The sequence below is a fragment of the Staphylococcus sp. GDY8P67P genome (assembly GCF_017892545.1).
In the GTDB taxonomy this organism is placed as follows: Bacteria; Bacillota; Bacilli; order Staphylococcales; family Staphylococcaceae; genus Staphylococcus; species Staphylococcus ureilyticus.
Genome location: NZ_JAESLH010000022.1, coordinates 115,344 through 230,686, shown reverse-complemented (window position 1 = coordinate 230,686; position 115,343 = coordinate 115,344). Strand labels below are relative to the sequence as shown.

Genomic DNA, 115,343 nt, shown 5'->3' with positions numbered 1-115,343 from the left:
ATCGTCTGCGCATTGCTTAAGTAATTGATAATCACTTGAAAATGTTAGCACATGAATCCTGTTTAAGATTTGAGGTTCTAAATCAAAAGAACGAATGATTTCCGTAGTGTCTTGGGTATCATAAATAAAAATATCTATGTTAGTTAATTTTAAAGCCTTAACTAGTACTGATATCATTTTTTCATCATTTGCATATAAAACGGCTACATTTCCATTCATTGTTTCACATGGTTCAACTAAATGTTGGAATCGCATAAAATCAACATCCTTCACTGATTATTTATCTAACTCAGCTAGCACTTGTATTAACAATAGTGAATATAGATTTTTATTTTAAATTATGGTTCTGCTCTATCATTTCTTTCGCATTTTGTCTGGTTAATTCTGTCACAGTAGCACCAGAAATCATTCTTGCTACTTCATCAATACGTTCTTCTCCAGTCAATTCTTTAACTTGTGTTGTTGTTCGTTCATCATTAGAATTTTTACTAATAAATAAATGGTGATCACTCATGGACGCAACTTGTGGTAGATGTGATATACATATCACTTGTATGTGTTCAGCCAATCCTTTCATTTTCTCTGCCATCTTTTGGGCAGCCTTACCAGATACACCAGAATCTACTTCATCAAATAAAATCGCTGTCTGCCCTCTTGTTTTTACAAAGATAGTTTTTAGCGCTAACATAATTCTTGATAATTCTCCTCCAGAAGCAATTTTATTTAAGCTCTTTAAGGGTTCGCCTTTATTTGGACTGATTAAAAATTCCACAAATTCTATTCCTTCTCGGTTCGGTTTATCTAAAGGTTTAAATGAAATTTCTAAATTAGCATCATTCATCTGAAGGTTTTGAATTTCATCTACAATATGATTACGCAATGTTTGTGCAACATTTCTTCTTTCTTGCGATAACTTTTCTCCTAATTCCATAACATTTTTATATAAATCATCGATTTCTTGACGTAATTGAGCAGTACTTTCTTCATAATTTTCAATCTTATTAATTTCGTCAGCCATTTTATCTTGATACATAATTAGTTCATTAACATCTTTACCATATTTACGTTTTAAACTATTTAATAAATTCATTCTAGATTCTAATTCATTTAAATATTGTTCATCAAATTCTGTATTCGTTAAATCATCGTACAATTGATGTTTAGCATCCTCAAGCGTGTAATAAAATTGGTCGACATCTTCTTTTAGTTCATCATATTTATCAGGTAAAATTTCACTAATTGATTGTAACTGATTACTCAATTCGTATAAACGATCTGTAATGGCATGCTCATCTGTCAACGTGACGTGTGCATTGTTTAAGGCTAAACTGAGACTTTCTGAATTTTGAATACGTTTGATATCGCTCTCAAGTTGAGGGACTTCGTTTTCAATAAGATTCGCTTCTTGTAATTCTTCATATTGAAATTTTAACAAGTCTAACCGTTGTAATAACGCTTGATCGGCTGACTCTAAATCTGCTAATTCTTTTTTCTTAGCGCTGTATTTATCAAAAGTATCAACATACGATTCAAGCAGTGATTTATATGTATTTTCGGCATAATTATCTAATAAATGTAAATGATATTTTTGCTTTAATAATGTTTGTGTTTCATGTTGCCCATGTATATCTAATAATTCTTGCATTATTTTTCTCAAATCTTGTAAAGTAACTGTTTGATTATTAACTCTACAAATACTCTTACCTGAGCTAAATATTTCCCTTTTTACTAATAAAAAGTCTTCATCGATATCGATAGATAAATCATGAAGTATTGAAATGGCTTCTTTACTATTATCTATATCAAAAATTCCTTCAATAACAGCTTTTTTTTCACCATGTCTCACATAGTTTGATGAAGCACGCATACCAATTAATTGACCAATCGCGTCTATAATAATTGATTTACCAGCACCAGTTTCGCCACTCAAAACAGTTAAGCCATCACCAAAGTTTACTTCTAATTCATCTATAATAGCGAATTGTTTAATTGATAAGGTTTGTAGCATTTATAATCACTTCCTTATACTTATAATAAATTAAAGATACGTGTTTTAATTTTTTCGCTGGCTGATTCATCTCTGCATATAATTAAACATGTATCATCACCACAAATTGTGCCCAAGACTTCATCCCAGTCTATTTGATCTAAAATTGCCCCAATTGATTGAGCGTTACCAGGTAAGGTCTTAAGTACTAAAAGGTTTCCAGTACCATCAATATTTACAAATGAATCCATTAAATAACGACCAAGTTTTTCTAAAGGATGATATTTTCTGTCATTAGGTAAACTATAAACATATTGACCAGAAGGTGTAGGGACCTTTATTAACTGTAATTCTTTAATGTCGCGAGAAACAGTTGCTTGGGTAACATTTAACTCATATTCATTTAAACGCTTTACCAGTTCATCTTGGGTTTCAATTTTTTCATTAGATATAATTTCTCTTATTTTAATATGTCTTACTGATTTTTTTGCCATGTATAGCACCTCTGTAAACGAATATTTATACAATGATTTTAACACATGGACAATGATACTACTACTAAAGTTAATTTAACAGAAATACTTTTATTGACTGTTGTGTATACTGCCTGTCTATTTTCGAAGTGAATTAAAAATAAGCCATAATTAAATTTTGAATCACTTATACCGATACTATTTTAGTAACAAATGAATATTTATTTATAAAATTATAAATTTTTATAAATAAAAAATCACGCTACGAAAAGTAGCATGATTTAGCATAATTTAATGGTAGAAATTTTATAAAATCTGTAAAAACAGAATCTACGTCTGATTATGATTCTCTATAATTGAATAATTCTACGATATATTTTAGATTACTTGTGTCATATTGTTCAGGTAAACGAGCTAAACACGCATATGCAGATTCAGTATGTGATTTTAGCTTATCTTCTGCCCCGTTTTGACCTAATAATGAGACGTAAGTGCTTTTATCATTTTCAAGATCACTACCTGTAGATTTACCTAGTTTCGCTTCGTCTCCATAAATGTCTAATAAATCATCTTTTATTTGGAACATTAATCCTAAATGTTCACTAAATTTTTCTAATAAATTAGCTACACTTGGTTCAGCCTCGGCAATATCAACAGCTGCCATTACTGCAAATTTTAATAGCGCACCTGTCTTAGCTTGATGGATATGTTCTAAAGTATTTAGGTCTACCGCAGATCCTTCACCTTCACTTTGCATATCGAGTGTTTGACCACCTACCATACCTAAATGTCCACTTGCAGATGATAAGCGTTTAATCAGTTTTATTTTGACATTATCTTTCAGTTTGTCGTCGTTAACAATGATATCAAATGCTTTAGTGAGTAATGCATCACCTGCTAGTATTGCTTTCCATTCACCGTAGACTTTATGATTTGTCAATTTACCTCTTCGATAATCATCATCATCCATTGCAGGCAAATCATCATGAATAAGAGAATACGTATGTACCATTTCTAATCCAAGTGCTGAAGCGTAACCAAGTTTATAATCCGATGCTAGCATTTCCAATGTTAATAAAAGTAAAACAGGTCTAATTCGTTTGCCGCCTGCTTCTAACGAATATCTCATGCTATGTTCTAAATCTGTATTCAGTGATGAATTCGGAATTGAATTTTGTAATAATTCATTTATTTCGTCAGTTAAATTGTCTATTTTATGATTCATCATGATTTTCTTCCTTTTCAGTTTCTTCATCGCCTTCAACATTTTCTTCAGACATCAATTCGTTCACTTTTTTTTCAGCATTTTTCAATGTTTCATCACAATTTGCTGATAATGTCATACCTCTTTGGTATAAGTTTAAAGATTCTTCTAAAGAAACATTTTCATTATCTAGTTTTTGAACTATACTTTCTAATTCTTTCATCATTTCTTCAAAACTTTGTGATTTATTCGTCATCATTACACCTTACTTTCATAACTTGTGCATCAACAGAACCGTCTTTCATCGTTAATACAATATTATCATTTTCAGCTAAATCGCTAGTACTAGTAACTATTTTATCTTGCTTGTTCACAATTGTATAACCACGTAACATTGTATTGGTTGGACTAAGATTATTCAAATTCTCTATTTTATTAGTTAAATTATTTCTTTGTTTTACAATAAGATGATTCATTAATTTTACAAGATTCGTTTGTTTTTGATTGATAGTTGTTTGTTCTCTTTGAATATTTTGTTTGAAATGTTTTAAGTTGAAACTTTGTTTTATTAACTCTAGCTTTTGCTTATGTTGATTAACTTTAAAAGTAATAGCTAAATTAAGCTGTTTCTCTAAGTCATCCCGTTTTTGAATCTGTTGATCATATAACAAGGTTGGTGTTTTAAATTTGTAATATGAAGCAACGTGTTCTAAATACTGCTTTTGATGTTGAATCTGTTGTTTCATAAACCTGGTTAAAGAAAGTTTTTGTTGTTGAATATATTGCCTCAATTCATATTGATCAGGTGTTGCCATCACTGCTGCTTGTGTAGGTGTAGCAGCACGTGCATCTGCTACAAAATCACTAAGCGTAAAGTCTGTTTCGTGGCCTACTGCTGATATGATTGGCGTTTCACACGCATAAATCGCTTTGACAACATCTTCTTCGTTGAAGTTCCATAAATCTTCTATAGAACCACCACCACGACCAATGATTATAGTATCTACATTTAAATCATCAGCTTGTTTTATTTTTTCAATGATATCATACTTAGCCTGCTCACCTTGTACTAAAGTGTTGATTTGTATTTGTTCAACTAAAGGATATCGACTATTAATAGTAGTATGGATATCTCTAATCGCTGCACCCGTGCCTGCAGTCAGCACAGCGATTTTTTTAGGAAACTTAGGAATAATCTTTTTATGGTTTTGATCAAAATAACCATCTTTAGTTAATTTCTTTTTTAACTGTTCTAATTTTTGATATAAATTACCAATACCATCTATATGCATTTTATTAACATAAATTTGATAATTACCACGTCTTTCATATACAGAAACACGTGCTTCTAACAAAACTTCATCACCGTCTTTAGGTTCGAAGTCAATTTTTGAAGCATTTCCTTTAAACATCATTGCACTGATGACACTATTTTTATCTTTAACATTAAAATAGAGATGACCACTACTATGTTTTTTAAAGTTAGAAAGTTCACCTTTAAGCAAGACAGTCTGTAAGTGCGGATCTTGATCAAATTTATATTTAATATATTTAGTTAAAGCTGAAACGCTTAAATAATCTGACATATTATATCACTCTTTTACTCAATATTACTCAACACACCATTGATAAACTTATAATGTTCATCATCACTGAATTGTTTTGCTAATTCAACCGCTTCATTGATAATTACTTTTTGTGGCGTTTCACTATTTAGTAATTCAAAAGTTGACATTCTTAAAATAATTCGGTCAGATTTCAATAATCTATCTATTGTCCAATCTTTTAAATGTGGTGCAATTTTATTATCTAATACAGATTCATGATCTTTTACGCCTGTAACTAGCCAATTAATAAAATCAAACTCTAAATCAGGATTATCATCTTTAATAAAACTAATTGCTTCATCAATCGTTAAATCACTATTTTTCATTTCTAATTGAAATAGTGTTTGAAAGGCTTGTGTTCTTGATTCTTTTCGACTCATTATAAACTCCTTTTAGCATTGTACGCTTTATGACTAATATAAAATAGAATTTTGTTAATCTCTTGATTATAGAACTCAGTTTTATGACCGCATTAAAGTCAAAGTGCTATATTTAATTTGTAGATACGATATGTGTAATGTGAACATTAATTTGACTTGGTATGATCGTTGTCATCGTAGATATTGAATTGTATATGGCATTTTGTATTTTTCTTGCTGTTTCTGAGATATTAATATCATATGAAAATGAGCAATATACATCAATATGAATACCATCATCTTTAGTATCTACTTTAATACCACGTGCCAATTGTTTTTTTGTAATTTTCTCAACACTTAAGTCCTTTATTTCTTTAAAGTGACCTTCTAAGCCTTTTACTTCTGAGGTTGCTATACTTGCAATAACAGTCAAAACCTCAGGTGCAATTTCTATTTTTCCTAAATTGGAATGTGATGATTCTGTTACTTTGACCATTTCACAAACCTCCTATTTAGTTTATTCATCCATTATGTTATAAGTTTCTAAGAAATTAGTATTAAATTCACCACTTCTAAATATATCGTTATTTAGTAGGCGAATATGAAATGGAATTGTAGTGTCAATGCCTAATACTAAATATTCACCTAACGCTCTCAATCCTGTCATAATTGCTTCATCTCTTGATGGTTCATGAACAATTAATTTTGCTACCATAGAATCATAGTATGGAGGGATTGTATAATTAGTATAACATGCTGATTCAATTCTTACGCCAAAACCACCCGGTGCTAGATATTGTGTGATTTTACCTGGTGAAGGCATAAAGTTTTTATAAGGATTTTCAGCGTTAATTCTAAATTCAATTGCATGTCCTTTGATTTCAATATCTTTTTGTGTGAATGGTAACTTTTCACCCATCGCTACTTTAAGTTGTAGTTTTACTAAATCAATACCAGTTACCATTTCTGTAACTGGATGTTCTACCTGAATACGTGTATTCATTTCCATAAAATAAAATTCATGCGTGTTCAAATCATAAATAAATTCAATTGTTCCAGCGTTTTCATAATTTACAGCTTTTGCTGCTCTTACTGCTGCATTACCCATTTCTTGCCGTTTAGCATCGTTTAAGATTGGTGACGGTGCTTCTTCTACAAGTTTTTGCATACGTCTTTGTATGGTACAATCACGCTCACCTAGATGGATGACATTACCATAACTGTCTCCAATTACTTGTATTTCGATATGTCTAAAGTTTTCAATAAATTTTTCAAGATATAATCCATTGTTACCAAAAGCAGTTTCTGCTTCTTGTTGAGTCATTTTGAAGCCAGTTTCCAATTCTTTTTCATCACGTGCAACACGTATACCTTTGCCACCACCGCCTGCAGTAGCTTTGATAATGACTGGATATCCTATATCTTTTGCAATTTTCTTCGCTTCTTTAATATCTTTAACTAACCCTTCACTTCCAGGAACTACAGGAACCTCAGCGCGTTTCATTTCTTCTTTAGCGACATCTTTGATACCCATTTTTTGTATGGACTCATAACTTGGGCCAATAAATTTAAGTTGACATGCTTCACAAAGTTCAGCAAAATCACCGTTTTCTGCTAGAAAACCATATCCAGGGTGAACCCCATCACATCCTGTTGAAGTCGCGATAGATAAAATATTAGGGATATTTAGGTAAGAATCTTTAGATTGAGTGGGACCGACACAATATGCTTCATCAGCAATTTGAGTATGTAATGCGTCTTTGTCTCCTTCAGAATATATTGCCACAGTTTGTAAACCTAAATCGTGACAGGCTCGAATAATTCTTACAGCAATTTCCCCTCTATTTGCAATTAAAATTTTATTCATTATTTCACCTTAAATAACGGTTGGCCATACTCTACCATTTGACCGTCTTCTACTAGTATTTCAGTAATTTCCCCTGTGACTTCTGCTTGTATTTCATTAAATAATTTCATAGCTTCCAAAATACATACTGTTGATTCGTTTGAAACAGAATCTCCTATTTGAACATATGGACTTTCCTCTGGTGAAGGTGATTTATAAAATGTGCCAACCATTGGTGCATTGATTGTTTTTAAATTGTCATTTTCTTGGGAAGCACTTGTATCATCAGAACTTTGTGTATCAAGTTGATTTGAAACAGCTGGTTGTTGTGGTGCAATCTGTTGCATCGGTTGTTGTGAAACTTGAGGTGTGATAATCTCAGTTTCTTTTTCTTTTTTTAAGTTAACTATATTCCCTTTATCTTCTATATTTATTTCAGTCAAGCTAGATTGATCAAGAATTTCAATTAATTCTTTAATTTCTTTAAAATTCATAAATACTGACTCCTTCAGATTGTTTTCATTTACCTAGTTTATTTTACTTTAGTGAAATGTTCAATTCAAGCATATACATATTTTCTATTATAACTCATTAACTTTTATAGTTAATCAATAATTAACTATAGTTTTGTGTCAAAACGGTTTTCCGTCTTTACGCAAATAATAAAAGCCCTTCCATTTAAAGTAAGTGGAAAGGCTTCTAAAATAATTTGCAAATGCTGTCATCAAGTGGTGAGTGTCACTGATGAATTAAGCTCTTGACACGTAACTTCCATCGCTTGTGTTAATTACTAAAGTATCTCCTTCATTAACAAATAATGGTACATTTAGTGTATAACCTGTTTCAACAGTCGCAGATTTTGTTGCACCAGTAGCAGTATCACCTTTAATACCTGGTTCTGTTTCTGTTACTGTAAGCTCAACGTTTTTTGGCAATTCAATACCTAAAGTTTCATTTTCATAACTTTGAATTTGAACTTCCATATTTGCTTTTAAGAAATTTAATTCATGTTCTAAGTAATCAGCAGGTAATTCAATTTGATCAAATGTTTGGTTATCCATGAAAACGTGTGTATCACCATCGGCGTATAAATATTGCATGCGACGATTTTCAATCATAGCAGTTTCAACTTTTTCTCCGCCTCTAAATGTCTTCTCTTGGATCGCACCTGTTCTTAAGTTACGTAATTTTGAACGTACAAATGCAGCACCTTTTCCTGGTTTTACGTGTTGGAAATCTAAAACTTTCCAAATACCATTATCTACAGAAATTGTTAAACCTGTTTTAAAATCATTAACCGAAATCATTCAGTTTCCTCCTTAATATAAGGTCTTCTATAAAATAATAAGGTCTTTAGACGATTTAGTAAAGCGTTCGCAACCATTTTCGGTAATTAATATATCATCTTCAATACGTACGCCACCAATTCCATCTAAATATATACCGGGTTCAATTGTAACACAATTATTTAATTCTAATGGAGATTCAGATTTTTTAGATAAATTTGGACCTTCATGTACGTCTAATCCTATACCATGCCCTAATGAATGGCCAAAAGCCTCACCGTATCCTTTTTCGGTAATATAATCTCTTGCTACTGCATCAAGTTCTCTACCAGTCATTCCTTGTTTAGCTGCTTCAATTCCTTTTAAATTTGCTTGTAATACAATGTTATATATTTCTTTTAATTGGGCATCTGGTTCGCCAATAGCAAAAGTACGGGTAATATCTGAGGCATATCCATTGTAATAAGCTCCATAATCCAAGGTAATTAATTCTCCTTGATTGATGACTTTATCACTTGCTACACCATGTGGAAGTGCTCCTCTCACTCCAGAAGCAACAATAGTATTAAAAGATGGTCCTTCTGAACCTAATTCGAGCATTTTACTTTCTAATTTTGCTTTTAACTCAAGTTCTGTCATTCCAGCTTTAGCAACTGTTAAAATATACTCATAAGCATCATCAACAATTTGAGCAGCTTTTTGAATATTTGCTATTTCTTGTTCATCCTTGACTTCTCTTATTCTCTCAATTAAACCAGAAATACTTATTAAACTGATATATGATTTACTTAATTGTAAATAAGTATCATAGCTTACTAAATTACCTTCAAAGCCAACATTTTGCACATTTAAGTCTTCTAGTGTGGATTTTATAGATTCTATCAGTTGTCCCTGTTGCTTAATCACTTTAAAACCAGCAGCTTGATCAGTTGCTTGCTCTATGTATCTAAAATCAGTAAGCAATAGTTTTTCGCTATTTGTAATAATCAATGCACCACTGGTTCCAGTAAATCCAGATAAGTATCTTCTATTATAATCAGATAAAACGATAATTGCTTCCAAATGTTTTGTCTTTAGAGCAGATTTTAACTTTTCAATTCTATTCAACAGTAATCACCCTATTCAATAAATTTGTACATTTCCAATATATACATTAAAATGATAGCATAATTAGTGTACAAATTTATAGTTTTTGAATTAGGAGAGAGTTATGAAGAAAAAATTATTCGCTATTTTATGCGCTTCGTGTTTACTCGCCGGATGTGGAAGCCAAAATTTAGGCCCATTAGAAGAGAAAACAACAAAATTACGTGACGAAAATCATAAATTAAAAAGTGATATACAAGACTTAAAACTTGAAATAAAAGAAGAAAAAACAAATATTACTGCATTAGAAAAAGATAAAAATAATATCAAGAATGCGAAAAGTAATAAAAAGAAATTAAATCATATTAAGGCGTCTTCTGAATATTATCAAGATGTCGCAAAAGCAATTGGTGATTATAATGATATTGAAGACGAAGTCTCAAAAAATAAGCAGAGCGAAAAAGTTCAAAATAAATTAACCGATATTACTAATAAAATTGATAGTGCATTTACTACATATAAAAGTAAAATTGATAAAGATAAAATGAATGACGAAGATAAGAAGAAACATAAAAATATTACTAAATTAAACAAGTCATTAGATTCTGCCATGAGTGATATAAGGGATGGTTATAACGAGAAAGATAAGAAAAAACTTAATAAAGGGCAAACTACTTTATCAAAAGTGAGCATAAGCAATGAGTAATGTGACATATAAATAGGAGTGTGTATTTTGAAACAAGCAATATTTTATATCGTAATCGCAATTGCATTAGTTGGTTTAATACTTAACTTAGATGCGTTCTTATTTAGTTTTGTAAGAATGGCTATCAGTTTAGCAATTTTTGCAGGTATCATTTATTTAATTTATTATTTTTTCTTTTTAACAGAAGATCAAAGAAAGTATAAACGTGCCCAAAGAAAATATAGAAAAAGGCATAAAAATAATAAAAATTAGGTTCTGAATATTTAACATTATTGAATAAATTAAAGCATTTACCCAACAATTAAATTCAAAAATTGTTGGGTAAATGCTTTTTTTATAGCGAATTTAATTATTTTCTATAAGTCCATTCTGATGATTGGTACTTATTAATTAATGCGTCAACTTCTGCGTTTTGCTGAGCAGTCAATTCTAAAGGTTTTAAATTGATATTTAATCCTTTTTTGAATCCACTTTCGAATGCTTGTTCCATTTCATCTAAAGTGATGTAGCGATCAGATATATCATTAATTGCTACTGCTTTATCGACAAAAGCTTGCTTCATTTTCTCTTTCAAACGATCATTTTTAAATATAAACATATCAAATAAATCATCAATATCTATATCTTGTAACAATGAACCATGCTGCAGAATCACACCCTTTTGTCTCATTTGGGCACTACCTGCAATTTTGCGTCCTTCTACGACTAATTCATACCAACTGGAATCATCAAAACAAACCGCACTTCTTGGTTGTTTTAATTTAGACCGTTCTTCTTTAGTTCGTGGGATAGCAAATGAAGCATTAAAACCTAATGTTTTGAATCCTTCAAGTAGCCCTTCAGAAATGACCCTATATGCTTCTGTAACTGTTTTGGGCATGTTTGGATGTGATTCCGGTACAATAACACTATAAGTTAATTCTTTGTCATGCAAGACACCTCTGCCACCTGTTTGTCTTCTAACAAGGCCATAACCTTTATCTTTCACCTTGTCTATATCAATTTCTTTCGTTAATCTTTGAAAGTAACCAACTGAAAGTGTAGCTGGATCCCATGTATAAAATCTAATTACTGGATCAATTTCACCTCTAGATACAAAATTTAATAACGCTTCATCCATTGCCATATTATAAAATGGATCATTACTACCTGTATTGATAAAATGCCATGTTTCAGTCACAATCAAAACTCCATTCATTAAAATTAAATTGTGATAACATCTAATTTGTGTTATCGTTTTCAATAATTGTACAAAAATGTCAGTTTACGTAATTATCATGATAAAAATATTTTGATAATTTGTGCTAACAGTCTTATAATATATAATATCGGTTAATTAGGGAGGATGCAAGATGAGTAATTTTTGGTTTATAGCTTTAGCAATTTTAATAATAATCATCGCATATATGTTGTTCAATAGATATTTGAACAAAAAAGCGGTAACAGAATTAAACCAAAATGAATTCCATAATGGTTTGCGAAAAGCTCAAGTGATTGATGTAAGAGAAAAAGTAGATTATGATTATGGTCATATTAATGGTGCCCGTAACATCCCAATCACAATGTTTAAGCAAAGATATCAAGGCTTGAGAACAGATCAACCTATCTATCTTTGTGATGCGAATGGTATTGCCAGTTATCGTGCCGCTAGAATCTTAAAAAAGAATGGTTATAAAGATATATTCATGCTTAAAGGCGGATATAAAAAATGGACTGGTAAAATCAAATCAAAAAAATAAATGAATAAGTTAACATTTTAAAATTGGGCTGTTAGTTAAATAACTAGTAGCTCAATTTTTTATATAATTAAAAAATTTAAATTTATAATTTGCTAAATATTATAAATAACCTGTTTTGAATGAATTTAAATACATGGTGAAAGGCAGTGATTTTATAATATTTCCAAGTAAATTCACACAATTAACTTCATAAGATTTATAGAGAATAAAGGGCCAATCCAATTTAATACGGATTAGCCCTTTGTTCTCTAAATGAGGTTTATATCAAGTTATTAATTTTTAATTGAATTGAATGCTTCATACATAATTTGATTATCAATTCAAAAAATCCTTTAATATGTCATTTTAAAAATTATTTTTCTGATCTTAAATGCTCAAATTTTAATACTGGTTGACGAGCAGCTTTTGTTTCATCTAATCGATCAATAATCGTTGTATGAGGTGCTTCTAAAACTTTATCGGGATTTTCTTTTGCTTCATTCGCAATTTCGATCATTGTGTCACAGAAATAATCTAAAGTTTCTTTAGATTCTGTTTCAGTAGGTTCAATCATCATACCCTCTTCTACATTTAATGGGAAATAGATAGTAGGTGGGTGTACACCAAAGTCAAGTAAACGTTTAGCCATATCTAGTGTTCGTACACCATATTCTTTTTGTTTTGAGCCACTTAAAACAAATTCATGTTTACAATATTGTTCATAAGGAATTTCAAAATGTTCTTTTAATCTTGCTTTAATATAGTTTGCATTTAGTACTGCTGCTTCTGAAACTTCTTCAAGTCCTTTATTACCCATAGTTCTAATATATGTGTATGCTCTTAAATAAATACCGAAGTTACCATAAAATGGTTTGACACGTCCGATTGAATGCTCGATATTATTATCGTATTTATACACATCATTTTCTTTAATTACCATTGGTTTTGGTAAGAAACTTGCAAGTTCTTTTTTAACACCAACTGGTCCTGAACCAGGTCCGCCACCACCATGCGGTCCAGTAAATGTCTTGTGTAAATTTAAATGAACAGCATCAAAGCCCATGTCTCCAGGTCTAACTTTGTCCATGATTGCATTTAAGTTGGCACCATCATAATACAATAATCCACCAGCTTCGTGTACAATATTGCGAATATCCATGATGTTTTGTTCAAAAATACCTAGTGTATTTGGATTCGTAAGCATAATTGCAGCTGTGTTTTCGTTGACAAGGCGTTTTAAATCTTCTATATCAACTTCTCCACGTTCATTTGACTTCACTGTAACAGCTTTAAATCCAGCAAATGCCGCTGAAGCAGGGTTTGTACCATGTGCAGAATCAGGAACGATGACTTCGTTACGATGTCCTTCACCATTTTTTTCATGATAAGCTTTAAAAATCATCAGTGCTGTCCATTCTCCATGTGCACCAGCTGCTGGTTGTAAAGTGACTTCATCCATACCAGTTATCTCTTTGAGTTCTTCTTGTAAGCTATGAATAATTTCTAGCGAACCTTGTACTTGAGATTCATCTTGTAGTGGATGTGATTCAGCAAAACCAGGTATTCTAGCTATTTTTTCATTTACTTTTGGATTATATTTCATGGTACATGAACCTAATGGATAAAATCCTGAATCAACACCAAAGTTTTTATTTGATAATTCTGTATAATGACGCACTAAATCTAGTTCTGCCACTTCGGGAAATTCAGCTTTGTTTTTTCTAATAAATTTGTCATCTAATAGCTTGTTAACTGCTCCATTATCAATTTCTTTTTTAGGTAAAGAATACGCGTAACGACCTTCTTTAGAACGTTCAAAAATTAATGGACTAGATTTACTTACTGCCATTTATTTCACCTGCTTTCTTAACAAATGTATCAATTTCATCTTTAGTTCGTAATTCTGTAACTGCAATTAACATATGATTGTCGAAGTTTTCTCCTATTTCACTTAAATCAAATCCGCCTATTATGTCTTCTTGAATTAAAGCATCGTTTACATCTTTAACTGGTTTATCGAATTTTACTACAAATTCATTAAATGATGTGCCATTGCTAACTTCAAATCCTTGTTGCTTAAATTGTTCTTTAGCATAGTTTGCATTCTCAAAATTTTGAACTGCAATGTCGTAAATACCTTGTTTTCCTAAAGCAGACATACAAATTGATGAAGCCAATGCATTTAATGCTTGGTTTGAACATATATTTGATGTTGCTTTATCACGTCTAATATGTTGTTCACGTGCTTGAAGTGTCAACACAAAACCACGGTTTCCATCTTGGTCTTCGGTTTGTCCAACAAGTCTACCAGGTGTTTTTCTCATGAGTTTTTTAGTAGTAGCAAAGAAGCCACAATGTGGACCGCCAAACTGTGTTGGAATACCAAATGGTTGTGTATCTCCAACTACAATATCTGCACCAAAACTACCTGGTGGTGTCAATAACCCTAGTGCGATTGGGTTTGTATAAACAATAAATAATGCTTTTTTATCTTCGATATATGACTGTATTTTCTCTAAATCTTCAATTGAACCATAAAAGTTTGGATATTGGACTGCAACTGCAGCAGTATCATCATCAATAGCATTTTCAAGTTTTTCTAAATCTGTAATTGTGCCATCTAAATCAACTTCAACAACTTCAAATTCTTCACGTGTTTTTACATATGTGTGTAAGACTTGTAATGCTTGATAATGCATGCCTTTTGAAACGACAATTTTATTTTTACGCGTTTGATTAAATGCTAAAATGCAAGCCTCTGCAAAACTTGTCATACCATCGTACATAGATGAGTTTGCAATATCCATATCTGTTAATTCACAAATTAAAGTTTGAAATTCAAAGATAGCTTGTAATTCACCTTGTGAAATTTCAGGTTGATAAGGTGTATATGCAGTATAAAATTCAGAACGCGAAATCATTGCATCTACTACTGCTGGGGCATAATGATCATAAACGCCTGCACCTAAAAACGAAGTATGTGTTTCTTTAGTAATGTTCTTACTAGCAATTTTATTAAGTCTTTTTGTTAATGTGGTTTCAGATTCAGCATCGGGAATAGCTAACTCTCTATTTAATAAAATATCTTTTGGAACATCTCCAAATAATTCGCTGATTGATTCAGCACCAATTGTCTCTAGCATTTCATTTTTATCTTGATCTGTTAATGGAATATAACGATGACTCACGGTAACACCCCTTTAAATTATTTACTGATTTGATTTTTCTTCACAATTTTTGCTTTTGCTTGTCTTTTTCTAATTTGAATAATAATCTCTTTGCCCATTTCAAATGCATCTCTATCAATTATAGCTAAACCAATTGATTTACCAGTTAATGGAGATTGTGTGCCTGAAGTAACTTCTCCAATTTCATTTCCATCGATATCATAAACAGTGTAACCTGTTCTTGGAATTCCTTTATCAATCATTTCTATGCCAACTGTTCTTCTTTTAGAACCGTTTTCTTTTTGATCTTTCAACACTTTTTTACCTATAAAATCGGCATCAATTAATGGTTTAGCAGCAAATGCAATTCCACCTTCATATGGTGTAATTGATTCACTTAAGTCTTGTCCATGAAGTGGTAAACCAGCTTCTAATCTTAATGTATCTCTTGCACCAAGACCACAAGGTTCTACGTCAAATTCTAATATTGAATCCCATAAAAATGGTGTATCATCTGATTTACAATAAATTTCAAATCCATCTTCACCTGTGTAACCAGATTGGGATAATATTACGTTTTTACCAAAGAATTCAACATCTTGTAAGAATTCAAAAGGAGACATTTCTGATATATTCTGTTTCACATGCTTTTGAACAAAATCACGTGCATTTGGACCTTGTATAGCTAATTGGCCATAATCTGTTGATACATTTAAGACTTCAGCATCAAAATTTTCAGATTGTTTTTTCATCCATTCAAAGTCTTTATCTGTGTTTCCAGCATTTACGACTAATAAATATGCTTTTTCACTGAGTTTATAGGTGATTAAATCATCGATGATACCGCCTTGCTCGTTACACAATGCTGTATATTGCGCCTTTGTTGTGTCTAAATTGTCAGTGTCATTTGAAAGCAAGTATTGTACTAATTGATCTGCTTCAGAACCTTTTATTAAAATTTCACCCATGTGACTTACATCAAATAAGCCCATATTAGTTCTTACAGCATTATGTTCTTCTTTAATACTTGAAAATTGAACTGGCATAGCCCAACCACCAAATTCAACAATTTTTGCACCGAGATCCACAAAGTTTTGATAAAGTGGTGTGCGTTTTAATTCATTTACCATTGCTAAACCCCCTATTAATATATTAAAAAAAGACAGAGTAGACTAAGCCTACCCTGTCAATAAATCCAGGAATGCGTCTCAGTATTATCCTTTTGCCTGAGAGTTTCGTTAAACTTGCACCTTCGGCGATGGTTATATAAATGATTAACCATTCTCTCTAATACTGGTCATTCGCTTTCATCGTTTCCAATATTTTTTTATATGTAACTGGAAGCGACTTATTACTATTCACTTTGATGAATGCGATTTCATTATATCTTGAAACTCTAGTTGAATACAAGCTTTTTAATTTAAAAAACGGTTTATTATTCGCATTGGGTCTATTACTATCATTTTTAATTCTATCGTATAGAATTTCTATGTCGCAATCTAACCATATAACATGTTTTTGTTCTTTTAATAAGTTAAATGCATCATTGCCTTCGATGATACCCCCGCCTGTAGCAATGACGTCAAATTGGTTCGCACATTTTTTTAAATACTTAAACTCTAAATTGCGAAATCCTTTTTCACCTAATTGTTCAAAAATTTCTGGTATTGTTTTTCCTTCTTGTTGCACTATAAATTCATCTAAATCTACAAAACTTAATTGATTGTTTTGTGCAATATATTTTCCTAATGTTGTTTTTCCTGTCCCCATAAAACCTATTAAAATCAGTGGTGTGTTAATTTTATTTTTCAAAAATATCTTCCTTTTGTAATTGTAATTTAATTTGTTTATCATAATATGATTCAATGTTATCAAGCGTTTTTATTTGAAGATTAAATTGAGAAGTATATTTTGCTATTAGTGATAAATATAGCATATAAATAACCATCACAAAAGGGTATATATATCCTTTCATATTAGAATTGAACTGCCTTTTCAAAGGAACCCCCTGTATAATACATTTTCAATTTTAATTTTAAATGCTTATTTTTTAGTAATATAAATTGCGCATTTTTTACATTGTTTAATAAGGTAATGTTTCCTGTGTTATTTACAGTTTTAATAATCTTATTATTTTTAAACTCGTACCTTATAATATTTTTCCTTATGTTAAATTTTAAAATACGGCCGCTTTTATCAATTTCAAGTGCTTTTGAATTGTTTTGTAACATTGCTTCAGTTATGTCTCTTGAAAAAAATTCTATATCAATTGATGATTCTAAATTAGATTGATTCTTTGTTGGAACGATTGATTTATATAATAGAGGTAGCATAGTAAATATTAATATAGTTATAAATAATGTAAATAATACTTCGATGTAAGTAAAGCTGGAATATTTACTTGTGAAAACATTTTTCATTATTATTATCCTTTGTTTTTATGCATAAATTAGAATTAGTTAATTTTATTTTATAACCGTCAATATTTACGCCGTTTATTAAACGCTCACTATCATTATATTTCAAAGCTAATAATATGATTCTTTTCATACTTATGTTTTCAATTTTATCATTAAAAGTATGATTTAGTTCTAAAACCATAGGCAAAAATACACTACACATTATAAGCATGCAAGTAAAAGCGATATATGCATCCATAAGTATACTACCGTTAATGTTTAATTTTTTCATATCTTAATCTTCCTTTTTCAATATGAAATATTAGTTTGAAAATTTCATTATCAACTGAAAGTAAGACACTACCAAATTTATTTATATTACCTTTATTGTTAAATGTTAAATATTTTATATTACTTTTAGGATGTACAAATGTATTTGGTGGAAATAGTATATCTTTGTTTTCAATTGACTGTTCTCTAACTATAATTTTATTTGAATAGTCGTTAAATATAAGTGTTATAGACTTATCATCTTTTATTGCTTTAGATTTTAAATAATTGAGTTGAGTGATTAAATTATTCATAAAATTATTGTTCGCATTATTTTTTTTATCATTAATAGGTATATGATTGACTTGAACAATTAATAAGATACTAATAATAGCCATAACCATTAACATCTCGATATATGTAAATGCTTTACTAGTTTGCAATTACTTCACCATTGTTAATTGTGATAGTAGCACCTGATTTACAATTTTTTTGGTTTTCTTTAATATAGCCATCCGCAATCAATTCATCTATAGATTGTGGTTTTTTATTATGTTTTAAAGTATATGCTTCAACTTGACTTTCAATCATTTTTATTTGGCATCACAACCTGTACTTTGAATATGTGAAGATTGTTTTGCAATATTGGGTATAATCAATATCAGTAATAAACTGATAATTAAAAGTACGAGGAGCATCTCAATTAAAGTAAAAGCACGTTTATTAAAAAATTGTTTTATTTTATTCATTAAAAGCCTCCAAATCTTATTATTTAATCGTTTGCATTAGATCAAACATAGGTAACATAATCACTAAATATAACGCAATGATTAAGATGCCTAGCATTAAAAATATAGTTGGTTGTATAAATTTAATTAATCGTTGCAGATAGCGTTCAATTTTTGTAAATATAATTTCACTATATAATTTTAATTCTATGTCTAGCTTTCCTATCTTTTCGCCTTCCTCAATAAAGTTAATCAAGCCTTCTTCAAAACAGGAAATCTTTTTTAATATTTCACTTAACTTATAGCCATTTTGTGTACCTGTTGCCAATTTTCTAGCAAGATAAATTAAATATGAGTCATTTTTTTGTTTAGAATAAATATCAACGATTGATTGTAAGTTCACACCATTCTTATAAAACAATGCAAATTCAGTAGAAAGTCTATAAGTTTTATAAAATTTGAAAAAAGTACGTAAAATCGGGATTTTTAATATAATTTTGTACTTTAAGTTAATGGGTAGTTTTTTTGTAGATATATAAAATAAGTAAGAAAAAATTAAGAAGATAAATAAAATAATAAAAAGTGTTCTAGGTAAATATATTAATAAAGATGATAAAATTAATTGTGTTTTTGAAATTTCAACATCAAAGCTATTATAGAGAGATTGAAATTCAGGTATAATAGTATGATTTAAAATGATTAACATACCTATAAAAATTGTAATTAATAGCAAAGGGTATTGAAGTGTTTTTAGTAGTTGTAGCTTTGCTTTGTTATTTCGAATTAAATAGTCTTGGGCATGTGGTAATGTTGATGTGAGTTCACTGAATAACTCTGAAAAATATATTAGCATGATAATAATTTTGGGATATTTTAGTAACAATAATATTTCGTAACATTGTGCGCCTTGATCTAGACGAGTATTAATCTGAGTCACTATTTTTGGTGCTTTTATTGTTAAGTGTTGTAGTAAAAATTTAAATGATGCTGATAATGTGAATCCATGCTGAAGTAAATCATGTAATCTTTGAAGTAATTCAATTTGGTTTTTTTCACTGATAATCATAAATCGAGGTGAACTAAAGATATCTATTAAGTGTTTCTTCACAAATTTCCCCTTCTTTTGCCATTTCATTCAATTTATACGACAAATTTTTGAATGTGCTTGGAAGTGTAAGTTGATTTTCAAAATAAAATGCTATATCTTCTCGAGTTAATTGTTCATAAATTAAAGAACGTTCATCTTTTGAGGTGTTTACTAATCTCTGATTGATAATACTTAATACCGTCTGTCGTAGTTCTTGAATACTTATACCCATTTCTAATAATCTACTCAATGCGCCCTTACAATTATTTGAATGTATCGTTGAAAGTACTAAGTGACCACTTAAACTTGCATGAATAACTTGTTTAGCAATCATAGCATCCCTGATTTCACCAATAAGTATAATATCTGGATCACATCTTAAAATCGCCTTGAATGAATTAGCATAATTAATCCCTGCTTTTTCATTAATAGAAACTTGTGTTATACCTTCAACCAAACGTTCTACAGGGTCTTCTACAGTAATTATATTAACATTTAATTTTTCCTTTGCGTGCACTATCAGTTGATACATTAGCGTACTTTTGCCAGACCCAGTAGGTCCACTAAACAGTATTAAACCTTGTTTTTTATGGACTAGTTTAAATAATTGATTTATACTAAGTGCTTTTGCTGAACTTTGAAAATATTGAGGTATAATTCTCACTACGCAACTTTCAAATCCAAGAGATAAAGGTAAAGTTGAAACTCTTAAATAGTATAATTGTTTAAGTTTGTAAGCGTATCTTCCACTTTGTGCGGTGCTGTGTGTTGATACATCTAAACCTGCTTGATATTTCATATATGTGAGCAACTTCCTATAAATATTGACTTCTATCGTTTCTATAGTGTTTAAATATTCTTTTTTTCTAAATTTAATGTATACCTTTTTGTGGTTTGGAATAAAGTGTACATCTGATACATTTTCCTTAATTGCTTTATCAATGATATTTTTAAAGAGTAACTTCAAAAAAACACCTCCTACAATAATACACGTAGGAGGTGTTAATATTACTTTATGAAATAAAACTAACCATGCAAATATGGATTAAGTTGTTCGTCTTCTATCGTTGTATATGGCCCATGTCCTGGGAATAATGGTAAGTCATCCTCTAATTTGAACAATTTATCTAATATAGAGTCAACCAAAGTTTCATAATCGCCTTTATATAAGTCAGTTCTTCCTATACCTTGATAAAACAAAGTATCTCCAACTACAGCAAAATCATCAAATATAAAAGATAAACTACCAGGGGAATGTCCAGGTGTATGAAGTACTTTAAATTTAAAGCCCTCAATTTCCATAGAGCCTTCATCAATTTTTTGTGGTGATACATGACTAATGACAGGTGTTAATCCATATTGTTTAAACTTTTGTGAACCATTTTTTTCTGTATTAGTTAAAAAATCGAACTCACTAGGATGCATATAAACAGGCACATTAAATTTATCAACGATTTGATCTAAAGCCCCGATATGGTCAAAATGTGCATGTGTTAATAATACTGCAATGACAGGTTTATTAATTTGATTTAATTTTTTTATAATTAATTCATAATCAGCCGCTGGATCTACTAAAATCACATTCTTATCATTTTCAATAAAATAAGTATTCGTTTTAACTAAGCCCAATGCTAAACTAGATATTTGCATTGTTAGTGACCTCCACTATCTAAATGATTTTCAACAGATTTTAGTTTGTCATTCATTTTTCGAGATTTGTCTCTTCGATCGTCAATTCTTATATTAGTACAAACTCTATCAATACCTTTATCAAATGGTAATTCATGGATTGCTTGAACAACTTCAAATAAATCTTGTAAATCTCCCTCAATCAAAGTATTCATTGGTGTCAATTGATAATCAATTTTACCTTGTGCTTTAAATTCTTTTAATTTTGTTTGTATCTCAGCAATATACTTACTAACACTTGGTCCTTCCGTACCCACAGGTATAACTACCACATCTACTATAGCCATTATTTCACACCTTCCTTTTCAATTATATAAGTATAAATTAAACCAGCAGCACCAGTAATGCCCGCATCATTGCCTAGTTTAGCTTGAACGATTTCTGTACCTTGTTGTGCTGGTGTAAAAGTTAGATTATGGTACTCTGTTTTTATATTTTCTATTAATATTAAACCAGCAGTTGACATTCCTCCGCCTAAAACAATATATTTAGGATTACTTGTTACGCTGATAATACTGCACAAATATGCAATATAATTAGCCACGCGTTCTGTAATAAAGATACAGAATTGATCTCCAGCTTTTGCCGCATCAAATACTGCTTTCGCGGTAACTTCATTATCTTTTATTAATTGAAGTATCGAAGATTTAAACGTTAATTTAGGGTAATAAAAATTCACTAAATTGACAACGCCGGTCGCAGAAGCAACGGTTTCAATACAACCTGATTTCCCGCAATTACATTTAAAGCGTTGGTCATGGTCAACTCTAAAATGACCAATTTCAGCACCAGAGCCATTATGACCATGTACAATCTCTCCATTAGAAATAATACCGCCTCCAAGGCCAGTGCCTAATGTAATTGCAACCACATCGTCTGCGCCATGTCCTGCCCCTTTATGCTTTTCACCTAATGCTGCAACATTGGCATCGTTATCAACATAAACTGGACAGTCTACAAATTGTTGGAAAATTTCTCTGACATTAACTGTTTCTTTCCAATATAAGTTAACGGCACCATTCACTTCACCTGTTTCAAAATTCACTGGTCCTGGTATACCTATACCAACACCTAAAACATCTGAAAAAACAAATTCTGAATTATCAACATGTTCAACGAAAGATTCATAAACATTTTTCAAAAGTGCATAACCTGTAACATCTGACGTATCAGTTTTTATAGACCATTTTTCAATTCGTTCTAATTGTTCGTCGAATATACCTAGCTTACAAGTTGTACCACCAATATCTGCTGCTAAGATAATTTTTTTCATGTATTTTATTCATCCTTCTCTTATTTTTAAGGAATGCTAAATTGAATCCTTGTTTCGTCAATAGACGATTTTAACGATTAACGTGTCAACATAGTAGTCTTTTTCCTTAAAATATATTTTTCTCTGTATAAAACATATATATCTATATTAATATTTTTCATTTCATAAATGCAATGATAATGAATATAAAGATACATTATATCAGCACTTGCATGATTGCTGTTATTTAGTTTCAATATTTTATCACTTTATTTTGGTAGATATCTATAATGTCAGTAACTACATTTTCATAAAACTTTCGTAAAATCAGTGTTCATTTTTTCTTTGACTAATCACTAATTTGGACTTAATATAATCATCTTTAGAAATTAAATTATAGGAATATAGTGAATGAAGCTCTTGTTCCATCATTTCATAAATATCATTTTTATCCTTAAAATATATAATAAAACCAAATTTTTTTAAAAGTTGTTGAACATCATAAAAAGTATTAATCTCATGAATCACTGTCATCGCTCAATTCTTTATTTAAATTTATATAATCATTATTTGTTGGATCTAATTTCAAAGCGGACTTAATGTATTTTCTTGCTTTATCTTTGTTATCGATGGATCTATTTGCAACCGCTAGTTGGTAATTTAATAATGCAGAATCTGGGAAGTTTCTTAAACCTCTTTCCCATGTTGCCATACCCTCTGATTTTGAATCAGTTGTCGCATTAATTAGTCCTTTTAGGTAGTATGTTTCATCATCAGCATAACTTTTATTCACCGTATGTTGTACCATATCTTCAGCACTTTTATAATTGCCATTTTTCATTTCTTTTTCAATGATTGTATTATAAATATTATCTTCTTGAATCGTAAAAATCCTAATTTGTGCTGCAATAAATAAAATAATCATTACAATTAGAAAAAACCAGAATTTATTTTGATTAATTCTAAAATAATATCCTATAAGTGTTATCAATAAACCACCAATAAATCCACCAACATGTGCTACAATATTTACATTTTGCATTAGTAATGAAACGCCAATTAGGATGAAAAGAACAATTAGCAATTGACCAATCAACTTTTGGTTAAATTGTTTACCAATATACATAAAAGCGAAAATGGCACCTATCAGACCAAATATAGCACCGCTTGCACCAACGGAGACGGTGTCTGTATTAAAAGATAATGAAGCAAAATTACCAAACAAACCAGAAACAAAATAAATAATTAAAAATCTCCAATGCCCAACGATAGATTCTACTATTTTTCCAAAAATAAATAAACTTAGCATATTCATTAATATATGTTCAAAGTTATAATGTAAAAATATGGATGTAATGAGTCTGTACCATTCTCCGTGGACAACATTAAAATGTACAAGACCCCCAACATCTAAAAGTTTTAAATCAGAAAATCGATTTAACAATAATACCATCGAAAGCCAGATAATAATATTAATTATTATTAATAAATATGTAACTGGTGCAAATTTTAGCATATGTTTTTCAATAGGATTATTATTTAATGCTCTTTGTTTATAAAAACCTTTTGTATGGTTCGCATCGCGATTAAACACAAACTTCACAAAAAAGTTGGGCATTATTTGATCTATATGCTCTTTTTGACGTAAAATTTTTACTTTGAATTTAACTGATTTTAGCTCATCTAAATTTTCATTTGTAAATGTTTTATCGGTATATATATATAAATTATAATTATGGGGTTTAAAACCTAAAAATGTAATTATATCTTCTTCATGGTCTTGGATTCTACTTTTATCAAATCTTACTTCTTGTGTAGAATTAGCACCAAATTTAAATATTGCAACGGATTGCTTTCTTTTATTTGCAAGCCAAACTTCAGTATCATCTTGATTACGATGCACAACTTGATAATTTAAATATTTTATCCAAGTATAAATTGACTTCCAAAAATGCTTTTCTGTAATCATTTTTCCCTCCATTAATTTGTAGTCGCTATAATTAGTTTTTGCACTGGTTGATCATGTGCTTCTATTTCAAAATCATTTATTTGAAAGTCATAAATTAAACTTATTGTTGGCTGCTGATGTTGTGATAAAAATTTATCAAAATAGCCGCCACCATAGCCGATTCTATAACCTTTATTATTAAATACTACACCAGGCACGATCAATAGGTCTAAATCATTTGTTATTTCTGTGTCACTTGTAACATAATTAATTCCTTTATCATCAGGTGCAATATTTGATAAATTATCTAACTCCTTAAATGACATTGTTTTATTTTTATAATTAGTTTCTGGTACAAATACTTTTTTATCATCATTTAATATTTTCGAAATGATGGGATATGTATCTACTTCATGTTGCATTGAGAGGACAACTCCAATACGATATGCCGATTTATATTCAGGTGTATTCATTAATTGTTGTGTTAAGTATTGATCAGCAGATAATTTTTGATCTTGATCCGAAAATTGTTTCATTTTATTTATGGTTTCTTTTCTTAACTTATGTTTACTCATATATGACACCTTCCCATTTTATATCCTCTTTTATTATAACGATAATAATATATTATGTCATCAAACTGTCATTTCAATATTTTTAATAAAAAAATAACCAGATTCTAAAATTAGAATCTGGTTAAAAATTTAATTATTTTGTTTCACGGTGCAATGTATGTTTGTTATCACGAGCACAGTGTTTTTTCATTTCGATACGTTCAGGATTAGTACGTTTATTTTTTGTTGTGATGTAGTTTCTTTCCCCACATTCTGTGCAAGCTAGTGTTACGTTTACGCGCATGCTAATTCCTCCTTACCTTTTCAAAATACGACTTATTTATCATACCATTTAGTTATAAAATTGAAAAGTATTATTTTTCATATATACCATACCCATAGGTTTTTAACTTAAAAATGAGTTATATGAATTTTATTTTTTATCTTTTTCCTTAAAATAATAGTTAATGATATCTCTACCTAAGTCACCACCATTAAGCCAAGGTTCTGGTACAGGTTGATTTGTATATACAATTGAAAATGCTAATTTCGGATTATCACTTGGTGCATAACCTACGTAAGTTGAATTTACTTTTGGTTTGCCGTCCTGGAATACTTCTGCTGTACCAGTTTTACCAGCTGAAGGCACAACAGTATCATTGAAACTTTGATAACCTGTACCTTCTTTTTCATTATATGCCATTTTGAAACCTTCTTGCACTTGCTTAACTTGATCTGATGTATTGTTAACTTTATTTAATACGTCGCCTTTTACTTTTTGTTTCACGGGTCCTAATGAATCTTTATTTGTTGCTTTTCTGATTTCTAAACCAATATGTGGTTGAATTCTATAACCACTGTTCGCAATCGTGGAAGCATATTGTGATAACTGTAACGGTGAATAAGTGTCATATTGTCCAATTGCCAAATCTAAATAATTACCTGGATTATCTGTTAGCGGTTCTATTTGTCCGCCAGTCTCATTTGGTAAATCGATACCTGTTTTAACACCTAAACCAACTTGATTTAGTCCTTTTCGTAATTTTTGACCTGCTTCTGAGATATCAGTAGGTAGTGACATGTTTGGAGCGTATGGTGAACCTGCAATTTTTAATGCTGTTTTAAACATATATACGTTTGATGAATGCATTAAAGCTTCTTTATCATCTATAGTTACTTTACCGTCTTGGTTAAAGTATGAACGTTTAGAAAGACCACCAGAAAATTTCAATGGTTCATCAACCATTTTTTCGCCCACATTAATTGCATTGTTTTGATAACCAGCAAGTAATGTTCCGCCTTTAACAGACGATCCAACAGCGTATTGTGATGTGAAAGTTCCGATATCATAATCGGTTAAATCACCATTTTTATCAATTTGTTTACCAGCCATTGCTAAAATATCGCCATTATTCGGATTTTGAACAACCACTAAAGCATTGTCCATATCTTTAGCACCTTCACTACGTAATTTGCTTATTTGTTTTTCTAAATATTCTTCAGTTTTCTTTTGCAAATCAATATCAATACTTAAAACAAGATCATCTCCGCGTGACCCCTTATGAATCACTTGTGAGTCAATAACTTCTCCTGATTTATCTGTTGTATATTTCATTTCTTTCTTTTTACCTTTGAGAATATCATCATACTGATATTCCAAATAAGATTTTCCTACACGATCATTTCTTGAATAACCTTTTGACAAATATTGTTCTGTTAATTCTTTTGGAATACCTTCTTGTGTCGTAGAGACATCACCAAAAATACCACGTAGTGTATCATCATATGGATACTTTCGATCCCAGTCCATTGTTGTATTAACCCCTGGTAAATCAGAAAGTTTTTGTGACACTGCAGCATATTCTTCATCAGTAACATCTTCATTTTTAATCATTTGAGGATCTAATGCAGAACCTGACATCATCTCTCTAAATATCGCTAATACTTGTAAATCTTTGTCTGAAAATGAATCAAATTGTTGCTTTCCAATTTTTTTATGTAACGTTTCATCATATTGTTCTTGTGAAATACTCCCATCATCTAACAACGCTTGTTCTTTTTTCATTAATTTGTCAGCTTGATTAGGATGTTTTAAAATCCAAAAATCTTGTTTATCTCGATCTGTGATTTTATCGGTATCCATTTTTATAAGTTTCGATAAATCAGTAGCTATTTTTAAAACCTCTGATTGAGAAGTTTTTCTTCCCCGAGAAAAAGTGATAGCTTTTTTTGATGCATTATCTACTAGAACTTTACCATTTCTATCGAGAATTCTTCCTCTCGGAACAGCTTCATTAACAGTTAAATTCTCACTATTTTTAATTAATTGTTTATAATGAGAGCCTTGTGCAATTTGCAAATAACCTAATCGTAAGACAATTATTGCAAAAATAAATACAATTAGACCAAACACAAAGCTTATTCTTTTATTCATCGTATTTCTTATTTTCTCATCGTTTGATTTTTCCTTTAATCTTTTTAGCAAAACAACATACCTCTATTCAAAAGTGATCACTTTAAATGATATATGAAATTGATACAGATTTCTATTATTTTAAATAAAAAAATGACGACCTGTGTAAGGCCGTCAAAAATAGAAGCTTAATTATTTAGCAGCGTTATATAATTCATCAACTTTTTCCCAATTTACAACGTTCCAGAAAGCACTTATATATTCTGGACGTTTGTTTTGGTATTTAAGATAATAAGCATGTTCCCAAACGTCTAAGCCTAAGATAGGTGTTTTACCTTCAGTTAATGGGTTATCTTGGTTTGGAGTTGTAACAATTTCTAAATTGCCATTATTAACAACTAGCCAAGCCCAACCTGAACCAAAACGAGCTGCAGCTTTATCTGCAAATTCTTCTTTAAATGCATCTAAAGAACCCCATTGTTCTTTAATTTTATCAACTACAGTTCCTTTTTCTTCAGAGTTTGGAGTTAATAATTCCCAAAATAATGAATGGTTTAAGTGTCCACCACCATTATTTCTAACAGCTGTTTGAATATTTTCTGGTACACTGTCTAAATTTGCAACAATTTCTTCAATTGATTTAGATTCTAAATCAGTACCTTCAATTGCTGCATTTAATTTAGTAACATAAGTGTTATGATGTTTGTCATGGTGGATTTCCATTGTTTGTTGATCAATATGTGGTTCTAATGCGTCAGAACCATAAGGTAAATTTGGTAATTCAAAAGCCATAAATAATCATCCTCCTAATTAATCTGTAAATAAAGCATAACAACTAAAAATGATTACAACAATGAATATGCTTACAAACTTATTCAAAAGTCATAAAATTATATTTGTTATCTTTAGTTCCTTTACTATTATATCTCAAAATAGTGGATTTTAAACATAAAGGACAAAGTATTTTAAAAATTCAATAAAATTCAGACTAATGACCTATATTTAGAAGGGAACTTTTTAGTAATAAGCGTCGATAGGTGCCATTTTACATTAGATACACGCTAAAAATTTTAAGCATGCTGACAAGCTTCACATATGCCATATACTTCTAATTTGTGTGTGTGAATATCGACTTTTGGTAAAAAAGCCTTTATCTGTTCAATTGGACAGAAATCAATTATTTTTGTATCACCACATGATTCACAAATAAAGTGATGATGGTGGTGGTCTGTACATGCTATTCTAAATTTCATTTCACCGTCGAGTTCAGTACCCTCAACAATGCCTAAATCTTTAAATAAATGTAAATTTCGATATATTGTATCAAATGAGATACCTGGATAATCTTTGTCTAATTTTTGCTGTATATGTTTTGCGTTAATGTATTTATCTTCTTCTATAAAAACATTTATCATATCTTTTCTTTTATTTGTATACTTGTGTCCTTCTGCTTTTAGAATATTAATTGCTTCATCTATTTTCATTATTAATAGCCCCTTTCACAGTTTTAAATTTAAACTTTTGATATGACATCATCATTGCTAATAAAAGTACAAGTAATACGACAATTACGCCTCCAGGGGAAATATTCATATAAAATGCTAATACTAGCCCTGCTATAACTGAAAATTCACCAATTAACACGCTTAATATAATAAGTTGTTTGAATCCTTTTGTCATACGCATTGCTATAGCTATCGGTAATGTAATTAATGCACTTACCAATAAAATACCTACGACTCTCATAGAAGCAGATATGACCATCGCGACGATAATAATAAATAAAAATTGTATCCATTTCGGAATACCTATCACTTTACTATATTCTTCATCGAATGAAAGAATGAATAATTCCTTATAAAATAACAATATAAATGCTAATACAATAATAACGATTGCGATAATAGTTGATAAATCACTGATAGTTACAGCACTGATTGATCCAAATAATAATCCAACAATTTCTTGATTAAAACCATCTGCAAGTGAAATAAAAATGGCACTTAATGCTATGCCTGCACTCATTATAATAGGGATCGCAATTTCTTGATAATTACTATACGATGTTCTAAGTTTTTCAATCAATAACGCACCAATGACTGCGAACAATATCCCAAACCACATTGGATTAATAAAAGTTAGTGCGGGTGCAATAGTCACGAAAAACATCCCGAATGAGATACCACCAAGTGTAACGTGACTTAAAGCATCTGCAATTAATGATAGCCTTCGTACAACAATAAATGCACCAATTAATGGGGCAATAAAACCAATCAAAATACCACTTAATAGAGAGTATCTCATAAAATCAAAATTTAATAATGCCTCAATCATGATGAACAACACTCCCTATTGTGTTGGTGATCTACAAATTGTATAGGATGACCGTATATTTTAGATATTTCTACCTCATCTAACGATTTAAAATCCTCTGTCGTGCCATGAAAATGCAGATGCTTGTTTAAACATGCTACTTCTGTAGCAGTATCAGCCACGACACCTATATCATGCGTAACCAAAATGATAGTTACGCCTTCATTTTTTAAAGTTTCTAGTGTTTCATAGAATTCACTAACGTGTTTTGCATCTATACCGTTAGTTGGTTCATCTAATATAAGGACTGAAGGGTTACTGATCAACGCTCGTGCAATTAATACACGTTGTTGTTGTCCACCAGATAATTCGGCAATATTTTTATTAATTAAATGGCCTATATTCAATCGATTTAATACGGCTTCCACTTTATTTTCATCCTTTTTATTAAACCACTGAAATAACTTTTTACGTTTCGTCAGCCCACTCATAACGACTTCTTTAACACTTGCAGGAAAACCTGCTTTAAAAGCTTGAGCTTTTTGTGAAACATAACTAATCTTGTATAAAGATTGTTTTCCATTATATACATTACCATCTACAAGTATTTCACCTTTTTGCAACGGTAACAATCCTAAAATAATTTTTAGCAAAGTTGATTTACCGGCACCATTAGGTCCAACTATAGCCAAAAATTGTCCTTTATTAATTTTAATATTAATATTTTCTAATACTTTTTTGTTTTCAAAATAATAATCGATGTTTTTTAATTCGAACACTGGAGTAGTCATCTTTTCACCTCGTTCTATACTATACAACTTGCAAACAATTATGTAAATAGTAATGTTTACGAATTAACAAAAAAGGATGATCTAGAAACTCATTTTGAATTGAGTTCACTATGTCATCCTTTAAATACATTTATCTATTTTTTCACATTTTTGATTATAATTCATTTTTTTAGTATTATTGCATTAAAATTTTATCCTTTAAACTTGGATCAAATTGTTGTTGTTTAAGCATTTCAATTTCAAATTTATAAGGTGGTTTTTTATTCTTTTTATCTTCACCAACATAGGGTGTTTCAAGTATTTTGGGAATGTTTTTAAACGTATCATGATGAACGATATAATTTAAGGCATCAAATCCGATATAACCAAAACCTATATTTTCGTGTCTATCTTTATGAGCACCAATATCATTTTTACTATCATTTACATGAACAACTTGTATTCTATCTATGCCTATTATCTTATCAAATTCATTCAACACACCATCAAAATCTTCTTTTACATTATAGCCTGCATCATGAGTATGACATGTATCGAAACACACAGATAAACGTTCATTATGTTTGACACCATCTATAATCCGAGCGATTTCTTCAAAATTTCTTCCAATTTCTGAACCTTTGCCAGCCATTGTTTCAAGTGCAATGCGTACATTATTGTCATTCGTCAGCACTTCATTTAGACCTTCTATGATTTTATTAATACCAGCGTCCGCACCTTCTCCCACATGTGAGCCAGGGTGCAATACTATGTCTTTAGCACCAATGGCTTGCGTTCTTTCAATTTCACTTTGTAGAAATTCTACGCCTAGATTAAACACATGTGGTTTGACAGTGTTTGCAATATTTATTATATAAGGTGCATGTACTACAATATTTGAAAGACCGTACGTTTGCATTAATTCTTGTCCTTGATCAATATTTAGCTCTTCTATTGGCTTTCTTCTTGTATTTTGTGGTGCACCTGTATAAATCATAAAAGTAGATTCACCGAATTTATGTGCTTCTTCAGCTGAACCTGCCAACATTTTTTTACCATTCATAGATACATGAGATCCTAATAACATAGTAGTCACCAATCCTTTATTTATTTTTTCTGGCTTGACGATTTTGTTTCTTACTGTATTTTTTACGCTCTTGACGTTTTAAATGTTCAAGATCACGTTGGAATTTTTTCTTATAGCCAGGTTTTACTTTTTTCTTATTTCTCTTCACTTTATTTTTTAATTCATTTGTTAAATGATCATCTTTATTCTTACGTGATTGACGTGTATTGTGTGCTTTAATTGGCGATAACTCATCATTTTTTATATCAACATTTTCAAATTGATAACCTCGTTGTTCTATTAACGCTATGTTTTCTTCTTCTTCAGGGCTATATAAGGTAATCGCCACGCCCTTGTATTGCCCTCTACCTGTACGTCCAACACGATGCGTGAAGAAATCGATATCATTTGGTACATCAAAGTTAATCACATGGCTTACGCCTTCAATATCTATTCCACGCGATGCTAAGTCACTTGCAATAACATATTGAAATTCTAAGTTACGAATACGCTTCATTTGTTGTTTACGCTCTCTTGGCGTTAAACCACCATGTATCATACCTAATTTTAAACCGGCAGTATTTAACTGGTCTGCAAGTTCGTTTGCATTATCACGACTATTACAAAATATAATACATAGATATGGATTTAAAATATCAATGAGTTTTATTGTTTTTTCTATCTTTGCTTCACCCTTTGTCGGAATTAAATAGAATTCAATATTTTTTTTATTTTTTTGAACATTTTCAATTTCGACGTATTCAGGATTTTCTAAATATTTATTTAAAAATGGATGTAATGATTTAGGAATAGTAGCGCTAAACACAGCTATATGGGAGTATTCATCTAAACGTGTAGCAATGTGGTCTACCTCTTCTATTAATCCTAAATCAATCATTAAATCAGCTTCGTCCACAACTAAATAAGAAGCCAAATGCACATGCAAATCTCCATGTTTAGCTAAATCGTTTATCCGAGTTGGTGTTCCTATAATAAGTTGCGGTTGATTCTTAGCGCGCTGTCTATCTTTTTCTATATCTGTGCCACCAATAAAAAGTTTAACAGATAAATCACCTTTGTAATCAGCTAAATGACTAGCGACATCAAATAGCTGTTGCGCTAATTCCCTTGTTGGAGCAACGATGATTGCCTGTGGTTCTTTAATATCGACATTTATTAAATGTATCAGTGGTAATAAAAAGGCATGGGATTTTCCAGTGCCTGTCTGAGATTGTCCAATTAAGTTTACTTGTTTTAATATTTTTGGAATAACTCTATTTTGTACTTCTGTAGGTTGATTAAAGTTCAAATTTCGTACCGCGTCAATTAAACTTGGGTCTAAATTAAACTTATCGAATGGGTGATTTGCCATGATTTGGCCTCCTTAAATCTTCATCTTTTCTATTATAAAGCATTCGCAAACGATTTTGAACTAATTATTTTATACTAAATTGGCAGTTATCAAATATAATTTAAATGTAAGTGAAGCTGGAACATAAGGATGCACAGCCTAGAAAAAGATTACTAGTCATTGACTAAAATAAATTTTATTTCTTGATAGTAACATGCATGGCAATTATAAATAATTAAATGGATCTGTGTTGAGGTTAGATGACTTAATTTCAAAAGTAATATCATTTGGGTTAAACCAATCTATTAATAAATTACACAAACCATCTTTCATTACATATTCACTATAATGGTTAATATCTAATAAGTTAATACCAGCAGTTTTTGCATCTAATGCATCATGATGTTTAATATCACCAGTGATAAAGATATCTGCACCTTGTTGAGCGGCTTGAGTCTCAAATCCAATACCGGAACCACCAATAATCGCAACCTTCTTAATAATTTGATCTAAATTACCAACATATCTTACACTTGGCATTGCCAAATTCGCTTTGACATGCTTCACAAATGTAGATATATCCATCTCGGATTCTAAATCACCAATCATACCTAAACCATAATTCGCTTCTTTTTCCATTTTTATAAAATCAAAAACTGGTGTTTCGTATGGATGATTATTTTTAATTAATTGTTCTGCTAAATCTTTTTGATATGCTTCAATCATAAATTCTAATTTAAATTCTTTTACTTCTTCAATTTTATCTATTGAGCCAATATGTGGGTTGGCACTACCAGTAGGCTTGAATTGTCCATTCCCTGAACTTTCAAAGAAACAATATTTATAATTTCCTTCTTCAGCTAAACCTGCATCACTCAATGCATCTTTAAATGTTTTAAGATTCTCTTCAGGTATAAACACTTGTACCTTATAGTATTTTAAAGTTTCTGGATTTAAAATATGTTGGTTCTTCAATTGAAGCTTTTCTGCTAACATTGCATTAACACCTTTTGGATAAACATCCAAATTTGTATGTAAAGCAATTAAATTAATATCATTTTTAATTAATTTTCGTAAGATAGCACCATAGCCTTCTTGCTGAATGATATTATTAACACCTTTAAATATGAGTGGATGATGACAAATAATTGTATTGAAACCTTGGTTTATTGCTTCATCAACAATTTCATTGGTACAATCTAGCGCGGTTAAAACACCTGAAATTTCAGCAGATTCGTCTCCGATTAACAAGCCAACATTATCCCATGACTCTGCAGTTTCAAATGGTACATGCTGATTTATTACTTGGAGTAACATTTTAATTTTCATTTACAACACCTCATTAATTAAATTGATTTCGTTGTTAATTTCATTTAGCCGTTCACGATGTTTTTCAGTGTTCAATTGATCTTTGATTTTTTGCAATGCCTGTCGTTCTCTTTCCCATTTTTTTAAAAATAATTCATGTTTCTTTTTTAATAAAATCGGTCCAAACTTTATTTCTGATTTAGTAAGTTTTTGTGATTGTTGTTCAAAATAATCTGCCACTATTATTTCATATATATGCCCTTTTTCTTCTAAAATAACTTCTTCAATAATCTTGTAATGCATGGAATCTAACAAATTTCTAATCGCACTAGATTGTATATTACTTTGTAAAATAAGCCTCGGATGGTCAGTTAATTTCTCTTTACCTTCTTCAAGGATTTTAGCTATTAACGGTCCACCCATACCACATATAGTGATGGAATTAACTTGATCATTTGACTGTAATATCGACAATCCATCACCTAGTCTAACATCGACATGATTACTTAACTCATGTTCCACAACATTTTTTTTCGAAGCTTCAAACGGTCCTTGGATAACTTCTCCAGCAATTGCATTTTTGACTAAATTGTTTTCAATCGCATAAATCGGAAGGTATGCATGGTCTGAACCAATATCCGCTAAACAATCCCCTATTATATATGTACTTACTTTTTTTAATCTTTGATTTAATATAACCATAAAAGCGCTCCTCTATGTAAATGTAAAAAGCTCTTTTGTACGACTAGGTACAAAAGAGCTGAAAAATTAGTCCATAAAGTCTTTAAGACGTTTACTTCTACTCGGATGTCTTAATTTTCTCAATGCTTTAGCTTCAATTTGACGAATACGTTCTCTCGTAACGCCGAAGACTTTGCCTACTTCTTCTAGTGTACGTGTTCTTCCATCATCAAGTCCAAAACGTAAGCGCAGTACATTTTCTTCTCTATCTGTTAATGTATCTAATACATCTTCCAGTTGTTCTTTTAATAATTCATAAGCTGCATGATCAGATGGACTTTGGGCTTCTTGGTCTTCAATAAAATCACCTAAGTGACTGTCATCTTCTTCACCAATTGGTGTTTCTAATGAAACTGGCTCTTGAGCTATTTTTAATATTTCTCTTACTTTTTCTGGTGGTAAATCCATTTCCTCACCAATTTCTTCTGGTGCTGGATCACGACCTAAATCTTGTAATAATTGTCTTTGTACACGGATTAATTTATTAATTGTTTCTACCATATGCACTGGAATACGTATTGTACGAGCTTGGTCTGCAATAGCACGTGTTATCGCTTGACGTATCCACCATGTCGCATATGTTGAAAATTTAAATCCTTTATTAAAATCGAACTTTTCAACTGCTTTTATTAAGCCCATATTACCTTCTTGAATTAAATCTAAGAAAAGCATGCCACGACCAACATATCTTTTGGCTATACTGACTACTAAACGCAAGTTTGCTTCAGCTAATCTTGACTTAGCAACTTCGTCACCTTGTTCAATTCTTTTCGCCAATTCTATTTCTTCTTGCGCATTTAATAAATCGACACGTCCGATTTCTTTAAGATACATACGAACAGGGTCATTAATTTTAACACCTGGAGGAGCACTTAAATCATTAGGATTTAATTTTGCATCTTTGTCAGAACTATCTTTTTCGTTTACCAAACTGATATCGTTATCTGTTAATTGATCAAATAGTTCGTCCATTTGATCAGAATCCATCTCGAAGTTTTGCAATTTCTCTGCAATTTCTTCATGGCTAAGATGCCCTTCTTTTTTACCTTTTTCAATTAAGTGTTTTTTTACATCTTCTAAAGTTAGAGATGGGTCTATTGTTTGCTTTTTAAGTGTAACTTTATTTCCAGACATGAAAAGGCCTCCCGAATATAATATCAACTTGAAACCATGATATCATTTGATAGATAATCTTAATACTATCTACCCATAAATCATACGGTTTATTCAAGTTGTTAAACCCAATAATCTACAGATATATTCATTTTTAATTTAATTCATTCTATTTTTATTGAAGTTTACAATTTTTTCTAGGTAATATTTCTGCAACTCTAAATCACCTAATCTAGAAGCCTCCCGTAACTTTTGATTAAGCGATTCAATCGTTTCTTCATTTCTATTTGTTAAAAGTGTGTCTAAATAATCATCGATTTCATGTTCATATGGTTCTTCATTTATCAAATAGTTATCCAATGATATAAATGCTTCTTTAATGTCATTTGTATCGATATATTGTAAAACATCACTAATATTAAACGTATCATTCTCAGAATAAAACTCATGTAAAACATTAAATATACGCTTAAAATACTGATTTGTAAAGTCTTCTGTTTGAAGTAATTTATGATAATTTAAAAAAATATCCTTATCATTCATAAAATGTTTTAATAAAGCACGTTCTGCTTTTTCTTGCTTATTTAAATGAGTGAATTGTGGCACACTAGGCATTTGATATGACTGTGGTTGATAATAATCTTCACGTAGTCCTACTTCATTATTTAAACTATCCATGCTTACTTTAAACAATTCTGACACGTCTTGCAATATCTTTTTGCGTAAAATCGATGACTTCATTAATGAAATATCATTTGTGATTTCTTTTAAATACCTTTCATATGCTAAATCATTATTTTCTATTTCTTCTTGATGCATATGGACTTTATAAAGAATAAATGCTTTTTTTTCATGTTCCACAAAATAATTAAACGCATCTGCACCGTGTTTTCCAATATACTCATCCGGGTCCATGTTTTTTGGTAGTTGAACTACAAAAACATTAAATCCTTGTTGCAATAATATTTGCCCAGATTTTAAAGTGGCCTCACTACCCGCAAAATCACCATCAAACATTAATGTCACATTTGAAGTGAGTTTTTTCATAAATGCGATATGTTCTTGTGAAATCTGAGTTCCCATACTTGCCACAACTTGATGCAAACCTGCGTAATCAGCTTTTATCACATCCATAAAACCTTCAAGTAGTATAATTTCATCATTTTTACGAATTGCTTTTCTAGCTTGATCAACGTTGTATAACAATCTTCTTTTTTGAAATATCGGTGTTTCAGGACTATTGAGATATTTAGGCTCTTGATTTGTATATGTTCTTCCTGAATAACCAACTGTTCGACCTTGTGCATTTGATAATGGAAACATAATTCGATCCCTGAAACGATCATAATAGCTGAAATTCTCTTCATTCCTAGACAATAAACCCGCTTCATATGCTAATTGAATATCATAACCTTTTTTCTGTAAAAAGTCATGGCAAAAATGTGCATTTTTAGGTGAATAACCTATTTTCCGACGATCTATGAGTTCATCTGTAAACCCACGTTCTTTTAAATAGTTTAACGCTGCTTCTCCTTCAACGGTTTTTTTTAATGCATAATGATAGTAATCTTGCATTAATTCATGCATCTCAATCATTTGCAAATCTTCAGAAGCAATTTGATGATTAGTATGCTGTTCTGACGTTGCTTGAGGTGTTTCCACTTCAATATTTACACGTTCACCTAATAACTTTACAGCTTCAGTAAAAGAAACGTCTTTAATTTCTTGAGTGAATTGAAAGACGTTTCCTCCTTTTTTACAACCAAAGCAATGGCAAATTTGTTTATCTTCAGAAACAGTAAATGACGGTGTTTTTTCATCATGAAAAGGACACAACCCAATGTAATTGCGCCCTCTTTTTTCTAATTTAACGTATTCACTTACTAAATCGAGAATATCTGTTTTCTCTTTTATTTCATTAATCGTTGCTTGTTCAATTCGCAAAATTATCACCTATTAGACAGTAGTTATAATATTATAATAGAAATTCTTATTTTAAGAAACTGTTTTGCTCAATAATACTAATGATGTCATTTGCAGTTTCTTCAATCGCTTTATCAGTTACGTCTATAACAGGACATCCAATTTTTTCAACTAATTCATTGAAATAATTTAATTCTTCTTCAATACGTTGCTCGGTAGCATATCTTGCACTATCACCTAAGCCTAATTGCTTTAATCTTTCTTTTCTGATGCGATTTAATTTATCCTCACTTATCTTTAAGGCAATGCATTTTGAAGTATCAACATTAAATAAATTATCTGGGGGTGTGACTTCTGGCACAATAGGAATATTCATCACCTTATAACTTTTATGTGCAAGATACTGTGAAAGAGGCGTTTTTGAAGTTCTAGATATGCCCAATAGAACGATATCAGCTTTATCTAAACCTTTTGGGTCTTTACCGTCATCGTATTTTACTGCAAATTCTATAGCGTCAATTTTTTTAAAATATGCTTCATCTAATTGGTGCACGAGTCCGGGTTCAAAATATGGTTGCTCATCTATTTTATCTAATAATATATTCATCAATGGGCCCATAATATCTACAGATTTAATTTGAAATTCTTTAATTTTTGCTTCCATATACTTTCTTATTTCTGGTTTAACTAATGTATAAACAACTATCGCTTCAGTATCTTTAGCAACTGAGATTACCTCATCTACGTTTTCTAAAGCTTCTATATACGGATACCTACTAATTTCACTTTCACATTGATTTGGGTTAAATTGCGAAATACATGCTCTTGCTACAAGTTCAGCAGTTTCACCTACTGAGTCAGAAGCAACAATAATTTTAATATTTTCCATTTAATACATACCACCTATTCATTTAGTAAAGAGACAAAAATTTTAGTAATTGTTGTTTTAGAAATACGGCCCTTCACTTCATATTTTCCATTTTCTTTTTTATTCACAATTGGTAAAGAATCAATTTCCTTTTCAATCATTAGGTTTGCAGCAAATATGACACGTTCGTCTTCCAATACAAAGCTTAAATTAGGCATACGAGTCATTATAATATTAACAGGCATAGTATGTATATCCTTACCTATCATCGAAGCACGTAATAAATCCTTCCGAGAACAAACGCCTATAAAATCTCCTTCATTATTTATAACAAATAACGTACTAACATCCTCTAGAAATATAGTACAAATCGCATCGTAAACTGACATTTCACTTTTCACTACTACAGGGTGTGACGCATAATCTTTAACAATATATTGTTTTAATTGATCAGCAATTAATTTATTTTTGGGTTTTCCAGAATAGTAGTAGCCTACGCGTGGGCGTGCTTCTAAAATACCAGACATTGTAAGTATTGCTAAATCTGGTCTCAAGGTCGCTCTTGTAAGACTAAGATGTTCTGCTATATGTTCACCAGTAATAGGTCCATTATTTTTGACAATATCAACAATTTGTTGTTGTCTTTTATTCAGTTCTATAAGACTTCACCCCTTTACTCATTACATTTAATTATACATTGAATTATAAATTGCTACAAATACATATATTTACTTGCTAATAATCAACCAATACATTAAAATTATATTTAAAGCGAGTTAAGGGTGGTGAAAGCTTAACATAACAATTGGCTAAAAATTTAAAAAGAAGTTTCAAAGGCGAGTGTACTCACTAAATTGGGTGGAACCGCGGGTTAATAATATTTTATTAAAAACACATAATTATATGTGATTAAAAATAATTAACTCGTCCCAAGGCAATGATTAAGTTTTTTTCTTTTTCTTTGTCTTGGGGCGTTTTTATGTTAAAAGGAGTGTTTTTTTTGGCAAAAGATATGGAAACAATTGTTCAGTTAGCAAAACACAGAGGATTTGTATTCCCTGGCAGTGATATTTATGGTGGTTTATCAAATACGTGGGACTATGGCCCATTAGGTGTAGAATTAAAAAATAATATTAAAAAAGCATGGTGGCAAAAATTTATCACGCAATCTCCATATAATGTAGGGATTGATGCAGCAATTTTAATGAATCCAAAAACTTGGGAAGCATCTGGTCATTTAGGAAACTTTAACGATCCAATGATAGACAATAAAGATAGTAAAATTCGTTATCGTGCAGATAAAATAATAGAAGACTACATGGCGAATGAAAAAGGAGACGAAAATTTCGTAGCCGATGGTTTAAGTTTCGATGAAATGAAACGTATTATTGATGAAGAAGGTATTGTTTGTCCTGTAAGTGGAACTGCTAATTGGACAGATATTCGTCAATTTAACTTAATGTTCAAAACTTTCCAAGGTGTGACGGAAGATTCTACAAATGAAATTTTCCTACGTCCTGAAACTGCGCAAGGTATTTTTGTCAATTACAAAAATGTTCAACGTACAATGCGTAAAAAATTGCCATTCGGGATTGGTCAAATCGGTAAATCATTCCGTAATGAAATTACACCTGGTAACTTCATCTTTAGAACACGTGAATTTGAACAGATGGAATTAGAATTTTTCTGTAAACCTGGTGAAGAAATAGAATGGCAAAATTATTGGAAAACTTTTGCTAGCCAATGGTTAAAAGACTTAAATTTAAGTGAATCGGCAACACGTTTACGTGACCATGATGCAGATGAATTATCCCACTACTCAAATGCAACAACTGATATAGAATATCGTTTCCCATTCGGTTGGGGAGAATTATGGGGTATTGCAAGTAGAACAGATTATGATTTAAAACAACACAGCGAACATTCTGGTGAAGATTTCCAATATCATGATCAAGAAACTGGTGAAAAATACCTTCCATATTGTATTGAACCATCACTTGGTGCAGACCGTGTTACATTAGCATTCCTTTGTGATGCGTATGCTGAAGAAGGTGTTGAAGGTAGTAAGGATTCAAGAACTGTATTACACTTCCACCCTGCATTAGCACCTTATAAAGCTGCTGTTTTACCATTAAGTAAAAAATTATCTGGTGATGCAATTAAAATATTTGAACAATTAAGTGCTAACTTTGCAATTGATTTTGATGAATCACAATCAATTGGTAAACGTTACCGCCGTCAAGATGAAATCGGTACACCATACTGTATAACATTTGACTTTGATTCACTAGAAGATCAACAAGTAACTGTACGTGACAGAGATACGATGGAACAAGTACGTATGCCGATTGCTGAATTAGAAAGTTTCTTAACTGAAAAAGTGAAATTTTAATTTTACTTTTTCAAGTTATACTTTGAAAATAATAGTACAAAATGAAAACGTCAATTTCTATATAATTTATAGAAATTGACGTTTTTTACTTATAAAATTTTATTTCTCATTAATTTTGACTATATTAATTTGAATGATCTAATCTTTGTAATTGATTAATAAGCTTTTGACTTTTGAAATACATACCTGCATATTCACTATATAACATTATCATTAATTGCGACATTTCATTAATAATATCTTGATGTATACTCAAGGCGTTCATTTTACTGATAGGTAAATTTTGTAGCACATCTAATAAGTAAAGCGTTTTATTGGATAGTAGTAAAGCATTTGGATCTTGAGATTTTGCATGATTTGAAATTGCACCATCAAATTTAAAACTATAGCCAATGAGTTTAGCTTGGTCATCATCACCAGTGACTACACAATGATTGAAAATTGCGCTAAACCCAAACTTTGACATTGATTTAATTAATACAATTACCGACATCAACTGTGCGGATACACCACTTTTAATTTTATCTAATACAAAATGTAATAATTCGTAGCTAAACTGTGACAGTTCATCATTATCAATAGATCGATCTATCGTTTCAGTACATAAACTAGCATAACTACTCTCATAAATATCTAATCGAAGATGATAATTTTGATCGATGACATCTACTGAACTTAAAGTTCCCATGCCTTTCCATTTAGAATAAATAAACAAGCCATAAACAAATAATTGCGTATTAGCTTGCAAACCACTCTTGCTCTTTTTGGCACGGCGAACCATAAGTGGAATTTTTGCACCGTATTCATTTAAAATTGTAATAATTTTATCGGATTCGCCATAATCAACCGTTTTAATAATGATACCTTTTTGTTTGATTAACATTTTAGCTCACCGACTCTCAACTTAATCTTGATCTTCTAAATAGCCCATTTGACGAATAAAGTTTACTTTATTTCGCCAATCTTTTTGAACTTTTACCCATAGTTCTAAGTACACTTTAGACCCCAACAAGCCTTCAATATCTTGACGTGCTCTTTTCCCTACTTCTTTAAGTTTTTTACCACCTTTACCAATCACTATTCCTTTTTGTGAATCACGTTCTACAAAAATCGTTGCTTCAATCCTCACACGTTCTTCATCTTCTTTAATCATACGATCAACATTGACGCCTATCGCATGTGGAATTTCTTCATTCGTTAGGTGTAATATTTTTTCACGAATGAGTTCGCTCACTACAAACTGTTCTGGGTGATCAGAAATTTGATTATCCGGATAGTATTTTGGCCCTTCAGGTAAATATGATTTAATAACATTGATAAAATGCTCAACATTTAATCCTTCTAAAGCAGATATAGGGACAATTTCGGTGAAATTCATATATTTTTTATATTTTTCTATTCTTGGCATGAGCTCATCCGGATGGACGAGGTCAATCTTATTTAACACTAAAAACACTGGTGTCTTGACTGATTTCAACATTTCCATTATGTATTCATCGCCTCGACCAATATCTTCATTAACATTAACCATAAACATAATGGCATCAATTTCAGATAGTGTGTTTGTTGCAACACGCATCATATAGTCGCCTAATTTATGTTTAGGTTTGTGTATACCCGGTGTATCTAAAAAAATAATTTGTGCATCTTCTTGAGTCATGACACCTTGAATTTTATTTCTTGTCGTTTGTGCTTTATCAGACATAATAGCAATTTTATGTCCGATGACGCGATTAACAAAGGTAGATTTACCTACATTAGGTCTACCAATTATTGTTACAAATCCTGATTTATGTGCTGTCATTATTTTAAATCCTTTCCAGAAAATCCTAGAGGTAATAAATCACTAACTGTAGATTGAATCATGTCACCTTTGTGATTAGTCATATATACAGGCATTTCGTCATCACAAAGTTCTTTTAAAACCTGTCTACAAGAACCACATGGCGAAGAAGGTGTTTCTGCATCAACGGTTACAGTGATTGATTCAAAATCGCCAGGTCGATATCCATCAGCAATAGCTGCAACCAGACTTGATCTTTCTGCACATATACCTAATGGATAAGCGGCATTTTCTACATTTGCGCCGTGATAAGTTTTACCATCTTTCGTAATTAAGTACGCACCTACTTTAAAATTACTGTATGGCGCATAAGCTTTGCTTTGTGCTGTTCTTACTTCCTTGAAATAATCGGGTTGGTAAGCCATAATTTAACACTCCTATTCAATTTTTAATTATTATAGTATTTTTCCAAACTAAATGTTGCTTAATATATAGATAGATTAAAAATCGTATTTTCTATTTTATAAAATATGGTAAAAAAACAATAAGTCCTATTACCAACGCAATTATCGAAGCAAGCATAACACTAGCAGCTGCAGTGTCTTTAGCTTTCTTTGCAAGTTCATGATATTCATCTGTAATCAAATCCACTACATATTCTAGTGCTGTATTCATGGCTTCAAAAGTTAACACAAATCCTATAGCGATGATGATTAAAAACCATTCAACTATATTTATTTTTAAATAAAAACTCAGTAAAATTGCAAAACATGCAAAAATAATGTGGATTAAAAACTTTTTATCTTTGTTAAAGAGGACCAGTAAACCTTGAAAAGCGTACTTAAAACGTTTCATAACTATCTCTAATCTCTTGGCAATCCATAAGCATTTAAAATTTCATCTTGTCGACCAAACATTACCTTTTCATCAGCTTCATTTATATGATCATAACCCAATAAATGTAAAAAGCCATGAAGCGCGAGAAAACCAAGTTCTCTTTCAAAAGAGTGCCCATATGCATCTGCTTGTGATTGAGCAACTTCAGTGCATATGATAATATCTCCGAGTACTCTTGGTATATCTAACCCACTGATTTCAGGTTCATCTTCCTCTAATGCAAAGGATATTACATCTGTCGCCTTATCTTTATCTCGATACATTTTATTAATTTGTTGAATTTCCACTTTATCTACAAATGTCACAGATAATTCGGCATCATTTTCTATGCCTTCTTGTTCTTTTGCAAAAGAAAGAAGGTCGTCTATTTGCTTAAACCATTTTTTATCGACTAATTCAGTATGATCATTAAAATCTATTGTGAACATTTATTCTTCTCCCTCATAGCGATCAATTATTTTACTTACAAGTGGATGACGCACAACATCGTTTTGGTCTAAATGATGGATACTTAGACCTTTTACATTGTGTAACTTTGCTATTGCTTCTTTAAGACCACTTTTAACACCTTTAGGTAAATCAATCTGTGTCTTATCACCGGTAACAACCATTTTCGATCCAAAACCTAACCTTGTTAAGAACATTTTCATTTGAGCATGTGTAGTGTTTTGTGCTTCATCTAAAATAACAAATGCATCATCAAGCGTTCTCCCTCGCATATATGCTAACGGTGCTATTTCTATAACACCACGCTCGATAAATCTAGCAGTTTGTTCTCTTCCTAAAACGGTATTTAAACCATCATATAATGGACGTAAATAAGGATCAACTTTCTCCTTCAAATCACCAGGTAAGAATCCTAATGATTCCCCAGCTTCTACTGCAGGTCTAGTCAAGACGATACGTTTAACATTACCCTTTCGTAATTGCTTGGCAGCATAAACAACAGCTAAAAATGTTTTCCCAGTACCTGCTGGTCCAACACCAAATACCAAGTCATTATGATACATAGCATTGACGTAAAGTCTTTGCCCCATAGTTTTAGCCCTTATTGTTTTACCAAACGCATCTTTAGTAATTTCGTCCTCATATAAATCTAATAAGTAATGAATCGTACCATTTTTTGCCATTTTAACAGCAGCTTCTACATCTTTGAGCGATATTGTAACGCCTTGCTGTATGACTTTCAATAAATTAATTAGTACTGATTCTGCTTGTTCTACATGCTCAACTTTTTCACCTTTAACGGCTATTTCTTGTCCTCGAGCATGTATTATGACATCAAATCCCTCTTCTATTGATTTTAGATTTTCATCATTGTTACCAATGAGTGCTTGTGCTTCATTGATGTCATCTATTTGAATAATTCCAGGCATATAGTTGCTCCTTTACAAATATATTCGTTTCTATTATTTTATCCTATTAGATTTTAAGTTACAAAAAATAATTATGATGCATGATATGAAATAAGCATTATTATAAAAATAATAATTTGAATAAATCATACTGCAACTTCAATATTATTATATCATGAAATAATCTCATATTATTTCAAAGTGAATTAAAAATTGACATTAATTGTTATTTTTATGTAAAGCAAAGCATTGTGATAGACTGCGTGAAATTTATCAAGCATTAAATACTTTGAAATTAAAAATAACTCAACTCACAAAGTCAAGATTCTAACTTTATAAGTTGAGTTTAAATAAATTTATAATTGTTTTGGTCGTTCTAAAACTTCAGACCAAATAATGCCATTAACAACTTCATCATCTGCAAATCTATATTGAGCATTTGTGCCAGAGCTTTGAACAGAATGCGCATTCATTAACTGTTTTAAACGATAACGCTTAGTTCTCTCTGATAAATATTTATCAGAAATAATATCTCGTGCTTTTTTCTCAGTTCTTTGTATTTTTTTCTCAGTTTCACGATCAATCTCATTACGCACGTCTTCTATTTGACCCATTAAATCAGCTTCAAGCTCTTTTTGAAGTTTATCATCTTGTTGCTTTTGCTCACGTTTTACTTTTTCAGCTTCTGTTTCCTTATGTTTAGGAGCTGATGATGATTCTTGTTGAGGTGTCTCAGTTTCCATCTTTTCAGCTCGTGTCTCAGCAGGTTTATTCTGCTTTGGTGTATGTTCTTCTTGAGAAAAAGGACCATCATTAAATTGTTTTTCTAACTCAGAAAATGTTTTACCGATTTCTTCAAGGAAACCACGTTTTTGTGGTGGTGCTTCAGATTGATTTGGCTGTTTGTTAGATGGCGGTTGTTGTTTTTTTCGTTTTTTATGACTATCATCGTTAATAGCTCCAATTATTGTAAAAATGACAGATACTACAAAGATAATAATACCTATATTCATTTAATCACCCCTATTTATTATTCCGGTGATTCATCATCTTCTTTTTTTGTACGTTGGTTAATAGAATTTCTCATACCAGTATCTGCTTCAACATTTTTCAGATTATAATAATCTTTCACACCAAGATTTCCTGAACGCAATGCTTCGGCCATAGCTAGTGGAACTTCTGCTTCCGCTTCAACAACTTTAGAGCGCATTTCTTGTACTTTTGCTTTCATTTCTTGTTCTTGTGCTACTGCCATTGCACGACGTTCTTCGGCTTTTGCTTGTGCGATATTTTTATCAGCAAGCGCTTGCTCAGTTTGTAAGTCTGCACCGATGTTTTTGCTAATGTCTACGTCTGCAATATCAATCGATAGGATTTCGAAAGCTGTGCCTGAATCTAAACCTTTACTTAAAACTGTTTTAGAAATATTATCAGGGTTTTCAAGCACTTGTGTGTGATGTTCACTAGAACCAATTGTAGATACAATACCTTCACCAACACGTGCAATAATTGTTTCTTCTCCAGCACCACCGACCAATCTTGCAATATTTGCGCGTACTGTAATTCTTGCTTTTGCTTTAACTTCGATACCATTCATAGCTACACCAGCGATAAATGGTGTCTCAATTACTTTAGGGTTTACAGACATTTGAACAGCTTCTAACACATCACGGCCAGCTAAGTCTATAGCTGCACCACGCTCAAAAGGTAAATTAATATCTGCTCTTTGTGCAGCGATATTTGCATCAACAACACGATCAACATTACCACCTGCTAAATAATGTGATTCAAGTTGATTTGTTGTCAAGTTTAATCCTGCTTTATGAGCTTTAATTAAAGGTGATATTACTTTACGTGGAGAAACTCTACGTAATCTCATTCCTACTAGGGTACCAATGCCTACTTTTACACCCGCTGCGATTGCTGAAATCCACAATCCAACAGGTACAAATGAAAATAATAACAATAATGCAATTACGACTATAACTGCTATAATTAAAATTCCAATCATACTCATTCTCCTTTATGTTTCTATTTCTCTCACAACAACTCGGGTACCTTCAACTTCAAGAATAGTTACTTTTTTATTGCGTAATATAAAAGAACCGTCTGAAACTGCATCGATACGTTCATCGTTATAAATAATAATTCCTGCTGGTCTTAAATCTGTAGATGTAACTGCAACTTCTCCAACTAAATGAGAGCGATCTTCATGTGATGTATAACCTGCTTCTGCATTTGTAGAATCCTTCAATACAACTTTATCTAAAAACGGTATTTTACGTTTGAAAAATTTCACAAGTATCACCCACTCTATGATTGATAATATTAAGGCAACGACAACATTAGCAATCATGTACACTAAATTGTCACCTAAAGTAACAATACTAAAAACGATTAATGCCATACCTATAATGCCTATAACTGCACCTACTACAAATAATTCAATAATGACGAATATCACACCAATAGCAAATAAGACAACTGAATAAAAGTTAACATCGCCTTTTATAAAAAATCCTAAAAAGAAGATGAATAACGCTAATGTTGATATAATTCCGATAATATTTATCCTATTTGAATATAACTGATACAAAAAGCCTAAGAAGATAATACAAGTTAATATCAAAGCACCTATTGGACTAACAATAAAGTTAGAAACGTTGTCTATCCAGTTTCCGTTTTCAACAAGTCTAGTTGAAAAGATTGTATGTATATTGCTTATCGAAGGAATCACTATATCACCTCACTCTCAATTTAATTATACATGAAATAAATATATGATTATACCGTTTACACAATAAAATTCATAATGTTATTCATTTTTAATTAAATGCTAGAAATATAAATATAGTCTTTTTCAATCTACTGTAAAAGAAGTAAACATTAATATTTGTTCATAATGTAAACGTGGTTGTTTTCTTAAATATGTATCATGTTATTTCAATGTTTATGACATCATTGTATAGGGAGAAGGATTATAGATAGTCACTTTCTTAACATATAAAAATAATAGCCTTAGCTGAATAAACAACTAAGGCTATTATGGTTTATAATTAATGTTGGTGTTGAGGGAGTCAACGAAACAATTAATTATTTGAATTTACGTTTACGTGCAGCTTCTGATTTCTTTTTACGTTTAACGCTAGGTTTTTCGTAAAATTCACGTTTACGTACTTCTTGAATTGTACCGCTTTTAGAAACTGTACGTTTGAAACGACGTAACGCATCTTCAAGTGATTCGTTCTTTTTGACTACTGTTTTAGACATGTGTATTTCCCTCCCTCCAAATATCAACGAAACTTTATAATCATTACACGGTAATTACCATGTATTAATTAGTATAATATATCTGATTAATGTGGTCAATTAGTAAAATTTTAATTTCATGATTCATTTTACACCATCAAAAGATGTTTGCAGTTAAATCATTGTTCATTAAAATTTAAACAGTAATTGAATGTTCTGTTGTATTGGTAGCATGATCCACTACTCTTAGTAACTCCCCATGATTGATTGGGTAATCAGGTTGAGTAATTTTAATTTTTACAAGCTCGCCAATCAGTGATTCATCACCTTCAAATTGAACTTTCATATAATTATCCGCAAAACCTATTAAAGTCCCTTGCTCACTGCCAACTTCTTCTGGAATGACTTCAAGTACCTCTTGGTCAAATTTAGATGCATATGATTTAGCCAGTTGATCACTTAAATGAATTAAACGATGTACACGTTCATTTTTAATATTTTCGTCCACTTGGTCATCCATTCTTGCAGCTGGTGTACCAATTCTAGAAGAATACGGAAATACATGTAGTTCTGAAAATTGATGTTCAACAATAAAATCATATGTTTCTTGGAATTCTTCTTCTGTTTCACCTGGGAAGCCAACAATGACATCACTTGTAACTGCCAATCCAGGTAGCGCTTCATGTAAACGCGTCAATCGCTCTGAAAAATGAGCCATAGTATATTTTCTTCTCATTCTCTTCAATACTGAATCAGATCCAGATTGTAAAGGAATATGCAGATGACGCACAACTTTGTTTGACTGTTCAATTACACTAATGACTTCATCCGTTAATTGACTAGCTTCAATTGATGAAATTCTGATACGTTCTAATCCATCTATCGTTTCTAAATCACGTAGTAATTGTGCTAAATTATAATTCTTTAAATCCTGGCCATATCCACCTGTATGGATACCAGTTAAAACAATTTCTTTATATCCTGAATTTACAAGTGTTGTTGCTTGTTCTATCACTTTTTCAGGATCTCTGGAACGCATTAATCCACGTGCCCAAGGAATAATACAGAAAGTACAAAAATTATTACATCCTTCTTGTATCTTCAATGAAGCTCTTGTTCTGTCTGTAAAGTATGGAACCTCTAATTCTTCATATGTACGATTTTTCATGATGTTTCCTACACCATTGATTGGTTGTCTTTCTTTTTTAAACTCATTGATATAACCGATTAACTTCGTTCGATCTTGTGTGCCGACCACTATATCTACACCAGGTATTTCCATAATTTCAGCAGGAGATGTTTGTGCATAACAACCTGTAACACATACAACTGCGTCTGGATTTTGTCTTATAGCACGTCTGATAACTTGTCTACTTTTTTTATCACCTGTATTCGTAACCGTACATGTATTGATAACAAATACATCAGCATTTGTTTCAAAGTCAACACGCTCGTATTCTGCTTCTTTAAATAATTGCCAAATTGCTTCGGTTTCATAATGATTCACTTTACATCCTAATGTATGAAATGCAACCGTTGACATAAATATCACCCCAATAAATCTTTTTGAAAGCTTACAGCACTTAATGTGTATAAAGGTGCAGTTTCAGCTCTTAATATCCTAGGACCTAGACCGACTTGATATGCTGAACTTCCAAATAACTTAATTTCTGATTCAGACAAACCACCTTCTGGTCCAAAAATGATTAACACACGATCACCAGGTTCAAATTTTTGAACAACTGCTTTAAAAGTACTTTTTTCCCCACACTTAGCAGATTCTTCATAAGCAATCAATACATAATCATATTCATCAATAATATCATAGATTTCCTTTAAATTCGACTTATACTCTATCTCTGGAATAATTAGCCTATAACTTTGTTCAGCAGCTTCTTTTATAATCCTTTGCCAACGTTCTAATTTTTTAGTTACTTTATTTTCATTAAGTTTTACAACTGACCTTTGCATACCAACAGCAATAAATTGGCTTGCGCCTAACTCTGTTGATTTTTGTATCATCCATTCATACTTATCTGCTTTAATTAAACCACTGCAAATTGTTACATGTTGTGGTAACTCTGTATTGATATCCATTTTTTCTATTAATACAATTTCGATTTGATCCATAGTTATATTTTCAATTTTACATTTATAAACTTTTTGATCTGAAAAAGTAATAATAATTTGATCGTCATATTGATATCGCATTACATTTGTAATGTGATGTATATCACTTTGATCAGTAATAAAAAAACGCTGATTTACATCAGCGTTTTGGTCAATAAAATATCTCTGCATTGCTTAATCGCTCACTTTCTGTCCAACGATACATACCCAACCGTTTTCATGATTAATAGAAATGATTTTAAACCCAACACGCTTCATCTGTGCTAAAATTGTTTCATGCTTTTCTGTTATAATACCAGAAGTTATAAAATAACCATCTTTATTTAAAGTATTATAAGCATCTTCAATCATTTCTTCAATAATATGAGCTAAAATATTCGCAATAACGACATCAAATTTTTCAGTTTCTTCTGTTAGTAAATTACCTGGCACAGCTTCAATTGCTTTAACACAATTATTTTTTTCGAAGTTTTCCTTCGCAACTTTAATAGCCATTTCATCTACATCAATCGCTTTTATGCGTTCTACTCCTAATAAATATGATGCAATGCTAAGTATACCTGAACCTGTACCAACATCAATCACTGAATCATCTGGCTTTACAAAGTGTTCAATCGCTTTCAAACACATGCTAGTGGTTGGGTGGTCTCCTGTACCAAAAGCCATTCCCGGATCCAATTCAATACACATTTCTGCTTCGTCTTCTTTTTGATAGGTTTCCCAACTTGGAACTATCGTAAATTTTTCAGAAGCTCTAAAAGGATGAAAATAATTTTTCCATTCATTTTCCCAGTCATGTTCTTGAATCGTTTGTTGTTGATATTCAAATATGTTTGTATCCAAAGATTCAATGCTTTTAATTTCATGAATCAGATCTTTTTTAAAGTCTTGAGTATACTTCATTTCATTAAAATAAGCTTTAACCCTTACGCCGTTAACTGGGTAATCATCAGGGTTTAACTCATAAATTTCACCAAACTTATCAGCAAAACCATTTTGAAGATCTAATGAATCTTCGATAACAACCCCGTTTGACCCGAATTCTTCTAAAATATTAGAAATAATAGGTATCGTATCATGATTTGCAGTGATTGATATTTCAGTCCAGTTCATTTTTTTATTCTCCTTTAAAGAATCTTTTTGCTTTGTCCTTAAAATTTGATGGTTGTTCAGTTAATGATTCACCATCAATATCAGCAAATTCTCTTAACAATTCTTTTTGACGTTCATTTATCTTAGTAGGTGTAACAACTTTTACATTGATAAACAAGTCACCATAACCATATCCATGAACATTTTTGACGCCTTTTTCTTTAAGACGGAATTGTTTACCTGATTGTGTTCCGCCAGGAATTGTTAACATTACATGACCTTTTAAGGTTGGAACCTTGACTTCATCACCAAGCGTTGCTTGCGCAATACTAATATCTTGTGAAAAGTAAATATCGTCGCCGTCTCTTTCAAAAGTTTCAGATGGTTTAACTCTAAATACAACGTATAAATCACCTTGTGGTCCACCGTTTTCTCCTGGTGCACCTTCACCTGCTAATCTTATTTGTTGTTCATTATCTACACCTTCAGGTACTGTCACATTAATTTTAACTGTTTTATTTTCAGTACCTTTACCATGACATGTTGGACAAGGTTCTTCAAATTCTTGACCAGAACCACTACATACTGGACAAACTTTTTCAGTTCTAACTCTACCTAAAATCGTATTTTGTTCTACTGCAACATGTCCTGAACCATTACAGTAATGACACGTTTTTTTCTTAGTACCCGGTTTAGCACCTTCGCCATCACAGGTATGACAAGTTACATCTTTGCGAATTGAAATTTCTTTGTTTGTACCGAATACGGCTTCTTCAAAGGTAACAGTCATTGTATATTGTAGGTCATCACCTTTTCTAGGTGCATTTGGGTCTCTTTGACGTCCACCACCAAAGAATGAACTGAATATATCTTCGAAGCCACCACCGAAACCGCTAAAGTCTTGACCACCAAATCCTTGGCCGCCAAAACCACCTTGTGGTCCATCATGACCAAATTGATCATAATTTGCACGTTTGTTTTCATCACTCAATGTTTCATATGCTTCTGAGATTTCTTTAAATTTTTCGTCTGCGCCTTCTTCTTTATTGATGTCAGGATGATATTTTTTTGATAATTTACGGTAAGCCTTTTTTATTTCATCTTTAGAAGCGTCTTTACTGACACCTAAGATATCATAATAATCTCTTTTGGCCACTTTTATCTCTCCTTTTACGATGGATTAAATTACTTATTAAAAAGGAAAAAGTCAAAGCCAATGTTCAATTGACTTTGACTTAATTTGGCTAAGCAATTGTGTCATATTTTGCTTTTAATAGCAATTAATAACTAAACTTATTTTTTATCGTCTTTGTTATCGTCTTCGTTCACTTCTGTGAAATCAGCATCTTCAACATTGCTATCATCTGAACCATTTGCTTGTTCACCTTGTGCTTGTTGTTGTGCTTGAGCAGCTTGTTCGTAAACTTTAGCAGATAAGTCTTGAACTACTTTTTCTAATTCTTCTTTTTTAGCTTTAATATCATCAATATCTTCGCCTTCAAGCGCAGATTTTAAAGCTTCTTTTTTCTCTTCTGCATTATTTTTATCATCTTCACTGATGTTTTCACCTAAATCAGTAATTGTTTTTTCAACTTGGAATACTAAGCTATCTGCTTCGTTTCTTAAATCACTTTCTTCACGACGTTGTTTATCTGCTTCAGCATTTTCCTCAGCATCTTTAACCATACGATCGATTTCTTCGTCAGAAAGTGAAGAGCTTGATTGAATAGTGATATTTTGCTCTTTATTAGTACCTAAATCTTTTGCAGTAACATTAACGATACCATTTTTATCGATATCAAAAGTTACTTCGATTTGTGGTACGCCACGTGGAGCTGGTGGAATATCAGTCAATTGGAATCTGCCAAGTGTTTTGTTGTCAGAAGCCATTGGGCGTTCACCTTGTAATACGTGAATATCAACTGCTGGTTGATTATCTGCTGCTGTTGAATACACTTGTGATTTAGATGTCGGAATAGTAGTATTTCTTTCAATCAATGTATTCATACGTCCACCCATAATCTCAATACCTAATGATAGAGGTGTTACGTCTAATAATACTACATCCTTAACGTCACCAGTGATAACGCCACCTTGGATAGCAGCACCCATTGCTACTACTTCGTCTGGGTTAACACCTTTGTGAGGATCTTTACCCACTTCTTTTTTCACAGCTTCTTGAACAGCAGGGATTCTTGTTGAACCACCAACTAAAATAACTTCATCGATATCAGAACTACTAATACCAGCATCTTTCATAGCTTGACGCGTTGGTTCCATTGTTCTTCTGATTAATGAATCAGCTAATTCTTCAAATTTTGAACGTGTTAAACTTAATTCTAAGTGCAATGGACCATTTTCACCTGCAGAAATAAATGGTAATGAGATTTGTGTTTGAGAAACACCTGATAAATCTTTTTTAGCTTTTTCAGCTGCATCTTTTAGACGTTGTAATGCCATTTTGTCTTGTGATAAATCTACGCCATTTTCTTTTTTAAATTCTGCTACTAAATAATCGATAATAACTTGGTCAAAGTCATCTCCACCTAGTTTATTATCACCTGCAGTAGAAAGTACTTCAAATACACCGTCACCTAATTCAAGAATAGATACGTCGAATGTACCGCCACCTAAGTCAAATACTAGGACTTTTTGGTCTTGTTCAGTTTTATCTAAACCATAAGCTAATGCTGCTGCTGTTGGTTCGTTAATGATACGTTCAACTTCTAAGCCAGCTATTTTACCAGCATCTTTTGTAGCTTGACGTTCACTGTCATTAAAGTATGCAGGAACAGTGATAACTGCTTTTTCTACTTTTTCACCTAAATAATCTTCTGCTGTACTTTTAAGGTTTTGTAATACCATCGCAGATATTTCTTGTGGTGTATATGATTTACCTTCTACATCTACTTTATGTTCAGTACCCATATGACGTTTGATAGATTGAATCGTATTAGGGTTAGTAATTGCTTGACGCTTAGCAACTTCACCTACTTGAGTTTCACCATTTTTAAATGCAACAACAGATGGTGTTGTTCTAGCACCTTCTGGATTTTGAACAACTTTTGGTTCGTCACCTTCTAAAATTGCTACACATGAATTTGTTGTACCTAAGTCAATACCTATTACTTTACTCATAACTAAATTCCTCCTGTTTGTTTTGAAAATTTGGTATTTTCATCAATATAACTATTGATTTACTTTAACCATTGAAGGTCTTAAAACACGTTCCTTCAATTTATAACCAGTTTGTAGTTCTTGAGTGACCTGACCTGATTCATAATCAGGATTGTCGTCTTGTACTACAGCTTGATGTATATTTGGATCAAACTGTTGACCTTCAGCCTCAATTTTTTCTAAACCGTTATTTTTCAATGCGTTCAATAAGCTTTCATAAACCATTTCCACACCTTTTTGTAATGATTTAAATTGCTCATCTTCGCCTTCGATTTGTAAAGCTCGTTCTATATTGTCTATAGTCGGTAAAATGTCATTTAAAACATCCTGAGCTTTATATGCTTTCATCGTTTGATTTTCTTTTTGGATTCTACGCTTATAATTTTCAAATTCTGCGTATAATCTTAAATATTTTTCTTCTTCTTCTTGAACATTATTTTTTAATTGTTGAATTTCTTCATCTTTAGGATCGATATCTGCCTCAGTATCTTCAGAATTTTCTTCTTGCAGATTATCTTGTGATTCATTATTCATTTCATCAGCATCTTCAACTGAAGTAGTTTGGTCGTTCTGTGATTCTTGATTAATATCTTCAGTTTTTTCGTTTTCATCGAATACTGATTCATTTTTTTCTGTCATTTTCTGCCCTCCAATACAATTCTTAATTACCAAATCGTATTTAGTAATTGTATTACATTCTGATAGTTCATTGCCGTTGGTCCGATAACCGCAATTTGACCTTTAAGTCTATCATCAATATGATATTCTGTAGTGACGATAGAAATATCGCTCAAGCTTGATTCGATTTCCTGTCCAATCTTAACATTAATTGATGAATTTGACATTTCATCAAGTAGCTGAGTAATTTTGTTTGATTCAATATACTGCAAGATAGGTTGAATAGAAGAAACATTTGATTCATTAAGTGCATCAATTAGTTTAACCTTTCCACCCATGTAAATGCCATTACTTTGATTATCAAAATGAACATCTATCGTATCTAACATTTCTTTTATAAAGTCTTTTTCAAAATCCGACTTCGCAAAAGCATTAAGTTCATTTTCTAAGCGTTGTTGATTTAATGCATTGTATCTTGCAGTCACAAAGTTAGCTATTTTAGTCAATTCATCACTCGATAAACGTGCTTTGGATACTAAATGTAAATGCTCAACATGGCCAGAAGTAAAAACAACAACCATGATTACTAAATATGCATTCGCTCGAATCAAGTGAATGTTATTAATAATATCTTTTTTGTGATTTGGACGCATTACCAACGTTGTATACTGAGAAGCGATTGAAAGTTCATTTGCGAACTCACTCAAAGCTGAGGAGATATCATAATGATTTTCAACCAGTAAGTCTCTTAAACGTTGTATTTTTTTGTGTTGTTGATGAGATGTTTGTTGCAATAATTGATTCACATAATATCTGATGCCTGACTCTGACGGCGAACGTCCTGATGAAGTATGTGTCTTCTCTATTAACTGTAGTTCTTCTAGTTGTTTCATTTCATTTCTAATAGTAGCAGGACTAACATTTAAATTATGTCTTTCAATCAGTGTTTTGGAACCAATCGGTTGACCTAAATCAACATAATCTTCAACAATTGCATTTAAAATGCTCAATTGTCTATCACTAATCATGTTTTCACCTCATTAGCACTCTTTTGTTTCAAGTGCTAATTATAATTTATCAAATTGGTCAAAGTAAGTCAATGTTAAAGCCCTAGTTTTTGAAAAAAATTAAACATTTAGTAAAAACGACTCAAATACTAGATTTCCAATTACTTTACCTCTCTCTGTTAAAGAAATATATCCGCCAGTATCATTAATTAATTCTCGTTGCTTTAAATCTTTGATTGTGTCGTTATAAACATCATCAATTGTTTTATTAAATTTTTGTTCGAACCGTTTTCTACTAACGCCTTGATTCATTCTTAAACCTAGAAACATTTCCTCTTCCATTTGTTCACTTTCTGTTGGATAAACTGAGTCAAGAACGGGCCTTTCCTTATTTTGTATCTTATTTATATAATGATTCACAGGGTTTACATTATTATATCGCTCGCCATTTACATAACCACTTGCCCCTGCGCCAAATCCATAATAGCCTTCGTTTTTCCAATATACTTTATTATGCTCTGATTCATGTCCTTTTTTACCAAAATTTGAAATCTCATATTGGTGTAATTCAGTCTCGTGCATTCGCTTTAATAAATATTCGTACATTTCTTCACCAACATCTTCGTTTGGAATTTTCAATTGACCTTTACGGTACATATTATAGAATTGAGTTTTTGGCTCTAAAATCAATCCATAACTTGAAATATGATCAATATCCATCGCTAACGCTTTTTCTAAACTTTCTTGAAAATCTTCTAGGCTTTGCTGGGGTAGATGGTACATTAAATCTAAACTTATAGAAGGTATACCAACTTTCCTTGCATTGTTCACTGCTCTATAAATGTCCTCTGTCTTATGAGAACGTCCTAATATCGCTAGTAATTCGGGTTTGAATGTTTGAACGCCCATCGATAATCTATTTACACCATAATCTCTTAAAAGTTGTACTTTGGCTAAAGTTAGTTCGTCCGGATTGGCTTCAAAACTAAATTCACCTTTAATTTCAAAAATATCTGTAATTGCAGTTAATAGTTTTTTCAGTTGCTCATATGATAAAGCGGTAGGTGTCCCACCACCCACAAAAACGGTTTCTAAAGATCTAACTTCGCTCTGTTTCATTTCGTTAATTAAGCAATCTAAATATTGATCCACTGGTTGATTTTGTATAAAGTATTTATTGAAATCGCAATAAGTACAAATTTTGACACAGAAAGGGATATGGATATAAGCACTTTTCACTTCCATTTTTGAAATGACCTTCTTTCGTTAAATAAAATAGATTCATATAACAAAAACTGGGCCATAAATCGAATGGATTTAAGGCCCCAATGTTTAAAAAATCATATTAATCTTCGTCCATCTTAAGCACTGCAAGGAAAGCATCTTGTGGTATTTCAACATTACCCACTGCTTTCATTTTTGCCTTACCAGCTTTTTGCTTTTCTAATAATTTTCTTTTACGACTAATATCGCCACCATAACACTTAGATAAAACGTTTTTACCCATTGATTTTATATTTGTACGAGCAACTATTTTTTGTCCAACTGCTGCTTGTACCGGTACTTCGAACTGTTGTCTAGGTATTAGCGTTTTAAGCTTTTCAACTAACGCTTTCCCTCTTTCATATGCGAAGTCTTTATGAACTATAAAGCTAAGTGCATCTACTTTCTCTCCATTTAGTAATATATCCATTTTAACTAAGTCGCTTTCTTTATTATCAATAAATTCATAGTCAAAAGAAGCATAACCTTTTGTATTTGATTTTAGCTGATCAAAGAAATCAAACACTACTTCAGATAAAGGCAGTTCATAGATAATATTAACGCGTATATCATCTAAATACTCCATATTAATAAATTGGCCACGCTTACGTTGACACAATTCCATAACTGCCCCCACATAATCGTTTGGTACCATCATTGTCGCTCTTACAAAAGGTTCATAAATCGTATCAATTTGATCTCTTTCAGGCATATGCGCTGGATTATCGACTGAGATTTCATCACCATTTTTAAGAATACATTCATAAATTACAGATGGGGCTGTAGCGATTAATTCTATTCCAAATTCACGTTCAATACGTTCTTGGATAATTTCCATGTGCAACATGCCTAAAAACCCTGTTCTGTATCCAAAACCTAATGCTTGAGAAGACTCAGGTTCAAATTCTAATGAAGCATCATTCAACTGTAACTTCTCTAATGCTTCACGTAAATCGTTATAGTCTTTATTGTCTATAGGGAATAAACCGCAGAAAACCATTGGGTTCATTTTCTTATATCCTTTTAACGGCTCAGCTGCTGGACGGTGTAGATGGGTAATTGTATCCCCGACACGTGAATCATCTACATTTTTGATACTAGCAATGACATAACCAACATCTCCAACAGTTAGCTCGCTAACTGGTAATTGTTTTGGTGTATTGATGCCTACTTCTGTAACTTCAAAAGATTTTCCTGTAGCCATCATTTTTATTTCATCACCCGTTTTCAAAGTACCTTCAACAATTCTAATTGATGAAATAACCCCTCTGTAGGGATCATATTCTGAATCGAAAATCAATGCTTTTAATGGTTCGTCTGGATCTCCTTGTGGTGGTGGCACGACTTCTACAATTTTTTCTAATATATCATCAATACCAATATTTGATTTTGCACTAGCTAATACAACATCATCTTTATCTAGTCCTATGACATCTTCTACTTCTTGCTTTACACGTTCAGGTTCCGCTGCTGGTAAATCTATTTTATTCACAACTGGTAATAACTCTAAATCGTTGTCCAATGCCAAATAAACATTGGCTAATGTTTGGGCCTCTATGCCTTGTGCAGCATCTACTACTAATATAGCGCCTTCACATGCAGCTAATGATCTTGAAACTTCATATGTAAAATCTACGTGTCCAGGTGTATCAATTAAATGAAACGTATAAGTCTCACCATCTTTTGCATCATATTTTAAACGTACCGCATTTAATTTTATTGTTATACCACGTTCTCTCTCTAAATCCATGGAATCCAATAACTGTGATTGCATTTCACGTGATTCAACAGATTTAGTATTTTCCAAAATTCTATCTGCTAATGTAGATTTTCCATGATCAATATGTGCAATAATAGAAAAGTTTCTTATATTTTCACGCTTGTTTAAACGATTTTCTTTATCCATGTATTATCAGTCTCACTTTCATAATTCTAGCCCGTAATATGTATGACATTCTTTGATATAATAACGTTTTTATCTACTAATTGCAAACTTGATAAAATTAATAGTAAAATTTGAATTTATGTTTATCTTTCGTCGCTATGTTACTATTTTTACTAATATCTTTTCTTGTTATAATTATTATTGTATCATTTATCGCGAGTTTACGCGCCTTATTATAAATAAATGATTGCAGAAACTTGGTTGTTTTGATAAAATATTTCTTGTTGTAATCAAATTAATTTTTGATAGCGAAGATCACACTTTTAGGAGGTGACAGACATGCCAAACATTAAATCTGCAATTAAACGTGTTAATACTACTCGTGTAACTGAGGAACGTAATATTTCACAAAAAAATGCAATGCGTACAGCTGTGAAAAGAGCTCATACAGCAATTGACACTAACGCTGACAACAAAGCTGAATTAATTAGCTTTGCATTGAAAAAAGTAGATAAAGCTGCGCAACGCAACTTAATACATTCTAACAAAGCTGCTAGAATTAAATCTTCTTTAATGACAGCTGCTAAATAAACTAAAGTTCAAGCCTACGCTTGAACTTTTTTTATTTCAATATTTCATGCGACCTGCTACATAAGTTTAGCCCAGAAATGATTTATAATAAGAGAAATCATTTCTGGGCTTTTTTACAACTTTAATATTTATTAGTTTTAGCATCATAACTATCAACATGCTTTATAATTCATCTACAGAAATCTATCCAGTGAAATGACTAGACGAAAACAAAAAGCTTCACATTTATAAGGACAAAATAAACAATTCGAGGATAAGGTGTTTATCCATATAAGATGACTTTAATTTATAATCTGTTTCTGCACAATTATCAATAATATTTAATAAACTTTCTAATTCATAATGCCTTGCTTGGTTTAAAGCTAACTTCACCCTATAGGGATGAACGTTGATTGTTTTAGCAATTTGTTGGCCACTATAGCCCTTTTGTCCCAATATTTTACTTTGATAAAAAAGTCGATAATTACTTGTAATCAGTGCTAATAATTTTATAGGCTCCTCTTTCATTGCTATTAAGTCTTTAACTAGTTGAATGGCTTTTGATTTTTTATTTTTTTGTATATATTCAGTGAGCAAAAAAACATTTTGTTCTAGACTTCTATTTACAATTTGATGAACATCATCTTTATTAATAGTCGTTCTATCACCCAAAAATAAAATGAGTTTTTCTATCTCTTGCTTAACAACATTAAAATTAACTCCTGTTAATTCAATAACTAAATCAAGCGCATCTTGCTTAATATCTTTATAATTCTCATGCAGTTGACTTTTTATCCAATGTTTTATTTCTTCTTCTGACATTTGTTCTATCTTTTTAATTTGCGCATGTTTTTTCAATGATTTAACAACTTTTTTTCTCTCATCTAATTTAGAATGATTAACTTCAAACAATATTAAAGTGTCACCATCATATTTTTCTATAAATTCTATCAGTTGATCAATGTTATGATTTAATTCTTTAGGCGGTTTCTCACCAGTAAAAACATATGCATTTTGTACTAGAACAGCTTTTTTATTAGAGAAAAATGGCATGGTAAGCGTTTCTTCAATAATTGGAGCTAAATCATTTTCATATAAGTTATATTTAACGAAGTTGAATTCATCTTTTGGTGCATCTAAATATTGTTCAATAACTTCAGAAGCTTTTTTTTCAATTAATTCAGGTACTTCACCATATATCGTTATTATATTGCTACTCATTCTCGGCACCCTTTCAATTCTATTACACATTTTGTAATTATAACACGCCTAATAGTTTCTCACTAACTAAAAAATTTCAATGGTATTGAGATTTTATTTCTATTTGATCTTTAAATAAAATGTTCACTTCTCCATTTACATTTGTTTGAAAAACTTTAATATTATTATATCTTAATCTATCAATAATTTGACGATTAGGAAGACCATATTTATTTTTTTCTCCTACCGAAATTAGAGCTATTTTTGGTCTAATTGATTGCAATAAACTGTTACTTGTACTCGTACGACTACCATGATGACCAATTTTTAAAATATTAACATTGGATAAATGATATTTATGTATCAATTTCTCTTCGTTAAGATTTGTAGCATCACCCATCAGTAATATTTTATAACTATTGTACTGTATCAATATTATAATTGATTGTTCATTTAAATTATTAGAGTTAGGAATAGTAGCATCTAACAGATTAATTTTCGCTTTATTCATAAAAAATTGTGATTTATTTTTAAAATCTATTAACTTTATGCCTTTTTTTATACATTTCACTTTTAAAAGATTTAATTCTTTCATTTTAAAACTATTAGCATTGATAATGATACTTTTAACTTTGAGTTGTTTAATTAAATAACTTAGTTCACCCATATGATCTAGATGAGGATGAGTAATTATAACGTAATCAAGTTCTTTTACATTATGTCGTTTTAAAGTTGGTAAGATATGATATCTAGAAATATTATGATTCGCAACTTTTTGTTTCGAATTAAAGTTACCACCCGTGTCGATTAATAGTGATTCGTGGTATTGAGTTTCAAATAAAAGTGAGTCCCCTTGCCCTACATCCAACATAGTAAGTTGATATGCATGCACTTGAGGTAGCATTGTAGAGACAATATACAAAGTAATTAAAGTAATTGACATTAGTTTATAGCATTTATGAACGAATAGAACTAAGGTCAAAAATGCAACGATAGTTATTATAGCTATTTGAAGATTATTTAATGTAGGAATATACCATTTAAAAAAGTTGAGTTTATCAAAAAGTTCAACCATTTTATCATGAAAAATAATTAATAAGTTATATAAATTGGTTATAATAATAGGTTTGAATGGTAAATGTATTATAAAAGTAAGAAAAATAACAAAAGGAAATAGTATGAAAGAATAAAATGGAACAAAAAAGATATTAGATATCAAGCCAATCCATTGAATTTGGTGAAAATGGATACAACTTAAAATAAATGAACTTAATTGTGCTATCCATGTGATAGCGCATAAAGATTTAAAGATACCTAAATTCTTTAGTAATGGGCTGGCAAAAAGGATTGAAAAAGTAATTAAAAACGAAAGTTGAAATCCGATATGATAAATTAACGAGGGGGTTAAAATTGTTAAGCAAATAAATAAAAAAGCTAAAACGTTCATTGAATGCTTTATAATGTATTTTGGAAAAATGATTATTATCAAACTCATTAATATTGCTCTGACGGCACTTGCCGACATGTTTGTATACATGCAATAGATAGGTAATAATATGATTAATATTATTTTAATTAAAAACAATGGGCATTTTAATCTGTTAAGTATATAGCCTATAATTGTAATAATAATAGCAATATGTGTCCCGCTAATAGCCAAAAGATGCGCTATGCCAATTTCTTTTATTCTATCTAATTCATCTTTATTCATAAGTGATGTATCACCCGTTATAAATGCAATCGTTTTTTCAGGTGAAATTATTTTCCATTGTTGCATTCTTTCGTAAATCAATGCTTTATGTTTATTTAAAATATCAGTAAAGTTATTATTGTTAGTTTTACAACTTGAAAGATGAATATTTTGAATCATAAAAATAAGATTAGAATTTGGTTCGTTTTTTATAGTATTAAACTTCCCATTGACTTTACAGGTTTTTTGTAATAAAAAAGCAGAAACTTTTTTTAAATCTATATTTTTTGATGTTTGTAAATTATAAACGTAAGTATAATGTTTTTTATTTATTTCAATCTTACCTTTAAGTTTATGATGCTCCAAAATTGGTTTTGTAATTAACTTTGCTTCTCCTTGAAATGCTTTGTTCAAAAGTAAAGCATGGTTATTTTTTTCTAATTTTAAATCATTTTGAAACATCATATAACTACTTAAAGATATGATGGCAACCATTATAAAATGAATTACATTAAATCTTTTTCTTTTCATTATAATAAATAGGCCTAATATTAAAATAAGAGATAAAACTTTATTAAAAAGTAATAAGTTACCAGCTAAATAAGCTAAAGCATAATAAATCAATTTTATTTATTTATTAAATATTGTGCTACATGTTCTTGATTAAATGGAATTTTTTTATACACAATACCTGATTGTTTTAACAATTCTAAAGCATAATGATGATTATGGTAATCTTCAGCATAATAAATTGTTTTAATACCTGCTTGAATAATAGACTTGGTGCAATTTAAACAAGGGAAATGAGTAACATAAATCGTTGCGTCCTCTGTTGACACCCCTTGTTTTGCGCATTGTAATAAAGCATTCATTTCTGCGTGAATCGTACGAATACAATGACCATCTTCTAATAGACATCCTTCATCAATACAATGTACTTCGCCAGACACAGAACCATTATACCCTCCTGCTATAATTCTATTATCCTTTACAATCGTTGCCCCTACAGATAGTCTTTGACATGTAGAACGCAATGCTAATAAGTGACTTTGCGCCATAAAGTATTCTTCCCATTTAATACGATCCATGATACTTAGCCTCCAATTTATGTATTCTTTAATATGTTTATTATAGATTATATCGCTTTTAGAAAAATACAACAAAATTTTACATTGTTAAATGTGAACTTAATTTTTCTATCGTTTTAGCACCGAAACCATTAATTTCTTTTAACTCATCAATAGATTTAAAATTTCCATTCTGCTCACGATACTCAATGATAGATTTGGCTTTAACCTTTCCTATCCCTGGTATCGTTGTGAGTTCGCTTTCTGTTGCAGTATTTATATTTACTTTTGCTACATCAGTATCCTTATTTTCTGATAAATTTGTAACAGTTTTATTTTTATTCAATGGATTATTAGTTTGTTCCCCTTTTTCTGGAACATATATCATTTTTTGATCGATTAATCGTTCGGATAAGTTAATGTTCGTTAAATCAGCACGCTCTGTAGCAATAGCTTTGTCCAACAACTGTTTAATTCTATCATTACTGCTCATTTTATAAACATTAGGATGTTTTACTGCACCTTTAATATCAACATAAACAAATGAATCTTTACTATCATTATTGATTTTTGCAGTAGTTTTATTAGATGACCGTTCACTTTTCACATGTGGTAATGATTGATTATGGTCAGATGTTTCAATTAGTGCAGATTCATCATTTTGCTTGATTTGATCAACACCACGATTCATCAAAAATGATAGTGTTAGCACTGCAATCACTATTATAATTAGCATAACACAGGCCTTTATTTTTAAATTACATCGACTGAATCTTTCTTTGAATAATTCCCATAATGGTAACAAAAAATCACTCCTTTATACTTTACACGCATAAAGGAGTGATTTTACTTTTTATTTTTTTACAACGAAGAACAAGCGCTCTCCTTTTTGATTATGGTTATTGATTTCAAAATCAACGAATGTTGTTATATTTTTAAAGCCACATGATTCTAACATTTTAGTGTAAACATCTTTTGAATAAGTCTTTTGATAATGTGACTCATCAAATCTCTTATAATGCATATCATCTTGTTTTATAAAAAACGTCATATCATGCCATACACTTAATGGTTCTTCCCCGCGAACAGCCTCCCAAGCTAAAAATACATTTTCAGTTTCATCAATATAACTTTGATTATTGAATAAAGTATTCATTTTATGTTCTGTATGCACATCAAACATAAATATACCTTCATTCGGCTCTAAATGATGATATACTTGCTGAAAAGTGGACAAAACATCTTCATATTCTGTTAAATAATTTAAAGAATCACAAAAAATAGTTATTACATCAAATTGTTGGTTTAGGTCGAAATCAGTCATATCGCCTTCAATCCAATTTACTTCACTAGATTTTTGCATCGCTATCGAAAGCATATCAACACTTAAATCCATACCAGTTATACAATCAAAATCATTTAATTTCGAGGTGAAACTGCCTGTTCCACAACCTATATCCAAGATGGTTGATTTATTTTTAGCATAAAATTCTACAATATCAAGCCATGATTCGTAAGGCTGATCTAAAGTTAATTGATCATAGTAATAGCTCATTTCTTCATATTGAACCATTATTAATAAACTGCCTGTCCATAAGATTCTAAAGGTGCATCACGATATAATTTCTCCAAGTTATAATAATCACGTTCATCTTTATGGAATACGTGTACGACTACATTGGCCAAGTCAATTAAAATCCATCTTGCTTCATTAAAACCTTCCATTCGTTTCACTTCAATTTCCGCTTCGTTAGCAGCATCTTTTACTGCGCGTGCGATGGATTGTACTTGTCTTTCATTATTGCCGTGGCATACGATAAAATAATCGGTCATATCGCTAATACCTTGCATATTTAAAGAAATTATATCTTCTGCTTTTTTATTCTCAGTTGCATTGACAGCTAAATTTAATAATTGATCTGATTTCATTTAATCATCCTTTACTCTTTCGTTACTATAATTGTAATAATTCAAGCAGGCAATCGTGGCATCATAAACGGTAATATCTTGCGTGATTAAATATAAAACAGTTCGCTTAGATATTTCATAAATGGTTTTATCTAAGCTACCTTGATTGTATGCTAAATCTCGAATTTCTTCAACGCCTGGGGTTTGACGACCAGGTTCAATATAATCTGCAATAAAAACTAATTTTTCTGTTTTAGTCATTTGAGCACGACCAGTAGTATGATTTTTAATGGCAAGCAAAACTTCTTCGTCGTTCACATCGAATTTTTGTTCCATTATAACTGCACAGACTGGGCCGTGTAAGATTTCTGATCCATAGCTCAACAAGTTACTATCTAAATCATTTTGTCTAACAATCTGATACATAGATCCTAAATCATCATATTTACTATAGTCATGTAAGATACCTGCAAGTTCTGCTTTATCTTTATCCCCATCATATAATTCAGCTAATTTAACAGCCGTTTCTGCTACTCTTAGTGAATGATTAAATCTTTTCTCCGGTAATTTATCTTTTACTAACGAGACTGCTTCATCAAATTTCATATAATCCTTCCTCTCTGATATATTTTTCTACACTTTGAGGAACAAGCGTATGAATATTTCCCTGTTGTTTCACTCTATCCCTAATCAGCGTTGAACTTATATCTATGCGTGGAATATTAATTGCAATCATATTATTTGAAACTTCTTGCTTTGCTTTTCCACGATTCACAATTACAAAGGTTACCATCGATTTCAATTTATCAATCTCATACCATTTTTCCAATTGTATATATTGGTCGGTCCCAATAACAAAATATAGTTGTGCATTAGGATGCTTTTCTAAAATGTGTTTAATTGTGAGATATGTGTAACTTTGTCCCTTGCGTTCTACTTCATCTAAATAAACAAAGCCAAACCCTAGTTCGTTAATTGCACACCGGATCATATCGATTCTATATGCTGCATCTAAATAATCATCATGCGCTTTGAGCGGCGACATATAACTTGGAATAAAGTAAAACAAATCTGGTTTAATAACATGATTCACTTCACTAGCAACAACCATGTGAGCCGTATGAATCGGGTTAAACTGCCCACCATATAAGACTATCGTTTTAGACATTATGGTAATTGAATTTGTTTATTATCATGTGATTCTTTATACAAGACAATCATAGACCCGATTACTTGAACAATTTCACTATGAGTTGCATCGCTTAAAGTTTGTGCTAAGTCATTTTTATCTTCAAAGTTGTTTTGTAATACATGTATTTTAATTAATTCTCTATTTTCTAAAATATCTTTTAATTGTTCTATCATATTTTCACCAACACCTGCTTTTCCGATTTGGAAAGTTGGATCAATATTATGTGCTTTACTTCTCAAAAATCTTTTCTGTTTACCTGTTAACATAAAATGCTCCTTTTATAAATAATCTAATACTGTGCGTTTCATAACTTCTACCTCTGGTTCTGTACCTGTCCAAATCTTAAAACTTTCTGCACCTTGATAAACAAACATATCCAAACCATTATAAATTGGGTTACCTTGGGCTTCAGCTTGTTCTAAGATGGGTGTTTTAAAGGGTACATACACAATATCACTTACTAAAGTTTCCGGATCCAAATTTTTCAAACTAATTGGTATTTCTTGATTTGTATTCATCCCTGCTGGTGTCGTATTTATAATAATGTCGAATTCAGATAAAGCTAATTCAGCATCTGATAAGCGAATTTTATTTACATTCAAATGCCATTGATCAAACCTGTCTAAAGATCTGTTGGCTATAGTAAGTTTCGGTTGTACATATTTGGTTAATTCATTCGCAATACCTTTACTAGCACCGCCTGCACCTAATATTAAAATATAAGCCTGTTTTAAATCTGGGTACACGCGTTGTAATCCTTTAACGTAGCCGATGCCGTCTGTATTATAACCAGTCCATTTGCCGTCTTCTATTTTAACTGTATTCACAGCACCTACAGTTTCAGATTGTTCGTCAATTTCATCTAAAAAAGGTATAATGCGTTCCTTATGAGGAATTGTTACATTGAAACCTGAGAGTGCTTTATCTGAAATAATTTCTCTTATTTGGTTGAATTTATCTTCAGGAATATTAATCGCTTCATATGTTGCATTGCAATTTAAAGTTTCAAAATTGGCATTATGCATCACTGGAGATAAAGAATGATCGATAGGGTGGCCTATTACTGCATATTTCATACTCTTCACACCTTACATAATTGAATTTCTTAAAATAACATCAACATTTTTTGGCACGCGTACAATTACTTTTGCACCTACATCAATTGTGATAAAACCTAATCCCGAAATCATCACATCACGTTTTTCCTTACCTGTTTCTAATCTTACGGCTTTAACATTACTCAAATCAAAATTTTCAGGGTTATGCGGTGGTGCTAATACAGATCCTAATTGATTTCGCCATAATTCATTAGCCTTTTCTGTTTTTGTTCGATGAATATTTAAATCATTAGAAAAGTAACAGACTAATGGTCTTTTACCACCACTTATATAGTCTATACGTGCGAGTCCACCGAAAAATAATGTTTGTCCTTCGTTAAGTTGGTACACACGTTGTTTAATTTCTTTTTTTGGCATAATTGTTTTAAGTTCATGTTCAGATACTAAATGTGTCATTTGGTGCGCTTGAATAATTCCTGGTGTATCATACATAAACGTAGTTTCATCAAGTGGAATATCAATCATGTCCAATGTTGTGCCAGGAAATCTTGAAGTAGTAACAACATCCTTTTCTCCTACACTGCGTTCTATTAATTTGTTAATTAGGGTTGATTTACCTACATTTGTAGTTCCTACTATATATACATCCTCATCGTTTCTAATATTGTTAATAGAAGTTAATAGATTTTCAATACCTTCATTTTTGTCAGCAGAAATAAGTACTACATCTTCTGCATCAAGTCCATATTTTTTAGCTGATTTCTTCAACCACTCTTTTACACGACGTTTATTTATTTGTTTTGGCAGTAGATCTATTTTATTAGCTACGAGAATAATTTTTTTGTTGCCAACAATACGTTTGATTGCATTAATAAATGATCCTTCAAAATCAAAAACATCTACAACATTTACTATTATTCCTTTTTTATCTGCTAGACCGTTAAGTAAATTTAAAAAGTCATCACTATCTAAACCTACATCTTGTACCTCGTTGTAATTCTTTAATCTAAAACATCTTTTACATACAACATCTTCACGAAATAAATTATGTTCCGGAACATAACCAGGTGCATCAGAATCTTCAGATTGTAATGGTGCACCACACCCTATACATTTCAATACATCCACTTCACTCAATCAATTTTCCTCCCATTTTATATATCCTTTTTTTCTAAAATGTTGTAATAATCTGCGTTCAATAAGGCGATTAAATTTAGTAATAAAACCATCCGTTTGTTTAACAGGTACTACCATAATAGTAAATAAACCGCGTCTATTCCCACCAAATACATCCGTTAACATTTGATCACCAATCACTACAATCTCTGATGGATTTAAATTCATAGAATGCATTGCACGATCAAACGCACGTCCTCTAGGTTTTTTAGCTTTAAAAATATAATCTACTTTTAATGATTTTGAAAAACTACCGACTCTTTTTTCATTATTGTTAGACACAATTGTAATTGTAATCCCTTTTTGTCTTGCTTCTTCAAACCATGTTTTAACCGCTTCAGTAGGATCGGCTACATCCCATCCTACTAGTGTATTGTCTAAATCAGTAACGATACCTTTTACGCCAGATTCTGCAAGCTTATCTATATCAATTTGAAAAATTGACTGTACATATTCATTTGGCATAAAGTATTTCTTTATTATACCCATTATTTCTATTCACCTTTTTTATATTTTTTTTATTAAATTTTCTACCATTGTACTAGAAGACTTTGCTGCTTTTGTTAAAAATTCATCAAATGTGATACCTGCGTCGCCATCAGCTAAATCTGAAATTGCGCGCGTGATAATAAATGGTAAATTAAATTGATAGCAAGTCTGAGCAATTGCAGTTGCTTCCATTTCTGCAGCCATCGCTTGAGGGAAATTTGTTTTAATTTTCATTCGTTGATCTTTTGTTCCAATAAAACTATCGCCGCTTACAATCAAGCCTGTCTTTGCAGTTAACTGTTGATTAGTAATTACTTGTGTCGCTTTATCAATCAATGATTTATCTGCTACGAATTGCGCTGGCATTTGTGGAATTTGTCCTAATTGATAACCAAATGCTCTAGCATCAGCATCATGATAAGCAACCATATCACTTACCACGATATCTCCTACGCTTAATGATTTATCCAATGCTCCTGCAGAACCAGTATTTATAATTAAATCAGGTTTGAACTTTTCAATTAATAATGCTGTTGAAATTGCAACATTCACTTTACCAATACCACTTTGAGTTAATACGACTGCTTTATCATTTATATACCCTTTATAAAAATATACATGTGCAATATTAATCTCTTCAAAGTCAACAAGTTTATCTTTTAAGATTGCTACTTCTTCTTCCATAGCTCCTATAATACCGATCATCGTTTTTCACCTCAATTTAAAATCCTAACCTTAGTTATTCTACCACATTTAAACCAATAGCTCGACGATTGAACGATATTTATATCAATTTATTATTTCATTCTTTTCCATAAGAAACATAAGAATAATTTCTCTGCTTTCAATTGAATTAATCTGTAAATTTGTTGTTTAATATTTCAAACTATTCGAGGCTATTTATAGAAAAAAATCATCATAAAAAATACCATTCCCTAAGTCCTTGTTTTGCATTAAGAACTAGAGAATGGTTTATTTGTCACTATAATTGTTTTGTTAACTGCCCATTAATTCTGTCAATCCTTGTAGTGAATAAACACCTGTAACAACTGTAACGATCACAGCAATTGCTCCAAAGACTAACATCCATGTTGGATGATGATAATCTCCGACGATTGATTTTCGTTTACTAGCAATTAGTATTGTCGTTAATATAATTGGTAAGATAAGTCCATTTAAAGCACCTGCAACGATTAATAATGTAACTGGTTTTCCTAAAAATAGAAAAACAAAAGTTGAAATGACTATAAATGAAATTACAATAATGTTTGTTTTATTATAGATAGATTTATGCAATGTTTTTAAGAAAGTTGCACTTGTGTATGCTGAGCCAATAACTGAAGACATTGCTGCAGCAAATAAAACGACACCAAAAATATTTCGACCGACTGGTCCTAATACATGTTCAAATACAGAAGCTGGTGGGTTAGTATCATTTAAAGTTACACCTGTAACGACCACACCGAGTACCGCTAAGAATAATAAGGCTCTAAGTACACCCGTTGTTAATATTCCTGAAATTGCCGCCTTATTGACAAATGGCAAATAGTGTTTACCTTTGATACCTGAATCTAATATTCTATGTGCACCAGCAAAAGTGATATAACCACCAACTGTTCCACCTACTAATGTGATAATCGGTAAGACAAGCGCTAATGGTTGCTCTGGCATCACGAGATGTTTAGCTGCGTCTGCATATGGTGGGTTTGCCTTAAACATTACAAATGCAACAACTACAATCATTAAAACGCCTAAAAACATCGTGACAACATCCATAATTTTTTGACCACTTTTACTTACAAAAATAAGTATTGATAATACAGCTGTAATAGCTGCACCAATCTTTACATCTAAGCCAAAAATTGCATTTAATCCTAATCCAGCACCTGCAATATTACCGATATTAAATGCAAGTCCTCCTATTGCAATTAATATCGATATAAAAGTACCCAATCCTTTAAAGATTTCATTAGCTACTTCTTGTCCACGTTTACCTGTAACTACCAACACTCTCCAAATATTAATTTGCGCCCCTATATCAATCAATATTGATAATAAAATTGCAAAAGCAAAACTTGAAGTAAACTGAGCAGTAAATACTGCTGTCTGAGTTAGAAACGCGGGTCCAATTGCAGATGTAGCCATTAAGAATACAGAACCTAATAATAATCTTTTATGATTTTTTGTAAATTCAAAATCCTTTGATTCTGTTTTTAATTTTTCTCCCATGTGTTAGCCTCCCAGCTTAGATATAGAAACGCCTTCTTTCGATAATCTGTCTCTTATTTTTGTAACAAATTCTAGTGCGTGTTCACCATCTCCATGAACACAAATTGTATCTGCTTGAATATCAATTTCCTTGTTATTTTTCGTAACGACTTTTTGTGACTTAACCATTTTGACAACTTGTTCAATAGCTTCTTCAGTGTCAGTGATCAATGCATCACTTTCTTTACGACTAACTAATTGACCATCATCTTCATAGCGTCTATCTGCAAACACTTCGGCAGCAGTAGTTAAACCAACAGCTTGCGCCTCTGTAACAAGTAATGTATTTGATAATCCAACATAAATTAATGATTTATCAAAATCATATACAGCTTGTGCAATTGCATGAGCAATTGCTTTATCACGCGCCCCCATTTGATAAAGTGCTCCATGTGGTTTCACGTGATTTATTTTAACTTGGTGAACATTACAGAATCCGCTTAATGCACCGAGCTGGTAAATGACGATATCATAAATTTCTTTGGGTGACAAGTCCATATTTCTACGTCCAAATCCTTGTAAATCTGGGAGGCCAGGATGAGCACCTATACCAACACCATTTGCTTTAGCTAATTCCACCGTTTGATTCATGACATGTTGGTCACCAGCATGAAAACCACATGCAATATTAGCTGAAGTAATTAGCGGAATAATTTGATTGTCTCCACCGAATGAATAATTTCCAAAAGCTTCGCCTAAATCACAGTTTAAATCAACTTTCATCATGATTCCTCCTTAATTATTTGATGTCTATCTAAGAATTTAATATCTACATCTTTTGCATCACCATTAGCATATTGCGGATACGATAAAACAGCATATAAGAAATCAGCTGTCGTAGTAAAGCCATCGATTACCATTTCATCCAATGTTACTTTTAATTTTTTTATTGCTGAATCTCTATTTGGTGCTTTTACAATCACTTTAGCTACAAGTGAATCGTAATTTGGCGATACCGTATAGCCATGATAAAGTAAACTGTCGATACGGACGTTAAAGCCTTGAGGCAAATGTAATGCTTTTACTTTACCTGGTGAAGGCTGAAATCCTTTCTGAGGATTTTCTGCGTTGATTCTTGCTTCAATGACATGACCATCAAATATCACTTCGTCTTGATTGAACGGTAATGTACCGTGTTTCATTAAATAGAGCTGTGCGTGTAGTAAATCACGATTTGATCTCATTTCAGTTACTGTATGTTCTACTTGGATACGCGCATTCATCTCTATGAAGTAATAAGCATCTTCTGTCACTAAATATTCGATAGTACCTGCACTTCTATAACCAGATGCTCTTGCTACTTTCACAGCATCATTACACATAGATGTTCTCATATGTTCAGATAATGCAGCACAAGGCGATTCTTCAATTAATTTTTGATTTTTTCTCTGAACTGAGCAATCACGTTCACCTAAGTGTATGTAATTTTCTTTACCGTCTCCTAACACCTGAACTTCCACATGTTTAGCTACTGGGATAAACGCTTCCACATATACGCGATCATCATTAAAATATTTTTGCCCCTCACTTTTGGCTTCTTTAAATGACTTTTCTAAAGATTCTTCTTTTTTGACAATCCTTATCCCTTTGCCGCCACCACCACTGGCAGCTTTTAATACAAGTGGATAACCAATATCTTGCGCAATTTCCTTAACTTCTTCGATTGACTCTACAGCAGAAGTAGAACCTGGTATGATAGGCACATTAGCTTGGTCTACTGTTTGTCGTGCTGTTATTTTATCACCCATCATCTCCATAGTTTGATCAGTTGGCCCTATAAAATAAATACCGTTTTCTTCAACATTTTTAGCGAATGAAGTACTTTCTGATAAAAAACCATATCCTGGATGAATTGCATTTGCACCACTAATTTTTGCTGCACTAATAATTCTATCTTGGTTTAAATAGCTATCTAATGCATTGGCTTCACCAATACATATCGCTTGATCAGCTAAGCTGACATGTAGGCTAGACTCATCCCCTAAAGCATAGATAGCTACAGTTTCAATATCCATTTCTCTACAAGCGCGGATGATTCTTACAGCAATTTCTCCTCTATTTGCAATTAAACAACGATACAACTCAAATACCCCCTTTATACTTATTTCACAGTTATAATCGTTTGATCATACTCAACATTTGCGCCGTGATTGACATGTATTGTGTCGACTACACCACTCACATCACTTTTTACTTCATTCATGACTTTCATCGCTTCTATATAACCAATGGTATCTCCTTTTTTAATTTCATCACCTTCATGAATAAGGGGATTTGTTAATTCCTTCTCGTCTTGTAAATAAAATGTTCCAACCATTGGTGATTTGACAACTTGATCGGATTGTTCTTCATTTGATGCACTTTGTTCATTTAAACTTGATTCATTATTTGAAACTAATTGTTGTTGCGCAGTTGATGCAGATGTATTATCGGTAAAATCTATAGTGATTTCATTTTCATAATCTTTATAATTAAATTTTTTAACCCCGTTATCTTTTACCATCTTTATTAATTGTTCTACTTTTTCAAAATTCATTATAATTCCCCTTTCAATAAATGATTAATACGAGTAGATGTATTTCTCAATTGTGAAATATCAAAAATTGGTTGCTCTTTAATATTATTGATTGTATTTTTAAACGCTTCTTCTTGTTGCTCTAATTTTTTAACTGCTTCTTCGATTGTCGTCCATTCAAAATGAATCGTATCATTAGGTTGCATTTGAGCTAATTTATGTAAATCAGATGCGCAAACAGTTGCTATTTTTGTATAACCACCTACTGTTTGTTTATCATTTAATAAAATGATCGGATTGCCATCATTTGGCACTTGTATACTGCCTAAGGCAACAGGCTCTGATATTATGTCAGCCGATGTGTTTGGTGAAATCGCTTCACCTTGTAACCGATATCCCATACGGTCTGACTTTTCTGATATTTTAAATTCATTAGCTACTAGTTTTTGTTGTGCCTCTTCGCTAAAGCTATCAAATTGAGGCCCTTTGATGATTTGAATAGGTTTTTCTTCAACTTCACCAACATCTTTTGGTACACTCAATCCAAGATTTTGTGCATATGGATAATCGTTTTCGCACTCAATTACATCACCAGATTTTAATGCACGCCCTTTAAAACCACCAATTTGACTTCGTGTGTGTGTAGAATAACTATTTGCTACTTTATGAATTGTCAAAGGTTTACCAAATAATAAGTACCCTCTAGCCCCTTTAGTGACCTGTCCAACTTTCAAAACGTCACCTTTTTTTACTGCTATTACAGTAGATTCATCAATAATTGCTTCGTTAACAGTTGCTTTGAACTCAGCACCTATTAATACAAAAGCATTATCTTCTAAGAATTCAATTGTTGGGCCAATTATTGTACATTCAATTGCTGGCCCTTCATTGCCAATGAGTGCTTGTCCAGTTCGATAAGCGTACCGATCTAAAACACCTGCAGTAGAAAATCCTTGGTCTTGATAGCCGATTCTTCCTAAATCTTGAATCGTACTAAATAACCCTGGATTAATAATTTTAATACTCATATTGAATTTTCACCCATTTCTTAATATCAAATTCACCTTGCTGTTCTTCTATAATCTGTTCGAACGTTGATTCATCGATAGGATAGAATTTTATATAGTCACCAGATTCATATAAACACATAGGTGTTTTTGAAATATCAAATACAGTAATTGGTGTACGTCCGATGATTTGCCAACCACCTGGAGATTGTTTTGGATATAAACCTGTTTGATTATTCGCAATACCTACAGAACCCGCAGGAATGCTCGTTCTTGGTTCTTCGCGTCTAGGTGTAGCCAGCTCTGGATTTAAACCACCTAAAAACGGAAAGCCTGGCATAAATCCAAGCATATAAATTAAATATCGATTTTCTGTATGTAAATTAATGACGTCCTCTATTGATAATTGATGATGTGTGGCTACTTCTTGAATATCTGGACCATAATCACCACCATAAAGAACTGGTAAACTAATTATTTTTACTTCATTTTTATTTTCATCAAAATCCAGTTGATTTAATCGTTCTAGATTCAACGCTTTAACTACTTCCACTAAACTTTGTTTTGTAATATCTATATGTAGCATAATTGCCCGATAAGAAGGTATCACTTCAATAATTGCTTTATGTTGTTGATCTTTAATATAATTTTCAACTTTTTGAACTTCCTTAAATGTCGAAGGATTGATTTGTTGTTCAAAGTAAATCATAATTGTCTCTTCATTGATCAATTTATATTCCAACACATTTCCCCCTCTGTATTTTATACATTAAACTATGATTCAAACATTAATATGTGTGCAACATTATAATTGTATCATTAACTGACAGACTATGTTTAATTAAAAATAGTTATAATTGTCGATAATAAACTACTATTGATAAATACAAATTAATCCAAAATTATCTCAATATTTCAATTATTGTATCAATGATATAAATTTATCAAATAGTTGAAGATAAGTATATGTTTTTATTTATAAAGTGTAAAATCCCCCTAACAATAAGTGTTAAGGGGATCTTGATATTATTTAATATTTACAATTTTGACATTAATTTCTGCACCATTTGGCAGTGGAACACGAACTTCTTCGTTTAATTTTTTGCCGATTAAACTTTTTGCCATTGGTGATTCATTTGAAATTTTACCATTAAATGCATCAGATTCAGCTGATCCAACAATTTGGTATTCCTCTTCGTCTTCACCAGGTAATTCTACAAAAGTTACAGTTTTACCAATTTGTACTTGGTTGTTATCACCAGTATCTTCGATTATTAGGGCATTACGTAGCATATGCTCAATTCTTTGTATATCTTGTTCGATAAATCCTTGTTCATCTTTAGCAGCATCATACTCAGAGTTCTCAGATAAGTCTCCGAATGAACGTGCTACTTTTATTTTTTCTACGACTTCTGGTCTCTTAACCGTTTTTAACTCTTCAAGTTCATTTTCTAGTTTTTCGAAACCTTCTTGCGTCATAGGATATTGTTTTTGGTTTTCCATATTGTCATCTTCCTTTACTATAATACTATTGTTTACTTACTAAAGTCTGAATTTTCGTCGTCATTATATCGATCGCAACTTTATTACTTCCACCTTCTGGAATGATAATATCTGCATATCTTTTTGTGGGTTCTATAAATTGATTATGCATTGGTCGAACTACATTTAGATATTGACTTATTACAGAATCCATTGTTCGTCCTCTTTCTTCTGTATCACGAAGTAAGCGACGTAAAATTCGTAAATCTGCATCTGTATCAACATAAATCTTGACATCCATTAAATCTCTTAACGTTTTATTTTCAAGCGCAAATATGCCTTCTACGATAATAACATCTTTTGGTTTAAATGCAATCGTTTCTTCACTTCTAGTGTGATTTGTATAATCATATGTTGGTACTTCGATTTGTTTGCCATTTCTCAAATCGTTTAAATTTTCTATTAATAAGTCATTATCAAAAGCAAAAGGATGATCATAATTGGTCTCTAAACGTTCTTCGAAACTTAAATGCGATTGGTCCTTATAATAATAGTCTTGTGCCAATAATGCAACACTATGGCCTTCTAAATTTTTCATTATTTCATTTGTCACTGATGTTTTACCCGAACCCGAACCACCAGCGATTCCAATAATAGTCGTACGTTTCATTATCCAATTTCCTTTCTCATCATGTTGTTGGTATAAATTGGATGATCAACTTTAATTTGCACGATTTGCAATGGATGTCGTGCAGCATCAAGTTGGTTACCTTCTTCATCATAGATAGTGTCAACAACTTGTCTAAATGTATCGATTTCAGGACCAAAAAACTCTATTTCGTCTCCAGGTTCAAATTTGTTCCGCTGTTGAATCGTAGCAAGCTTAGTTGTTTCATCATAAGCCAGAACCAATCCACAAAAATCATAAGCTGAGTTCTTTTTATTTTGTTGCCCAAACATTTGTTCCTCATATCCAGGTGTGCCTTCAATAAATGCAGAAGCAGTATCTCTATTAGCACATTTTTCCAGCTCAGTTAACCATTCTGGCTTAATTTTAAAGTTATCAGGATCTTCTGCATAAGCATCGATGACTTTGCGATATACAGACACTACAGTTGCAATATAGTGTATTGATTTCATGCGTCCTTCAACTTTAAGTGAATCCACACCAATATCCATCATTTTAGGGATTGATTCAATAAGTTTCAAATCTTTTGGACTCATTGCAAATGGAGTCACTGCATTTTCGTCATAATATAAATCTAATTCACCATCTTCATCAACTTCCAACAGATCATAATCCCATCTACAACTTTGACAACAACCGCCTCTGTTAGAGTCTCGAGCAGTCATGTGATTACTTAATGTACATCTACCAGAATACGCAATACACATCGCACCATGTATAAATGATTCAATTTCAATATCTACTTTGTCTTTCATTTCCTTCATTTCCATAGCACCAGTTTCACGTGCTAATACTACACGATCTAGACCTTCATTTTTCCAAAATTCTACAGCTTTATAATTCGAAAGAGATTGTTGTGTTGATAAATGAATTTCTAAGTTCGGCGCTACATGCTTGCAGGTTTCAATAATAAGTGGATCTGCAACAATAATACCGGTGGCGCCTGCTGACTCAATATTTTTTAAATACTCGTCCAATCCTTCAATATTTTCATCATGAGCAATAATATTAGTCGTAACGTAAATTTTCGCCCCATATTGCTGAGCGAATGTCACACCTTCGTTTATTTCTTCCAACGTAAAATTATCTGCATTTGATCTTAAACCGTATGCTTGTCCACCTAAAAATACAGCATCAGCACCATAATGTACTGCTATTTTGAGTTTTTCTAAATTACCTGCTGGTGCAAGTAGTTCAGGTTTTTTAATCTTATTATTAGTACGATTTTCAACTTTTTCTAATAATTCCATTACTTAAACCTCCTTTAATAGACTGTTTGTTTATACAAGAATCCTTCATCAAACGGACGGTGCTCAGGCTGAATGGCCTCAATTGGATCTACAAGCATAAATTTTTCATCATCATAGGTTTCAGGATCTTCTTTGAACAAATCAATCGCTTCTCTATATTGCTCTGTACATACATTGATATATTCTTCAGTTTGTAATACACCATCGATTTTGAATGCATCAATATTGGCTGCTAAAAGCTGATCTAACTCTTCGATCAAACAAATATCATTAGGTGACATTATATGCGTTCCATTATAATCTTCAAAAACAGGATATTTGTTATCCCGTTCTTCATCATATAAAAGCAACTCATTCGCTTCTTTATTTCGTTGAATTTTCATTTGTCTTTCTTGGAAAGTAAAATAGTTACCTAATAACATACGTTTTGATTGAAACATGCAACTCATACCATGTACTTGTACTTCAATCTCTACATCTGCATTTTGTTTTATATTTAATATTTCATCTAAACTTAATTCTCTAGCTAATTGCGCACGTTGTGCACCTTTTTTCCCCCAATAGTTACACTGGAAATAATTTGTGACTAGTGCTTCTGCATCCCAATTTAATGGAATCGGATTTGGTTGTTCATTCACATACATAACTACTGCTGGATCGCCAAATATGATGCGGTCAACGCTTACTTCGTGTAAAAAATCTATATATGATTTTAGTGCATTTAAATGATAATTGTGAAAAATACCATTTACTGCTACGTAGACTTTTTTACCATGATTATGTATTAATTCCACTGCTTCTATCAATGCTTCTCTTTTAAATTCTCCTGCTAATCTTAAGCCGAATCTTTGCTCACCAATTACAAAAGCATCTGCACCTTTTTCAATTAGTGTCTCAATATGTTTAACAGATTTTGGTGTTACTAATAATTCTGTCATTTTGATTCTCCTTTAATCGAAATAGCTAGACCATCATCCATATTAAGGAAATTAGTTGTGAAATGAGGTTGAGCCATAAGCCATTCATTATATTCTTGTACTTTTTTTACCATTTGTCTAACATTTCTACTTCTCACTTCGGAAATATCAGAAACAAAACCATGATACAAAACGTTATCTGTAACTATTATCCCACCTTCATTCAATAAAGGCGCGTACAAAGAAAAAAACTTTTTTGATTGTGCCTTTGCAGCATCAATAAATATCATATCAAAAGATTCATGTTTGATATTTTCTAAAGCTTCTAACGCATCCTTTTCAATTAACTCAATTTGAGTTTCAAATCCAAATTTCGCAAAATTTTCTTTGGCTTTTAATTGCATATCATCATCACGCTCGATGGTAACCACTTTTATTTCATCAGAAACAGAAGCAAATTGCATACTGCTATAACCAATCGCTGTACCTATTTCTAAAATGCGCTTGGGTTTATGTATTCTGATCAGTTGTTTAATCATATCTAATGTTAGTCTATCAACGATTGGAACATGGTGTTCCAACGCATACGGTCTAAGTTGTTCAATAGCAATATCATTCTCTTTGTGCAATTCTAATAAATATGATTGATTATTTTCCATTTTAAAACTTCCTTCAATGTAGATATTTCAAAGCATTTTTGACAAATAAAATAAATCAGCCAATAATCGTGACTGATTGTATTATGGTTAATAATGACGTCTATAAGTTGTTATTTTCGAACTACTTTATATAATTCTTTGAAAATATCTCATAAATTTAAAATTTAACTTTATATATTTTACCACAAACCCATATATTTTATAAGTGTAAATTGTGATAATTAACTAGTTAATATAACTGTAGCTGATTGAGTACTTTTATTCTTAAATATAAAAATTGGGACTTAAAAGTCTCAGTTACGATAAGCTACATTTGTGTGTATTTTTGAAAAATTTCTTTTTGATTTGATATCAATAATGTTCAAAATAAACGATACTTTTATTAAAACAACAAAATCTAAAAATAGTTTGACATTATTAAATCGATATTTTTCTTCGACTTATTCGAATATGAAAACTAAACTGGCATCTGTAATAGAATAAAAGCCGGTAGAGACAGAGTAAATTAGCGCCAGTAGAATTCAAACACAAAAAGACTGTCAACAAAGCTGGAAACTTTGTTGACAGTCTGAGTTGAGACTTTTAAGTCTCGGCTTGATAATTTGAAATAAGCACTTTGTATCTCATATTTTATCCCTTAACGGTTGTACAAGATTTGACTAACAAGCTTTGTCACCAAAGAAAAACATAAACATTATTAAATCAATGTGTCGTTCAGGTTCATGTTTTAATTAGTGGTGCAAATTATTTGAGTTGTTCAGATTAGAGGTTATTCATGGTTATGATCATGATCGTCCATTTCAGTATTAACGACTTCTTCAATCATATCCCATTCTTCATCTGTTTCAACCGGTAAGAATTTTCCGCCTTCACCATCTTCATCAGGCTCATTAATCATTGGTACTAATTCGATTAAATCATCATCATCTGATTCTGCACCTTCTTCAGCAAGAATCACATATTCTTTTTTAAATTCAGGATGGAAAAATTCTAATACTTTACGGTAAAGTACTTCGTTTCCATCTTCATCATATAAAGTTAATAGTTCCTCTTGATTATTAATTTCTAATTCAGATTCATGGTTGTGTTCAGTCATTATAAAACGCTCCTTTTTATTGTATAGAATCTAAATAGCCTTGTAATATAAATACTGCAGCCATTTTATCTATTACTTTTTTTCGTTTTTGTCTAGAAACATCTGCTTCAAGTAAAGAACGTTCTGCAGCCATGGTACTTAAACGCTCATCCCACATGATTATCTCTACAGATGGCAATGCTTCTTGAAGTTGCTCCTTGTATTGTAACGAAGCTTCGCCTCGAAATCCAATAGAATTATTCATATTCTTTGGCAAACCAATGACAACAGTACCAACTTTTTCTTTCTCTATGATTGTTACTAGTCTGTCTATACCTAGTTCATTCTTATCTTCGTTTATATGGAGTGTATCTAATCCCTGGGCTGTCCAACCCATGAGATCGCTTATAGCAATGCCAACAGTTTTACTTCCTACATCTAAACCTAAAATTTTATGTTTTAGCATTAATTACTTTGAATTCTCTTGTAAATAATTTGAAACTAATTCTTCCATGATATCGTCACGATCAATACGACGAATTTGGTTTCTAGCTTCATTATTACGTGGAATATACGCAGGATCTCCTGATAATAAGTAACCAACGATTTGATTAACAGGATTATAGCCACGTTCTTTCAATGTGTTATAGACATTTTGAAGTACTGTTTTGACATCTTCTTTTGGAATTTCATCATAATTAAATTTCATTGTTTTATCAAAGTTTTCCATTTTGTAACACTCCTTCATATCGAGTAAAAAGTACTTATTGTTAATTCTACATGACAATAGTTAGAACTTATAGAGATTTAATGTAATCTTTAATGAAACGTAATGATTCTGTTATGTTTTCAGGTTGAGTGCCTCCACCTTGAGCCATGTCTGGACGGCCACCACCTTTACCACCTACAATAGGTGCCATGTTTTTAATAATATCACCAGCTTTTACACTGTCTGTTAAAGCTTTTGGCACTGTTGCTACTAATGACACTTTACCATCTATATTACTAATTAAAATTATAATAGCATCTTGCAATTTAGATTTAAAGTCATCCATTGTCTCACGAATCGCTTTTGCATTTGCGACTTCAACCTCAGTTGCAAGGACTTTAAATCCATTAATTTGTTCCACTTGATTTGTAATATCACCCATTTTTAGTGTAGTGATTTCTTTATTTTTTTGCTCAAGTTGTTTAGTTAATTCTTTTTCATCCGCTTGCATTTGGATGACTTTATCCAAAACTTGATCATCTGATTTCACTTTAATTTGTGCTTTCACTGCATTAAATTGTTCTTGAATTGTTTCTAAATATAGGAATGCTGATTTTCCGGTAAATGCTTCTATACGTCTCACACCAGCACCAGTACCTGATTCACTTACTATTTTAAACAAACCTATTTCAGAAGTATTATTAACATGGATACCTCCACATAATTCAATAGAGAAAGGAGACATATTCACTACTCGAACAACCTCACCATACTTTTCACCAAACAATGCCATCGCGCCTAACTTTTTAGCTTCAGCAATAGGCATTTCTTGAATATCCACATCTATACTATTCCAAATTTCTTCATTAACTCTTCGTTCAACTTGATCAATTTCTGCTTGATTTAAAGGTCCAAAGTGCGTGAAATCAAATCTTAATCTCTCTGCTTCAACGAGTGATCCTGCTTGATTGACATGGTCTCCTAGCACTTCTTTTAATGCTGCATGTAATAAGTGTGTAGCACTGTGATTCTTTTTAATATCTCTACGTTCAATATGGTTTACACTAGCAAACACTTCGTCATTCTTTTTAACAGTGCCAAATTGAATTTCACCTTTGTGTAAGTTTTGTCCATTGGGCGCTTTGGTAACTTCAGTAACATTGATTTCGAACTGTTCATTACTTATAGTACCTTCGTCTGCAACTTGTCCACCACTCACTGCATAAAATGGTGTTTCTTTTAAAATAAAGTAAATAGTTTCTCCTGCTTCAGCTTCATTTACTAATTCACCATTATATATGATGTCCGTAATAATCGTTTTTTGGTCCATGACATCATAACCTACAAATTGACTATCTGTTGTTATTTTTTTTAATATGTCACTTTGTACTTGCATAGATTGTGAGTTTTGACGTGCTTGTCTAGCTCTGTCACGTTGTTTTTGCATTTCTTCTTCAAAAGTATTCATATCAACGGTAAGATTTTCTTGAGTTGCAATTTCTTTAGTAAGTTCAACTGGAAAACCATATGTGTCATATAATTTAAATGCATCTTTACCACTAATTTCATTTGTCGTCGACTTTGCTTTTGTAATTAAATTATTTAATATCGCTAGGCCTTCTTCTAATGTTTCATGGAAACGTTCTTCTTCAGATTTAATCACACGTTTGATGAAATCTGATTTTTCTTTAACGTTTGGATAGTATGGTTCCATTATATCTGCAACAATATCAACTAATTTATACATAAACGGCTCATTAATGTCTAAGGATTGGCTAAATCTTACAGCACGACGTAAAAGTCTGCGTAGCACATAACCTCTTCCTTCATTTGCAGGTAACGCGCCATCAGCAATTGCAAATGAAATTGTGCGAATATGGTCAGCGATAACTTTAAATGCGACATCATAAGAATCTGTTTCAAGATATTTTTTACCCGAAACATTTTCAACTTCATTAATGATAGGCATGAACAAATCCGTTTCGTAGTTTGTACGAACATTTTGTGCGATAGATGCCATTCTTTCGAGACCCATTCCAGTATCAATATTTTTATTTGGTAATGGTGTGTACGTATGGTCTTTATTATGATTAAATTCACTAAATACTAAATTCCAAACTTCTAAAAATCTTTCATTTTCACCGCCTGGATACATTTCTTCAGCAGGATCATCTTGTCCAAATTGATCCCCTCGATCATAGAATATCTCTGTATTAGGGCCTGATGGTCCCTCACCGATATCCCAGAAATTACCTTCTATACGAATAATCCTACTCTCTTCTAAGCCTATGTCTTCATTCCATATTTTATAAGCTTCTGTATCCTCAGGATGTATGGTTACATACAATCGTTTTGGATCCATAGCCATCCATTTTTCATTCGTTAAAAATGTCCAAGCAAATTCAATGGCTTCTTTTTTGAAATAATCACCAATTGAAAAGTTACCTAACATTTCAAAAAAAGTATGATGTCTAGCTGTAAAGCCAACATTCTCAATATCATTTGTTCTTATGGCTTTTTGAGAATTGACAATACGAGGCTTTTTCGGTGTTTCTCTGCCATCAAAATATTTTTTCAATGTCGCAACACCAGAGTTAATCCATAGTAAAGAATCATCATCTATAGGTACTAAAGGTGCAGAAGGTTCAACCATATGTCCTTGTTCAACAAAGTAATCAATAAAATTCTGTCTAATTTCACTTGCTTTTAAGTTTTTCATACTTAAAATTCCTCCATCTCAACTCAAGTTATATCAGTTATTTGATAAAAATGAAAATAAAAAACGTCCATCCTATCAAAAGGGACGAACGTTTCGCGGTACCACCCTAGTTATAAGCATTAATCATAATTAATAATTCCGCTTATCACTTAAAATAAGTATATTTATTATTTAACATAAAGTAGCTTTCAACTATGCTATCTGTACTTTTCACCAGCCAGTACATCTCTTGTCGACTACCATAATTTACTCATCTTTATGCACAATCAATTATATTGTATTTACTTTAACCTACGTTGTCAATGTTCAACAAAATCATATGGCGAAATATCTCCCATATTAATCATAGGATTAATTTTATATATATTTTCTTCTGTTAAAATAGTCGTGGCATCAAACGTATCTTCAACTGCAACCTCATCTTTACGATCATCATTATTAAAATACGTTTTTAAGAATGAACAGAGCTGAGTCATTCTCACTTGACCATGTGTATTTAAACCGATTTCAAAAGCTTGTGGATCACCCAGAAATACTAGTGATTGCTTAGCTCTTGTTAATCCTGTATATAATATAGGTTTTTGTAACATTCTAAAATATTGCTTAACCATAGGCATAATTACAATTGGAAATTCAGAACCTTGCGATTTGTGAATAGACGTACAATATGCATGTGTTAATTCTAACAAATCTTGTCTTACAAAAGTAATTTCATTTCCGTCAAAATCAACGACCAATACATCTTTATTTAAGGCATTTTCTTTTGCCCAAAATATGCCAACAATCACACCAATATCGCCATTAAATATATTATCACTCGGCCTATTTACTAGCTGTAGCACCTTATCCCCTTTTCTAAAGACAACATCACCGAATTCAATTTCACGTGTATCCTTTTCTTTAGGGTTTAAGATTGTTTGCAATACAGCATTTAATTTTTTTATACCTGCAGAACCTTTATACATAGGGGCTAATACTTGTATATCACTCATATCATAACCTTTTTTCACAGCACTTGAAACAACCTTTTCAACAACTGAAGGTATTTGTTCAGTTGAACAATTAATAAAGTTACGATCATGAAATCTTTGTGTGATATCAATCGGTTCTCCCAATTTCATTCTATGCGCTAATTCTATGATACTAGACCCATCTTGTTGTCGGTAAACTTCAGTCAGATTCACTCTAGGTATAACTTTAGAATCAATGAGATCTTTAAACACTTGTCCTGGGCCTACGGAAGGCAACTGATCTTCATCACCTACTAATATCACTTGGGCATCAATAGGTACCGCGCTAAGAAATTGATGAAACAGCCAGGTGTCGACCATTGACATTTCATCAATAATGATTAGTTTAGCTGAAATCTCATTATCTAAAATATCTTCTGGCTGTGTGTCTTGATTCCAACCTATCAATCGATGTATAGTCATAGCTTCCAACCCTGTAGATTCAGCCAATCGTTTTGAAGCTCTACCTGTAGGTGCTGCTAATACAACTGGATAATCATCGTTTTGATAATCATCATAATCTAAAGATAAACCATGTATTTCTGCATATAATTCGACAATACCTTTAATCACAGTAGTTTTTCCTGTTCCTGGCCCGCCAGTTAGCAGCATAACTTTACTATTGATTGCAGTCTGTAGCGCATCTCTTTGGGAATTAGCATAAGTGACTTGATTGCGTTGTTCGATTTCACCAATTTCTAATAATAATTCAGACTGCTCAATTTCTTTTAATTTATTCGTATAGGTGTAATTACGATATAAGTTTTGAACACTTTTAAGTTCCGAATAGTATAAACTAGGAATTGCTAATTCGTGTTCCTGTTTTACTAATTTGGTATCTTCAACTAAGATTTGAATCATATTTTCTAATTGTTGAAGTTCAATCACTTCATTTGGTGATTGTGATAACATATCTTGTGTCATTTCTAATACATTTTGTGTTGGTAAGTATGTATGCCCTTGCTTAATACATTCTTCTTCTAATACATATAATAAACCCGCTTTTAAACGCTCATCATCATTAAATTGAATACCCACATTTCGTGCTAAAGTATCCGCTTTGTTAAAACCGATTCCTTTCACGTCGTAAACTAATTGATAGGGTTTATTTTCTACAATATTAAGTGTATCACCTAAATAAACCTGATAGATTGCCATAGCGAGTTTAGGTCCAAATCCTAAATCATGTAATCGAATAATAATTTGTTCTGTTTCTTGATTACTCGCAATTTGTTCAGCAATTTGCTTTTGTTTTTTCCCAGGTAAACTAGGTACTTTTTCTAAAACAGATGGGTCATTTAAAATGTCTGAAATAGCATTTTCTCCAAGTGTATTCACAATATTTTGAGCTGTTTTTTTACCTATTCCTTTAAATAAATCACTAGATAAATAGCTAATAATAGCCTCTTTGGTTTGAGGCAGCTCTTTTTCAAACGTTTCAGCTTTTAACTGTTTACCATATTTAGGATGTGAAACGACTTGACCTTTAAAAGTATAAACATCGCCTTCAGTAATTTCTGGAAAGAACCCTACAACTGTAGGCATAGAATCAAAATCTTCATTAGATTCTATCGTATCTACTTTTAAAACAGTATAAAAATTGTCTTTGTTTTGAAACAAGATAGCATCTACAGTACCTTTAATCATTGAATTATTGAATAATGTAGGGTTGTCCATTTAATTACTCCTCCTCTGCGATGGATTTAAACGTTTTGATGGCATGTTGACTCATCAAATGTTCTGGGTTGATAGCAACTGCACGTTCAAAATATTCGATAGCACATTCAGTATCCTCTGTTAACATATAAGTTGCTAGACCTAAGTTATATAAAGCGTCTGTATGTTTGTCATCTAATGAGACTACATACTGTAATTGTGAAACAGCCTGTTCGTACATTTCTAAGTGACATAATACCAATCCATATTGAAATTGTACCTCTACATCCCTACGATTATCTTTTTCAGCAGCAGTCATTAAAAAGGGAAGTGCTTCTGTAAATGCTTCTAACTGGTTAAACGACATACCTATCATATAATTGGTGTCGATTTCGTCAACTTTATATTGTAATGCTTGTTGGTATAATTTAACCGCTTCTTTATATCGCCCTTCATTATAATAAACATTAGCTAAATTGTAATAAACAGCCCCATTTTTTGGGTCAATGGTTAGTGCTTTTTGGAAAAACTTTTCCGCTTTATCTATTTCACCCGCTTCAGCGATTAATATACCTGCATTGATATAATTTTCGACTTCATTCGGGTTTGCTTCTATATTTTCGAATAATGCTGTTAAAGCTTGCTCAAAATTACCTTGTTTAATCAATGTATAAATTTGTTCTTGATTCATGCTATCCCTCTCTCTCAACATCTTATTATAACATTTAAGAATGAAAAAACAGTAAAAAGGAGTAAGTCACAAATCAAAAATTTAAAATTTGATATTGTATGCTTACTCCTCAAAATACGATTAAACTATGAAACTTTATATTTAATTAACAATATAGCAATGTCATTTTGCTATTTTAATCATTACGAAGCATTTAATTAATTTGTTTAAACAACATAACTTAATTGACCTGATGTTTTATATACATCATCTATAGTAGCGCCACCTAGACAAACATCGCCATCATATAAAACGACTGATTGACCTGGCGTAATTGCGCGAACAGGTTCGTCAAATGTTACTCGAATTGCATTATCATGCTCTTTTTGAACAAAAACTTTAGTATCTTTTTGACGATATCTAAATTTCGCTGTACATTCAAATCCATTTTCTAAATCAACAGGGTTAACAAATGAAATATCTGAAGCAATCAAATAGTCACTGTAAAGCGCTTCATGATGAAAACCTTGTTCTACATATAAGACATTATCATTTAAATTTTTGCCTACTACAAACCAAGGGTCTCCATCTCCACCTATACCTAGACCGTGACGTTGACCGATAGTATAGTACATTAATCCTGCATGTGTACCTATTTTCTTACCAGTTAAAGTTTTCATTTCACCTGACTGTGCGGGTAGATATTGAGATAAAAATGTTTTGAAGTTACGTTCACCGATAAAACAAATACCAGTTGAATCTTTTTTCTTAGCTGTAGCTAAATCTTGTGCTTCTGCAATTCTACGCACTTCTTTTTTATCAATATCGCCAATTGGGAACATCACTCTAGATAATTGTGATTGTGATAATTGATTTAAGAAATAAGTTTGATCTTTATTATTGTCAACGCCCCTCAACATTTCAACATGTCCATCTTCATGACGTCGTACACGAGCATAATGTCCAGTTGCTACATAATCTGCACCTAACATAAGCGCATGCTCTAAAAATGCTTTGAATTTAATCTCTTTATTACACATCACATCAGGATTTGGTGTACGGCCTTTTTTATATTCATCTAAGAAATAAGTAAACACTTTATCCCAATATTCTTTTTCAAAATTAACTGCATAATATGGTATACCTATTTGATTACATACAGCTATAACATCATTATAATCTTCTGTAGCTGTACAAACACCATTTTCATCCGTATCATCCCAATTTTTCATAAAAATACCAATGACATCATAACCTTGCTCTTTTAATATATGTGCTGTTACGGAACTGTCTACGCCACCTGACATGCCTACTACAACACGTGTATCTTTATTTGACAACTAAACTTCCTCCTTGAATTTATGATAAATTTTGTGAATTTCGGTAACTAAATATTTAATTTCTTGTTCGGTCGTTTGTTCATTAAAACTAAATCGCACAGAATGATTCGCTCTTGTATCGTCATCATACATTGCTACTAAAACATGTGAAGGTGATGTAGAACCTGCAGTACATGCTGAACCAGAAGCTACATATATATTAGCTAAATCTAACAATGTTAACATAGTTTCCACATCAATAAATGGAAAATACAAATTAACAATATGACCAGTAGTATCAGTCATTGAACCATTTAATTCAAAAGGCACTGAACGTTCTTGTAAAGATACAAGAAATTGGTTTTTTAAATTCATCAAATGGACATTGTTTTCATCTCTATATTGGTTTGCTAGTTTTAAAGCTTCAGCCAATCCGACAATTTGAGGTACGTTTTCTGTACCTGCTCTTCTTTTCACTTCTTGTTCTCCACCTAATTGTGGAAACTTAATGTTTGTACCTGATTTTATTAGTAATACACCGACACCCTTTGGTCCACCAAATTTATGTGCCGTAATACTCATTGCATCGATATCAAATTCATGAAAATCTATGTCTAAGTGCCCTATAGCTTGTACAGCATCTACGTGAAATAAAGCATTTGAATGACTAACAATTTCATCAATATCGTACATGGGTTGCACTGTGCCAATTTCGTTATTAACAAACATGATTGAAACAAGGATTGTCTCATCAGTCATTGCACTTTTCAATTGTTCTAACGATATCAGACCTTCTTCATCTACATCAAGGTATGTTACATCAAAACCTTCTTTTGCTAATTGTTCAAAAACATGGAGTACAGAATGATGTTCTATTTTAGTTGTTATAATATGCTTACCCTTATCTTGGTTTGCATACGCAATACCTTTAATCGCTGTATTATTAGATTCTGTTGCGCCACTAGTAAAAATTACTTCACTAGGCTTCGCATTGAGTTGTTTAGCTACAAAACGACGAGACTCATCTAAATATTTACGTGCATCTCTACCTATACTATGTATAGAAGACGGATTACCGTAATGTGTTGTATAGATTTCCATCATTTTATCTATTACTTGTTGTTTAACAGGCGTTGTAGCAGCATAATCTGCATATACTTCCATGTTTGACACTCCTTACAAATTTATCAATGTTCCAATGATAGCACCATCTAATTAATTTTTCTAGTTGTCTGTTTCAAAATGACCATTTTCATCTATCATTTCATATTCATCTAACAATGTTAATGTTTCGTTTACATTTGATTTTGTCTTTTTATTTTGGGTTAAGTTATATAATTTTTTATTTCTAATTTCCCAGTGTGTCGCTTTAAACCTAGCTTGAAAATACTCATCATGGCTCACAACTAATACTTGACCGTTAAAACTTTTTATCATATTTAAAATTAAGTCCTGTGTTGAAATATCAAAATAATTAGTTGGCTCATCTAAAATTAATAAATTGGCACCAGAGCAATATAGCAGTACAAATTGAAATCTACTTTTCTCTCCCATAGATAATTGACCAATTGGTGCATTAATTTTTTCCTCTTTAAAACCAAATGAAGCTAATATAGTTTGCGCTTCGCTTCTTGATATTTTATTCGTACTTAATAGCATCATCAGTGGAGATTCTGCTTCATTCAAATTTTTGTTCGTCTGATCGAAATATCCAATTTTTAGTGAAGGTGTGATTTTTAAATGTGCTTGATTAGCAAATATCTTTTGTCTGATCATCGCAATTAAAAGAGATTTTCCGCTTCCATTTGGTCCCGTTATTAATACGTTTTCTTTTTGTTTCATTTCGAAATGCGCATGTTCAAATACATGATGTTCACTTATAACAACATTGAAGTCTTCAAAATGAATTAAAAAACGCTTACGTAATTGGGCTTCATGATTAAAATGATAATGTTTTTGTTCGTTATCTGGCTGGTTTATGGTCTTCTCATTTAATTTTTCGGTCATTTGTTTTTCTTTTACTTTAGCCTTTTGAGCTAACTTACTAAGCTTCTTCTGCTCAATAGGGCTACGAACACTTGCTTTTTGTCGTGCTGAATGATGCCATGTTTGGATTCGTTGTATCGTGCGATTAAGTTCTGCTATTTCTTTTTGTTGCTTTTCGTACATATTTTGTTGTGTTTGTAACGTTAAATCTTTAATTTCACGGTACTTGGAATAATTACCATTATATTTATTCGTTTTTTCAGATGTTACTTCAATGACATGAGTCGCTGTTTGATCGATAAAATCACGCTGGTGTGATACATAAACAATCGTACGTTTTGATTTTTGAATTTTTCTAATCAGTTGTTCCAACATTTCTAAATCTAAATGATTCGTGGGTTCATCCAGTAAGATCAGTGGTTTGTTTGACATGAATGCTTTTAATAACGCCAGTCGTGTTTGTTGACCACCACTTAAATCTTGAATTTGTTTTTCTAAATCTTTTTCTGTTAAATTCATTTGATTCGCTTGCGTAATAATACTCTGTTCAAATTCGTAACCATTTAATGCACTATAGTCTGCAATATATTCATAATTGTCTTCAAGTTTTTGCTTTATCTGCAATATTTCGGGGTTTATTTCCATTACATAATCTAACCCTGTTAAGTGTTCATAAGCTAACATATTTTGGTACATTAAATAAGTTTCATCTTTATATTTCGATTTTATCGCTTCTAACAAAGTCGTTTTGCCTACGCCATTGTTACCTATCATTGCAATATGTTCGCCTTTATCAATTTGAATTTCTACAGAGTTAATTAAATTTTTACCAAATTTTTCAAATGGTTTTTGAACAAAATAAAAAGACATACCAAATTCCCTCTTTCTTAAGGGATACGACATGCCTTAACAATCCGAACATTATTTATGTTAGGTACTTGAGTGATGATTTTGCATTAAGACATGGTCTTATCCCATATATTACTTTTTTGATTAAATAATTGATATTGTTTGTTTTCATGAGATTTATCCATTGTCTTAATAAGGCCACCTAACTTTTTAATTTCATATAGTATAACAGTGAGCAATTTCTTACGCAAGTTTTATTTAGACTGTTATACTGCAATATATTAATATATTTAAGGAGGACATAGTGAAATGAGCGATATTAAATTATCTGCACTTAATCTAGTTCCAATTAGAGAAGGTCAATCCGACCAAGATGCAATTAGTGATATGGTTAAATTAGCACAAAATTTAGAAGAACTGGATTATGAAAGATATTGGATTGCAGAACATCATAACGCACCTAACCTTGTCAGTTCAGCCACTGCGTTATTAATACAACATACATTAGAACATACTTCTAAAATAAGGGTAGGCTCTGGTGGCATCATGTTACCTAATCATGCACCTCTCATTGTTGCAGAACAATTTGGGACAATGGAAACTGTATTTCCAGATCGCGTTGATTTAGGTTTAGGGCGTGCGCCAGGTACTGATATGATGACTGCAAGTGCGTTACGTAGAGATCAACACAATGGCGTTTATGAATTCCCTGAAGAAGTAGAACAACTTGCAACTTATTTTGGTCCAGGTAATCAACAAACGTATGTCCGTGCATATCCAGCCGTTGGTAAAAATGTACCTCTTTATATATTGGGTTCTTCAACTGATTCTGCACACTTGGCTGCACGCAAAGGATTACCTTATGTCTTTGCAGGTCATTTTGCACCACAACAAATGAAAGAAGCAATTGAAATTTATAAAGAACTATTTGAACCTTCAGAGGTATTAAGCAAGCCATATGTGATTGTTTGCTTAAATGCCATCGTTGCTGATACAGATACACAAGCAGAATATCTGGCAACAACACAGGCTCAGGTAATGGTAAGCATTACTAGAGGAAGAATGCAACCTGTACAACCACCAACTGACGATTTAAAGGGACTACTCACGCCTACTGAATATGAAATTGCCAAACAACGTATGCAAAGTTCACTCATCGGTTCTGAAGAAACGGTTAAACAAAAATTACAATCATTTATTGATGAATATGGTGAAATAGATGAATTAATGGCAATTAGTTACATCTATGATCAAGAAGCACAACTTGAATCGTATCGTAAACTTAAAAATATTATTTCAACTTTTTAATTAAATATAGAAAAGCCCAGGNNCCTGGGCTTTTCTATATTTAAGCGAATAAACTTAAACTTTAAAGACAATTTTATTTTTTGTCGTCTTTTTTATCTTTGTCATCTTTTTTATCGTCACTGCCACCAGTGAAATTATCGATTTGTTCAGATGCTTGCTTTGCTTTTTCGTTATCCGTATCTTTTAATTTATCAGAAACATTTTTTGCAGTTTCTTTTGCTTTATTCAAGAAATCAGACATAATAAAACCACCTTTTTAGTATTAGTTACCGATTATTATTTTTTAAATTTATCGATAACTTCATTTGCTTTATCTTTTGCATTTTCTACTACTTCTTTGGCTTTACCAGAAGTTTTATCTTCTTTGCCTTCTTTTTCTAAGTCTTTATTGTCGGCAACATTACCAACTGTTTCTTTAACGTTTCCTTTTGCTTGTTCGAATTTATTTTCATCTGCCATAAATAATACCTCCTTAGCAATGTATTTATTAAATACCACAATACTTAAGACGTAAACATTTAAAACAAATTTTTTTAAGTATTTTCAGTTAATGACAAAGAAACGTTTTACTAAATAACAATTTTACATCTTATATATAGAACATATATCCATCTAAATTATTAGTTTCATTATAATCTGCTAAATATTTTAAAGTTGTATTATCTAATACTTCTCTAACTGCATCTCTCATTCTAATCCAAAGTTGTTTTTGCGCAGGAGGTTCAGAATCAATACTTTCTACAAATGTAATTGGTCCTTCTAACAAACGAATAATGTCACCAGCAGTAATTTCTTCAGCTGATACTCTCAATTGATAACCACCTTTTGCTCCACGAACACTTCGGATTAAACCAGCATTTCTTAATGGACCTACGAGTTGTTCTAGATAAAGATCACTTAAATTATTTTCTTCAGCTATAGATTTTAACGAAACACATCCTTGCCCTTGCTTTTTGGCTAAAGATATCATTAGTGTTAAGCCATATCTGCCTTTTGTTGATATTTTCATTATATAACCTCACTTAATTCGAATACTATATATTAACATTCTATCATTTTTTACGTTAAGATAATATTAGAAAGGTGTGAAAGATTGTGACGAACGAACCACTCGCTTCAAGAATGCGACCAAATAATATTGATGAAATTATTTCACAAGATCACTTAGTTGGTGATAAAGGTATTATACGTAGAATGGTCAATACCAAACGACTATCATCCATGATTTTTTATGGTCCACCTGGAATTGGTAAAACGAGTATTGCTAAAGCAATTTCAGGTAGTACTCAATTTAAATTCCGTCAGCTAAATGCTGTTACAAATACTAAAAAAGATATGCAACTCATTGTTGAAGAAGCAAAAATGTCTGGACAAGTCATTTTATTATTAGATGAGATACACCGTTTAGATAAAGCTAAACAAGATTTTTTACTACCGCATCTCGAAAGTGGAAAAATTGTGTTGATTGGTGCTACAACATCAAATCCATATCACGCAATTAATCCTGCAATTCGATCAAGAGCGCAAATTTTCGAATTATATCCATTAGATGATAATGATATAAAAATTTCTTTAGAAAGGGCTCTCCACGATGAATCACGTGGATTAGCTTCATACAATCCAGTCATTGATGAAGATGCGATGAATTATTTCACTACACAAAGCCAAGGTGACGTTAGAAGTGCACTGAATGCTTTAGAATTAGCTGTGCTCAGTGCTGAAGTTAAAGAAAATCAAAGACATATTACATTAGAAGATGCTAAAGATTGCTTGCAAAAAGGTGCTTTTGTCAGTGATAAGGATGGTGATATGCATTACGATGTGATGAGTGCATTTCAAAAGTCAATTCGAGGAAGTGATGTAAATGCAGCATTGCATTATTTAGCACGTTTAATAGAAGCTGGAGACCTACCCACCATTGTCAGAAGATTATTAGTGATTAGTTATGAAGACATAGGTTTAGCTTCTCCTGGTGCAGGCCAACGAACTTTAGCAGCAATTGAATCTGCTGAAAGACTAGGATTTCCAGAAGCAAGAATTCCTTTGAGTCAAGCGGTAATTGAATTGTGTCTGTCTCCTAAATCTAATTCTGGAATCACTGCTATCGATGCAGCACTGTCAGATATTCGAAAAGGTCATGTAGGACAAATTCCCGACCATTTAAAAGATGGTCATTACTCAGGTGCCAAAGCTTTGGGTAGAGCAATAGGTTATAAGTATCCTCATAATTATGATAATGGATTTATCGCACAACAATATTTGCCTGATAAATTAAAAAACAAAATTTACTATACACCTAAAACAACATCAAAAACAGAACAACAGCTTAAATCTATTTTTGACAATATCAACAAGGCACAACAAAATAATCATTAGTTTAAGGTTATATCAAACAACCGCGTTAACACATTTGAAATGACTTCCTGTGTTAACGCGGTTCGTTGATATCTTTATTTATCTTTGATTCTTGTTACAGGTATATCTTTGAGTATGTCATTAACCACATAGCTTGCACATATCAACCCCACAACACTGGGTACAAATGCATTTGATGAGGGTGGCATTTGCCCTTTCCTAGTTGGTGCATTTGCATCGCCAACTGTTTCTTTGACATCTTCTCTTATAACGATTGGACTTTCATCTGAAAATACTACAGGTATCCCTTTGTATATACCTAATTTTTTCAATTTACGACGTATCAATTTAGCCATTGGATCCATATAAGTTTTAGAAATATCTGCAATTTGGAAACGTGTCGGATCTGTTTTATTTGCGGCACCCATACTCGAAATTACAGAAATACCTCTTTCAAGACATTCTTTCATAAGATGAACTTTATATATCAGTGTATCACTTGCATCTATAAAATAATCGATATCATAGTTATTAAACAAGGCTTCGTATGTTTCTTCTGTATAAAACATATGGAGTGATGTAACTTTACATTCAGGATTGATTAATTTGATGCGCTCTTCCATTAATGTGACTTTACTTTGACCTATTGTAGATGTTAAAGCATGTAACTGTCGATTGACGTTCGTTATATCAACATCGTCTTTGTCTATTAATATAATATGACCTATATTCGTACGCGCTAATGCTTCAGCTGCAAATGAGCCAACGCCTCCTACCCCTAAAACAACAACGGTTTTTTGTTTTAATAATTCTAAACCCTCTTTGCCGTATGCCAATTCATTTCTTGAAAATTGATGTTTCATTTTTAAACTCCTTATTTAGCGAATACTATAATCATAACATTTTTACGATCCGATTAATTGTAAAACAATAAATTATAACGATAAAAAAAATACGCAAGACCGAAGTCTTGCGTACCGATAGAGTCCGTGCGTGCCGTAGTTATAAATTGCTTGATCATTCGGCCTGCTATTAACAGGTGGGTGCCCTGTTTCTTGTTTTGCAAGTCCTCCTTAAGAGGCGTGTGCGCTGCAAGAAAACCTATTGGGCTCCCGGATCAAAGAGTGTTAGGCCCAAATATGAAGCAAACTTACGAACACTACAGATGACTACCTTATGCAAGTATAATAACACATTATTAGAATTTAGCAAGAATAAAGACTTAATAAAAATTAATGTCTAATTCTTAATGAGAGTTCTTCCAATTGATTTTCTGATACTTCACTAGGTGCATTTGTTAATAAACAAGTTGCAGATGCAGTTTTAGGGAATGCAATTGTGTCACGTAAGTTTGTACGTCCAGTTAACAACATAACTAAGCGGTCTAAGCCTAAAGCAATACCGCCATGTGGTGGCGCACCATATTTAAATGCATCTAATAAGAAACCAAACTGTTCTCTAGCTTGTTCTTCAGTAAATCCTAATACTTCAAACATTTTTGATTGTAAATCTTCATTGTGAATTCTAATTGAACCGCCACCAAGTTCATAACCATTTAAAACAATATCATATGCATTAGCTTGAGCATTTTCAGGTTCAGTATCTAATTTGCTAATATCTTCTTGTTTCGGTGCTGTAAATGGATGGTGTGCAGCAGTATAACGTTTTAACTCTTCATCGTATTCAAGTAATGGCCAATCTGTTACCCACAAGAAATTCAACTTACTTTCGTCGATTAAATCTAGTTCTTTAGCCAATTTTAATCTAAGTGCACCTAAGCTTTGAGCTACAACATTAGGCTTGTCAGCTACAAATAAGACTAAATCTCCAGATTGCGCACCAGTCAAGGCTTTTAATTTTTCAACATGGTCTGCTTCAAAGAATTTAGCTATAGGGCCATTTAAACCTTCATCAACTACTTTAACCCATGCCAAACCTTTGGCACCATATATATTAACAAATTCAGTTAAAGCATCAATATCTTTTCTAGTATAATTATCAGACGCACCTTTAGCTACAATTGCCTTCACTTGTCCATTGTTATTTACTGCATCTTTGAAAACTTTAAAGTCCATGATTTCACCAAGTTCTGAAACATTCATTAATTCCATACCAAATCGTGTATCTGGTTTATCAGAACCAAAACGCGCCATTGCTTCATCATAAGTTATTCTTGGGAATGGACGAGGCACTTCCACTTCTTTTACATCTTTTACAACTTTTTGTAACATTTCTTCACCCATGTCCATGACATCTTCTTGATCAACAAAGCTCATTTCAATATCAACTTGCGTAAATTCTGGTTGACGGTCTGCACGTAAATCTTCATCACGGAAACATTTAACAATTTGATAATATTTATCAAAACCACTAATCATTAACAATTGTTTAAATATTTGTGGTGATTGAGGTAATGCATAAAATTCACCTTCATGAACACGAGATGGTACTAAATAATCTCGCGCACCTTCTGGTGTTGACTTAGTTAACACTGGTGTTTCAATATCATAAAAACCTTCACCATCTAAATATTGTCTAATTGAACGTGTCGTTTGATGTCTCATCTTAAACGTTTGTGCTAATTCTTGACGTCTTAAATCTAAATATCTATATTTTAGTCTTATATTTTCATCCACATTTTGATTATCCTCATTTAAGGCAAAAGGTGGTGTTTCAGCTTTATTAATAATCTCAATATCTGATACTTGTACTTCAACTTGACCTGTAGCAATTTTGGGATTTACTGTTTCTGGGTCACGTTTTTTTACAATACCTTTTACTTCAACTACGTACTCAGATCTAATTGTTTCAGCTATACGTAATGCTTCTTCAGAAAAATCTGGATTAAACACAATTTGTACATAACCTTCGCGGTCACGTAAATCTACAAAGATCAGTCCACCTAAATCTCTACGATTGTGTACCCAACCTTTTAATATAACTTCTTGTTCTAATAGTGATTCAGTCACTAAACCACAATATGTTGTACGCTTACTCATGATATCTTCTCCTTAATTTCTAAAATAGTTAACAAGTTCGTTCAAATCAATACGTTCTGATTCCCCGGTCTCCATATTTTTTACATTAATATTTTTTTCTGCTAACTCTTGATCGCCAATCACAACAGTATATTTGGCATTTAATCTATCAGCTTGTTTCATTTGCCCTTTCACTTTACGCTCCATATAATCTTTGTCCGCTTTCACACCATTTTGACGTAAATCATTTAATAATTTTACTGCATAACGGTCTGCTTCTTGACCCATCGTAACGATAAATAAATCAAAGTCGTGGTCTACATCTAATTCAATGCCTTCTTCTTCTAAGGCCATTAATAATCTCTCAATACTAAGTGCAAAACCAATACCAGTTTGACTTGGACCATCTAACAATTCAAGTAAACCATTATAACGGCCACCCCCACATAATGTCGTAATTGCACCTTCATAATTCGGATTATCAATCATAAGTTCAAATGCTGTGTGTGTATAATAATCTAGACCTCTTACTAAGTTAGGATCTTCTTCATATTCAATGTCTAAATCATTTAAATGTTGTTTTACTTCCTCAAAATAAGTCTTTGAATTAGCATTTAAATATTCCGTAATTCGTGGTGCGGTTTTAACTGATTCTTTATCTTTATCAATCTTACAATCTAAAATTCTCATTGGATTCGTGTGCAGGCGTGCTTGGCAATCTTTACAAAAATCGCCAATTACTGGTTCAAAATGTTTAACCAAAGCTTCATTATATTCTTTACGAGAATCAATATCTCCAATACTATTAATGACTAATTTTAAATGTTTAAGACCAAATGACTGATAGATATGCATGACCATTGCCAAAATTTCTGCATCGATACTTGGATTTTCTGCACCTATGGCTTCTACACCAAATTGTGTAAATTGACGATAACGACCTTTTTGTTTTCGTTCATACCGGAACATTGGCCCATTGTAGTACAATTTTATTGGTTGATTAGGTAACCCTTGCATTTTATTTTCAATATATGAACGTACGACTGCAGCAGTACCTTCAGGTCTCAGAGTGATACTGCGATCACCTTTATCTTTGAATGTATACATTTCTTTTTGCACGACATCCGTTGAATCACCAACACCACGTGCAAATAATTCAGTACTTTCAAATATCGGTGTACGGATTTCTTCATAATTATATAATTCCATCAATTCATCTAATTTTGCTTCAATATATCGCCATTTTTTTGTTTCACTTGGTAAAATATCTTGTGTTCCTCTAGGAATATTTATCATAAAACCTCTCCTTTTATACAATAAAAAGTCCCTTGCATAACTATTCAGTTATACAAGGGACGAATATCCGTGTTGCCACCCTAATTGGTTAGAAAAAGTTATCAATGAATTTTTTCTAACCCACTTCATACGGATAACGTTCGTCACACGGCTTTAATTTCATAAAGCACCTCTTCTTGTGTTTTTATAACTAAACTACTAAGCATAATTTTCCAGCCACGAATTATGTCTCTACACATTTAAAAATGTTGACGTTTCATTTAGCATAGTCAAGAATAATAACGGTTTTAATATAGAATTCATATTTAATAATAACGAGTTATTGATTAATATGCAACCTTTTTATTCTGAAAAATATGCACGTAAACCATCGACAACTGCTTGTTCAACAATATGGCGATGTAATTGATTTGTTATCATATTTTCATCGGTTGGGTTGCTAATATAACCTAACTCTAATAAAACAGCGGGTACATTCGTCTGTCTCAATACTTGGAAGTTTTCTTGTCTAGCGCCTTTATTTGTCAGTAAGGCTTTCTTTTGTATGTACATATTTAATGTTTCTGCAAGTGCCTCTTGGTTGTTTTTAAGCCAATAAACTGTCGTTCCATTAGCTTTAGAAGATTTGAGTGAATCGTTATGTATACTGATAAAAGCGTCACCTTTAATATTACGATCGTCCAAGCTCACATAACTATCTGAACTTCTCGTCATATTTACGGTAGCACCTTCTTTTTCAAGCATTTTTTTCATTTCTTTAGCTGTCTTCAGTGTGTAAACTTTTTCAGTACTTTTCTTTTTTGTATTACTTGAAGCACCCTGGTCACTTCCTCCATGACCAGGATCAAGTACAATTGTTTTATCTTTTAGTGGTTTCTCGTTTGCGTTCGCATCTGCCTGAATATTTAGATTTGTATGCCAACCAGCCACCCATCCTTTATCTTTATGATTACTTGACTCAACTTCTATCCATTTACCAGACTTACCAATTTTATTATAACTTTGACCTTGGTTTGCCGGCTTAATAGTTGGATATACAGCATTAGGGCCTGTTCTCAAATCAGTATCTTCAGTGATATATATCGTATTCGAATCTTCATCATTATGATTTAGAAAAGCGATGAGCATAAAAATAAATATGACAAATGCTAACGCAACAATTAGCGTTGGAAAATTTTTAAAATTATGTTTATCTAGCCAAGTATTGATTGTTTTCATACGATTTTGCCATCCTGACTTTCATAAATAATCGTCACTGGTCCATCGTTAGCAATATTTACAAGCATATCTGTACCAAATTCACCTGTTAATACATTTATGTGATAATCGCGTAAAGCATCATTAAATTTTTCATAAAGTTCATTAGCTTTATCTGGCGGCATTGAATTGGTAAACCCAGGTCTATTGCCTTTTCTTACATCTGCATATAGTGTGAACTGTGAGATAGAAAGAATCTCGCCTTGTACTTGTTGCAAATTCAAATTAAGTTTGCCATTATCATCTTCAAACAATCGGGCATTCACGATTTTTCTTACTAATGTATCAATATCAGCTTCTGTAGATGATTTACCTACTCCAACAAACAAACAATAGCCTTTATTAATTTTATTATCTATTGAACCATTAGAAACAGATGCTTCTTTCACTCTTTGAACTATAATCTTCATGTATGTTTCACCTCTAATTCCAAACTCTTGTTACTGTGTAAACATCACCAAGCTGTTTTATTTTATCAACAACTTGATAGACTTCATTTACATTTTTCACCATAACACCAATATTAATGATTGCATTTTTATCAATATCTGAACGACCAGAAACTTTAACTAAGTTACTTTTAGTGGAATTAACGGCTTGTAAAACTTCATTTAATAAACCATTGCGGTCATAAGCTGTAACTTCTAAGTCAACCTGATATCGTTGTGTCGCATCTTTAGAGCGTACCCATTCGACACTAATTAATCTGTCTTTTTCATTTTTGATATTAGGGCAATCCGTTCGATGCACTTTAATACCATGACCTTTAGTGATATATCCAACAATATCATCACCAGGGATTGGATTACAACATTTTGATAATTTAATCAGTACATTTTCAATTCCTTCAACGTAAACGCCACTATCTGTAGTAATGTCGTCCTTAATGGGCACAGATTTTTGTACTTCTTGTACTGAATTCAAGGCTTTTTGTTTGTCTTGAATCCGTTGTTTTTCAGTTAACTTATTTACGATTTGTAAAGCAGTCACGCCACCAAATCCTACTGCAGCAAATAAATCTTCTTCGTTAGAAAAATTATATTTATCTTTTACAACTTCTATATTGTCATCCGTTAAGACTGCATCTACTCGGTAACCCTGATCTTTTATTTCTGCTTCGACCATAAACTTACCTTTTTCAATATTAGAAGATCGATCTTGTTTTTTAAAGAAACTGCGTATCTTACTTTTGGCACTAGAAGATTTAACAATTTTCAGCCAATCACGACTTGGACCGTAAGAGTGCTTACTTGTTCTAATCTCAACGATATCACCGGTTTTCAGCACATAATCTATTGGTTCAATTTTCCCATTGACCTTAGCACCAATCATCTTATTTCCTACCTCGCTATGTACAGCATATGCAAAATCGATTGGCACAGCACCATAAGGTAACTCTATTACATCACTTTCTGGTGTAAAGGCATATACTTTATCGCTTTGTAAATCAAATTTTAAAGTTTCCATAAACTCTTCTGCATCGGTCGTAGTACTATCCGTTTCAGCAAGTTCTTTGATCCAATTTAATTTTTTATTGAAATTTTGTGTTTTCTCAGTAACTTTTTTACCTTCTTTATATGCCCAATGTGCTGCAACCCCATGTTCTGCAATTTCATGCATTTCATAAGTTCTTATCTGAATTTCTAAAGGATCGCCATTGGGTCCAACGACCGTAGTATGTAGAGATTGATACATATTTTGCTTCGGCATAGCAATATAATCTTTAAATCTACCAGGCATAGGTTTCCATAGTGTATGCACAAGACCCAATACAGCATAGCAATCGTTGATTGAATTAACGATGATTCTAATAGCTAATAAATCAAATATTTGATCAAATTGTTTCTTTTGTTTAACCATTTTTCTATAAATACTATATATATGTTTAGGTCTACCATTAATATCGCCGATTATATTCATTTTTCCCATTTCTGTATCTATGCGATTGATAGCATTTTGTATATATTCTTCTCGTTCACTACGTTTTTTCTTCATGAGATTAACGATTCTGAAATATTGCACACTATCAATATATCTAAGTGCTGTATCTTCTAATTCCCATTTAATCGTATTAATCCCTAATCTATGTGCTAAAGGAGCATAGATTTCTAAGGTTTCTTTTGAAATCCTTATTTGTTTCTCTCGTGGCATTGCTTTCAATGTTCTCATATTATGTAACCGATCCGCTAATTTAACAAGAATAACGCGGACATCTTTAGCGATAGCAATAAATAGCTTGCGATGGTTCTCTGCTTGCTGTTCTTCTTTAGAACGATATTTTACTTTTTTTAACTTCGTCACGCCTTCTACGATTATGGCAATTTCTTCATTAAACATGCCTTTTACATCATCAAACGTATAAGGTGTGTCCTCAATCACGTCATGTAAAAAACCTGCAACAATGGTTGGACCATCTAAATGCATTTCGGTTAAAATCCCAGCTACTTGTATAGGATGCATAATATATGGCAAGCCATTTTTACGAAATTGACCTTCGTGTGCCTCATAAGCTAGATGGTAACTTTTCAATACATATTCATAATCTTCTTTTGACAAATATGATTTTGCTTTAGATAATACTTCGTCCACACTGTATGGATATTCATTGTTCACTTAAGACACCCCTATACTAAATATTAATCATGATTAGATACCCAGTATTATTTTATATCGATTGTAACGTATTTTTACGCTATTAGGTCAAATTATGTATAATAGTTATATAATACTACATGTTATTAAATAAATAAATGCGTACCTTTGACAATTGGCAAAATGTAGTTGAATTTTAATTTTTTTAATACACATAAAAGATGTTTCAGTTAATTAATCATAAATACTATTTTAATAAATATAAAGAGCCAAATGAAATCATCTTAAATGTTTTCATTTGGCTTTAAAATTTCGTCAATTATAAATATTACTATTCATCATATGAGATTAAACTCATTACATCATACGCTTTAATTTTTTCAATACCTTTTAAATATTTTAATTCTATAATGAAAGCGATACCTACAACTATACCACCTAATTGTTCAACCAACTTAATTGCCGCTTCAATCGTACCACCTGTAGCTAGTAAATCATCCGTAATCAACACACGTTGCCCTGGTTTAATTGCATCTTTGTGCATAGTTAATACATTTGTGCCATACTCTAAATTATACTCATACCGAATGACTTCTCTAGGAAGTTTGCCTTCTTTTCGCACTGGTGCAAAGCCAATACCCATTGAATATGCGACAGGACAGCCAATGATAAAACCTCTAGCCTCTGGTCCTACAACGACATCAACATCTCGTTGTTTTGCATATTTAACAATTTGATCCGTTGCATATCCATAAGCTTCACCGTTGTCCATTATTGTTGTGATATCTTTGAAGTTAACCCCTGGTTGTGGCCAGTCTGAAACTTCCGATACATATTGTTTTAAATCCATACAAACTTCCTCCTATTATTGTACCAATTCATCTTTTATCCATTGCTTTAAGCGATTAAAATCTTCATAAAGCAATAACTTTTCAACTTCAATTCTATCAATACGACTTTGATAATATTTACTCGAAGCAATGTCACGTTTCGTTGAAACATCTTTTAATTTGATTATACCATCATCAACTTGAATAAACTCTAAATCCAAGAAAACTTTCAAGATAAATTTAAGCATGTTTGGTTGAATATTTAAAAATTTACATAGTTGTACGCCTTCATTAGCTAAATTTGTTTCTTTTTTAGTAGCAAGTGCCTTAAAACATTGTTTAAATGTTTCCATTTTTGGCATACCTTCAAAGTATATTGATCTATCATGATTTAACACGAGATATATTTGGGATATATCAACAGTTTTTAATGTTGTTTTTAAATCATTTATAGACGTTGGCAGATCTCTAAAGACGTATTTTTCATAGTTATTACTAATTTCATCACCATAATAATGATAATTTTCACCTAACTTTTCACTTCTTTGATGAATTAAATAAGCAACATCCTTAGCATCAGCATTTAAATCATTTACTTTGTTTTTACTTCTATAGTCTAAAATCTGTAAATTATGACTCGCTAAATCTTCAATCATAAATTGAGGCGATTGAAATCCATTCCATTCATTAATTTGTAATGTGCCAATGACATTAATAGGCTGTTGTACACCCAATTCTTTTACTAAAGCACCATTTTGCCAAAAAATTGCTTGTAATTGACTTTCACCGATAACGAGTTTCAAATGTTTTTTCTCCTGACCAATGCCTTTAACTTGTTGTACAAGAACGTCTTGTAATTCAAAGCACGGGCTAGTGAAATCTGTGCCAAATGGTCGTAATCTCTGAATATCTTTGATGTTTTGTATCGTAATGTCACTTTCTGAAATCAATACATCAACTTTTTTACGTGGTTCAAGTGAAGTTGTTTTGGCTAATTGTGCCATCCACTCATTTAAACTGTTTTGTAGTTGTTGAATATTTTCTATAGGCATTGTGATCCCAGCTGCCATATGGTGACCACCGAATTTTGTAATTAACTGAGAATAATCACTTAAAATTTCAAACATCGACACTTGATCGATGCTTCGAGCTGAACCTTTTGCGTGATTTTGAGCTTCATCTATATTTAAAATTAATGTTGGTAGACTGTATGTTTCCACAATTTTTGACGCTACAATACCAAGTACACCCTCATGCCAATCTGCTTTGGCTAACAATAAAAATTTTGAGCCTTGCTGTACTTGTTCTTCTGCCATTACAAGTGCTTCTTCGGTAATTTGAGACACGATGTCTTTACGCTCTTGGTTAAAAAATTCAACTTGTTCGGCTAAAAACATCGCTTCATCTTCTGTTTCAGTCATTAATAGCTCTGCAGCAAGTGCAGCATCTTCTAATCGACCAACAGCATTTAATCGAGGCCCTATAATAAACCCGACGGTCTCCTCGTTGATTTCATCATTATAACCTGCTTGGTTAAGTATAGCTTTTATTGATGGCGGACAATATTTATTTAATGATGCTAAACCGTTTTGAACCAATGTTCTATTTTCATCCGTTAAAGATACTAAATCAGCGATTGTTCCAATTGCAACCAAACCTAAAAAATAAACAGGTGGTTCTTCCAATAAACATTGAGCTAGCTTATAAGCAACGCCCGCACCACATAAATATTTAAAAGGATATTCAAACTCAGGATGCATTGGATGGACAATAGCGTATGCATTAGGCATCGTTTCACCAATTTCATGGTGGTCTGTGACAATAACATCAACACCCAAGTCTTGAACCATTTGTATTTCATCATGTCCTTGAATACCATTATCTACGGTTATGATTAAAGATATCCCCTCATCATAGGCATTCTTAAAAGCCAATTCATTAGGACCATAACCTTCAGAAAAACGATTTGGTATATACCAACCTACATGGGCACCAAGTTCTTTCAATGTAGTGACCAATATAGTCGTTGAAGTAACACCATCCGCGTCATAGTCACCATATACTAAAATCTTTTGATTTTGATCTATCGCCACATTGATACGTTCAATAGCTTTTTCCATATCGCTCATCTTCCAAGGATCATGTGTCATTTGGACTCCTTCTAAAAGATTACGAATTTCGGTTTCATCTGTAATACCTTTACTTTCCAAAACTTTTTTTACAATAGGAGTTAGCTTTAAATCTGCTGAAATATGATCTGATATTTCAACTTCAGGTAATTTAACGTCCCAATTATATTTTGATTTAATCATACTATTCTCCCTCATTTCCACAAGCAATTATACAAAAGAATCCAAAAAATAAAAAGTAGTAACCTTTAATTCAACCATAACTTAAAACTCATATTCTTAATAGTTGAATAGTTTATGACATAAATAAATCATTTATCTATGAGTACATGCATAGTCAAAAATTACAATACATTCAATATAAAAAATGACTAATCCGCTTTTACCACGGATTAGTCATCTATTTTAGAAACGGGCTTTTTCTCCCATACTGATTTATGATTGATTTTTAAGTTAGTACCTATTAGATATTAATTAAACTAATATTTTTTCATCATTTGATTTTTTCTCTTTATATACAATAAGTTTATTGTCGTCTGATTTTTTAAGCTGACGTTTTTTCATAATTCCCCATAAAGGAACAGCTATAAATACTGATGAGAACACACCAGATATTAAACCAATTAACAACGCTAATGAGAAATTGAAAATACTTGGTGCACCAAATGCTAATAGTGCAACTACGACAATAATCACTGTCAGCACTGTATTGATAGAACGCGTCATTGTTTGACGAATCGATCTATTGACAATATCATCGATTTGTTCAGGTTTCGTAATCACTTTTATTTTATGCAAGTTCTCACGCACCCTGTCAAACGTTACAATCGTATCATTAATTGAGTAACCAATGATAGTTAGCACGGCTGCAATAAATGTAATATCAACTTCTAATCTAAATAGACTGAAAACTGCCACAATCATAAATGCATCGTGTAATAATGCTAGTACTGAAGACAGTCCCATACGCCATTCAAATCTGAAAGTGATATAAATAATGATACCAATGGCAGCATATAATAATGCCATCATCGCATTTTTAGCCAATTCTTGACCTATAACTGGTGAAACAGTATTTACCGTTGGATCATTGCCAAATGATTTATCAATTGTGTTCTTAATTTTTGAAACTTCATCTTTAGATAAATCATTTTTAAATTGTACTGTTGCATTTTTACCATTTTCACCTAAAGAAACTTGTGTAGGTTTAAAATCTTGATCTTCAAGTGTTTTTGTCACTTTCGCTTCAGATATTTTATCTTTTGATTCAAAGTCAACTCTTGTACCACTTGTAAAATCAATACCTAAGTTTAGTTTGAAAATAAACAGTATCACTGCACCGACAATTAAAATTAGTACGCTTAGTGACAACAATGGCTTGGCTAACTTCATAAAATCCCAACGCTCATAAGGGGTTTTTAAATCATGAACTTCCTTACCTTCATTTATATCTGCAATATGATGCTTGTTCACACCAAACAACCAAGATGATTTTTTGAAGAAATTTGAAGAAACAAGCAATGATAGCAACCATCTGGATAAAAATACTGCTGTTACAAAAATCATTAATATGCCAAGTAACAACATCGTTGCGAAACCTTTAACAGAACTTTCACCAAAGAAGAACAATACAGCAGCAGCAATCACAGTTGTAAGCTGCGCATCTACTATGGTTAAGAATGAACTTTTATTCGCTTTTTTGTAAGCTTGTTTAAGTGTTCGTCCAATTTTCAGTTCATCTTTAATCCGTTCATACATGATAATATTCGCATCGACTGCCATACCGACACCCAACACTAAAGCTGCAAGGCCTGGTAACGTTAAGACACCAGAAATGAAATTAAATGCTACTAATGTTAAGTAAATATAAACAGTAAGTGCAATAACAGCTACTAATCCTGGTAAACGATAGAAACCTAACATAAATAAATAAATAACTGCAATACCAATTGCCGCAGCAAATATGGTTTTATCTAATGCATCTTGTCCAAATTGTGCACCTACTGAATTTGAGTAAATTTCATTTAAATCTACAGGTAATGACCCGGAATTTAATAAATCAGCAATTTGTTTTGCTTCTTCAATCCCTTTTTCACCTTTAAATCCACCAGAAATTTCCACACTATCTGAATTGATAGGTTTGTCAACTGAAGCAGCAGACACGTATTTTGGATCTTTTTTATTCATTTCTTTATGGTAAGTATCACCTTTTTCGTGATCTAGCCATACAACCATGACATTTTCATCTTTTTTTGAAATTTCTTCTGTTACTTTTTTAAATTTATCACTATCTTTTAATTTAAAAGTAACCGCGGGCTGATTCGTATTTTGTTTGAATTCTTGTTTCGCTGAACCCTGTTGTATATCTTTACCCGTAAGTTTGATATTGTCATCAGCATCACGAATCGTTAAATTAGCTTGTGATGATAAAATTTCTCTAGCTTGAGATTGATTTTTTATACCTGCTAATTGTACACGGATTCTATTTTTATCTTCCACTTGAATTTTAGGTTCAGAAACCCCTAAAACGTTCACACGGTTTTCAAGTGTTTTTGCTGTGGCTTTGACAGCTTTATCATCAATTTTATCTCCTTTTTGTAAAGGATCAACTTGATATAAAACCTCAAAACCACCTTGTAAATCTAATCCGAGGCTGACATTTTTAACTACATTTTTATATGTAAGTCCTATCCCGCCTAACAATAGAACCACAAGTAATATAAATGCAACTATTCTACTACTCTTCTTCACTTGAACACCTCATTGTAAGCTTATGTTATAATTTTTTCAGAATTCAATCGCCATCTTTATCATTTACTCGACGATTAAACTTTTTCTCAATAACCTTACATATTTTAACACATTACATGTAGTGTAAAAACAAACTTAACTTATTTGTAACTTCTTTTTAAATGTAAGTGTTATCAATTGTAATGATTACTTAAGCTATATAAAATATTTGCTTTTGTCTATCTTTCATTATAACACCAACTATATCTTTAAAGTCCAATATCTTTAGGTTTTGTTAAACAAAAAACGAACTGATAGTATATATCAGTTCGTAATTATAACGTGATTTATGAAGGATCAACTTGTTTAATAGCTGGCTTTTCTAGAGTAATTTCTGTACCGTTGCCATTTAAAGTTAATACAACTGTAGTTTCGTCAACGCTACGTACAGTTCCTTTAATGCCACCTATAGTCGTAACGTGTTGTCCAGATGAAATCTGACTAATCATTTCACGATGCTCTTTAGCCTTTTTCTGTTGTGGTCTAATTAAGAAGAACCACATTAATACTAATAATAATATCGGTAATATCAATGAAGTAAATTGCATATAGTTATTGCTCCCTTTTAAAAGTTTTTTGGGTTTTCTACATTTAGTCCATACTGTTCAAAAAATTCTTCTTTAAAATCAAGTAAACGATCATCACGAATAGCTTGTCGGATGTTTTCCATTAATTTCAGCAAGAAATGTAAATTATGATAAGTAGTAAGACGGATACCAAAAGTTTCTTCTGCTTTTATTAAATGCCTTATGTATGCTCTACTATAATTTTTACAAGTATAGCAGTCACAATTATCATCAAGTGGACCTAAATCTTCAGCATATTTAGCATTTTTTATAGTAACACGGCCATGTGAAGTCATACATGTACCATTACGTGCAATACGCGTAGGTAATACACAATCAAACATGTCCATACCTCGAATGCTACATTCTATTAATGCATCTGGCGAACCCACACCCATTAAATAGCGCGGTTTGTCTTTAGGCATAAATTGTTGTGTATGCGAGACCATATCATACATTACTGGCTTTGGTTCTCCAACAGATAAACCTCCAATTGCATATCCAGGAAAATCCAACGCCACTAACTCTTCAGCGCTTTGTTGACGTAAATCTTTATATTCTCCACCTTGGATAATACCAAATAAAGCTTGATCTTCGGGTCTTTGATGCGCTTGTAAACATCTAGCAGCCCATCTACTTGTTCTTTCGATTGAATCTTTTACATATTTATATTCAGCTGGCATAGGTGGACATTCATCAAATGCCATCATAATATCTGAACCAAGGTCATTTTGAATCTGCATTGATTTTTCAGGACTCAAGAATAATTTCGAACCATTAGTATGATGACGGAATTCAACACCTTCTTCAGTAATTTTTCTTAAATTACTTAAACTAAATACTTGAAAACCACCTGAATCTGTCAGTATTGGACCATTCCAGTTCATGAACTGATGTAATCCCCCACTCTTTTTGATAATATCATTTCCTGGTTGCAACCACAAATGATATGTATTTCCTAATATTATTTTTGCTTCCATCTGATGCAATTCTTCAGGGCTCATCGTTTTCACTGTGGCTTTGGTTCCAACAGGCATAAACATTGGTGTTTCAAACGATCCATGAGGTGTATGCACGATTCCTAATCTTGCTCCAGATTGTTTACATGTTTTTATATGTTCATACGTTACAGCTGGCATACAAAAACTCCTTTCGTTTCATTCCTATAAAATTAACATTGCATCGCCGAAACTAAAAAATCTATATTCCAATTTGACTGCCTGTTGATAGGCGTTCAGTATGTAATCTCTTGAACTAAATGCAGAAACTAACATAACTAATGTGGATTTCGGCAAGTGAAAGTTGGTAATTAATCCATCTATCGCTTTAAATTTAAAGCCAGGATAGATAAAAATATCAGTCCATCCACTGTCTGCTACAAAATTGTTACGTGATTGCATGATTGTTTCCAATGTTCTAGTAGAAGTCGTACCTACTGAAATGATACGATGCCCATTTGATTTTGTATGGTTTAGTAAATCTGCCGTATCTTGATCCATCTGATAATATTCACTATGCATTTCGTGATCATCTATATTTTCAACACTCACAGGTCTAAATGTACCTAATCCAACATGCAAAGTAATGAATGCGATATTAACACCTTTAGCTTGCAATTGCTCAAGTAGTTTATCGGTGAAGTGAAGTCCAGCTGTAGGAGCCGCCGCCGATCCGGATGCTTTTGCATAAACGGTTTGATAACGATCTGGGTCATCCAAACGCTCTTTAATGTAAGGAGGTAAGGGCATTTCTCCTAATTCATCCAAGCGCTCTTGTAATATACCTTCATAGTTTAAACGCATGATTCTTCCGCCTTGATCTAATGTTTCGATACATTCAGCTACTATTTTGCCTTCACCAAAAGACAATTTGTCTCCTACTTTAATTCTTTTTGCTGGTTTCAATAAGACTTCCCAGTCATTATCTTCGAGTTGCGTTAGCATCAGCATTTCCACTTTTGCACCTGTTTCTTCTTTCAAACCAAATAAGCGTGCAGGCATGACTTTTGTGTCATTAAGTACTAATGTATCTCCTGCTTCTAAATAATCAATGATATTTTTAAAGTGTTTATGCACAATATTTCCAGTTTTTCTACCAAGCACAAGCAATCTACTCTCATCTCTAGTTTTTAGAGGCGTTTGAGCGATTAATGATTCTGGCAAATGATAATCAAATGCTTCAATATCCAAAACTATTCCTTCTTTCCATTCTTACTAAAATGTTCATAAGCATAAGCTGTCGCTCTACGCCCTCTTGGTGTACGTTCAATAAAACCTTTTTGTATTAAAAATGGTTCATAAACATCTTCTATTGTGACACGTTCTTCTCCAATAGAAACAGCAATTGTATCTAAACCTACTGGGCCACCTTTATATTGTTCTAGGATGCAGTTCATCATCTTATGATCAATATAATCTAATCCTTCATCATCTACTTGTAACAATGCTAGTGATTGTTTTGTCGTATCAATACTAATCAATTCATCTTCTTTAACTTGTTGAAAATCTCTTACGCGTTTTAACAGTCTGTTCGCAACTCTCGGTGTACCTCTACTTCTTTTCGCAAGTTCAATTGCACTTTCATCATCAATAGTCGTACCTAATACTTCTGCGGTGCGTATTATAATTTCTTTTAATTCATCTTCTCTATAATATTCTAATCTCAGATGAACACCAAATCGATCACGTAAAGGCGCAGTTAAGCTTCCTGCTCTGGTTGTAGCACCTATCAATGTAAAAGGCGGCAAGTCTATACGTATACTTCGCGCTTCTTCTCCCTTACCTATTACAATATCAAGAAAGAAATCTTCCATTGCTGGATATAAAACTTCTTCCACAACACTACTTAACCTGTGTATTTCATCGATAAACAACACGTCTCCAGGTTGTAAACTAGACAGAATGGCTGCTAAGTCACCCGGTCTTTCAATAGATGGGCCAGATATGGTTCTAATATTAACTTCCATTTCATTCGCGATGATATTGGATAAAGTTGTCTTGCCTAATCCAGGGGGGCCAAATAATAGCACATGATCTAACGGTTCTTTCCTAATTTTAGCTGCTTTGATAAAAACTTCTAAATTTGATTTAATCGTTGACTGTCCTATATATTGGCGTAATCTTTCTGGTCTTAAAGATAACTCAAATGATGATTCATCTTCATGCATAGATTGATCTACCATTCTATCATCCATTTGTAATTCCCCCTTCTTAAAATTTCAACAAACTTAAGCTATGAGCAATTGTAAACCACGCTTCACTGCATCGTCTATTGAGTCAAAAGATTCTTTATTTAAAGTTTTTTCAACTTTATTTAACTCTCTCTTAGAATAACCTAGCGCTTCTAAAGCTAGTAACGCTTCTTTAACAATAGCAGAATTTTGCTGATCATCATGTTCTACATTAAATAAGTGACTGCTATCTTCCTCAGTTATTTGTACTTTACCTTTAAGATCTAAAACAATTTGACGCGCTGTTTTTTTACCTATACCTGGGAATTTTGTTAAATAAGCATCATTTTCATTCTCAATTGCAACTTTCACTTCATTTGGTGAGCTACTAGCTAAAATTGCTAATGCTGATTTAGGACCGATGCCTGTCACTTTAATTAAACTTAAGAACATGTCTTTTTCCTCTTGATTAATAAAGCCATAAAGCAGCTGAGCATCTTCTCTTACAATCAATGAAGTATGGATCAAAATCTCTTGATCTTTATATTTTTGAAATCGATATGAGTTTGGCGTTTGAATCTCATAACCTACACCTGAAGCTTCTAACACTACATGAGTAGGATTTAAAATAGTTAAAGTTCCTTTAATATATGCGTACACAGTCACACTTCCTTATATAGTCATACTAATGAGTTCAACATTAGAAATATGTTCAATCTTTTTCAATGAATTTATAACTTCATCTATTTCTAAATCTGTGTCTTTACCATCTAATGATAGTGTAATGGTAGCTCTACCGTCCATCGGTATACTTTGATGAATCGTCAGCACTGACAAATCTAATTTAGAAAGTGTATTTAAAAC

At 31.9% G+C, this 115,343-nt stretch carries 119 protein-coding genes, 1 other RNA gene, 1 pseudogene and 1 riboswitch (2 of these 122 cut by a window edge); of the genes and pseudogenes, 7 read left to right on the top strand and 114 right to left on the bottom strand.

Annotated elements, in window-relative coordinates:
• The 12 genes from KA833_RS09005 to KA833_RS08950 all read right to left on the bottom strand — a co-directional run.
• A protein-coding gene (locus tag KA833_RS09005) for a phosphate acyltransferase (RefSeq protein ID WP_210128468.1) crosses the window boundary here: on the bottom strand, positions 1–255 show its beginning. Its footprint begins 654 nt before the window's first position; 255 of the gene's 909 nt are visible here — the first part of the coding sequence; its start codon is at positions 253–255; its stop codon lies beyond the left edge, outside the window.
• A 73-nt stretch (positions 256–328) separates the two neighbouring features.
• On the bottom strand, positions 329–2,008 hold the full coding sequence (gene recN / locus KA833_RS09000; protein ID WP_064208921.1) for a DNA repair protein RecN: 1,680 nt from the start codon (positions 2,006–2,008) through the stop codon (positions 329–331).
• Between the two features lie 20 nt (positions 2,009–2,028).
• On the bottom strand, positions 2,029–2,481 hold the full coding sequence (ahrC, locus tag KA833_RS08995) for a transcriptional regulator AhrC/ArgR (RefSeq protein ID WP_019468379.1): 453 nt from the start codon (positions 2,479–2,481) through the stop codon (positions 2,029–2,031).
• A gap of 319 nt (positions 2,482–2,800) precedes the next feature.
• The gene (locus KA833_RS08990) at positions 2,801–3,688 is read right to left on the bottom strand and encodes a polyprenyl synthetase family protein (RefSeq protein ID WP_145381185.1); all 888 of its coding nucleotides are present in this window, start codon (positions 3,686–3,688) and stop codon (positions 2,801–2,803) included.
• Positions 3,675–3,920: an exodeoxyribonuclease VII small subunit gene (locus tag KA833_RS08985; RefSeq protein WP_103161483.1), complete on the bottom strand. Its 246-nt coding sequence runs from the start codon at positions 3,918–3,920 to the stop codon at positions 3,675–3,677. Before KA833_RS08985 ends, KA833_RS08990 begins: the two co-directional genes overlap by 14 nt.
• Positions 3,910–5,250, bottom strand: coding sequence for an exodeoxyribonuclease VII large subunit (gene xseA / locus KA833_RS08980; RefSeq protein WP_210128467.1), 1,341 nt, complete (start codon positions 5,248–5,250; stop codon positions 3,910–3,912). The genes KA833_RS08985 and xseA overlap by 11 nt, the downstream gene beginning before the upstream one ends.
• A gap of 14 nt (positions 5,251–5,264) precedes the next feature.
• A complete protein-coding gene (nusB, locus tag KA833_RS08975) occupies positions 5,265–5,651 on the bottom strand; it encodes a transcription antitermination factor NusB (protein ID WP_210128466.1) in 387 nt (128 codons plus the stop codon).
• Positions 5,652–5,763: 112 nt separating this feature from the next.
• Positions 5,764–6,126, bottom strand: coding sequence for an Asp23/Gls24 family envelope stress response protein (locus KA833_RS08970; RefSeq protein WP_046208187.1), 363 nt, complete (start codon positions 6,124–6,126; stop codon positions 5,764–5,766).
• Between the two features lie 21 nt (positions 6,127–6,147).
• Positions 6,148–7,497, bottom strand: a complete 1,350-nt coding sequence (accC, locus tag KA833_RS08965) for an acetyl-CoA carboxylase biotin carboxylase subunit (protein WP_046208186.1) — start codon at positions 7,495–7,497, stop codon at positions 6,148–6,150.
• Positions 7,497–7,970, bottom strand: coding sequence for an acetyl-CoA carboxylase biotin carboxyl carrier protein (accB, locus tag KA833_RS08960; protein ID WP_046208185.1), 474 nt, complete (start codon positions 7,968–7,970; stop codon positions 7,497–7,499). The genes accC and accB overlap by 1 nt, the downstream gene beginning before the upstream one ends.
• Before the next feature lie 255 nt (positions 7,971–8,225).
• The gene (gene efp, locus KA833_RS08955) at positions 8,226–8,783 is read right to left on the bottom strand and encodes an elongation factor P (RefSeq protein ID WP_046208184.1); all 558 of its coding nucleotides are present in this window, start codon (positions 8,781–8,783) and stop codon (positions 8,226–8,228) included.
• Positions 8,784–8,810: 27 nt separating this feature from the next.
• On the bottom strand, positions 8,811–9,869 hold the full coding sequence (locus KA833_RS08950; protein WP_046208183.1) for a M24 family metallopeptidase: 1,059 nt from the start codon (positions 9,867–9,869) through the stop codon (positions 8,811–8,813).
• Positions 9,870–9,972: 103 nt separating this feature from the next.
• Here KA833_RS08950 and KA833_RS08945 point away from each other — a divergent pair, with 103 nt between their 5' ends.
• Positions 9,973–10,554 carry a hypothetical protein gene (locus KA833_RS08945; protein WP_046208182.1) on the top strand — a complete coding sequence of 194 codons (582 nt, stop codon included), beginning with the start codon at positions 9,973–9,975 and terminating at the stop codon, positions 10,552–10,554.
• A gap of 27 nt (positions 10,555–10,581) precedes the next feature.
• Positions 10,582–10,806, top strand: a complete 225-nt coding sequence (locus KA833_RS08940) for an SA1362 family protein (protein ID WP_210128465.1) — start codon at positions 10,582–10,584, stop codon at positions 10,804–10,806.
• 97 nt (positions 10,807–10,903) lie between these two features.
• On the opposite strand, the gene KA833_RS08935 is transcribed toward KA833_RS08940, so the two are convergent.
• On the bottom strand, positions 10,904–11,734 hold the full coding sequence (locus KA833_RS08935; protein ID WP_210139550.1) for a lipoate--protein ligase family protein: 831 nt from the start codon (positions 11,732–11,734) through the stop codon (positions 10,904–10,906).
• A gap of 172 nt (positions 11,735–11,906) precedes the next feature.
• Between KA833_RS08935 and KA833_RS08930 the strand changes: the two genes are divergently transcribed.
• A complete protein-coding gene (locus KA833_RS08930; RefSeq protein ID WP_046208179.1) occupies positions 11,907–12,293 on the top strand; it encodes a rhodanese-like domain-containing protein in 387 nt (128 codons plus the stop codon).
• 352 nt (positions 12,294–12,645) lie between these two features.
• Here KA833_RS08930 and gcvPB read toward each other — a convergent pair whose 3' ends face one another.
• From gcvPB to ccpN, 30 genes and pseudogenes are all read right to left on the bottom strand, one after another.
• A complete protein-coding gene (gene gcvPB, locus KA833_RS08925; protein WP_046208178.1) occupies positions 12,646–14,121 on the bottom strand; it encodes an aminomethyl-transferring glycine dehydrogenase subunit GcvPB in 1,476 nt (491 codons plus the stop codon).
• The gene (gene gcvPA, locus KA833_RS08920) at positions 14,108–15,460 is read right to left on the bottom strand and encodes an aminomethyl-transferring glycine dehydrogenase subunit GcvPA (protein ID WP_046208177.1); all 1,353 of its coding nucleotides are present in this window, start codon (positions 15,458–15,460) and stop codon (positions 14,108–14,110) included. The genes gcvPB and gcvPA overlap by 14 nt, the downstream gene beginning before the upstream one ends.
• Before the next feature lie 17 nt (positions 15,461–15,477).
• Positions 15,478–16,569, bottom strand: a complete 1,092-nt coding sequence (gcvT, locus tag KA833_RS08915; protein WP_064208915.1) for a glycine cleavage system aminomethyltransferase GcvT — start codon at positions 16,567–16,569, stop codon at positions 15,478–15,480.
• 74 nt (positions 16,570–16,643) lie between these two features.
• Positions 16,644–16,740, bottom strand: a riboswitch (glycine riboswitch).
• The gene (locus KA833_RS08910; RefSeq protein ID WP_260852391.1) at positions 16,727–17,293 is read right to left on the bottom strand and encodes a shikimate kinase; all 567 of its coding nucleotides are present in this window, start codon (positions 17,291–17,293) and stop codon (positions 16,727–16,729) included. It overlaps the preceding riboswitch by 14 nt.
• A gap of 122 nt (positions 17,294–17,415) precedes the next feature.
• A complete protein-coding gene (locus KA833_RS08905) occupies positions 17,416–17,859 on the bottom strand; it encodes a ComGF family competence protein (RefSeq protein ID WP_046208173.1) in 444 nt (147 codons plus the stop codon).
• Positions 17,837–18,130, bottom strand: a complete 294-nt coding sequence (locus KA833_RS08900) for a hypothetical protein (protein ID WP_046208172.1) — start codon at positions 18,128–18,130, stop codon at positions 17,837–17,839. Before KA833_RS08900 ends, KA833_RS08905 begins: the two co-directional genes overlap by 23 nt.
• Positions 18,111–18,551: a competence type IV pilus minor pilin ComGD gene (comGD, locus tag KA833_RS08895; protein WP_052722073.1), complete on the bottom strand. Its 441-nt coding sequence runs from the start codon at positions 18,549–18,551 to the stop codon at positions 18,111–18,113. The genes KA833_RS08900 and comGD overlap by 20 nt, the downstream gene beginning before the upstream one ends.
• Positions 18,541–18,857, bottom strand: a pseudogene (comGC, locus tag KA833_RS08890) (competence type IV pilus major pilin ComGC). Before comGC ends, comGD begins: the two are co-directional and overlap by 11 nt.
• A 19-nt stretch (positions 18,858–18,876) precedes the next feature.
• Positions 18,877–19,944 (bottom strand): competence type IV pilus assembly protein ComGB, encoded by a 1,068-nt coding sequence (gene comGB, locus KA833_RS08885; RefSeq protein WP_070039361.1) that lies wholly within the window; start codon positions 19,942–19,944, stop codon positions 18,877–18,879.
• Positions 19,916–20,890, bottom strand: a complete 975-nt coding sequence (gene comGA, locus KA833_RS08880; RefSeq protein WP_046208169.1) for a competence type IV pilus ATPase ComGA — start codon at positions 20,888–20,890, stop codon at positions 19,916–19,918. The genes comGB and comGA overlap by 29 nt, the downstream gene beginning before the upstream one ends.
• Positions 20,891–20,949: 59 nt before the next feature.
• Positions 20,950–21,573 carry an MBL fold metallo-hydrolase gene (locus KA833_RS08875; protein ID WP_046208168.1) on the bottom strand — a complete coding sequence of 208 codons (624 nt, stop codon included), beginning with the start codon at positions 21,571–21,573 and terminating at the stop codon, positions 20,950–20,952.
• A gap of 2 nt (positions 21,574–21,575) precedes the next feature.
• Positions 21,576–21,899: an MTH1187 family thiamine-binding protein gene (locus KA833_RS08870; protein WP_046208167.1), complete on the bottom strand. Its 324-nt coding sequence runs from the start codon at positions 21,897–21,899 to the stop codon at positions 21,576–21,578.
• On the bottom strand, positions 21,899–22,885 hold the full coding sequence (locus KA833_RS08865) for a glucokinase (RefSeq protein ID WP_070039362.1): 987 nt from the start codon (positions 22,883–22,885) through the stop codon (positions 21,899–21,901). The genes KA833_RS08870 and KA833_RS08865 overlap by 1 nt, the downstream gene beginning before the upstream one ends.
• Before the next feature lie 306 nt (positions 22,886–23,191).
• Entirely contained in the window at positions 23,192–23,398 is a 207-nt protein-coding gene (locus tag KA833_RS08860) for a YqgQ family protein (RefSeq protein WP_046208165.1), read from the bottom strand.
• On the bottom strand, positions 23,382–24,833 hold the full coding sequence (locus KA833_RS08855) for a rhomboid family intramembrane serine protease (RefSeq protein WP_210128464.1): 1,452 nt from the start codon (positions 24,831–24,833) through the stop codon (positions 23,382–23,384). The genes KA833_RS08860 and KA833_RS08855 overlap by 17 nt, the downstream gene beginning before the upstream one ends.
• Before the next feature lie 11 nt (positions 24,834–24,844).
• Positions 24,845–25,387: a 5-formyltetrahydrofolate cyclo-ligase gene (locus KA833_RS08850; RefSeq protein ID WP_064208905.1), complete on the bottom strand. Its 543-nt coding sequence runs from the start codon at positions 25,385–25,387 to the stop codon at positions 24,845–24,847.
• 133 nt (positions 25,388–25,520) lie between these two features.
• The gene (rpmG, locus tag KA833_RS08845) at positions 25,521–25,670 is read right to left on the bottom strand and encodes a 50S ribosomal protein L33 (protein WP_019469354.1); all 150 of its coding nucleotides are present in this window, start codon (positions 25,668–25,670) and stop codon (positions 25,521–25,523) included.
• 129 nt (positions 25,671–25,799) lie between these two features.
• Complete coding sequence (locus KA833_RS08840) at positions 25,800–27,851, bottom strand: peptidoglycan D,D-transpeptidase FtsI family protein (protein WP_064208904.1); 2,052 nt, start codon at positions 27,849–27,851, stop codon at positions 25,800–25,802.
• Positions 27,852–27,971: 120 nt separating this feature from the next.
• Positions 27,972–28,571, bottom strand: coding sequence for a superoxide dismutase (locus KA833_RS08835; protein WP_046208161.1), 600 nt, complete (start codon positions 28,569–28,571; stop codon positions 27,972–27,974).
• Positions 28,572–28,849: 278 nt separating this feature from the next.
• Positions 28,850–29,263 (bottom strand): Fur family transcriptional regulator, encoded by a 414-nt coding sequence (locus KA833_RS08830; RefSeq protein WP_145381194.1) that lies wholly within the window; start codon positions 29,261–29,263, stop codon positions 28,850–28,852.
• Complete coding sequence (locus KA833_RS08825) at positions 29,250–30,113, bottom strand: metal ABC transporter permease (protein ID WP_046208159.1); 864 nt, start codon at positions 30,111–30,113, stop codon at positions 29,250–29,252. Before KA833_RS08825 ends, KA833_RS08830 begins: the two co-directional genes overlap by 14 nt.
• Entirely contained in the window at positions 30,110–30,883 is a 774-nt protein-coding gene (locus tag KA833_RS08820) for a metal ABC transporter ATP-binding protein (RefSeq protein WP_064208902.1), read from the bottom strand. The genes KA833_RS08825 and KA833_RS08820 overlap by 4 nt, the downstream gene beginning before the upstream one ends.
• A 175-nt stretch (positions 30,884–31,058) precedes the next feature.
• Positions 31,059–31,949, bottom strand: a complete 891-nt coding sequence (locus KA833_RS08815; RefSeq protein ID WP_070039373.1) for a deoxyribonuclease IV — start codon at positions 31,947–31,949, stop codon at positions 31,059–31,061.
• Between the two features lie 16 nt (positions 31,950–31,965).
• Positions 31,966–33,300 (bottom strand): DEAD/DEAH box helicase, encoded by a 1,335-nt coding sequence (locus KA833_RS08810; protein WP_070039375.1) that lies wholly within the window; start codon positions 33,298–33,300, stop codon positions 31,966–31,968.
• Between the two features lie 204 nt (positions 33,301–33,504).
• Positions 33,505–34,608 (bottom strand): Nif3-like dinuclear metal center hexameric protein, encoded by a 1,104-nt coding sequence (locus KA833_RS08805; RefSeq protein WP_210128463.1) that lies wholly within the window; start codon positions 34,606–34,608, stop codon positions 33,505–33,507.
• Positions 34,609–35,289: a tRNA (adenine(22)-N(1))-methyltransferase gene (locus KA833_RS08800; protein WP_210128462.1), complete on the bottom strand. Its 681-nt coding sequence runs from the start codon at positions 35,287–35,289 to the stop codon at positions 34,609–34,611.
• Between the two features lie 66 nt (positions 35,290–35,355).
• Positions 35,356–36,462, bottom strand: a complete 1,107-nt coding sequence (gene rpoD / locus KA833_RS08795) for an RNA polymerase sigma factor RpoD (RefSeq protein WP_046208153.1) — start codon at positions 36,460–36,462, stop codon at positions 35,356–35,358.
• Between the two features lie 138 nt (positions 36,463–36,600).
• Complete coding sequence (gene dnaG, locus KA833_RS08790; RefSeq protein WP_046208152.1) at positions 36,601–38,385, bottom strand: DNA primase; 1,785 nt, start codon at positions 38,383–38,385, stop codon at positions 36,601–36,603.
• Between the two features lie 46 nt (positions 38,386–38,431).
• Positions 38,432–39,253, bottom strand: coding sequence for a pyruvate, water dikinase regulatory protein (locus tag KA833_RS08785; protein WP_046208151.1), 822 nt, complete (start codon positions 39,251–39,253; stop codon positions 38,432–38,434).
• 14 nt (positions 39,254–39,267) lie between these two features.
• On the bottom strand, positions 39,268–39,891 hold the full coding sequence (gene ccpN, locus KA833_RS08780) for a transcriptional regulator CcpN (RefSeq protein ID WP_075100076.1): 624 nt from the start codon (positions 39,889–39,891) through the stop codon (positions 39,268–39,270).
• A 341-nt stretch (positions 39,892–40,232) separates the two neighbouring features.
• Between ccpN and KA833_RS08775 the strand changes: the two genes are divergently transcribed.
• Positions 40,233–41,624, top strand: a complete 1,392-nt coding sequence (locus KA833_RS08775) for a glycine--tRNA ligase (RefSeq protein WP_040030033.1) — start codon at positions 40,233–40,235, stop codon at positions 41,622–41,624.
• A 124-nt stretch (positions 41,625–41,748) separates the two neighbouring features.
• On the opposite strand, the gene recO is transcribed toward KA833_RS08775, so the two are convergent.
• The 19 genes from recO to lepA all read right to left on the bottom strand — a co-directional run bounded on the left by recO (position 41,749) and on the right by lepA (position 60,101).
• Positions 41,749–42,507, bottom strand: a complete 759-nt coding sequence (gene recO, locus KA833_RS08770) for a DNA repair protein RecO (protein ID WP_046208150.1) — start codon at positions 42,505–42,507, stop codon at positions 41,749–41,751.
• A 21-nt stretch (positions 42,508–42,528) separates the two neighbouring features.
• Positions 42,529–43,428, bottom strand: coding sequence for a GTPase Era (gene era, locus KA833_RS08765; RefSeq protein WP_046208149.1), 900 nt, complete (start codon positions 43,426–43,428; stop codon positions 42,529–42,531).
• On the bottom strand, positions 43,428–43,832 hold the full coding sequence (gene cdd, locus KA833_RS08760; protein WP_046208148.1) for a cytidine deaminase: 405 nt from the start codon (positions 43,830–43,832) through the stop codon (positions 43,428–43,430). The genes era and cdd overlap by 1 nt, the downstream gene beginning before the upstream one ends.
• A gap of 91 nt (positions 43,833–43,923) precedes the next feature.
• Positions 43,924–44,262, bottom strand: coding sequence for a diacylglycerol kinase family protein (locus tag KA833_RS08755; protein ID WP_070039382.1), 339 nt, complete (start codon positions 44,260–44,262; stop codon positions 43,924–43,926).
• Positions 44,263–44,270: 8 nt separating this feature from the next.
• Entirely contained in the window at positions 44,271–44,732 is a 462-nt protein-coding gene (ybeY, locus tag KA833_RS08750; RefSeq protein WP_070039383.1) for an rRNA maturation RNase YbeY, read from the bottom strand.
• Positions 44,733–45,680, bottom strand: coding sequence for a PhoH family protein (locus KA833_RS08745; protein WP_046208145.1), 948 nt, complete (start codon positions 45,678–45,680; stop codon positions 44,733–44,735).
• 335 nt (positions 45,681–46,015) lie between these two features.
• On the bottom strand, positions 46,016–46,672 hold the full coding sequence (locus KA833_RS08740; RefSeq protein WP_107365299.1) for a hypothetical protein: 657 nt from the start codon (positions 46,670–46,672) through the stop codon (positions 46,016–46,018).
• Between the two features lie 17 nt (positions 46,673–46,689).
• Positions 46,690–47,676: a flotillin-like protein FloA gene (floA, locus tag KA833_RS08735; RefSeq protein ID WP_026034799.1), complete on the bottom strand. Its 987-nt coding sequence runs from the start codon at positions 47,674–47,676 to the stop codon at positions 46,690–46,692.
• Positions 47,677–47,682: 6 nt separating this feature from the next.
• Positions 47,683–48,375, bottom strand: a complete 693-nt coding sequence (locus KA833_RS08730) for an NfeD family protein (RefSeq protein WP_438873265.1) — start codon at positions 48,373–48,375, stop codon at positions 47,683–47,685.
• A 377-nt stretch (positions 48,376–48,752) separates the two neighbouring features.
• A complete protein-coding gene (gene rpsU, locus KA833_RS08725; protein WP_002483157.1) occupies positions 48,753–48,929 on the bottom strand; it encodes a 30S ribosomal protein S21 in 177 nt (58 codons plus the stop codon).
• A gap of 175 nt (positions 48,930–49,104) precedes the next feature.
• Positions 49,105–50,451, bottom strand: a complete 1,347-nt coding sequence (gene mtaB / locus KA833_RS08720; protein WP_046208141.1) for a tRNA (N(6)-L-threonylcarbamoyladenosine(37)-C(2))-methylthiotransferase MtaB — start codon at positions 50,449–50,451, stop codon at positions 49,105–49,107.
• Positions 50,452–50,456: 5 nt separating this feature from the next.
• Positions 50,457–51,209: a 16S rRNA (uracil(1498)-N(3))-methyltransferase gene (locus tag KA833_RS08715; protein ID WP_046208140.1), complete on the bottom strand. Its 753-nt coding sequence runs from the start codon at positions 51,207–51,209 to the stop codon at positions 50,457–50,459.
• 3 nt (positions 51,210–51,212) lie between these two features.
• On the bottom strand, positions 51,213–52,151 hold the full coding sequence (gene prmA, locus KA833_RS08710) for a 50S ribosomal protein L11 methyltransferase (protein ID WP_046208139.1): 939 nt from the start codon (positions 52,149–52,151) through the stop codon (positions 51,213–51,215).
• Positions 52,152–52,155: 4 nt separating this feature from the next.
• Complete coding sequence (gene dnaJ, locus KA833_RS08705; RefSeq protein ID WP_046208138.1) at positions 52,156–53,286, bottom strand: molecular chaperone DnaJ; 1,131 nt, start codon at positions 53,284–53,286, stop codon at positions 52,156–52,158.
• 137 nt (positions 53,287–53,423) lie between these two features.
• Positions 53,424–55,268 (bottom strand): molecular chaperone DnaK, encoded by a 1,845-nt coding sequence (gene dnaK / locus KA833_RS08700; RefSeq protein WP_046208137.1) that lies wholly within the window; start codon positions 55,266–55,268, stop codon positions 53,424–53,426.
• Between the two features lie 51 nt (positions 55,269–55,319).
• Positions 55,320–55,946, bottom strand: coding sequence for a nucleotide exchange factor GrpE (grpE, locus tag KA833_RS08695; protein ID WP_064208889.1), 627 nt, complete (start codon positions 55,944–55,946; stop codon positions 55,320–55,322).
• Between the two features lie 26 nt (positions 55,947–55,972).
• Complete coding sequence (hrcA, locus tag KA833_RS08690; RefSeq protein WP_046208135.1) at positions 55,973–56,953, bottom strand: heat-inducible transcriptional repressor HrcA; 981 nt, start codon at positions 56,951–56,953, stop codon at positions 55,973–55,975.
• Positions 56,954–57,052: 99 nt separating this feature from the next.
• Complete coding sequence (gene hemW / locus KA833_RS08685) at positions 57,053–58,177, bottom strand: radical SAM family heme chaperone HemW (protein WP_107526301.1); 1,125 nt, start codon at positions 58,175–58,177, stop codon at positions 57,053–57,055.
• A 100-nt stretch (positions 58,178–58,277) separates the two neighbouring features.
• Entirely contained in the window at positions 58,278–60,101 is a 1,824-nt protein-coding gene (gene lepA / locus KA833_RS08680) for a translation elongation factor 4 (RefSeq protein WP_046208133.1), read from the bottom strand.
• Positions 60,102–60,419: 318 nt separating this feature from the next.
• Here lepA and rpsT point away from each other — a divergent pair, with 318 nt between their 5' ends.
• Entirely contained in the window at positions 60,420–60,671 is a 252-nt protein-coding gene (gene rpsT / locus KA833_RS08675) for a 30S ribosomal protein S20 (RefSeq protein WP_046208132.1), read from the top strand.
• Between the two features lie 225 nt (positions 60,672–60,896).
• Here rpsT and holA read toward each other — a convergent pair whose 3' ends face one another.
• From holA to sal, 33 genes are all read right to left on the bottom strand, one after another.
• Complete coding sequence (gene holA / locus KA833_RS08670) at positions 60,897–61,871, bottom strand: DNA polymerase III subunit delta (protein ID WP_046208131.1); 975 nt, start codon at positions 61,869–61,871, stop codon at positions 60,897–60,899.
• A 76-nt stretch (positions 61,872–61,947) separates the two neighbouring features.
• Positions 61,948–64,002 carry a DNA internalization-related competence protein ComEC/Rec2 gene (locus KA833_RS08665; protein ID WP_245336289.1) on the bottom strand — a complete coding sequence of 685 codons (2,055 nt, stop codon included), beginning with the start codon at positions 64,000–64,002 and terminating at the stop codon, positions 61,948–61,950.
• Positions 64,003–64,166: 164 nt separating this feature from the next.
• On the bottom strand, positions 64,167–64,628 hold the full coding sequence (locus KA833_RS08660) for a ComE operon protein 2 (protein WP_046208130.1): 462 nt from the start codon (positions 64,626–64,628) through the stop codon (positions 64,167–64,169).
• Between the two features lie 79 nt (positions 64,629–64,707).
• Positions 64,708–65,412 (bottom strand): helix-hairpin-helix domain-containing protein, encoded by a 705-nt coding sequence (locus KA833_RS08655; protein ID WP_245336288.1) that lies wholly within the window; start codon positions 65,410–65,412, stop codon positions 64,708–64,710.
• A gap of 48 nt (positions 65,413–65,460) precedes the next feature.
• Positions 65,461–66,180, bottom strand: coding sequence for a class I SAM-dependent DNA methyltransferase (locus KA833_RS08650; RefSeq protein WP_210128461.1), 720 nt, complete (start codon positions 66,178–66,180; stop codon positions 65,461–65,463).
• A 2-nt stretch (positions 66,181–66,182) separates the two neighbouring features.
• A complete protein-coding gene (gene rsfS, locus KA833_RS08645) occupies positions 66,183–66,536 on the bottom strand; it encodes a ribosome silencing factor (protein ID WP_046208128.1) in 354 nt (117 codons plus the stop codon).
• Complete coding sequence (gene yqeK / locus KA833_RS08640) at positions 66,537–67,121, bottom strand: bis(5'-nucleosyl)-tetraphosphatase (symmetrical) YqeK (RefSeq protein WP_204180119.1); 585 nt, start codon at positions 67,119–67,121, stop codon at positions 66,537–66,539.
• The gene (nadD, locus tag KA833_RS08635; RefSeq protein WP_046208126.1) at positions 67,111–67,683 is read right to left on the bottom strand and encodes a nicotinate (nicotinamide) nucleotide adenylyltransferase; all 573 of its coding nucleotides are present in this window, start codon (positions 67,681–67,683) and stop codon (positions 67,111–67,113) included. The genes yqeK and nadD overlap by 11 nt, the downstream gene beginning before the upstream one ends.
• On the bottom strand, positions 67,683–67,973 hold the full coding sequence (gene yhbY, locus KA833_RS08630) for a ribosome assembly RNA-binding protein YhbY (RefSeq protein WP_046208125.1): 291 nt from the start codon (positions 67,971–67,973) through the stop codon (positions 67,683–67,685). The genes nadD and yhbY overlap by 1 nt, the downstream gene beginning before the upstream one ends.
• Positions 67,974–67,985: 12 nt before the next feature.
• Positions 67,986–68,783, bottom strand: coding sequence for a shikimate dehydrogenase (aroE, locus tag KA833_RS08625; RefSeq protein ID WP_210128460.1), 798 nt, complete (start codon positions 68,781–68,783; stop codon positions 67,986–67,988).
• A gap of 12 nt (positions 68,784–68,795) precedes the next feature.
• Positions 68,796–69,893: a ribosome biogenesis GTPase YqeH gene (yqeH, locus tag KA833_RS08620; protein WP_406992545.1), complete on the bottom strand. Its 1,098-nt coding sequence runs from the start codon at positions 69,891–69,893 to the stop codon at positions 68,796–68,798.
• Between the two features lie 9 nt (positions 69,894–69,902).
• On the bottom strand, positions 69,903–70,430 hold the full coding sequence (locus KA833_RS08615; RefSeq protein WP_046208122.1) for a YqeG family HAD IIIA-type phosphatase: 528 nt from the start codon (positions 70,428–70,430) through the stop codon (positions 69,903–69,905).
• A gap of 18 nt (positions 70,431–70,448) precedes the next feature.
• Positions 70,449–71,135 (bottom strand): 5'-methylthioadenosine/adenosylhomocysteine nucleosidase, encoded by a 687-nt coding sequence (locus KA833_RS08610; RefSeq protein ID WP_210128459.1) that lies wholly within the window; start codon positions 71,133–71,135, stop codon positions 70,449–70,451.
• Positions 71,136–71,426: 291 nt separating this feature from the next.
• Positions 71,427–72,659, bottom strand: a complete 1,233-nt coding sequence (locus tag KA833_RS08605; protein WP_064208884.1) for an NRAMP family divalent metal transporter — start codon at positions 72,657–72,659, stop codon at positions 71,427–71,429.
• A 3-nt stretch (positions 72,660–72,662) separates the two neighbouring features.
• A complete protein-coding gene (gene pxpA, locus KA833_RS08600; RefSeq protein ID WP_046208119.1) occupies positions 72,663–73,421 on the bottom strand; it encodes a 5-oxoprolinase subunit PxpA in 759 nt (252 codons plus the stop codon).
• On the bottom strand, positions 73,421–74,779 hold the full coding sequence (locus KA833_RS08595; protein WP_046208118.1) for an acetyl-CoA carboxylase biotin carboxylase subunit: 1,359 nt from the start codon (positions 74,777–74,779) through the stop codon (positions 73,421–73,423). Before KA833_RS08595 ends, pxpA begins: the two co-directional genes overlap by 1 nt.
• Positions 74,780–74,799: 20 nt before the next feature.
• Entirely contained in the window at positions 74,800–75,234 is a 435-nt protein-coding gene (locus KA833_RS08590) for an acetyl-CoA carboxylase biotin carboxyl carrier protein (protein ID WP_046208117.1), read from the bottom strand.
• Complete coding sequence (locus tag KA833_RS08585) at positions 75,234–76,241, bottom strand: 5-oxoprolinase subunit C family protein (protein ID WP_210128458.1); 1,008 nt, start codon at positions 76,239–76,241, stop codon at positions 75,234–75,236. The genes KA833_RS08590 and KA833_RS08585 overlap by 1 nt, the downstream gene beginning before the upstream one ends.
• Positions 76,231–76,962: a 5-oxoprolinase subunit PxpB gene (pxpB, locus tag KA833_RS08580; protein ID WP_210128457.1), complete on the bottom strand. Its 732-nt coding sequence runs from the start codon at positions 76,960–76,962 to the stop codon at positions 76,231–76,233. Before pxpB ends, KA833_RS08585 begins: the two co-directional genes overlap by 11 nt.
• A gap of 284 nt (positions 76,963–77,246) precedes the next feature.
• Complete coding sequence (greA, locus tag KA833_RS08575; protein WP_019469406.1) at positions 77,247–77,723, bottom strand: transcription elongation factor GreA; 477 nt, start codon at positions 77,721–77,723, stop codon at positions 77,247–77,249.
• Positions 77,724–77,748: 25 nt separating this feature from the next.
• Positions 77,749–78,372 carry a uridine kinase gene (gene udk, locus KA833_RS08570; protein ID WP_046208114.1) on the bottom strand — a complete coding sequence of 208 codons (624 nt, stop codon included), beginning with the start codon at positions 78,370–78,372 and terminating at the stop codon, positions 77,749–77,751.
• On the bottom strand, positions 78,372–79,640 hold the full coding sequence (locus KA833_RS08565) for a peptidase U32 family protein (protein ID WP_210128456.1): 1,269 nt from the start codon (positions 79,638–79,640) through the stop codon (positions 78,372–78,374). The genes udk and KA833_RS08565 overlap by 1 nt, the downstream gene beginning before the upstream one ends.
• Positions 79,641–79,654: 14 nt before the next feature.
• The gene (locus KA833_RS08560; RefSeq protein WP_210128455.1) at positions 79,655–80,578 is read right to left on the bottom strand and encodes a peptidase U32 family protein; all 924 of its coding nucleotides are present in this window, start codon (positions 80,576–80,578) and stop codon (positions 79,655–79,657) included.
• Complete coding sequence (locus KA833_RS08555; RefSeq protein ID WP_046208111.1) at positions 80,575–81,216, bottom strand: O-methyltransferase; 642 nt, start codon at positions 81,214–81,216, stop codon at positions 80,575–80,577. Before KA833_RS08555 ends, KA833_RS08560 begins: the two co-directional genes overlap by 4 nt.
• A gap of 769 nt (positions 81,217–81,985) precedes the next feature.
• Positions 81,986–82,312: a DUF1292 domain-containing protein gene (locus tag KA833_RS08550; protein ID WP_046208110.1), complete on the bottom strand. Its 327-nt coding sequence runs from the start codon at positions 82,310–82,312 to the stop codon at positions 81,986–81,988.
• A 16-nt stretch (positions 82,313–82,328) separates the two neighbouring features.
• On the bottom strand, positions 82,329–82,757 hold the full coding sequence (gene ruvX, locus KA833_RS08545) for a Holliday junction resolvase RuvX (protein WP_019469412.1): 429 nt from the start codon (positions 82,755–82,757) through the stop codon (positions 82,329–82,331).
• 3 nt (positions 82,758–82,760) lie between these two features.
• On the bottom strand, positions 82,761–83,021 hold the full coding sequence (locus KA833_RS08540) for an IreB family regulatory phosphoprotein (RefSeq protein ID WP_046208109.1): 261 nt from the start codon (positions 83,019–83,021) through the stop codon (positions 82,761–82,763).
• Between the two features lie 67 nt (positions 83,022–83,088).
• Positions 83,089–85,719, bottom strand: coding sequence for an alanine--tRNA ligase (gene alaS, locus KA833_RS08535; protein WP_210128454.1), 2,631 nt, complete (start codon positions 85,717–85,719; stop codon positions 83,089–83,091).
• 299 nt (positions 85,720–86,018) lie between these two features.
• Positions 86,019–88,406: an SF1B family DNA helicase RecD2 gene (gene recD2 / locus KA833_RS08530; protein WP_204180111.1), complete on the bottom strand. Its 2,388-nt coding sequence runs from the start codon at positions 88,404–88,406 to the stop codon at positions 86,019–86,021.
• A 4-nt stretch (positions 88,407–88,410) separates the two neighbouring features.
• Positions 88,411–89,097 carry a tetratricopeptide repeat protein gene (locus KA833_RS08525; RefSeq protein ID WP_438873771.1) on the bottom strand — a complete coding sequence of 229 codons (687 nt, stop codon included), beginning with the start codon at positions 89,095–89,097 and terminating at the stop codon, positions 88,411–88,413.
• A gap of 185 nt (positions 89,098–89,282) precedes the next feature.
• Positions 89,283–90,395, bottom strand: coding sequence for a tRNA 2-thiouridine(34) synthase MnmA (mnmA, locus tag KA833_RS08520; protein WP_210139548.1), 1,113 nt, complete (start codon positions 90,393–90,395; stop codon positions 89,283–89,285).
• A complete protein-coding gene (locus tag KA833_RS08515) occupies positions 90,396–91,538 on the bottom strand; it encodes a cysteine desulfurase family protein (RefSeq protein WP_046208104.1) in 1,143 nt (380 codons plus the stop codon).
• A gap of 60 nt (positions 91,539–91,598) precedes the next feature.
• Positions 91,599–93,230 (bottom strand): Sal family ABC-F type ribosomal protection protein, encoded by a 1,632-nt coding sequence (gene sal / locus KA833_RS08510; protein ID WP_075100079.1) that lies wholly within the window; start codon positions 93,228–93,230, stop codon positions 91,599–91,601.
• Between the two features lie 288 nt (positions 93,231–93,518).
• Between sal and KA833_RS08505 the strand changes: the two genes are divergently transcribed.
• Positions 93,519–94,517, top strand: a complete 999-nt coding sequence (locus tag KA833_RS08505; RefSeq protein WP_046208103.1) for an LLM class flavin-dependent oxidoreductase — start codon at positions 93,519–93,521, stop codon at positions 94,515–94,517.
• A 73-nt stretch (positions 94,518–94,590) separates the two neighbouring features.
• On the opposite strand, the gene KA833_RS08500 is transcribed toward KA833_RS08505, so the two are convergent.
• The 3 genes from KA833_RS08500 to cymR all read right to left on the bottom strand — a co-directional run bounded on the left by KA833_RS08500 (position 94,591) and on the right by cymR (position 95,526).
• Positions 94,591–94,758, bottom strand: a complete 168-nt coding sequence (locus KA833_RS08500) for a hypothetical protein (protein WP_157947928.1) — start codon at positions 94,756–94,758, stop codon at positions 94,591–94,593.
• 35 nt (positions 94,759–94,793) lie between these two features.
• Positions 94,794–94,976, bottom strand: a complete 183-nt coding sequence (locus KA833_RS08495; protein ID WP_046208102.1) for a CsbD family protein — start codon at positions 94,974–94,976, stop codon at positions 94,794–94,796.
• A 130-nt stretch (positions 94,977–95,106) separates the two neighbouring features.
• On the bottom strand, positions 95,107–95,526 hold the full coding sequence (cymR, locus tag KA833_RS08490) for a cysteine metabolism transcriptional regulator CymR (RefSeq protein ID WP_019469423.1): 420 nt from the start codon (positions 95,524–95,526) through the stop codon (positions 95,107–95,109).
• An 86-nt stretch (positions 95,527–95,612) separates the two neighbouring features.
• Between cymR and KA833_RS08485 the strand changes: the two genes are divergently transcribed.
• On the top strand, positions 95,613–96,893 hold the full coding sequence (locus KA833_RS08485) for a replication-associated recombination protein A (protein ID WP_046208101.1): 1,281 nt from the start codon (positions 95,613–95,615) through the stop codon (positions 96,891–96,893).
• A 74-nt stretch (positions 96,894–96,967) separates the two neighbouring features.
• On the opposite strand, the gene KA833_RS08480 is transcribed toward KA833_RS08485, so the two are convergent.
• The 16 genes from KA833_RS08480 to KA833_RS08405 all read right to left on the bottom strand — a co-directional run.
• Positions 96,968–97,735: a tRNA threonylcarbamoyladenosine dehydratase gene (locus tag KA833_RS08480; protein ID WP_210128453.1), complete on the bottom strand. Its 768-nt coding sequence runs from the start codon at positions 97,733–97,735 to the stop codon at positions 96,968–96,970.
• 117 nt (positions 97,736–97,852) lie between these two features.
• Positions 97,853–98,043, bottom strand: a non-coding RNA gene (gene ssrS, locus KA833_RS08475) — 6S RNA.
• A 61-nt stretch (positions 98,044–98,104) separates the two neighbouring features.
• Positions 98,105–99,871, bottom strand: a complete 1,767-nt coding sequence (aspS, locus tag KA833_RS08470; protein ID WP_210128452.1) for an aspartate--tRNA ligase — start codon at positions 99,869–99,871, stop codon at positions 98,105–98,107.
• Between the two features lie 12 nt (positions 99,872–99,883).
• Complete coding sequence (hisS, locus tag KA833_RS08465) at positions 99,884–101,146, bottom strand: histidine--tRNA ligase (protein ID WP_046208098.1); 1,263 nt, start codon at positions 101,144–101,146, stop codon at positions 99,884–99,886.
• 342 nt (positions 101,147–101,488) lie between these two features.
• The gene (locus tag KA833_RS08460; protein ID WP_064208877.1) at positions 101,489–102,364 is read right to left on the bottom strand and encodes an N-acetylmuramoyl-L-alanine amidase family protein; all 876 of its coding nucleotides are present in this window, start codon (positions 102,362–102,364) and stop codon (positions 101,489–101,491) included.
• Complete coding sequence (dtd, locus tag KA833_RS08455; RefSeq protein WP_046208096.1) at positions 102,361–102,813, bottom strand: D-aminoacyl-tRNA deacylase; 453 nt, start codon at positions 102,811–102,813, stop codon at positions 102,361–102,363. Before dtd ends, KA833_RS08460 begins: the two co-directional genes overlap by 4 nt.
• 13 nt (positions 102,814–102,826) lie before the next feature.
• Complete coding sequence (locus KA833_RS08450) at positions 102,827–105,016, bottom strand: RelA/SpoT family protein (RefSeq protein WP_046208095.1); 2,190 nt, start codon at positions 105,014–105,016, stop codon at positions 102,827–102,829.
• Between the two features lie 310 nt (positions 105,017–105,326).
• Positions 105,327–105,845 carry an adenine phosphoribosyltransferase gene (locus KA833_RS08445; protein WP_046208094.1) on the bottom strand — a complete coding sequence of 173 codons (519 nt, stop codon included), beginning with the start codon at positions 105,843–105,845 and terminating at the stop codon, positions 105,327–105,329.
• 15 nt (positions 105,846–105,860) lie between these two features.
• Positions 105,861–108,137: a single-stranded-DNA-specific exonuclease RecJ gene (recJ, locus tag KA833_RS08440; protein ID WP_210128451.1), complete on the bottom strand. Its 2,277-nt coding sequence runs from the start codon at positions 108,135–108,137 to the stop codon at positions 105,861–105,863.
• Between the two features lie 291 nt (positions 108,138–108,428).
• A complete protein-coding gene (secDF, locus tag KA833_RS08435) occupies positions 108,429–110,705 on the bottom strand; it encodes a protein translocase subunit SecDF (protein ID WP_046207916.1) in 2,277 nt (758 codons plus the stop codon).
• A 326-nt stretch (positions 110,706–111,031) separates the two neighbouring features.
• Entirely contained in the window at positions 111,032–111,292 is a 261-nt protein-coding gene (yajC, locus tag KA833_RS08430; protein WP_019468514.1) for a preprotein translocase subunit YajC, read from the bottom strand.
• Positions 111,293–111,309: 17 nt separating this feature from the next.
• Positions 111,310–112,449: a tRNA guanosine(34) transglycosylase Tgt gene (gene tgt, locus KA833_RS08425; RefSeq protein ID WP_019468513.1), complete on the bottom strand. Its 1,140-nt coding sequence runs from the start codon at positions 112,447–112,449 to the stop codon at positions 111,310–111,312.
• Positions 112,450–112,473: 24 nt separating this feature from the next.
• On the bottom strand, positions 112,474–113,499 hold the full coding sequence (queA, locus tag KA833_RS08420; RefSeq protein WP_070039355.1) for a tRNA preQ1(34) S-adenosylmethionine ribosyltransferase-isomerase QueA: 1,026 nt from the start codon (positions 113,497–113,499) through the stop codon (positions 112,474–112,476).
• A gap of 2 nt (positions 113,500–113,501) precedes the next feature.
• Positions 113,502–114,503 carry a Holliday junction branch migration DNA helicase RuvB gene (gene ruvB / locus KA833_RS08415; protein ID WP_046207919.1) on the bottom strand — a complete coding sequence of 334 codons (1,002 nt, stop codon included), beginning with the start codon at positions 114,501–114,503 and terminating at the stop codon, positions 113,502–113,504.
• A 33-nt stretch (positions 114,504–114,536) separates the two neighbouring features.
• Positions 114,537–115,139: a Holliday junction branch migration protein RuvA gene (ruvA, locus tag KA833_RS08410; protein ID WP_210128450.1), complete on the bottom strand. Its 603-nt coding sequence runs from the start codon at positions 115,137–115,139 to the stop codon at positions 114,537–114,539.
• A gap of 12 nt (positions 115,140–115,151) precedes the next feature.
• Positions 115,152–115,343 carry the 3' end of an ACT domain-containing protein gene (locus KA833_RS08405; protein WP_046207921.1) on the bottom strand. It continues 264 nt past the right edge of the window, so 192 of the gene's 456 nt are visible here — the last part of the coding sequence; its start codon lies beyond the right edge, outside the window — the gene reads right to left on this strand; its stop codon occupies positions 115,152–115,154.

Excerpts from the sequence above, each read along its gene's own strand:
- recN (WP_064208921.1), bottom strand. The coding sequence starts at position 2,008 with ATGCTACAAACCTTATCAATTAAACAATTCGCTATTATAGATGAATTA.
- ahrC (WP_019468379.1), bottom strand. The coding sequence starts at position 2,481 with ATGGCAAAAAAATCAGTAAGACATATTAAAATAAGAGAAATTATATCT.
- KA833_RS08990 (WP_145381185.1), bottom strand. The coding sequence starts at position 3,688 with ATGATGAATCATAAAATAGACAATTTAACTGACGAAATAAATGAATTA.
- KA833_RS08985 (WP_103161483.1), bottom strand. The coding sequence starts at position 3,920 with ATGACGAATAAATCACAAAGTTTTGAAGAAATGATGAAAGAATTAGAA.
- xseA (WP_210128467.1), bottom strand. The coding sequence starts at position 5,250 with ATGTCAGATTATTTAAGCGTTTCAGCTTTAACTAAATATATTAAATAT.
- nusB (WP_210128466.1), bottom strand. The coding sequence starts at position 5,651 with ATGAGTCGAAAAGAATCAAGAACACAAGCCTTTCAAACACTATTTCAA.
- KA833_RS08970 (WP_046208187.1), bottom strand. The coding sequence starts at position 6,126 with ATGGTCAAAGTAACAGAATCATCACATTCCAATTTAGGAAAAATAGAA.
- accC (WP_046208186.1), bottom strand. The coding sequence starts at position 7,497 with ATGAATAAAATTTTAATTGCAAATAGAGGGGAAATTGCTGTAAGAATT.
- accB (WP_046208185.1), bottom strand. The coding sequence starts at position 7,970 with ATGAATTTTAAAGAAATTAAAGAATTAATTGAAATTCTTGATCAATCT.
- efp (WP_046208184.1), bottom strand. The coding sequence starts at position 8,783 with ATGATTTCGGTTAATGATTTTAAAACAGGTTTAACAATTTCTGTAGAT.
- KA833_RS08945 (WP_046208182.1), top strand. The coding sequence starts at position 9,973 with ATGAAGAAAAAATTATTCGCTATTTTATGCGCTTCGTGTTTACTCGCC.
- KA833_RS08930 (WP_046208179.1), top strand. The coding sequence starts at position 11,907 with ATGAGTAATTTTTGGTTTATAGCTTTAGCAATTTTAATAATAATCATC.
- gcvPB (WP_046208178.1), bottom strand. The coding sequence starts at position 14,121 with ATGGCAGTAAGTAAATCTAGTCCATTAATTTTTGAACGTTCTAAAGAA.
- gcvT (WP_064208915.1), bottom strand. The coding sequence starts at position 16,569 with ATGGTAAATGAATTAAAACGCACACCACTTTATCAAAACTTTGTGGAT.
- KA833_RS08910 (WP_260852391.1), bottom strand. The coding sequence starts at position 17,293 with ATGATAAACAAATTAAATTACAATTACAAAAGGAAGATATTTTTGAAA.
- KA833_RS08905 (WP_046208173.1), bottom strand. The coding sequence starts at position 17,859 with ATGAAAAATGTTTTCACAAGTAAATATTCCAGCTTTACTTACATCGAA.
- KA833_RS08900 (WP_046208172.1), bottom strand. The coding sequence starts at position 18,130 with ATGAAAAAATTAAACATTAACGGTAGTATACTTATGGATGCATATATC.
- KA833_RS08875 (WP_046208168.1), bottom strand. The coding sequence starts at position 21,573 with ATGCAAATATCTAGTTTAGCATTGGGCTTAGTTAAAACGAATACTTAT.
- KA833_RS08870 (WP_046208167.1), bottom strand. The coding sequence starts at position 21,899 with ATGGCTATAGTAGATGTGGTAGTTATACCTGTGGGTACGGAAGGACCA.
- KA833_RS08865 (WP_070039362.1), bottom strand. The coding sequence starts at position 22,885 with ATGAAAAAAATTATCTTAGCAGCAGATATTGGTGGTACAACTTGTAAG.
- KA833_RS08860 (WP_046208165.1), bottom strand. The coding sequence starts at position 23,398 with ATGACAGTGATTCATGAGATTAATACTTTTTATGATGTTCAACAACTT.
- KA833_RS08855 (WP_210128464.1), bottom strand. The coding sequence starts at position 24,833 with ATGATTACAGAAAAGCATTTTTGGAAGTCAATTTATACTTGGATAAAA.
- KA833_RS08850 (WP_064208905.1), bottom strand. The coding sequence starts at position 25,387 with ATGAGTAAACATAAGTTAAGAAAAGAAACCATAAATAAAATGAAACAA.
- rpmG (WP_019469354.1), bottom strand. The coding sequence starts at position 25,670 with ATGCGCGTAAACGTAACACTAGCTTGCACAGAATGTGGGGAAAGAAAC.
- KA833_RS08835 (WP_046208161.1), bottom strand. The coding sequence starts at position 28,571 with ATGGCTTTTGAATTACCAAATTTACCTTATGGTTCTGACGCATTAGAA.
- KA833_RS08830 (WP_145381194.1), bottom strand. The coding sequence starts at position 29,263 with ATGAAAATAGATGAAGCAATTAATATTCTAAAAGCAGAAGGACACAAG.
- KA833_RS08825 (WP_046208159.1), bottom strand. The coding sequence starts at position 30,113 with ATGATTGAGGCATTATTAAATTTTGATTTTATGAGATACTCTCTATTA.
- KA833_RS08820 (WP_064208902.1), bottom strand. The coding sequence starts at position 30,883 with ATGACTACTCCAGTGTTCGAATTAAAAAACATCGATTATTATTTTGAA.
- KA833_RS08815 (WP_070039373.1), bottom strand. The coding sequence starts at position 31,949 with ATGTTATTAGGATCTCATGTATCTATGAATGGTAAAAAAATGTTGGCA.
- KA833_RS08810 (WP_070039375.1), bottom strand. The coding sequence starts at position 33,300 with ATGGCAAATCACCCATTCGATAAGTTTAATTTAGACCCAAGTTTAATT.
- KA833_RS08805 (WP_210128463.1), bottom strand. The coding sequence starts at position 34,608 with ATGAAAATTAAAATGTTACTCCAAGTAATAAATCAGCATGTACCATTT.
- KA833_RS08800 (WP_210128462.1), bottom strand. The coding sequence starts at position 35,289 with ATGGTTATATTAAATCAAAGATTAAAAAAAGTAAGTACATATATAATA.
- rpoD (WP_046208153.1), bottom strand. The coding sequence starts at position 36,462 with ATGTCTGGAAATAAAGTTACACTTAAAAAGCAAACAATAGACCCATCT.
- KA833_RS08785 (WP_046208151.1), bottom strand. The coding sequence starts at position 39,253 with ATGGAAAATATTAAAATTATTGTTGCTTCTGACTCAGTAGGTGAAACT.
- recO (WP_046208150.1), bottom strand. The coding sequence starts at position 42,507 with ATGTTAATCAAACAAAAAGGTATCATTATTAAAACGGTTGATTATGGC.
- era (WP_046208149.1), bottom strand. The coding sequence starts at position 43,428 with ATGACAGCACATAAATCAGGATTTGTAACAATAATTGGTAGACCTAAT.
- cdd (WP_046208148.1), bottom strand. The coding sequence starts at position 43,832 with ATGGCTTACCAACCCGATTATTTCAAGGAAGTAAGAACAGCACAAAGC.
- KA833_RS08755 (WP_070039382.1), bottom strand. The coding sequence starts at position 44,262 with ATGAAACGTTTTAAGTACGCTTTTCAAGGTTTACTGGTCCTCTTTAAC.
- ybeY (WP_070039383.1), bottom strand. The coding sequence starts at position 44,732 with ATGTTCACAATAGATTTTAATGATCATACTGAATTAGTCGATAAAAAA.
- KA833_RS08745 (WP_046208145.1), bottom strand. The coding sequence starts at position 45,680 with ATGCCTGGAATTATTCAAATAGATGACATCAATGAAGCACAAGCACTC.
- KA833_RS08740 (WP_107365299.1), bottom strand. The coding sequence starts at position 46,672 with ATGAATATAGGTATTATTATCTTTGTAGTATCTGTCATTTTTACAATA.
- floA (WP_026034799.1), bottom strand. The coding sequence starts at position 47,676 with ATGAGTATGATTGGAATTTTAATTATAGCAGTTATAGTCGTAATTGCA.
- rpsU (WP_002483157.1), bottom strand. The coding sequence starts at position 48,929 with ATGTCTAAAACAGTAGTCAAAAAGAACGAATCACTTGAAGATGCGTTA.
- mtaB (WP_046208141.1), bottom strand. The coding sequence starts at position 50,451 with ATGTCAACGGTTGCATTTCATACATTAGGATGTAAAGTGAATCATTAT.
- KA833_RS08715 (WP_046208140.1), bottom strand. The coding sequence starts at position 51,209 with ATGCAGAGATATTTTATTGACCAAAACGCTGATGTAAATCAGCGTTTT.
- prmA (WP_046208139.1), bottom strand. The coding sequence starts at position 52,151 with ATGAACTGGACTGAAATATCAATCACTGCAAATCATGATACGATACCT.
- dnaK (WP_046208137.1), bottom strand. The coding sequence starts at position 55,268 with ATGAGTAAAGTAATAGGTATTGACTTAGGTACAACAAATTCATGTGTA.
- grpE (WP_064208889.1), bottom strand. The coding sequence starts at position 55,946 with ATGACAGAAAAAAATGAATCAGTATTCGATGAAAACGAAAAAACTGAA.
- hrcA (WP_046208135.1), bottom strand. The coding sequence starts at position 56,953 with ATGATTAGTGATAGACAATTGAGCATTTTAAATGCAATTGTTGAAGAT.
- hemW (WP_107526301.1), bottom strand. The coding sequence starts at position 58,177 with ATGGAAGTGAAAAGTGCTTATATCCATATCCCTTTCTGTGTCAAAATT.
- lepA (WP_046208133.1), bottom strand. The coding sequence starts at position 60,101 with ATGGATAAAGAAAATCGTTTAAACAAGCGTGAAAATATAAGAAACTTT.
- rpsT (WP_046208132.1), top strand. The coding sequence starts at position 60,420 with ATGCCAAACATTAAATCTGCAATTAAACGTGTTAATACTACTCGTGTA.
- holA (WP_046208131.1), bottom strand. The coding sequence starts at position 61,871 with ATGAGTAGCAATATAATAACGATATATGGTGAAGTACCTGAATTAATT.
- KA833_RS08665 (WP_245336289.1), bottom strand. The coding sequence starts at position 64,002 with ATGTTTCAAAATGATTTAAAATTAGAAAAAAATAACCATGCTTTACTT.
- KA833_RS08660 (WP_046208130.1), bottom strand. The coding sequence starts at position 64,628 with ATGGATCGTATTAAATGGGAAGAATACTTTATGGCGCAAAGTCACTTA.
- KA833_RS08650 (WP_210128461.1), bottom strand. The coding sequence starts at position 66,180 with ATGGTTCAATATGAAGAAATGAGCTATTACTATGATCAATTAACTTTA.
- rsfS (WP_046208128.1), bottom strand. The coding sequence starts at position 66,536 with ATGAAATCAGATCAATTATTAAATTTAGCTGTCAATGCAACTGAGAAT.
- yqeK (WP_204180119.1), bottom strand. The coding sequence starts at position 67,121 with ATGAAATTTGATGAAGCAGTCTCGTTAGTAAAAGATAAATTACCGGAG.
- nadD (WP_046208126.1), bottom strand. The coding sequence starts at position 67,683 with ATGTCTAAAACGATAGTCTTATATGGTGGGCAGTTTAACCCGATTCAT.
- yhbY (WP_046208125.1), bottom strand. The coding sequence starts at position 67,973 with ATGTTAACAGGTAAACAGAAAAGATTTTTGAGAAGTAAAGCACATAAT.
- aroE (WP_210128460.1), bottom strand. The coding sequence starts at position 68,783 with ATGAAATATGCAGTAATAGGCCACCCTATCGATCATTCTTTATCTCCA.
- KA833_RS08615 (WP_046208122.1), bottom strand. The coding sequence starts at position 70,430 with ATGGGTATAATAAAGAAATACTTTATGCCAAATGAATATGTACAGTCA.
- KA833_RS08610 (WP_210128459.1), bottom strand. The coding sequence starts at position 71,135 with ATGATCGGTATTATAGGAGCTATGGAAGAAGAAGTAGCAATCTTAAAA.
- KA833_RS08605 (WP_064208884.1), bottom strand. The coding sequence starts at position 72,659 with ATGGGAGAAAAATTAAAAACAGAATCAAAGGATTTTGAATTTACAAAA.
- pxpA (WP_046208119.1), bottom strand. The coding sequence starts at position 73,421 with ATGAAAGTTGATTTAAACTGTGATTTAGGCGAAGCTTTTGGAAATTAT.
- KA833_RS08590 (WP_046208117.1), bottom strand. The coding sequence starts at position 75,234 with ATGAATTTTGAAAAAGTAGAACAATTAATAAAGATGGTAAAAGATAAC.
- KA833_RS08585 (WP_210128458.1), bottom strand. The coding sequence starts at position 76,241 with ATGAGTATTAAAATTATTAATCCAGGGTTATTTAGTACGATTCAAGAT.
- greA (WP_019469406.1), bottom strand. The coding sequence starts at position 77,723 with ATGGAAAACCAAAAACAATATCCTATGACGCAAGAAGGTTTCGAAAAA.
- udk (WP_046208114.1), bottom strand. The coding sequence starts at position 78,372 with ATGAAACGTACGACTATTATTGGAATCGCTGGTGGTTCGGGTTCGGGT.
- KA833_RS08565 (WP_210128456.1), bottom strand. The coding sequence starts at position 79,640 with ATGGAATTATTAGAAAAAGTTGAAAATCGTACTAATAATAAGATTAAA.
- KA833_RS08560 (WP_210128455.1), bottom strand. The coding sequence starts at position 80,578 with ATGACAGAATTATTAGTAACACCAAAATCTGTTAAACATATTGAGACA.
- KA833_RS08555 (WP_046208111.1), bottom strand. The coding sequence starts at position 81,216 with ATGGAAAATAATCAATCATATTTATTAGAATTGCACAAAGAGAATGAT.
- KA833_RS08550 (WP_046208110.1), bottom strand. The coding sequence starts at position 82,312 with ATGACTGAACACAACCATGAATCTGAATTAGAAATTAATAATCAAGAG.
- ruvX (WP_019469412.1), bottom strand. The coding sequence starts at position 82,757 with ATGCTAAAACATAAAATTTTAGGTTTAGATGTAGGAAGTAAAACTGTT.
- KA833_RS08540 (WP_046208109.1), bottom strand. The coding sequence starts at position 83,021 with ATGGAAAACTTTGATAAAACAATGAAATTTAATTATGATGAAATTCCA.
- alaS (WP_210128454.1), bottom strand. The coding sequence starts at position 85,719 with ATGAAAAACTTAAAAGCAAGTGAAATTAGACAGAATTTTATTGATTAC.
- recD2 (WP_204180111.1), bottom strand. The coding sequence starts at position 88,406 with ATGGACAACCCTACATTATTCAATAATTCAATGATTAAAGGTACTGTA.
- KA833_RS08525 (WP_438873771.1), bottom strand. The coding sequence starts at position 89,097 with ATGTTGAGAGAGAGGGATAGCATGAATCAAGAACAAATTTATACATTG.
- KA833_RS08515 (WP_046208104.1), bottom strand. The coding sequence starts at position 91,538 with ATGGAAGTATATGCAGATTATGCTGCTACAACGCCTGTTAAACAACAA.
- sal (WP_075100079.1), bottom strand. The coding sequence starts at position 93,230 with ATGTCTTTTTATTTTGTTCAAAAACCATTTGAAAAATTTGGTAAAAAT.
- KA833_RS08505 (WP_046208103.1), top strand. The coding sequence starts at position 93,519 with ATGAGCGATATTAAATTATCTGCACTTAATCTAGTTCCAATTAGAGAA.
- KA833_RS08500 (WP_157947928.1), bottom strand. The coding sequence starts at position 94,758 with ATGTCTGATTTCTTGAATAAAGCAAAAGAAACTGCAAAAAATGTTTCT.
- KA833_RS08495 (WP_046208102.1), bottom strand. The coding sequence starts at position 94,976 with ATGGCAGATGAAAATAAATTCGAACAAGCAAAAGGAAACGTTAAAGAA.
- cymR (WP_019469423.1), bottom strand. The coding sequence starts at position 95,526 with ATGAAAATATCAACAAAAGGCAGATATGGCTTAACACTAATGATATCT.
- KA833_RS08480 (WP_210128453.1), bottom strand. The coding sequence starts at position 97,735 with ATGAAACATCAATTTTCAAGAAATGAATTGGCATACGGCAAAGAGGGT.
- aspS (WP_210128452.1), bottom strand. The coding sequence starts at position 99,871 with ATGAGTAAGCGTACAACATATTGTGGTTTAGTGACTGAATCACTATTA.
- hisS (WP_046208098.1), bottom strand. The coding sequence starts at position 101,146 with ATGATAAATATTCCTAGAGGAACACAAGATATTTTACCAAGTGAAACA.
- KA833_RS08460 (WP_064208877.1), bottom strand. The coding sequence starts at position 102,364 with ATGAAAACAATCAATACTTGGCTAGATAAACATAATTTTAAAAATTTT.
- dtd (WP_046208096.1), bottom strand. The coding sequence starts at position 102,813 with ATGAAGATTATAGTTCAAAGAGTGAAAGAAGCATCTGTTTCTAATGGT.
- KA833_RS08445 (WP_046208094.1), bottom strand. The coding sequence starts at position 105,845 with ATGGATTTAAAACAATATGTATCGGAAGTTTCAGACTGGCCACAACCA.
- recJ (WP_210128451.1), bottom strand. The coding sequence starts at position 108,137 with ATGATTAAATCAAAATATAATTGGGACGTTAAATTACCTGAAGTTGAA.
- yajC (WP_019468514.1), bottom strand. The coding sequence starts at position 111,292 with ATGCAATTTACTTCATTGATATTACCGATATTATTATTAGTATTAATG.
- tgt (WP_019468513.1), bottom strand. The coding sequence starts at position 112,449 with ATGCCAGCTGTAACGTATGAACATATAAAAACATGTAAACAATCTGGA.
- ruvB (WP_046207919.1), bottom strand. The coding sequence starts at position 114,503 with ATGGATGATAGAATGGTAGATCAATCTATGCATGAAGATGAATCATCA.